Here is an 84,960-nt window from a genome sequence, read left to right as displayed (position 1 = left end):
CATATAAATGGGTAGAGTACAGGTTGCTGTAGAAGCATGTTTAATTCGTCTAATCACAGATACTTTATAAAGCATTTTAATACTTTTTTGAATCTGTCAATGCGTAAGTCCTAGAAGCATAATTTTGAAAACTCATTTGGATAAAAATTAACCGTACTGAGCTTGTCGGAGAATTTTTATTTAAGTATTTTATTCATAGACATTATTTCAATATAATGGGTGTCTATGAACAGAGAAATTCAACAAAGACTCGTATGAGTTAAATTATTTGAAGAGACTAATGATGCTGGCCTAGTTTGTCGGAGATGTGGCATTTCTAGACCAACGTTACGCAAGTGGTGGAAACGATATTCTGAGCAAGGTATTGATGGATTAAGTAGCCAGAGTAGACGTCCCTTAAAATCGCCAAATACTAAAATCAATGCTGAGCTAAAAGCCTTAATATTAGAAATGCGCTCAGCTAGAAATTTTGGTGCTCGACGTTTGCAAACAGAATTGATGAGGCTGCACGGAGTCTCGTTGTCCTTAGCGACTATCCATAAAGTACTATCCACCCATCAAGTCAAACCGATTAAAAAATTCCGTCGTAAAGCAGATTTCATTCGTTATGAACGCCCATTACCAGGCGATAGAATTCAAATGGATACCTGTAAACTGGGTCCAGGACTATATCAGTACACATCTATCGATGACTGCACACGATATCGCGTTTTAAGGATATATAAACGCCGAACAGCAGCGAATACTCTCGACTTTTTAGACTGCGTAATTGAAGAAATGCCTTTTCCCATACAGCGAATACAGACCGATCGTGGGCGGGAATTCTTTGCTGAAAAAGTACAGAAAAAAATGATGCAGCATGGAATCAAATTTAGGCCAAATAAACCAGGTTCACCTCATCTGAATGGCAAGGTAGAGCGTTCACAAAAAACTGATAAATCTGAGTTCTACGCTACTGTAGATATCAATTCTGAGGATATCCAAGACAAGCTAGCCGAATGGCAGCATTACTATAACTGGATGAGACCACATTCAGCGTTGAAAGGTAAAACACCGATGGAGAGGTACTTTGAATTATGTGAAGAAACTCCTTTCTCAGATGAAGTCCAGAAGCAATACAACCCCTCAAATGAACGGATTCAACATGCCAATTACAAGATGGATCTAGAGATCGCTAAATTGAAATGATCTCTATGAATCACACATAGAAACAATGCTAAAACTTTTGACCCCATTTGGTTTAAAATTAACTGTTGTGAAGAAATGATCACTTTCTATCAGGATATTTTCGATCTCAATGAACTGTTTAACTTCTCGAATTTGATTGTCTTTATTCACAATATTCCTATTGAGTGAGTCGAATCTGTGCTCAGGTTGAGCAGTTCGGCTACTGTTCTGAAATGACAGCTTTGTCCGTTATAATTGTATAAACATTTTTAGTGTCTGGTAATCATGTCGTCATTGATCAATTTTCTATCTCGCTTTAGTACTGCAACTCTTCATCGTAGTCTGAGCTATGCTAAGCACATTGATAGGGAAACAATTGAGTTTTTTGAGGAAAATGATGATGTCACGATGTATGCTCAAATTGAAGGGACAGATTATTACGATACCGCGATTACCTATAATCCCCAAAAAGACCGTTTAATCGATGACGACTGCACTTGTCCGGTTGGATATAACTGTAAACATGCTGCTGCTTTAGCGCGGTTATTCTTTCAAGAATATCGTCAGGAATTTCAACAGCGTTATGCTGACTCTCAATCCCCGCAGGGAATCGCAAAACGCCAACGTGGGGATGATCAGGCACAGCGCTGGTTGAATGATTTTAAACGGTATTTACAACAGACTGAACCAGAGCAATCTGTCAAAACAAACAATTATTTAATTTACCTGCTAGATCAGTCGGTCAGCTTAAAGAAATTGACAGTTGATGTTCAGAAGGCCAGACGCAATAAAAACGGCTCAATTGCGGGGGAAAGTTATTATACCCAATATGAAAATATCACCAGAAAGCATCTGACTTTACCTGAACAAAAACGACAATTATTTAACCAGATTTATTATTATGCCAAAATAAACAGTGACGAACGCTTTTATCAAAGCAATCTCGATATCTCCAGCATTTTATTGGAGCATTTCAAATCTTTTATTCAAAGTGGCGATGTTTATTGGAAAAAAAAGAGCCATGCTGCACTTCAATGGTCAGAACAAGGCTACAACATCGAATTTAGATGGGAACAAGGGGCTAAACAACAGACTGAGCATTTAAATATTGAATTGGTCAATGGTGATATTCGACTCGATTTAAAATCAAATCCTCATATTCAGATTCTCGCGAGCCAGCCACCGTGTTATGTGGATATTCAACAGAACACGGTGGGCCAGTTATATGGTGAATATACGGCAAATCTTCTGTACCATTTTTTACAGATGCCTGATCTTCCATCTATGCTCTTGCCAGAGTTTGAGCAACTGACTCATCAATATTCAGACGTGAAAAATCTGCCTCGGCCCGAGTCTATTCAGCATATTGATGTCCTTGAGGGTAGTCCCCAGCCAATTTTACGCTTCGGTGTTTTAGATACATTTGATTGGAAATTAGAGGAGTCTGTTTGTGCTGAAATTGAATTCTCCTATGCTGGTGGGCGAATAAAAGCAGGTACATCAGGTGACAGTTTTATTGGTGAGCAGCATGGAAAAATGGTGCGACAGCTTCGGGACTTCGTTCAGGAACAACAGTCAATCCAGCGTTTACAGCTGTTGGTCGAATCACTGAAGTGGGTGAAAGATCTTAGTTATGACCAGCAATTAAAACTGGATAAACAACGTCTTGATTCTATGGTTTTTGCTTTCTATGGAGACTGGATCAAACAGCTGATGCCCATCAATCAAATTGAGTTGATGGGCTGGCAGATAGAGCATCTGGAAAACAGCCCCTTTAACCTGCAATATGTCGAAAATTTAAATATTTCTATCACTGAATCTGAAGGTCAGCAGGACTGGTTCAATATCGGGGCGACGGTTCAAGACAGTGCAGGTAATTCTTATAATTTGCTTGATGCGCTCGTAGCTTTGGTGCGAGTAAATCCTGATTTACTTGATCCGCGGACGTTTATTCATCTGCATGACAGTCAAATTTTCACCGTGAAAACTGCAGTTGATCAACCTGATTTGGCTCTATCCGCTAGGGATATTAAGCCGGTATTGTTACATCTGCAGAGCATTTTACAGCAAGAAGAGCGCAGTATTGATCGCTATGATGCGAGTCAATTATTAGAATTGCAGCATAATCTTGGGATGACATGGCAGGTCAGTGATCGCCTGCAGCAATTTGTACAGAAATTCAAACAAGGCTATCAGCAACAACTGCCGACACCACAAGGTTTTCAGGGGGAGTTGCGTCCATACCAGCAGCAGGGCTTAGGCTGGTTACAGTTTTTAAGGGAAACCCAGCATGGCGGGATTCTGGCAGATGATATGGGCTTGGGGAAAACAGCACAAACTTTAGCCCATTTACTCATGGAAAAGCAGGCTGGATATTTGCAGGACAGTCCCGCCTTAATTGTTGCACCCACATCGCTGATGCATAACTGGTTCAAAGAAGCGGAGAAATTTACCCCTGAGCTCAAGGTATTGCTGCTACAGGGGCCCGACCGCCATCAGAATTTTGAGCAGATTCCGCACTATGATATTGTGTTAACCACCTATCCGCTTCTAGCGAGAGATGAAGAACAACTAAAGCAATATGAATATCATCAACTCATTTTGGATGAGGCGCAGAATATCAAAAATCCGCGTGCCAAAGCTGCACAGGTAGTACGGCAATTAACAGCGCGACATCGTTTGTGTCTAACAGGTACCCCGATGGAAAATCATTTGGGTGAGCTGTGGGCACTATTTTATTTCCTGATGCCAGGATTTTTATATTCACAAGAAATTTTTAATAAAAAGTACCGTCATCCGATTGAAAAGCGCGGTGATGAGCAGTTAAGACAAAAGTTGGTCAACCGGATTAAGCCCTTCATTTTACGTCGCTTGAAAACTGACGTAGCCAAAGAGTTGCCAGAAAAAACCACGATTGAAGTCAATATTGATATGAATGACCAGCAATCCAAGTTATATGAGGCTGTTCGTGCCACGATGCAGGAAAATATTCAGAAAATTGTGGCAGAAAAAGGCTTTAAACGTAGTCAAATTCAAATTTTAGATGCCTTACTGAAGCTACGTCAGGTGTGCTGCCATCCTAGCTTACTAAAGCTGGATTCAGTGAAAACCGGGCAGGCACACTCTGCCAAACTTGAACAGTTGATGGATATGGTCGTTCCAATGGTGGAGGAGGGGCGAAAAATTCTGATCTTCTCTCAGTTTACCTCAATGTTGGAACTGATTGAGCAGCAGCTCCATCACGCAGAAATTGGCTATGTGAAACTGACTGGAAAGACCAAGAAACGGGATGAAGTCATTACAGCATTTCAGTCTGGACAAGTGCCGGTATTTTTAATCAGTCTGAAAGCAGGAGGGGTCGGTCTGAATTTAACCGCCGCAGATACAGTCATTCACTATGATCCATGGTGGAACCCTGCTGCTGAAGATCAAGCTTCAGATCGTGCATGGCGGATTGGACAGGACAAGCCAGTATTTGTGTATAAGCTGATTACCAATAAAAGCATAGAAGAAAAAATTCTTGCCTTACAGCAAAATAAAGCAGAACTGGCACAGTCTATTCTAAGTACCGATCATGAGGGCGAAGCGAAACTGACGGAAAATGACGTGATGAACTTGTTTGAGAAATTTTAGTTTGGTTTCAGATTACCCTAATCATCTGTAAGTATCTGAAAGTCTGGATGCAATTTTTTCCAATGTTCTCTTAATTTTTCTTTATGAACAGAAATCATAGGTAAGTCTAGTAATAGCACTGGCCATACTGACCGTGCTTTGTCCATGATCACGTGAAGCTGTTTTTCAATAACACGCCATGGAACACCGACTTTTTCAGCCCATTGTTCAAAGTGTTTCATCTCAGCTAAATACCAATCTTTATTTTTGGCAAGATTTAATGCGAAATGACGCTCATTTTCAATATATACACTGGTCATTAATATATCGTATGCGGGAGATAATCTGGGTGCACTTTTATCATGATAAATCATACTCCAGTTTTTTAAGTGCGCATCTCCATTGGCGAGTAAAATATTGACGAGTAAGCGGCTGGCAAATTGCTGAATATCAAGAATTTTGTTATCTGAATATTGATAAATGATCTTTCCTATCTGCTCATAATTTGTGGTGCTGTATTTCTGATGTGGATATGCGCCGAAGATCTGAGCAAAATCTTCGATGTGAATAAGCTCTGTAGTATCAGCAGTACTCTGTCTATCAAATCTTTTGATTGCGAAAGCATATTGCTCTTGGGGTAAATTTAATGGTGGAAGGTCTTGTAAAAGGGCCATATCCACCAAGCGAATCTCAGGGACATCTATTCCGACCGTTTTGGCAAGGGTCATCATAGAATATTCATTTAGCGGAACAAAAGCATGTCTGGAAGAAGGAGTTTTGATAATCCAGTCCCCGAGTAGAGTCGTTTCCGTTGCCTGTGCTAGTGTAAAACGCCCATCTTTGGCTTTCATGGAAAACTTCATTTGGACGCCGGCCAAGGAAAACTTATTATCTGTTCGAATCTCTTGCTTTAAAATCTGATCTGGATTCGAGATCTGCAGTTTGAATTTTATTTCATCTGGAATTTCTTCTGGATCTAATGGGGTCGCAATGAGTGCTCCAGGTAAGTCATGACCTAAAGCTGCCAATAACTGAAATTCATTGTCTATATGTACTTTAAGGCTTTGTGCAATGAGTTCGCGTAATGCGCCTTCTGGTAGCAAGTTTGATAGCAAGGGGTGTAAGCGCTGATGTGTAACATAAGTCTTTTCTAAAATCTTATCTGCTTGAGGATACAAGGGGGAAGTCAGCAAGCTCAAGGTCTGGCGTTGCTGATCAAATCGGAAAGAATCCGTAAAAACCAGAATATTTTTTCCGCTCTGAAATCCTGCCAAGTATCCAACGACAGCGTGATGTAATGTTAATTTCAGGACGGCAACAGTATTCATGGTTCCTCTCCTCCGAGAAGACCCTTCCATGGGTTAGTCATTAAGTCATCCTGATCTTCAATAGTGACTTTAATTTCATCATTCAATAATTGTCTAATCAAATGAACCTTATCATCAGGGATGAGCATCAGTTGAGCATTTAATCCTGCCGCGATAATTTCTAAGGTCTCTAATCGAGGGTTGCCCTGACTTTCCAGCTTTTGGTATTGCTGTCTTGAAATGCCTGTACGGGATTGCATATCAACTTGCTTTAAGCCCAATTGGGTTCGTCTTTTTTTGATTTGCTGAAGTAAAGACTCATTCATTGTAGACACATTTATTGCTTTTTAGTGTTATAAGAAACATATTAGTTTCTTTTTTCTTGAAAAGCAATTTATGATTTTATCATTTCGATCTGCAAAACAGCCTTAGCTACGTAGTGATCTGAAATGACTCTGAAAATACAGTTAAAATTTGCATTCGGACCCGCATCCTTTGTGATGGCCAGTTATTTTGATGCCAAGGAGACCCACACATTTAGAATTTTAAAAGCGGCTTTACGTTTAATTATCTTATGGATTGAAAATTGGGGTAGTGTCAATAGATCTAAAATTATAAAACGATATTATTGTGTGATTGTTCTACAATATAGCCTAGAGCTTTATAACTTTTACTCCTTCTCTGAAACATTTTGACAAATATCGGATGGTTAACATCAACATAATCATATACCTGAACTTCAAATTTACCTTCATTTGATCTATGAATACGCCCAACATATTGAGCCAAAGTGCCTTTCCATGAAATCGGGAATGCCAAGAACAAGGTATCTAAACGAGGAAGATCAAAACCTTCACCAATGTATTTTCCCGTGGCAATCACAACATGAGCATCATCTAAATTTTGTTTTTCTTTTATGTTTTTTGTATGGCTCATACCTCCCTGTAAAATAGATGTTTTATACCCTAAATCATTCAACTTATTTCTAAGATTTTCGGCATGTTTTCTACGTTCAGTTAAAATTAACGGGATCTGACCATTTTGAATACAATGAGAGACATCTTTAATAATGGCATTATTACGTTCTGTATCTTCAGTAAGATGTTGCATCAGCTTTGAAATATGTGGTTTATTTTCGGTACCAAAGAAAATTTCTGGGAATTCACCTTCATAATTTACTTTTATTAATAATTTTTTAAGCTGGGTGTGATTGTTGGATTTCGCTTTGTATACAATAGAACCAGCTTGCATGAAAATAATGGGTTGATGCCCATCTTGACGTTCTGGTGTAGCAGTTAACCCGAGAATGTAGTAGGGACTGACTTCACTGAGAAGAAATTCATAGCTTGGTGCGGATAAATGGTGGCATTCATCTACGATAATTTGTCCGTAATTAAAGGCGATAGGTTTGATTGAATTATTTACACGGTTGATTAGACTTTGATATGTTGCAATGTCAATTTGATTAGATGGTTTGGCTTTTCCACCTTGTATTGTACCAATTTCGACATCGGCTAAAAATGAATGTAATCGTTCTTTCCATTGAGAAACAAGTTCTTTGTTATGAACAATAATGAGTGTATTTGTTTGGCGTTTGGCAATGATAGAGATTGCAGTAACAGTTTTTCCAAAAGCCGTTGGTGCATGTAGAACTCCAACATCGTGTTCAAGGATTTTTTTACATGCCATTTCCTGTTCAGAGGATAATTCGGTAAGTAGATTTATATTGACTAATATGTTGCCTTTAGTACGTTGATCTTTTAGTTTTATTTTAGTATCTTGTTGATTAAGCAAGTGAATTATATCTGTTAGGCATCCTCGTGGTAAACTGAGATATTGTCCTTCAAGGCGGGCACAGCATATGTGTCTTGGAATTCCTGTCGTTGAAAAACGCATTGCTTGTGCTTTAAAAAAACGAGGGTTGGAGAAAGTGGCTAATCTTTTTAATTGAGCTATCAATTGAGAGGGTAATGTCTGAATTGGAATGTGAATCATATTTGCGAATACCAATTCAATAGCGTCTGGACATCCCGCGATCTTTTGATTTTTTTTAGGAATATTTTTTACCCATGGAGCCTCATGGTCAACATCTGTTTGATTCTGTTCGATGAAATTGTAGCCTAGTTCATTCACAATATTATTAACTTCAGAAGAACTCATTAATTCAGTTTGTTGTAAAACAGTCCATGGGTCAGTAAAGGCATTAAAGTTACTGTCAATAAAGGTACTATTTCCTAGCGCTCTTGCGTGCTTTTGTAAGGGTAATGCTATTAAATTTCCAAATCCGCCTGCTGGCATGTGATCTTGATTTGGAAACATACGATCATAAGATTCAAAATCTAGAGCTGGATAAAGTTCCATGGCCTTATCTAGAATACCTGCACCCATTAAGCGAGCTTGCTTAGCTGCAATTGGTTCAGAGAAAAATATCCAAACATGTGCGCCATTACCTGAACGAGAGCGCTCAACCAAAAATGGTATATTTAAAGATAAGCACGCTTCAGAAAATGCAGTTACACAATTTTTCCAATCTGATTTATCAAAATCTACTGCGAGTAACCTACATTGATCTGTTGCTAATAGTGGGTAAATGCCTATAACTTTCTGTCCAGTTAAATGAGAATAAAGAACTTCTTGTGTGATGGGTAATAGTTGACGGCTTTTACAGTCTGAACATTTAATTTGAGGTTTGTAACAAATGCCATGTTTCCACTCATTTGCACAAGCAACAGAATAACCAGATTTTCCACTGCTATTTTCCCAACGATAAGCAAAGGTATCAGTTCGTCCAATAAACCTTTGAGAAAATAATAAAAGTCTTTCTTCTGCTGATAAATAATTCTTATTTTTTTCTTCAAGCGATATAAGTTTTTCTTTTTCTTGATAAAGGCTTTGATATTCATTTTGTAATAATGTGATTTGGTCTAAAATTTGCTGTAATCTAACTGCAATTTCTTTTAACTTATTATTCACTGATTTTTCCTAAAACACAGCTATTACTGTCCTAATATCAAATCTTAAATTAAAGAATTACAATATAATAAATCAATTAATTTTCAAAATATTATACAAAATTATTTATATGCATTAATTTCTTTAAAGTTTAGCTCGAAGACCCTCTAGCAATTGTAAAACAGAAAACAATCCCTGAGCATTTTGAATCTGTTCTACCGGAATACCATTAGTTAATTTATTTGATGACTTCATGAAATGCTGCATCCAGGTAGTATCTCCACCCGCCAGAGTCTCTAGTGATGTGGTAATACGGATTAAAGTGAGGGCTATTTCTCCTTGTTTTGAAGTGGGATCTAATTCAAGAGAGGTTAAAGTTTTCACCGAATCTATACTGAGTATTAAGGCTAGTTGATCCTGTGCAAGACCAAGTCGTTCAGCAGCAGCTAAAACTGCCTTAGCTAATATCATTTTCTGTTTTGCAGTTTTTTCTGATGTTGTATGCATGACCTATCCCTGTTTCAGACGCTGCTAACTTAATTTTTACTAAACATATATTAAATTTGGCTTTAGATAAGGAAGCAACGGTTAAATTATTTAACAGCATGTAGTTATTTTTAGACCTTCGGCTTTAAGTTCAAGAGATCGAGGTCTGCCAATACAGGCTAAATCTAAACAGAATTTAAATGCGGCCAGTGCTTTAGTATCTTTTGTTGAGTAAAGCTGGAGACGAACATAATCTTCTTGAGTCGTAGGATGCTCTGTTGTGCTCGATTTAGCCAGCTTCAGTAATAAAGGCTGTTTCTTTTTATCTAGCAATTGTACCAAGTCTTGTCCGAGCAAATGCCAAAATTGATGGGGAAACAGGTCTTTTACCTTGGAATAAAATGATTCCAATTGATCGATTTTATTCCATCGATAATGAATGCCGGTATGCGAAACCGTAACACGACTTAAAAATGTCTCAAGCACCGCTTTTATTTCATCTGGCTTTTTTTCAAAGATATTTTGAATATTTTCAAAGAAATAGTTTCTTGCTATGCGCTCTTCAACGGTATCTATCATGGCGGGTTTCAAAGGTTTATCCAGATGATTTTTGTTGTTGAGATCAAATAACCTTGGGTTGCTTTTTTGAGATTTGAGTTGGCCCAGTTGTTTGGCATTTTCATACCAATAGCTAACCAGTTCGACAGGTAAGCTCATTTCTTGTGATACCCGGTCTGGATCATGATGAATTTCCAGTAAATTTAGGCACTTAAAAAACCATGCAAATGAAACTTTAGATTCTTTTGTTCCTGCGAAATATTTAAAAAAATCATGAGGCTGTGAGTTAAATGAAACCTCATCTAGAATGTCTTCTACGTTACTTTTTAACCAGTCAGTTTGATCGTTAAGTAACTGCTGACTTAAATGAACAGCATGCTTTTCAAAATTGAATGGAGCAGAATCTTTTACTGTGTTTAAAAATTTGAAAGAAGGTAGGTAGCCCATCATCTTCTTTGCTAATTGAGTATCGATGTCTGGATGATATTGCAGTATTTTATGCCCAGCGATCAGGTAGCTAAGATGAATATAGCTTTTAAAGGTTTCTGTAGGGTCAATGTGACCCAGTAAATGGGCAATCATAAACCAATGATTTTGACCATGCGTATGACGGAGTAATTCTGCTCGAATAGATTGATATTCTTCTTCTGTATAATCCGTCAGATTTTTGACCAATGGAGCGTAATTACAGTTGAGAACAACCGATAGGTGATTCGCTGCTGTGTGTCGAAATGAGTGGAAAGAATAATCATGAGTTTTAAAAAGCTCGTTCATAATCATTCTAAAAGGTGTTGTCACCGTATGTTTGTTCAGCTTGCTATTTTCATTCCAATTACGGAATAGGTATAAGTTTTCCTGATTGAGTAATCGTTGCTCGACTACATAATTACGAAATATTTGATATTCATCGGTTTTTAATAAGCAATACACAGGGACTTTGCGTTCAGCACTATCTGTTTTAAGTTGATGTAAGTTTCCTTTCTTTTTTGAGCCGTAGGGCTGAATCCATACGGATAGACAGCTCAAGCCCTCGATATCCCGCACACGTAAGCCCAGAATTTCATTAATACGCATACCGGTTCGGTAAGCTAAGATATAGATGATTTTTAATATCTTATAAGTGTTTTCTTGACTATTAGCACCTGAAAATAAGGTATCTAACTTGTTCATGAAAGCTTGATAAGTCAAAGGGCTAATAATACGGGCTCTAGGCCTATTTTGTACAGCGATTGACTCTAATTCGAGAGGTTCAGCTTCAAAAACTATTTGTTGAAAGCTCTGGAAGCGCTTCAACATACTGACAGTTTGACCAATGGATTTTTTAAAGTTAGGCTCGCCGGCTTCAGCTGCAAGTCGGGTGTTTGTAATGATTTGTCGGTAGATATTAATGATTATTGTATTAGGATCATCTTCGCTATCTAGATATTGTAAAGAATGGGTCAGCCAAGGCTCTGCAATACGCGAATAATAAGTGTAAATCGAACCGTCTTTTAAACGCTTATTCTGCTGAAACGATTTTTGAAATTGGCTAGTGCAAAAATTTAAACGTTCAGCCAGTGACTGAATTTGTTCTAATTCTGGTTTATAAAGGCTGATGAGCCATAAGGCGACACGTTTACTGTACTCATTAAATTTATTAGTATTTTCAATGCAATATTTAATGATTAATGCATCGATGCTTTGATCAGTTTGTGTGGTACGAATCAATTGTAAAAGGTCTTTGTGAATCTTTATCACATCATATAATGCTTGTTGAATGTCATCATTTGAGTAAGATTGACCCACAATAGATGGTGATTTTTCTACATCTGAATCAGTAAGAGTGTTCTGCTGATATTTAAATTTTGGATGAAGAAATCGTTCAAATTCTATTTCTGATAAGCCACAGGTTGCTGTATTTTCAATGAGACATTGTGACAGAGCAGGATCAATGTCAACTTTCGGCAGTTGCATCCAGTTGAAGCTAGCGTAGTCGCGTAATAATTTATAAGTTTTAAGATTAAATGGTAAATTTATCTTATTAAAAATAAGCTGTAGATAATCTTCTACATTCTGGTTTACTGTACGAATATTTCTGCTATTAAAATGAATTAACCATAAGCGGGTAATTTGATCAGGAATAAAATTACGCGATTTACGGATGGTTTTTTCATCAATAAAGAGATCTCCATAGGAAGGGGAGAGCGGTTCTAAAAATATAATGTTCAGATTTTCGATCTTTCTAATTTTGGCCGGATCTTTTAAATGTTGAAGCAAAGCCTCTAAAGAGGCTTTTTGATTTAAGCCGGAATAAAGCATGGCAGAAATAACAATATTTCCAATGATTTCATCATCAGAAAATGTCTTGCTATCTTTTGCTAGAATCCAGTAGTCCCAAAGCTTATCAAGAACTTCATCAACCTGCTGTCCCTTCTCGATCCAGTCCATCGTAAAAACTGGCTGATCACGCTTCATCTCAAATGTCAGATTCGGTAGGGGCAAAGTCTCACGACGATTTAAATTGATTTGCTTGATATATGACCGAAAAAATTCATGTGCATATTTTTTCCAGGCCAAGCTTGGAGCTTTGCGTTTAATAAACTCATAAATTGCTGGATATAAGGATTCAAGATGCCCTTTTTGTTCCAAATCTTGTTCTTGGAAGTATTGAATTAGCTCCTGTTCTACATCTACTCGAAGCTGTTCTTCCTGATCGAGTCGGTCTTGTTTTCTACGTGCTTCGGCATATAGTGTTCGAGTTTGCTTAGTACGTTTATTGAGTGAGGACATCGAGTTCAATACCGGTAATATTAAAATGATCTTTCATTTGTTCAAGAATATGAGCAATCCTTGAATATTGTGAAATAGATAAGCTGGAATAAGGATGAGCAGCTTCTTGCTGCATCGGTTCATGACCGAATAAAGCTAAAATTTCAATTTCGCTAATTTTATGGCTGAGAAACGCACGGGCAGTATGCCGGTGCCAGTTTTCATGTAGCAAACTTAACTCAGGGTTAGATTTTTTTATAATCGAAGGCCTTAAGGGGTACCATTGACCATCCTGAAAGATATTCAATAGTGGGAGCTTGCTCTCTAAAATTTGTTGAATATGTTGTGGAATTTCTGGCTGACTAGGAGCAATTTGAGTTTTAAAATAATGTAAAAAATCTATGAATTTCTGGAGTTCTTGTACAACAAAATGACCCAGTGGAATTAAACGTCCATAGCCTTGACGCCCACCCACCTCCTTATCAGAAACCATGCATATTTTTCTTTTCAGGTTAAAGCTTTTTAAAAAACCTGGAAATTCAGCGACGGGTCGTGCAGCAGTAAAGAGCAACAAGAAATGCCACATCCACAGATTGTAGTGATTAAAAATTGCTATCCAGTCGTCTTCTTTTTGTGAAATTATTCTGAATTTGAGAGTGGCAAAGATATTTTGAATCACATTTGAAGTAGGTGCTTTGCGGCTTCCAAAGTTTTTTTCTGCAGCATATTCAATATTCTGGTAGTCATCGGATAACGACTCACACAGCTCTTTTAAAATTGAGACATATTCAGTCTGTAAAGTCAGGATATTTTGATGACAATAAGAAGTAGAAGAAGACTTATTGGCATCAATACCAGTAAGAATGTCAGCAAGCTGTTTATTTCCAGTGCGTTGCAAAATAGTCTGATGTAAAAGAGAGCCAATTCTTATTAGTGATAATTTTGGAATATAAAATTTGGCTCTCAGCTGTTTCAAATGTTGCTGAAGGTCCTCTTCCGTAACGGGGTCACCGTCTCGCAGAGATTCAATAAATGAATTCGGGATCGGGATGTCCAGATGAACTGTTTGGTTGAGCAAGCCCTCTGGATAAGCAAAATCCTTATTTTCAAAAATTGAAAATTTACTTCTCAGATAATATTGTCCATTGCTTTGCTTGATTTGTTGGCGAGCGTTTAAATTTTTAGCACGTTTACTTTGTAGACGTAGCCACTCCTGGATTTTATTTCCTGTCAGAAATGACAACATCAGGATCAAGGATGCCTTCTTTTTTTTGGTTTCTTTATCCTTGTCTTTAGAGTCTTCTTTAATCTCAATAATGTAATTTTTATATAGTTCAGTAATTAGGGCACTTATGCTTGTGGTATTAGGAAAGAGGCTGCTGTATGGCAGCAAATGTTCTTTCCGTTGAATATGTTTGGCAACCAGAGGCAGCACATAGCTCTGGCTGGATTCTGAATATGCAGCAAGGGGGGTAACGATGGTTGGGTCTACTAATATTTGACGTGTATCTTGGTCATCTAGTTGTTGTTCTATATTGAGGGCTTTAGATTTTTGCCCTTTTTTAATTTCTGAACTTTCTGCAATCAGCTGATCTTCGTCTAAAAATTCATGTTGCAGTTGCGTCTCGATGCTCGCTTTTGCAATTTTTGCCTTATTTTCCAAAACATAATTAAAGGTGATGCGGATCACGTTTAGCAGGTTTTGCATAAAATCATTAGATGACTCTTTATCACGTTCTTCATCAATAACCTCATTCAAATACCGAATAAATTCAACTAAGGAAAGGGAGGGATCTTTAAGATACTTTTCCCAAAGGAGTCTATATTCAGGAGTATTTTGATATTCTTTTTCGGAACTTAGAATCCGATTGGCGGTACGGAAGCGTTGGAATAAACGTTTTACAGTATTGAAATGTTCAGTGTGATCCTCTTTAAAAAGTTCAGGTTTAATGTCTGGCAGTGCAATTAAATAGATTGCTGCTTTTAAGACTAGGATATTCCAGATTAAGGCATTTTCTTCTGACTCTGCTAATTGTGCAATTGAGTTCACATACCAAGTAACGGGTGTTGCACTAACAGTATGTTTTCGAGAGGAGACTAAGGCAGCGGGTCTAGCAACAACAGAATTGGTTTGTAGATCAAAATCTAATAGATCGAGGTTCAGCTCCTTCAGATATTGATCACTGGGGTGTGAAGTCAGTAAATCAGCAATATATTGAATATGTTCTGCACGGTTGAACTGCTCGTCACCAAAGAGTTTTTCCAGTGTCTGTTTTAATGATACCCGCGGAATATCAGCAGCATTTTGACGGCTTGGGTTAGATTCTGACATTATGCTTTCCATAACTGATCTGGCGTGAGAACGAAGTCCACATTGTTTAAAAGCTGTTGAACAACTTCACTGGTTTGTTGCAGTTGATCTAGCACATTTTGTCTTTTCCGGTTTATAACTTTATTGCGATAATTCAGCTGATTTCGTGTATATGACAGTAGATAGGCAAGCAGATCCAAACTCATTGTACGGTGAGGTTTGAAAGAGTTTTCTTTGTTTAACTTGTAAATAGCCTCGGCAGAAATGTATTCATTTATTAAGTTATGTAACCTTTTGGGATTTAATCTATTAAGATCATAATAAGTAGATGATAGAAATTTTAGAAATTCGGAACTAGCCACATTTTTTAATAGTTCGATTTTTTTGTTATCTTTGGGAAGAGAATGGATAATTAGATTAATTTCTTTGGGTGCGTTCTGAGTCCAGTATAGGAACCATTGGAAATTACTGGCGATGGTATAACCGGATAGATTAGTATCTTTCCAGACGTGAATTTCGGGACGTGGATTCAAGATACCTAGATCTGTTTTTAAAGCTTTGAAAGCCTCTTGATAGCAAAGATAAATTCCAGAAAAATCAGGGTGTATACTGATTTGGAGTTTATTAAAATTTTTGCACAACAATTTTTTAGGTGCGCCAAATTTTTCATTGAAATCAAAAGACGTTTCCATAGTCCTCCATAAGTGTAAAAAATAATCAAGTGAATATTCTTATAATTTTTTGAAATATTAAACAAGATTGATCTACCCTATATTTTGTGTCTATTTACAATTCATATACAATATATTGTGATTTTTTTATATTTTTAAGAACTGGGTCATAACTTATAGCAATGCTATTTATTTTAAAACTTAGAGGCTCTTAATATAGAAATCAAACAACTGAAACAGTTAGAAGTCGTTACAGATGTTATATGTGATGTATGCAACCAATCAACGAAACTGGCGTTTGGCACTTTATATGCACATTGGTGTTATGGTTCCAAGCATGACGGGGAAAGATATGAATTGCAGTTATGTGAGAAATGTTTCTTTTATGCCTGGGCGACATTAAGAAAAGAGCGAGCAGATGAGTTTATGTTTGATGAAAATTTTGACCTTTCAACACTAGATGGGTTTGGGTTGAAGTGAACCTATCACGCGACAGGTTCTAAGAATCCAAAAAATACTGACTCAGATCCAAGCCAGCAACTTCATTTTTAATGGCGAGTAAGCGATTCAGGAAAAATATTTTTCTTTGCTTCGAGGTCACTGAGTTCGGAAAAGGCCTGAATACCGCCTGCGGCTTTAATTCCATCTAAAGCGACAGATAGAGCTTCCTGATCTGACGGGAATGTTTCATCCCATACCGTAGAAGTACCATTTTGGTTTACCACTTCCAGTGTCCAGTCACTATCGGGTAATCGATAAATTAGAACTTCAATTTGCTCATTATCCTCTTGTAAAATTTGAGACAAGGGAGAATCGATTAAATCATTTTCATCATAATCCATAGTACTGTCATTATCAGACATCAGCGGCAGCCTTTATTGTATTTAACATCCGTCCATAGTAATGAATGAATTAAATTTTGCCTAGCAGTGGATATTATGGGGTACAAAGAATGGCTAAATTCAAAAAATAATTGCCCCGACAATAAAACAAAATAATCCAAAAATTACCCAAATCCAGACATTCGATTTAGGTTTCTCAGTATGTGATGTATAGAGTGGTGGTTGTTCCTGAGCAGGATTCTCTTGGTTGCCAGTTCTGTTCTTATAGGGTTGGTGCTTGGAATAGGATAGGCCTGTGCCTGGAATACCAACGCTGGTTCGGGTGCCTTTTTTGCCAATATTTAAAGAAGCACCAGGTGTGCCAATGCTTGCACTGCTGATGCCTTTATGCGTCAGATTGATTTTTAATCTAGGTAATATTTTAATACTCTTGCGAAATCTGAAGCCCATATTTTTTCCATTTACAAGAACCAGTTTGGTTTCTATCTCAGTTGTCCGGATACAGTGAAATAAGAGTTTGATTCATTCATAGGACTGATCATTTGACTTATCTAGTGAAATATCAGTATGTTCTTTAACATAAGATATTGGCTTTTAGACAATGAATCAAACATCAAATTATTACAATCAACATGCTCAAGCATTTTTTGAAAATACCTATCAGGTTGAAATGGAAAGTCTATACGCACCATTTCTAAGATATTTGCCGGAACAGGCATTGATCCTGGATTTGGGCTGTGGCTCGGGGCGGGACACTTTGGCATTTAAGAAAAAAGGCTATCAAGTTGAGGCAATTGATTATTCTACCGAGCTGGTTGAAAAGGCGAGAGAGCTGACAGGCATCGAGGTACGTCAGCAAAGTTTTTATGAGCTGAATGAAGTAGCTAAGTATAATGGGATTTGGGCTTGTGCTTCTCTTTTGCACTGTGAAAGAGATCGCCTGACTGAAGTGCTGGCGCGCATATTTAAAGCATTAAAGCCAAATGGTGTGTGTTATATGTCTTTTAAATATGGCGATACAGACCGTGAGAAAGAAGGGCGCAGCTTTACTGACTTGAATGAGCAGCAAGCTTACGACTTACTCAAACAAATAGATCAGACTTTACTGTTACAGCAATGGATTACTGTAGATAAACGTCCAGACCGTACAGAAGAGTGGATCAACGTAATATGGAAAAAGCAATCACATGCTTTTGATTATTACCCACAGCGTTTATACAATCGTGCCGAGTTAATGAAAGAGCCCTCTTTGATTCCTGCAGAACACGGGATTTATTTTTGGTGGTTCAAAACAAATCCACCGGGAATCCCAACAAAAAACTGTATAACGTATCAAGAATATACTTTGTTGTATGCTGGCATATCGCCTGACAAAAAGACTAAACCAAATAGTAAATCAAACTTGAGAATACGGCTTAAAACACACTTTGCAGGTAACGCAGAAGGTTCAACGCTAAGACGAACATTGGGCATACTTTTGGCTGAGATGAGTGGGTATCCGCTTAGAAGAGTAGGGTCAGGTAATCGCATGACTTTCACGCATTCAGGTGAACAATGGCTGGATGCATGGCTTGAAGATAATGCATATGTGTCCTGGATAATTTGTGAAGAACCTTGGAATGTTGAGGAAAAGGTTTTTGAACAAACGATACTGCCACTCAATTTGAAAGGTAATCAGCACGAGTTTAAAGAAACCCTTTCAGCTATGCGTAAAAAAGCCATTCAAAATGCGAAAATGATGGAAATCGCTACGGAAGCAGGGTTACAAAGACAGGTGAAGCTTCAACATGTGGCAGGATGATCACTTTATAGAAAATAATAAACCTACACCCAACGAGCAGCTGAAATTCTTGAAGCATATTCAGCAGATATTGCAGTCAGGGACTTTTACTTCGACATATAAGTTTGCTTTGCTGATAAGTATCACGCGTCTGGCGATTGAACAGGGTCAAGATACCGGTGCTGCCTTGCATTTGGAATATCAGGATATTGCTGAAAAGTTTATTGACCTGTACTGGAAACAGTCACTACCGTTTCAGTTTAACCAATATGAGCCTTTTATCCTTAAACAAGCCACTGGACAGCAGGCAAAAATCATCAGTGAAATCCAAAAGGCACAGCAACAATTCAAGACCTTGGCCGCACTGAGAACAGATGTACTTTACTGGAACAGGCTAAAGCGAACAGTGGCAACAACGGTAAGGCAAATGCCGGTGTTATATTTGCAAAACCTGAATAGTCAAACCATAGAGTTTCTCTATAGTCTTGAAGATTCCAAGCAGTCCCTCAAGCTATTGCCCAAGGTGATGTATTGCTTGAGACAGTTTAGTGAAATTATTGAAGAGTTGTGCCAGAAGCGCTGGATTGATTTTGTCCGGTTGAATAAGCAGAATCTGGTTGTATTAGATGGGTTACCTGACCTAGATGAATTCATGTTTGCACCGAGTCGTAACCAACTAGGACAGGTTGCAGACTTTCTGATTGATCTACAGCAATGCCAATGTTTCTATTGCGGTAAAAGCCTAAAGAACTCTAAATATGCAGTGGATCACTTTATTCCTTGGTCTTTATATCCTGCCGATACCGGACATAATTTTGTCCTAGCGGATGAAAAATGCAACTCACAAAAAAGTAATTATTTAGCATCACAGCAATTCTTACATCAGTGGCAGGAGCGTAATCATCTGCATGATCAATCTATTATTCGAGAGATTTCTCAATTAGGTTTTCTAACCGATCTGCAACGTTCGCATCGGGTTGCCGACTGGGCGTATAAGCAGGCAATAGAGAATGAGTATTTAGTTTGGTTGGGTGGTAAAGATAAACAGATATACCACAGTAATTTATAAAGCCTAACTATACTTAAGACCTAAACACACTTTAATAAAGAAAAAGACTTAAATTATTAAATCATCGGTAGAAAGTACGAAGCGAAATCGTAGGGTGAAAAGTATGGTAGTTATTGTTGATGTTTCTACCCGAAGTCGTATGATGGCGGATATCAAAGGACGGAATACGGAACCTGAGATACTAATCCATAAATTACTACATAAAAAAGGATTTCGCTTTCGTCTTCATGTGAAGAATCAACCAAGAAAACCAGATATTGTTTTGCCTAAATATAAGGCTGTGATTTTTTGTAAATGGATGTTTTTGGCATGGTTGTAACGGGTGCCGTCTTTTTAAATTACCCGCCACCAGAATTGAATTCTGGCAGGAAAAAATAACCAAGAATCAAGCTAAGGACAGTAAATCAATAAATTTATCGTTAGAGAATGGTTGGAGAGTAGGTGTTGTCTGGGAATGTAGTATTAGAGTTGCGAGCAAAGATCCAGATAGGGGGTAATCAATATTACTTCTGAATAGTTAATAAGTGAAAGCTCTTTTATTGAAGTAATTTAAGCTAGCTTCTGAACTGTTCATTCATTAGCAATTCTGATGTTCAGGCATTATTGACTGAACATCAGAATTTAGTTTTTATAAATCGCTATAATGTTTTTTTAATAATGAGAAAACAATCTTGCTGATCTGTCGAGCAAGAAATGGAGGTACAGCATTTCCAACCTGCGTATACTGATTAGTACGGTTTCCTTCAAATATATAATTGTCGGGGAATGTTTGTAATCTTGCCGCTTCCCTTACAGTGAGACTTCGACATTGCTTTGGATCATAATGAATGAAATAATGACCATCTTTTGAAATATGGCTTGTTATTGTGGTGGCTTCCTTATGAGCAAGCTGCACACGAAAACGGTCATTATAAGACCCAGAATTCCAGTTCTGGTGTTGTGGAGCAAGCTTAGTCGGGAAATTTTCAGCTTTAGGTGATAACCCTCTCTGTTCACCATATAATGCACAAAAACTGTATCTGAGCAGATCTGACTCCATATGTCCTCTTGTCTCATGATTGAGAACCATATTCAGTTTAGGATCAAGAGTCCATTTTCTCAAATGATCTGGCAACTGGTTCGATGATTTATATTTATGAACAGTTTCTTTTCTTTTTAAATCTTTATATGGTTGTAGATCTGTTTTATTAACATCAACACCTATATTATTTAATTTGCTTAGTGTTTCTGTATTTTTTAGAATAACTTCCTTCCAAGAATGATAAGAATCAGGTTTTTTTGATAACCCACTTCGTAATTTAGGTAAATCGCCAATAACTTCTTTAACTGAAACTTTAGGATAAATATTCTTATCCAAGATGTCTGGTATCTGTTTAATATCTTCTCTCACGCCAATCAGAATAACACGGTGTCTTGCTTGAGGAATTCCGAATTCTTCGGATCTAATCAGATAATTCATGTTATCAGAGCTAGAGTTATCTATATCTTTTTTTTTCTCCACAAGGGAATATATTCGATATGAAGGGCAATCTTCTGATCCCGTAATCTTTGAAGGATTTTGCAGGTCATTAAGAATTTGAGGAAATATGAGTTGATTCTCAACTTTGGCAGTAAGAATTCCTCTCACATTTTCCATAACAAATACATCAGGTTTTGCTATCGATAAAACCTTTAAATATTCCTTATAAAGGAAGTGGCGGTGATCTTCTTCAGGAACATAGTTTTTATTGCCAGCATTTCTAGACCGTCCAGCTAAACTATAGGCTTGGCAAGGGGGGCCTCCGATTAAAATTTTAGGTCCGTAATGATTTTCTGTTAGCTCTTTTACTTTAGCATGAATGTGGTCATTATCTTTACCTAATTCAGAAGGACCTTTCAAGGTTTCCTGAAAAGCTGATTCATAAATTTCTTTATATGATTCAAAAAGTTCAGCTCTGGTAAGGTTACCATTTAAATATTGATAGTAACCATCTAGACAGCCTTTTTGTTTTGCAAGTCTGTAAAATGCTCTTGTAGTTAGTGTCATATGAGCATGTGGATCTTTTTCAACAGACATGCCTATTTTAAAAGGATGCTTATTATTATCTATGTAAGAGGCGAATCCTTCGCCAAGTCCACCTGGCCCAGAGAATAGATCAATTACTAAAATATCATTATCTTTCATAGTAGCCTGATAACTTAAAAAACACATGCATAATACCAGGTCCTGTCAATCGCACAAGACTTAAAAAAACTTGATAGGTAAAATTAAATAAAGCCTTGTAATTAAAATGATAACAGTTTGCTTTTCAATAGTAGTGAATTAAAAGTTTCCTAGTAAATTTTTATACTATTTAGTCTGTAATTCCCATTTTTTGGATTATTTTTCAACTATTTGATGCTATATTAATACTATTTTAGAAGAACCTAGATTACTAGCATTAAAAAATTGATGGTCTAGATTGAACCTTCCGGGATTATTATGAAAATCTCATATAAGACTAAGCCTTTGAGTCCTTTACTAAAAGCTACTATTAAAGTTGGTGCTTTAGACGCTGTAAAATTACAAATTGAAAGAGGGGCTCAATTAAATGCGGTAGATTCAGCGGGCCTTTCAGCTTTAATGTTAGCTGCAATTTTCAAACAACCAGATATTTTTCAGTATTTGATCGAAGTTGGAGCTTCTTTAGAGTTAATCGACTCAAAAGGAATGTCGGCTATTGATTATGCAGAAGCAAGTGGTGTTGAAAAAATAAAGGAAATTATACGAGAGGTACAAAATAAGACAATAAATACTACTAGTGACCCGAATCTTCTTAGAGAAGCAATCTCTGATCAAATTATAAATCAATCTACTGAATCTAAGATTGAGCAAGAAATAGTTAGTTTTAAGACGACAATTATTGAGTTCGAAGATAGTAAAGAAATAGAAAAGGAACAAAATTTAATACAGGAGGTTGATAGTCACTTAGTAGATTTTGATTTTGAATTAGATGAAGATTTATCTTTTGATGCGGGATGGGCTTTAGATACGTCTGATCACTGGTGTAGTGATGAAGAAATCGAGGTTCCTGAGAATGACTTAGCTTGCTTGGTGGAAGCTGAAACAATTTATAATAAAATAGTTAATCATCAAATTCTTGATATAGATACGATTGATTGGTCAGATATTGAAATTGATCTACCTGTTAGTCAACAAAGAATAATAAATATAAAAGACGAATTTTCTCATTTATATTATTTGTTAATTCAAAGTACCATTAAAGGAATGGTTTCATATAGCCAAGTATTACAAGCTATTAAGATTGATATTGGTGAGACATATATAGATACAGTACTGCCTGTCATTCTAAATTTGTTTGGTGATTTGGGTGTTTTGATAGAAGACTTTAAGCCGTTCGAAGCTAATTATGAAGATGATGGTATTAATCCATCAGAAAGCCTTATTGAAGATAGTTTAATTAACTTGAATTATGAACTGGAAGGCGATCTTTTCTCATTAAATATTTATTTTTCACAAATCCAAAAATTTGAATTAATTGATCGAGATGAGGAGGAAAGAATTGGCTTGCAAATGAATATTGCTTTGTTGGTCCTTGCCAAAAATATTGCTAATTTACCTACTCATTATTGGTCAATAGTAGTTGATATATTTGAGAATTACTCTACTAAAGGAGAAAATCAACTGTTTGTTGAAGAAAGTGAAGTTGATGAGGAAACAAGTGTTAGTGATGAAATTAAAAATAATGAAATATGTGAAATTGATAACGGAAATAGTTTAGAAATAAGAGAAAATAATGAGAATTTAAACTTCTGGGATATTGTAATTCAGCTAAGAATTAATAATAAATTTTATGAAAGTAATCAATATATTCCACGTCCTAAAATTAAAGATTTAGACAAATTATTAAAAATTGCAGAAAAAGATTTTATTGATATCGATGCTAAAGAAATTATTCATCCTATTACCAAGTATAAAAAAGCTCGTGAAAAACTAATTAAGGCAAATTTCAGGTTAGTAAACTATTTTGCAAAAAAATATGTGTTATCAGGTGTGCCATTAGAGGACCTTATTCAGGAAGGTAATATAGGGCTATTAACAGCAGTTGATCGTTATGATTATCAATTTGGTTATAAATTTTCAACTTATGCAACTTGGTGGATAAAACAATCAATTACTAGAGCGATAGCTAATACTAATCGCTTGATTCGATTACCTGTACATATGTATGAATTAGTTAGTTCTATTGAAATCGCAAGGAAGTCTCTGGAAGACGAAGGTATACCAGTTACTATTTCATCACTGGCACATAAAGCCGGATGCTCAGAGCTGAATGTTAGAAAGGCAATAAGTGCTAATAATTCAGTAGTATTTTTTGATGATGTCTCATATTTAGAGAATGAAATAATTAGCCCATTTTCGGGTCCTGAAGAGGTGATCTTGGCAGCTGACTTAAGAAGAGCAATTTATAGACAGTTGGCTGAATTAGATGAGCGGCCAGCAAAAATTTTGGAACTCAGATTTGGTCTTAAAGATGATAATGATCTTACTCTCGAAGAGGTGGGTAGCCAATTTAATGTTACCCGAGAGCGTATCAGACAAATTGAAGCAAAAGCTTTAAAAAAATTAAGACATATTTCACGTTCTGAATATTTGGAACCTTTTATTACGTTTATAAAAGAAGACTTGAAAGAAGAAGAGAGTACGAAGGAAGGAAGTAATGCATAGCCATATTAAATCTCGTAATGCCCCCCCACAAGCAAGTGCAATGATCGAAGCTTTAAGAGGGTTGGGCTATAACACAGCGACTGCATTGGCTGACATTATTGATAACAGTATTAGTGCTGATGCAAATCATATTGATTTACTTTTTAACTGGGATGGTCAAAAGAGTCGAGTCATTGTTTGGGACAATGGTAATGGCATGAGTGCTGAAGAAATTGATAAAGCAATGAGATTAGGGGGGAGAAGTCCATTAGAACAAAGGGATGCCAAGGATCTGGGTCGTTTTGGTTTGGGGCTTAAGACTGCTTCATTTTCTCAATGTAGAAAATTGACTGTAATATCTTGTGGCAAGGATGGAACCCATAGTCTCAGATGGGATTTAGATGTCTTAGCCCGTCAACAGGATGGGGTGTGGCATTTATTGGAAGGCCCGTTTCCAGAGCTTGAGGATTTAACTAAAGATCTAAATCATGCTGGTCACGGAACAATGGTAATTTGGGAGGAGCTAGATAGAATTGTATCTTCAAAATTTACCGTTGATGACTGGTTGAATCTTATAGATCAGATCGAATCTCATTTATCTATGGTCTTTCACCGCTATCTGGAAATAAAAGAAAAACTTACTATCCGGATAAATGGAAAAGCAATTAAACCTTGGGACCCTTTTTTTTCAGGACATCCATCAAAACCATGGAATTCACCAGTTCAGCCTTTTAAAAATACGCAGATTGAAATTGAATGTCATGTATTACCCCATAAGGATCGTCTAACTGCACAAGAGTTGAAAATAGCTGAAGGACCAAATGGGTGGATAGCTCAACAGGGTTTCTATGTTTATCGTAATGAACGATTAATAGTGGCAGGTAGCTGGTTAGGTCTTAAATCTTCTGATTCCCAAAGAAAAGCATGGGTCAAGGATGAAATCCATAAACTTGCAAGAATAAGGCTTGATATCCCAAATACAATGGATAAAGAGTGGGAAATTGATATTCGAAAAGCTGTTGCACGACCACCAGTATATTTACGGAAATGGTTGGCCAGTCATGCTGAAAATACAAGAAATAGGGCGCGCAAGGTTTTTATTAACCGTGGACAAATTACTCAAACTACGATTGATAAGACCGAAGTCAAGCAAGCATGGAAGGCCGAACATTCAAAAAATGGGATGAGATATAAAATAGATTTGGATCATCCGGTTATTAATTCCGTATTAAATAAATCTGAGAATTTACTTCCAGAATTAAAACTTATGTTAAGAGTTATCGAGGAGACTGTACCAGTTCAAAGAATTTGGTTAGATACTGCAGAAAATAAAGAAGCACCATTAACAGGATTTTCTGGAGAATCATCAGAAGCAATTTTAGATATTCTAAAAACCTTATACCAAAACATGGTGGAAATTAAAGGAATATCCCCGGAAGAAGCAAAAATTAGCCTCCGAACAACCGAACCATTTAATAAATATCCAAATCTAATTTCAACTTTATAAGAGTAATATTTTTAGAGAAATATTTTATGTCAAAAATATCTAAAGAAAATGAACAGCAGGTTATTCAGATTGTTCAAACTCTTTTACTTAATGTACAAGACAAATCTTTGATTACCACACAAATTTTAAATGAAAAAATAAATTTAGCTGTTTCATTAGATACTAAATACAAAGAAAATCTGGATAGAGATTACATTATAGAAGAGCTTATAAGGCGTTATAGTGTATGGATTGGGAAAAATAATATATTAGTTAATGATAATGGGCATATTCCTTGGTTGACGAATGAAAGAAAGAAAGAATGGAAATATTGGCAACGGTATAAAGAATGGCAAGATAAGAAATTGCCATGGATCGCGTTAAAAGCTCTGGATGATTCTACAGATACTATTTTAGGTTTACTTGAGGACCCTGAAAGAACTGATCCTTGGGATAGACGAGGATTAGTGGTTGGTCATGTGCAATCAGGTAAGACGGGGAATTTTACTGGATTAATATGTAAAGCAGCTGATGCAGGTTATAAGATTATTATTGTCTTAGCTGGAATGCATAATAACCTGCGGGCTCAAACCCAAATGCGTTTAGATGAAGGTTTCTTGGGTTATGAAACACATCCTGATCCAGATAAAATTAGAATTATTGGAGTTGGAAATATTGATTCTGGAGTTGCAAGACCTAATTATGTGACGAATAGAACTGAAAAAGGGGATTTTAATAATAAACTGGCAAATGGTACTGGTATTAGCCCAGAGCAACGCCCATGGTTATTTGTTGTTAAAAAAAATAAAACAGTCTTAAAGCGACTGCATAAATGGATTCATGATCATGTCGCAAATACAACTGATCAAGAAACAAAACGAAAAATTGTCACAAATCTTCCCCTTCTTATCATTGATGACGAAGCTGACCATGCTTCGGTTGATACAGGCGAACAGATATTTAATGATTCTGGTATTCCTGATGAAGATTATCAGCCAAAAGCGATTAATAGTCTCATAAGACAAATACTTCATTTATTCACACGAAAAGCATATGTGGGATATACAGCTACACCATTTGCTAATATCTATATTCATGAACACGCGGAAACAAAGCTTGAAGGAAAAGATCTCTTTCCAGAATCATTTATTTTGAATCTGGCTGCCCCCTCAAACTATATTGGCCCTTCTAGAGTATTTGGGATTAATGAAGGCACCGATATAAGAAAAGATCAGCTACCAATAATTCATGAGGTAGATGATCATAATTCTGATGATGGATTAACTGGATGGATGCCAATAAAGCATAAAAGTGATCATAAACCTTATCATGAATCAGAATTTGGTATTCCTTTATCTCTTGTAAAAGCAATAGATACATTTGTCATTGCTTGCGTAGTTCGGCAAGTACGTAAACAAGGCGATGAGCATACATCAATGCTAATTCATGTAACTCGTTTTAATGCCGTTCAAAAAGAAGTATTTGAGAAAGTAGATGAATATGTAAAAAAAATAAGTCAGAGACTAATTAGAAAAATTGAGAATCAGGAGATATTATCTAGGTTTAAAGAACTTTGGGAAAGTGATTTCATTCCTACCAATATAACAATGAATGAAGAAGTACCTGATTTGTGTTCTGAATCTTTGCCCACTTGGGAGACAATAGAACAGATTCTGCCAGAGGTGATCGAACAAATAAATGTACGGATGATCAATGGAACAGCAAAAGATGCTCTTGATTATGCAGATAGTGCAGAGGGATTAAAAGTCATTGCTATTGGTGGTGATAAGTTAGCACGTGGTCTAACTCTGGAGGGATTATGTGTTAGTTATTTTTTACGTGCATCTAGAATGTATGACACATTAATGCAAATGGGAAGATGGTTTGGGTATCGTGGAGGATATCTTGATCTCTGTCGACTTTATACTCCTTCTGAATTAGTTGAATGGTTTGAACATATTGCAGATGCCTCTTTAGAATTGAGAGAAGAATTCAATCTTATGGTAGATAGTGGAGGTACACCACGAGATTATGGACTAAAAGTGCAGTCACATCCTGTATTAATGGTTACGTCCCCCCTAAAAATGAGAACTGCAAAGTCTTTATATTTATCATTTAGTGGAACTGTAAGTGAAACAGTAAGCTTTATGAAAGATGAGAAAATTCTAAAAAATAATTTTGAAGCTTTAAGTTACCTGATCAGCACCTTGGGGAAACCATCTAAAACTCCTATGCGGCTCCGTAATAATCCTCCAGATAATAAATCGACTTCTAATAATTATTATTGGGAAAACGTTGAGCATATACATATTCTCGATTTCCTTGATCATTATAAAACTCATCCAGAATCTCTCAAAGCTAACAGTAAAATGTTAAAAAAATTTATTGAAAGCATGGCTGAACAGGGAGAGTTAAAATCATGGAATATTGCATTAATGGGAGGAAGTATTACACGTTCACCTATACAATTATCGGATTCAATTATAGTAAAAAAAGCTGAACGTAAAAGTAACGGGAAGCATGAGGATAGATATGCAATCCGTAGGTTATTATCACCTAGTGATGAAGCATTGGATTTGAACCCAGATGAATGGGCTGAAGCATTGGAAATTGCTTCCCAACACAAAGAAGAGGGAGCTGAAAAAAATAATAATTATCCTAGTGGAATTAGTTGTCGTCTTGTTCGTGGTAAAAATAGACCAGAAACAGGTTTATTAATTATATATTTGCCAGAAGACTCTAAACTTTCTGAGGTGAAAGAAATACCTTATGTAGGTTTTGCATGCAGTTTTCCTTACAGTAATTTAGATAAAAAAGTTGAATATAAAGTAAACAATATTGAATGGGAGAACCTCTATGGGGCTGCAAATTGATCAACAACAGATATTAGTAGCTTGGAAAGCTTTATCTTCAACAGATAATCAGGAGGGATGGGTTACTTTTCCTCTATATAAACATAATAATTGGTCTTTGTTGGCAAGTTACAATCTTTTAAAACGTGAGGAAGCAATTTTTCTGGATATCAATTACTCCCAGATTCTCGAATCAAGGATTACCTTACCTATAGCTCAAGGTTTTAGGGTACAAAGGTTTAATGAGGCGGCAAGAAAAGGTTTTGCTCTTGTACGGCAAGTAGATGGTGATCTGGACTTATTCACAAAGATGATTGTGGATGTATGTAACACAATAATCCAATATCAGGACTTGAATGAAAATAAACTAGTTTCTGTATTTATTAATAGAATTTATGCTTGGCTTTCTTTTATGTCGAAAGGGGAGCGAGAGCTCTCTCAGGAGGCGGAATTAGGTTTAATAGGGGAGTTAGAGGTAATATTGAGTTTAATTTCCTTAAATCTACCTATCTCAGAAGTATTAAATGCTTGGAAAGGGCCTCTGGATGGCCTAAAAGACTTTGAAATGGGTTCTGGTGCTATAGAAACTAAAAGTACATTATCAAATCAAGGTTTTGTTGCAAAAATTAATTCACTCGAACAATTAGATGATAGTGAGAAATCACCACTATTTTTAAATGGCTATCGTTTTTCTCTAAATTCAGTAGGTAAAACATTAACTGAACGAATTAATTTAATTCGTGAGCAGTTAAATGATTATCCAGCTGAACTTTCTAGGTTTAATAACCTTTTGTTGAGAATTGGATATCTGGAAAGTGAGAAAGAAAACTATATCCGTAAATTTAAAACTGAAAACTCGTTTTTTTGGTTGGTTGATGAAAATTTTCCACGATTAGTACCTGGGAATATCGCTGTAAATATAAGACATGCTAAATATGAAATAGATTTAACACCCTTTATAAACCAGTCTATTGATTTAAGTTTAGTTCTTCAGAAATTAGGAATTGGAAATTGTGGAATTAATTGATTTTTTAAAAAATATTCAGAGTGATGTACAAACTGAAATATCTACACGAACTGAAGAATCAGATCAACAAGGTTTATATGCAGAAGTTATATTTACTGAAATTGTTACTCAGCACATGTCAGAGATTGGTATGACATTCGAGCCTGAGATGTGTCGTTATTATGCAAATATACAAGGTATACTCCGTTTAAGTGGCTTTGCAATATCTGAAGAAGCCGATCAATTAGATCTATATGTTACTGAATATAGTGGCAATAACGAATTAGAAAATATTCCTGACTCAGAAATTAAAGCAGCAGCAGAACGCTGTTTGAGATTTCTCAAATACTGTGTTGAAAAAAAGCTATCTTCAAAAATGGATGAGTCTCATGAAGCATACCCATTAGTTCGTACGATAGAAGATGGTTATTCTCAATTTGAACAGATACGGATTTATGTATTAACAGACAGAGTGGCAAAAACTCGTCAATTTCAAAGTAGAGAAATACAAGGTAAAACAATAAAACTTGAAGTTATTGATATATCAAGGCTATTTAATCACCTACAAGAAGGTAAACCTAGGGATGAACTCATTGTGAATTTTGAACATGTTTCTGGTAGCCCACTTCCATGTGTGTGGGTTCCAAATGAGCATGGAGAGTATGATTATGCAATGACTGTAATTCCTGGAGAGGCTTTAAGATATGTATATGAAAAATATGGTCCACGTATTCTAGAGGCAAACGTTAGATCTTTTTTAAGTCAGACAGGAAAAGTAAATAAAGGTATCCGTGATACTTTAATTGATCAGCCAGAACGTTTCATGGCTTACAACAATGGCGTGGTAATTATCGCAGATGAAGCACATTTAGGCAGATTAGAAAACGGTGGAATTGGTATCTCTTGGTTAAAGGGAATGCAAATCGTAAATGGAGGACAAACAACAGCTTCCATGTTCTTTACCAAGAAAAAAAATCCAGCAGTTAACCTGAAAGCTGTGCATGTACCTGCGAAAATCATTGTTTTAAGAAAAACAGACCCTCTGGAAGAAGAGCAACTGATTTCAGATATTTCACGCTATGCGAATAGCCAAAATGCAGTCAAGCAATCGGATCTTTCAGCGAATAAACCTTATCATATTAATCTTGAAAAGTTAGCACTATCAACTTATTGCCCTGATGGTGTAAGCCGATGGTTCTATGAAAGAGCTGGGGGAAGCTATAAAGTAATGCTTGAGCGTGAGGGCAAAACTCCTGCTGGCATTAAACGTATACAGGAACTTATACCTACCAGCAGAAAAATTACTAAAACTGAATTAGCCAAATATGTTTGTGCATGGGAGCAAAAGCCTGATCTGGTGAGTTTAGGAGGGCAAAAGAACTTTACTGCATTTATGAATATGATTCAGTCGACCGATGAGGATAAGCAGTTACAATTTGATGTCATCTATTATAAAAATATTATTGCACAAACCATCATATTCAAAACTGCACAGAAAGTTATCAGGTCAAAATTTCCTGCTTTCCAAGCTAATATAACTGCATATACAGTGGCAATTTTATCTCAAAAAATCGGAAGTCGTGTTAACCTTCAAAAAATCTGGTTAAATCAAAAACTTTCTGAAGGACTTGTTAAACAGATTCTGATTTGGTCAGAGGAAGTTAATAAATACCTGCATGAAAGTGCCAAAGGGAAAATGATTTCTGAATGGGCAAAAAAAAATGAATGTTGGGAATTATTATCGCAATATGAATATTTAGAAAATGATCCTGACATTGAGGAGCTAAAGTAACCTAATTTTAATAGTTAAAATTAAATTCTTTAGGTCTCTTTTTGACTATCTTTGTGAGATGAATGTAGAAAATTATGGAATATTGATTTTAAAGAGTCGGAAATTAAATACTATTTCATCTCATTAATTCCTTGTAGTTGCCTTCATAAATATTGTCTCTAATTCGAGAATTATATTAATGCCCTAGAAAATTAATAAAAACAGCTTCTAAAATCTTAGAAGCTGTAATCAACTTTTCTGCTAGATTGAAATAAATGGGTTTATGAAATTTATTTGTATGCTTAAGGTTAACAGTTCAAGGGCTTTGTTGTACAAAGCTACCCCTATATTTTATTGAGATAATTGGCTTAAGCAAACAGTTTAGCTATCCATTTATTCTTCGGTCATCCCAATAACACGGCACTACAGTCAAATTATTTTCATGCAACCGTGACCATAATCGGACACCTAAATCCCGCTGTATATTTTGTAATGTGAAATTGGAAATTAGCAGCGTCGACTTCATGTTGTCGTAACGGCTATATAAGATCTTATGCACCATCTCCAAACGTTTCTCATGCCGGTCATGCAGGCCATATTCATCAATCACCAATAAATCAAAATTGGAGAAATGTTCGATAACTTCCTTTTCAGAGAGTGAAGCATCTGACCATGTGTCCATCATTTTTTGAGCAATTTCTGCACTGGTATAGTAGCGTGCAGATTTTGTACTGTTATGCAGAATGTTGCGAATAATTGATGCACTCAGATGGGTTTTACCTGTACCCGGTGTACCAATCATCAACATGTTCGGGTTTTGGTCAGAAATAATCTGTTGTGCAAAGGCCTGACATAGCTTGATGGTATTGTCTTGAGCAGGGCATGCAACTACAAAATTCTTGAAGCCACGGTCCAGATAGCGTTTATTGAGCCCTGAGTTTTTGATTTTCTGTTGTAGCAATCGCTGTTGCAGTTCATCCTCATAGGCTGCATTTGAGTGATGGACGGTTTCTTTGGCACACAATTTACAGAGCCTGTGACCTGCAATTTCCATCAAGGGTATATGATGGGTAGCGCAAAGTGTTTCCGTTGTTTCTGCGCGAAACTGGAGTGTTTTAAGCATGGTATTCATGACTGATCTCCTAAATCCACTTTGAATTTTCTAAAAAATTCTCATTTTTTTCTTCAAAATTTGAAGATGAAGATGAAGATGAAGATGAAGATGAAGATGAAGGGCATGATTCAAGCATGACTTGAGTAATACTCGGGCTCTTCTCAAGAGCTGCTTGAGCATTTACTTTTCGTTGCTTGGTTGATGCTTGAGCATTACTTGCGGATTTACCCCAACGTGCTTGAGCTGCATTTTTAGCTTTATCAGATTTCATTTGCTGATTTTGCAATGCTTGGCTTTTTAAACTGGTTAAAAAATTTGAATGAATCTGCTCAGATTCGACTTCAAACAATTCCAGGGCTATCAGCGTATTTAACAAAGTTTTAGCCTTGGTGTGCTGCGGTAATTTCGTGATGCTGCATACCGTTGCTAAATCATGAGGAATGGCACCATTTTTCCAGAAATCCATCATTAACAGCAGTGCCGCACCAATTTGTTCTGCTGTCATTCGTGCAAATTTCGCCTGTAGGTCGCCAATATAGAGTGGCATCCAAATTGAAATATCTTTATTCATATGTTGACCTTTTTATAGGTATAAAGGGGCTAAGGTCATCGATTTGATGACCTTTTATGTTTGTTTTATGAGTGAGCGAGACTCATTAAGCGGAGACGGGCCTGTTGAGCCAAGTCATCGTAATGAGCTTGCCCTTCATCTAGCATTCGCTGTAGCCAGAGTCTTAATGCTTGGTGATCATCGAAGCATTTATTGATTTCCAGCAAAAAGGCCAGATTGTGCAGTTTCGGAATGTGTAGCTCATGGATTAATTCACGAGCGACCATATCTGCTTCAGGGCTGACGACCACACCACCAAAGAAAGCTTTACTATTCATGTGCAAGCTCCTCTGTATTTAGTTTTTCCAACATGGCTTCAAATGCACTGCCATCGCGGCGCGTAACATTGGGAATGTAACGGCTATAGACTCGGAATAGCATTTCAGTCGTTGAATGTCCCAATTGACGTGCGATCCATTCCGGATTTTCTCCTGCCGACAACCAAAGAGTTGCTGCTGTATGACGTGTTTGGTAGGCTCTTCTAGACTTCAATCCTAGAAAGCGCAAGATCGGATGCCAGACACGTTTATTCACCAGACGGTAATCGAGAGGTCCACCATCACGATTGCAGAAAACAAACTCTGATTTACCATTATTTAAGCTTTTCTGTTGCAGAAAGGCTTGGTAAACGCGGTCATTCATCTGGATCGTGCGGTCAGAACCATAAGTTTTGGTTGCACCAAGCACACCATTCACTAACGCTTCTCTGATATGGATTTCACGACGCTGTAAGTCGATATTTTTCCATTGCAGACCATCGATTTCACTGGTACGCATACCCGTAAAAAAGCGAATGGTGTAATAGGGGCGGAAGTCTTCACGCACTGTGGTAAGAATTTTATGCACCTCTTCCAAAGAAAAAGGTGTGACTTCAATCTTGCTTTCCTTCAGATTGTTAATATTTTTATAAGGCGACTCAAACTCGTATCGTTCAGCCGCATCATTGAGTATCATACGTAAAGGCGTCATGATTTGATTGATCCTCGATGCTTTCAGACTTGTTTGATCTTTTCCGTGTGTCACTTTGGCGAGAGAGGCACGGAAGTTCAGCAAGTCTGACTTCTTGATTTTCGAGAGAACCTGATTACCAAAAGCAGGAATCAAATAGTTTTTGATCACAATTGAAACCTTTTGCTGGTATGAGGTTCTCCACTCAACTTGTTTCTGCTTAAACCACAATTCAGTAAACTCTTTAAAAAGAGGAACTTTGGTCTGTACAGCAATTTGCTGACTTCTTTTTTCCTTAAACTCCTCAACACGGTTACTTTTTGGAAAGTACTTTTCGTATTCAAAAGTTCCCAAAGTAATTTCAGCTTCAAGCTGTTCGAGACGTTTTTTCAAAATGCGTCGGTTATAAGCATTGTCTTCAAGATTGGTTGTTTCTCTGCAACGAATGCCCATGTAGCGAAAGTCGGCAATCAGTTTGCCACTTCGTTCCCGGATGGTAGCCATCAGTTAAACCTCCTAAGCCTTATTGCAGGGCATCCATGCTTAAACCAGTGAATTTAAGCATTTCAGTTTCAATGCGTTCCCAAACAAAAAGAATTTTGCGGCCACCAAAAGGACGGATGTAGTGAACACCTTCGATAAAGACACTGTCCTTTAGCTGGTTGCGAATAGTACGAGCGTCGTACTGGATTTTTTCAGCCAGTTGCTGGGCTGTGAGATAGGTATATGACATAATAGAGCCTCATATTTTTTACTAGGTAACTAGGAAAAATTATTCCTAAGACATAAATTATCATATTTTTATGTTGTTGCAAGTACTTTTTATGATTTAAGTAGGAAATTTTATGATTATTTCAAACTTGGCAGTTTTATTAGCAGAAAGGAAACTTAAGGTTGCTGATTTGGTAAGAAGTACTGGAATTAATAAATCTACTTTGCACAAACTTTATAATGATGAATCTGTACGGATTGATTTTGAAACCATTGATAAAATTTGTATTGCATTAGATGTGGGAGTGGGTGATTTATTGATTTTTAAGAAAATTGATAATAATCAAAATGATAATGACTAGTTTGGTCACAAATGGTCACATCAAAAAGTGAAATGGTCACAAATTATTGAACGATTGGTAAAAAAATACTGTACTTTGAAAAGAGTTTGGTGTTTTTTACAGCCAAAAAAGCTCTGAGGGGGCTAAAAAGTAGTGATGAAATGAGAGCATTTGAGATCAATTAAGAGCATTTTTATAGTTATGGGCACGCTATGGTCACATCTTGGTCACAAAATACAAATTACATTAAGAATATTTTTTATTGACTCGAATAACAAAGGAACGGGGAATTTTAAAAAATATAATAAAATCAACAAGAAAAAAGCCCTAATCTTTCGACTAGGGCCTTTTAAATTTGGAGCGGGAAACGAGACTCGAACTCGCGACCCCAACCTTGGCAAGGTTATGCTCTACCAACTGAGCTATTCCCGCATATTGAGCAGTTTTTACTAAAACTTACACTTAAAAAAACCAATCTGGAGCGGGAAACGAGACTCGAACTCGCGACCCCAACCTTGGCAAGGTTATGCTCTACCAACTGAGCTATTCCCGCGTGCCAGCTATAATACATTAAGCAAAACAAGGGTCAACAACTTTATGCAAAGTTTTTGCTTAATTGCATAAAATAAAAGCATTTATCTTGAAAATACCGAAAAACTCACCTTTAGAGGCGAAGTTTTAATCTATTTTCCCCAGATACTCTGCGTTTGTATCTCCGAAATCATCACAGACCTCATGCAAGTAGTTATGTATAATCAATGCACTATCTCAATCTGATTTACAGAGTGAATGATGAACTTAGAACAACAGTTAATTGAGCGCTTAAACACGTTAAACCCTACTCATCTTGAAGTTATCAATGAATCTTCAGGTCATGGTGGATACTTTCCAGGTAAAGAATCCCATTTTAAAGTTGTGGTAGTTAGTGAAGAGTTTCAAGGTTTACGTCTCGTGCAACGTCATCAGAAAATTTATGCGGTTGCTGCGGAACTGATGAGTCCTGGGAAAATTCACGCCTTAGCTATACATGCTTATATCCCTTCAGAATGGCAAGGACAAGCACCAGCAAGTCCTGAATGTGCCCATGCACCAAAAAACTAGGAATCGACTATGGACGCGCATTTAATTACCAAAATTATCCATATGTCAGCGGTGAGTTTGCTCATTCTAGTATTTGTCGCTCGAGCAGCAACTTTGTTTATTGGATTGCGAGATAGTCAACAGCCAAATACTAGTTCAAGTAAAGCGATCGTAGGGTTACAGCATTTATCGATAACTTTAATTATTGTTACGGGTGCTGTGCTGGTTTATATGAAGAACTTCCAAGTCGAGCCGTGGTTCTATGCCAAAGTCATCCTATTTTTTGTACTGTGGTCTTCGATGATCAAAATGTATAAAAAAGATGATACGGTGCTTTTGGTTCAACGTCGTGCTGGTTTATTGATCGGAACAGTGGCCTTAGTGGGTATTCTGGGCTTAGTTATGATCAAGCCAGTTTTTGCATGATTGTTTGACATTGTTTTAGTAATTGTTTTAGCACTAGGTTAAACTGCGTGCAGTTTACAAAAAATCTTGTAGAGGGAAATCATGTTAACTCGTGTGGTATTTAACCAAAAAGGTGGTGTGGGAAAATCAAGTATCACAGTCAATTTGGCAGCAATCAGTGCTAAACAAGGTCTAAGAACCTTAGTTATTGATCTTGATCCACAGGCAAATTCGAGCCAATACCTTTTGGGTGAAGATGCGACATATTCTGCTGATAAAACAGCATTAGAGCCAAACATTGAGAACTTCTTTGAAGATGTCTTAGGTACAACACAACAAAAAGGACTGATTGGTAATGCAATTGGTTCTATTTTGAAAGCCCCACGTGGTAAAGGGCTCGAAAGTTATGTACATCGTTCGTCATTTGAAAATTTAGATGTCATTCCTGCCAGCCCAAGTCTAGGTTCATTAGAACACGCATTAGAAAGCAAACATAAAATTTATAAATTACGTGATTCAATTCAATCGCTTAGTGCACGTTATGATCGTATTTTTATTGATACACCACCTGCATTCAATTTCTTTACTTTATCCGCATTAATTGCAGCAGATCGTGTATTAATTCCATTTGATTGTGATGTTTTCTCTAAACGTGCGTTACAAACTTTGATTGAAAATGTGATCGAAACCCAAGATGATCATAATGATCGCTTAGAGATTGAAGGTATTGTGGTCAATCAATATCAAGCGCAAGCAAAATTACCACGTGAAGTGGTTCAACAATTGAAAGATGATGGTTTGCCTGTACTTGAAAGTATGCTGCCGCCATCAGTTTTGATGAAAGAATCACATCAGAAGAATTTACCTTTGGTTCATCTCGCAGCTGAACATAAATTGACGCTTGCTTATGTCACTTTATTCAATGAGATTGAAGCAAAAAAATAAGAGAAGCTTATGAAGCGTTTATATTGGTTGCCAGTTTTGGCAACAGCTTTATTTCTCGGTGCATGTGCATCGACGGTTAAACCTGCTTATGTATCTCCAACGCAATATCAGTCATTAAACTGTCAGCAACTACAAGCAGAATATAATCGTATTCAGCATTACATCGATAATGGTGTACAAACACCAAAGCGCACAGGCGTAGGGGTGGGAGTTGGACTTGGCGGTGGCTGGGGTAAAGGCGGTTGGGGCTTTGGGCCTTCGATCTCAGTCAATATGGGGCAGTCGATGAACACCAAAAATACTGAGCTTGCGAATGTACTGGGTCAACAAGATGCCATTGTTCAGGCTGCGAAGTTTAAAGGTTGCCCAATTATTGTCAAACAGCGTGCAAATTCTTAATCTTCATATGTGCATCACTGGTGTTTACGCTGGTGATGCTCAATTAAATTTTAGCAAAATGTTTCATTAAAAATATAAATATAACAATGTCTTAATTGATTCTATCTTCAATTTTCTTCATTTCAAATTGTTCATTTTTCCCATAAAACTTGTTTGTCGCAGCGAATTTCGTATAAGGTGGCGAGCATGTTTAGTCAGTTGGTATCTATATGATTGAGAGTTGGTTTTTTGTTTTGGCGATGATCGCAGTGTTACTCATTCCAGGGCCGACGAATGCTTTATTAGCCAGTTCAACACATCAACAAGGCGTGCTGAAAACGTTGTCATATATACCTGTAGAGTGGCTAGGTTATATCTATGGGATCGGATTGTGGGCGTTATTTATCCATCTTTTTGACCCAATTTGGCCTGCTTTAATCATCATTTTGCATGTTTGTAGTGTTGCCTATGTTTTATGGCTAGCATTTCATTTATGGAAAAGTTCACATCTTCAAAAATACAATCAGCATCATCAACAAATTAAAACTCCTCGACTATTTGTTTCGAGTCTAAAGAATCCTAAAACATTGTTATTGGCAGCAGGAATTTTCCCAAGAGAAACATGGGACTCAGTTGAAAATGCATTATTGGTTTTCGCTGTGTTTAGCTTAGTGTTAATACCCGTATCAATTTTTTGGATGATCTTTGGGCGTGCATTATTGGCTGGTAGTTTGGTAGGAATCAAAGCCGACCACTTGTATAAAGGATCGGCTATGTTATTGATTATTTGTACCTTACCAATGATTTTTCGTTTCTTTTAATCAATGGGGCAGAGCATTATTTTGCTTTAATGCTTTGCATTTTCTGACGTAGAAAACCAATTACACCCGGTAAGATACTGATAATAATGATACCGAAAATTAAGTGCGTAAAATTATCTTTCACGATTGGCATATTTCCAAATAAATAACCCAAAGTAATGAATGATGCGATCCAACAGAATGCCCCCACCACGTTATAGGTCAGGAAGTATTTATAATTCATGCTGCCTGTACCAGCTACAAATGGCGCGAAGGTACGTGCAAATGGCACAAAACGTGCGAAGATAATGGTTTTTCCACCATGACGCTCAAAAAATTCTTGAGTCTTAAACAAGTGCTGTTTATTGATGAAACGCAAGTTCATTTCAAATACACGAGGACCTATGTAACGTCCGATATGGTAATTGACAGTGTCACCAAGAACTGCAGCGATAAATAACAAAACACCGAGAACCCAAGGATCCATTGCACCAGTTGATGCTGCTAGCGCACCTGCCGCGAATAACAAACTATCGCCTGGCAGAAAAGGCATCACCACTAAACCCGTTTCAACAAAAATAATCAAAAAGAGAATGGCATAAATCCAGACACCATAATTCTTAATAAACTCTAAAAGGTGTTCGTCAACGTGCAGAATAAAATCAATGAGTTCCATGAAGGCTTTAACACTATAAATTTGAGCTAAATCCTAGCAGTGCGTCTGTCTAATGTCAGTAAGAAAAGCAAATAAATTAGTAACTTTACTTAATGATGCAAAGCATAACGAATTGCTGTTAAATTAGTCACTATTGTTCTTAAAATGGAACGATGTATTAATAAATATGATGTTTATTGCAAATAGGAAGATACATAAACTGGTGTTAAGTTAAAAAACAAACAGAGTGGAATTGATTATGTTTAACCCTAATGTCGTTGTAAAAAATATCGTAACGCAATCTGGCGTAGAAAATACAGTGACTTTAATTGCTCGTATTTTAATGGCCTATATCTTCATTATTGCTGGATGGGGTAAATTGACCGCATATGGTGCTACAGCAGGCTATATGGAGTCGATGGGAGTTCCAGCGGCATTATTACCGATCACAATTTTGGTTGAGTTTGGTGGTGGTTTAGCTCTGTTATTTGGTTTCCAAGCTCGTTTAGCTGCTTTGGGTTTGGGGGTGTTTAGTATTATTACTGCATTCATCTTCCATGGCACAGATGATCAAATGCAACAGATCAACTTTATGAAAAACTTGGCAATGGCGGGCGGATTATTTTACTTAATGCTTTATGGTGCAGGTCGTCTGAGTTTAGATCACGCAATTGAAAAATAAACAATCAGTTTTAAAAAAGCCCCACTTATGATGGGGCTTTTTTACATCCTGGGAATTTACCGTTTATTACAAAAAATGATCTCACTGTTTATCGAAATTTGTTTGAATATTAAAGGATTAAATTATTTGGAGTGAATCAATGAGAACAATAAGCTTAGGTCTAATGGTCGGTCTTTTATCAATAGCTGCAAGCCACACATGGGCTGGGAAACAAGATGCTGTACTGTTGAAAGAAGCAGCTCAAAATAGTGTGCTGGTTAGGGATATCGTCAAATATGCAGATGAAACTGGTGTGACGCTCACAGGAAAAATTAGCAAACATTTACACAGTGATCATTATGAATTTCAAGATCAGAGTGGCAGCATTGTTGTAGAAATTGATGATGATTTATGGCAGCAAGCACGTTTAAGTGTTGGTGATTCTGTACGTTTAATCGGTGAGGTTGATACACATCGATTTAAACCTACGGATATCGAAGTAATCAAAATTGAGAAATACGGACATTAATAAAAAAAGGAAGCCTTAGCTTCCTTTTAAATTTGATAAAAATCTTAGAGCATAAAGTGGATTTGCATTTCCCCGACGAGGAAACCGAGCACAGCACCGACGATAATCAATGACCATTCATCTTCTTTGAATGCTGGACGTAACATACCTTCAAATTCTTCAGGGCTGAGGCGTTGCATACGATCAACTAAGGTATTACGAACATTCATTGCATCTTCAGCATAAGATTCAACATAACGCATCGTATCTGGCAACTGTTTTAAAATACGTTCAGCAACTTCAGCTTTCAGGCTTTGATACTTCTCGCCACCAATTGCGTACACCACCAATGGGCGAACAATACCTGCTTGTAAATCAATTTCTTGTTTTACATGGCGGCTTACCAGTTCAATTACCTTGTCTGAGTGAGTCCCTGAAAAAAGCTCTTCCATCATGTTGCGAGAGGTGAGTAACTGTTTCGAGATTAATGCAGCGTAGTCCGCAGCCACTTCATTTTGACGTTTAATGAATAGTCCTTGCCATGTGTAACCCATGATTTTTTTCGGGTACAAAGGTCTAAACATCATTTGTAATGCGATCCAGTCACTAAAGAAACCGACAAAACCACCAAACATTGGAAGCATCCAAGGATATTTTCCTTGTGTCACAATCCAACAAAGCATTTGTACGACACCAATCGCGAATCCAAAAATAAAGCCGACATTACTAAAGAATTTAAATTCTTGTTTGCCGACTTTTTTAAAGATTTCATTGAGGAGGCGTTTATCTTTGAGTAGGTTGTTGACCACCATGTGTTTGATATCGAAGTATTTAGACACATCACGCTGTACTTCACTCATGATGTGTTCAACGATTTCAGGTGCTTTGGTTTGGACACGTTTGATCAGTTTTTGACGAGCAAACTCTGGCATCCCTTCCCATAAACCAGGTTGGTATTGCTGAGCAACTTCACGAGTGATGTCTTCAGCGGCTGCCATGAGCGGTTTTTCAATTTCTTTTGCGATGCGTTTCGGATCGAGTCGTGCAAATATTTCTTCAGGTTTGATCAGTTTTGAGGTCATCAATTCAACGGCAGTGGTTGCCATTTTTTCAGCTTTGCGAGGAACGATACCTTGCCAGCCAATAGGAAGACCAAATAATCTTAACCCCTTAAACTCAAGTGGTGAGAACATCATTTGAATCGCAATCACTTTTGTTACATAGCCAATAAAGCCACTAATAAAAGGGATTGAAATATATAACCAGAAATTCTGTTGAAAATCTGCAATCATTTCTTGAAACATTATTGTATTGGTCCTTCAAGTCCTAATTGTTGTCTTATGACAAGACAAGCCATAGATGATAATGAAATGTTTTAGGACATTGGTGGTACACCAATATCTTTAGATTCTTTTAATTTTTCCTTTTATCAAGGACATCGCATTCACATAAAAAGGAAACGATGGGATCTATTGAATACCTTTCCATGGTAATGCTTTTTTCAGTTCATCATCTTAGCACCAATTTTTGCTTTGTGTTGAGCAGAATTGGCAAGAATTGTTGATTAAACTCTCTAAAATAGGCAAAAAGTTGTGAAATTTTAGTTTAAATTTCAGCAGGGATTAGCAAGTAAAGCTAAAAAATAAGATAGATGATGAATTGCGATGCGCCAAAGCGTGAAAAATGTTAGAATGTGGCGCTTAATTCATTTGCCTTTATGATTATCCCATGACGACCAATACTCAAATTACTGAAGATCGTATCCTTATTTTGGATTTCGGCTCTCAATATAGCCAGCTGATTGCACGTCGTGTACGTGAAGCGGGTGTCTATTCTGAAATGTATGCATTTGACATGTCTGAAGAAGATATTCGTGCATTTAATCCAAACGGGATTATTTTGTCAGGTGGCCCTGAGAGTGTACATGAAGAGGGTAGCCCACGAGCACCTCAAATCGTGTTTGAATTAGGCGTGCCAGTTTTGGGTATTTGTTATGGTTTACAAACCATGTCGGAACAACTTGGTGGAAAGGTAGAGCCAGGTACAGTTCACGAATTTGGTTATGCAGAAGTTGATATCTTGGTTCGTGACCAGTTAATTGGTAACTTGCAAGATCGTGAGAACCAGCTGCATGTTTGGATGAGTCATGGTGATAAAGTAAGCGCGATTCCTGAAGGTTTCCAAGTTACTGCAAGCACACCAAGCTGTCCTTTTGCTGCTGTAAGTGATGAAACACGTCGTTTCTATGGTGTTCAATTCCACCCTGAAGTGACTCACACTGCGAAAGGTGAAGAATTACTTTCTAACTTTGTTCATAAAATTTGTGGTTGTCGTGGTCTTTGGACACCTGAGCACATCATTGATTTACGTGTAGAACAATTACGTAAACAAATCGGCGATGAAAAAGTTCTTTTAGGTTTATCAGGTGGTGTTGATTCATCTGTAGTCGCAGCATTGTTGCATAAAGCGATTGGCGATCAGTTAACGTGTGTATTTGTAGATAATGGTTTACTTCGTTTAAACGAAGGTGATCAAGTTATGCAGATGTTCGCAGAGAACATGGGTATTCGTGTGATCCGTGCAGATGCAGAAGAGCGTTTCTTGACTGCGTTAGCGGGTGAAGTTGATCCTGAGAAAAAACGTAAAATCATTGGTCGTGAGTTTATCGAAGTATTCGCAGAGGAAGCTCGTAAACTTGATGGCGTAAAATTCTTGGCACAAGGTACGATTTATCCTGATGTGATTGAATCTGCTGCAAGCAAACAAGGTAAAGCACACGTCATCAAATCTCATCACAACGTAGGTGGTTTACCAGAAGATTTAGCTTTTGATCTTGTTGAACCATTACGTGACTTATTCAAAGATGAAGTACGTAAATTAGGTACAACTTTAGGTTTACCTCATAGCATGATTTATCGTCATCCATTCCCGGGTCCAGGTTTGGGCGTGCGTATTTTGGGTGAAGTGAAAAAAGAATATGCAGATATTCTACGTCTTGCTGATGACATCTTTATGCAAGAACTTCGTGCGAGTGGTTGGTATGACAAAACTGCTCAAGCATTTGCGGTATTCCAACCTGTGAAATCAGTGGGTGTTGTGGGTGACGGTCGCCGTTATGCATGGGTGATTGCACTTCGTGCGGTTGAGACTGTTGACTTTATGACAGCGCGTTTCGCTCACTTGCCATACGAGTTAGTTGATAAAATCTCTACGCGTATCATGAATGAAATCAAAGATGTTTCACGTGTAGTTTATGACGTGTCATCCAAGCCACCAGCAACGATCGAATGGGAATAATTTTCCAAAGAAAATTATTAAAAAAAGAGCGCTTAGGCGCTCTTTTTTATTTTAATATGTATAAAAATAGCACTTTAAGACAATCAAAATGCCTGTACCCAAATATCATGAACTCACACTTCCTATGCTGAAATATTTAAAGATGCAAACAGAAGCTGTAACTATTGCTGATATTAAAAATACATTGGCAATTCAACTCTCATTAACAGATGAAGATCTAGCACAGCGGCTGCCTAGTGGTTTGAATATGTTTAGCGATAGACTAAGTTGGGCAAAAACTTATTTATTAAAAGCTGGGTTAATTGAGCAGCCTAAAAGAGCATTCTGTCAAATCAGTGAATTAGGAAATTCAATAGATCTATCCAATTTAAAAACTATTGATAATAATTTTTTAAATCAATTTGAGAGTTTTGTGGCTTTTAAATCAGGAAAAGTGGTGGAAAATGGGGGAGTCTATCAATCAGCGATAGTGAATCAAAATGAACAGACCCCAGAGGAAAGTATTGAAGTCGCATCGAAGGAGCTTAAAGAGTCATTAAAAGATGAATTATTAGATAAAATTAAAAAAAATTCCCCAAGATTTTTTGAACAACTCGTTGTCGATCTTTTAGTAGCTATGGGATATGGCGGTTCACATCAAGATGCTGCACAAGCGATTGGGAAAACAAATGATGGTGGGATTGATGGAGTTATTAGTGAAGATCGTTTGGGATTAGATAAGATTTATATTCAAGCTAAGCGCTGGGAAAATACTGTGGGTCGTCCTGATATTCAACAGTTCAAAGGTGCATTAGCTGATCAGGTCGCTAAGAAAGGTGTGTTCATCACGACTTCGAATTTTAGCAAGGAAGCAGTTGAATCGGCTAAGAAATCAGGAATTGTATTGATTGATGGTAATAAGCTAACTTCATTAATGATTGAATTCGGATTAGGTGTTCAAATAGAACGAAGTTTTCATATATATAAAATAGATCAAGATCGCTTTGATGAAGATAATTTTTAAGAGTATTTAAGAGCTATTTATTTGCATATGTATACCCAAATAAATATTGTCCCAAAGATAACACTCAGCGTATTACCAAAACACTATATTGATTCATGCTTGAGTTGCTAAGATCATGAGAACAACTCATTGCAACAGCATAGGTAAAAGAGAGCGACATCATGAGTAATAATAACGATTACGACATTTCTGATTCAAAAGACTGTGAAACTTATATTAATCAGTTTATTCAAGATTTTACGATCCGTTCAGCAGAGATTGGAAAAGGGACAACGATTAAACGTGCATTGCCAAGCCGCCAAAAACGTTTAGTTGGTGCTTGGTGCTTTCTAGATCATGCAGGGCCAGTCAGCTTTCCAGCTGGAGATGGGTTAGATGTTGGGCCACATCCTCATATTGGTTTGCAAACCTTTACATGGATGATTGAAGGCACCATGATGCATACCGATAGCTTGGGTTCAAAACAGCTTATTCGTCCAAAACAAGTAAACTTAATGACAGCTGGACGTGGTATTTCTCATACAGAGGTCGCGCCTGATACTGAAACTCAAATGCATGCTGCACAGTTGTGGATTGCTCTTCCTGATAACAAGCGCAATATGGAGCCTAACTTTGAGCATTACCCAGAACTGCCTGTTGTGGTTAAAGATCAAGTTGAATTTACAGTCTTAGTCGGTGACTTCCTCAATACTCTTTCTCCAGTTCAAGTACATACACCTTTAGTTGGTGTTGATCTAACAGCTCAAGCGGATACTAAAACGCGTATACCACTCAATCCAGCATTTGAATATGCTTTCATGGCGCTTGATGGCACAGCTCGTGTGAACGGACATGAATTAACTGCTGATAATATGGTGGTTTTAGAAACAGGTTTGACGGAAATCGAAGTTGAAATCAAATCTGGTAATCGAGTGCTTCTCATTGGTGGTGAACCTTTTGAATCACCTATTTTGTTGTGGTGGAACTTCGTAGGACGCACGATGGAAGACTTGCAGCAAGCACGTGAAGACTGGATTAACCATGATGCACGCTTTGGTGAGATTCCAGATTATCAAGGCAAACGTTTGGAAGCACCAACGCTACCTGATCAAATGAGGGCTTCAAAATGAGTGTTATCGCAAGTGCAAAAGTTCTAACTTTACCTGAACCGTGGAAAGGGGAAGTGACTAGTGGAACGCATCAATTTTTGACAGATAAGCCTGAATCTTTCGGTGGACATGACACAGGTCCCGCACCATATGATTTTCTTACAGCTAGCCTAGCATCATGTACCATGATTACATTGCGCATGTATGCTCAACATAAAGAAATAGACTTAGGTGAGTTTACGGTTGAGGTGGATTTTCATACTAATCGGGAACAACAGGAGCGAATTGAACGTCGTGTCACCTTTAAGCAACCTGTTTCACCAGAGCTAAAAGAAAAACTTCTCAATGTATGTAGCAAGACACCTGTCACTAAAACTTTGTTACGCAGTTTAGACATTCAGACCGTGATTCTTTAAGGCTTTAGTGCTATTGTGCTTGGGCAAAACATAATTCTAAACGCAACTGTTAGAGGGATAAAAAACAACAGTTGCGTAGCACAAGCAGGCACACAAAATGATTACCTTACATTATCTGCAATGCTCACGTTCATTTCGAATACTGTGGGCATTAGAGGAGCTTGGTGTGGACTACCAAGTAGAGTTTTATCAAAGGTCAGCCAGTTACGCAGCACCAGAAATCCTTAAAAACATACATCCTCTCGGCAAAGCACCTATCTTGGTAGATGATGGCGATGTGATTGTTGAATCGGCAGTGATTTTGGATTATTTGCAGCAACAATATGATCGACTTCAACAGTTCAAACCCCAACAAGCGAAAGATCAAAGACAATATGACTATTGGATGCATTATGCAGAAGGTTCGTTGATGCCGCTTTTGGTGATGACTTTAGTCATGAACAATGTCAGTAAGCATGTACCGTGGGTGATTCGTCCAATTGCCGAGAAAATCACAGATGGCGTAAAAGGTGGTTTTATTCGTCCTCGTGTAAAAGAACATATTCTGTATTTAGAACAATATCTGTCTGAACATGATTATTTTGCAGGTGAGTTTTCATTTGCTGATATTCAAATGGCTTTCCCATTGATTGCGTTACAAAAACGTCTACATGGGAAATACCCAAATATTCAAGCCTTTGTACAGCGAATACAAGAGCGCGCGGCATTTCAACGTGCCGAACAGAAAAGTTTAGAATCTGAGTGTGGCTAGTTCAAATAATCCTGATCTAAATAAAAAAGGAACGATCAAGCGTTCCTTTTTAATTTGATATTTTGCCCATCAACGTTTGATGACAATCGAATCAATACCACTATTTTGAAGTGTTTGTTGTGCTGCTAAAGCGGCATCTTGGCTATCGTATGGTCCTGAAAAAACACGATACCATGTTTGACCATTTTCAACAGTTTTGACTACATCTGCCGATAAACCATTCAAAATAATTTCGGCACGTCTTGCATCGGCACTATCAGGATCGGGATAGCTTCGCACTTGTAAAATATAAGTGGCTTGAGCCGGAGCCGTTTGCTCACTTGGCGTAATTCCTCCTGACGCATCAGCGTTTGTCGTCTCTGCGGTTGGGGATTCAATAATCACGACATTACCTTGCTGTTTGGTTTCAGGAACAGCTTGTTCAGGAATTGGAGTGACTTGTTGTTGAGGGAGCAGATCATAGAAGCGATAGTCTTTGTTGGTATCTTCTTCTTGATAATGCTCTGATGTCACCTGGTTTTTAGCAGGTACAGGTTGCCATGGTTTCCATAGCATCAACATAACCGCAACACATAGAATCGCCAAAATGGCTACAAGCATACCGAGCCACTTAGGTATGAGTGGTTTTTGGGGTTTATTTGGTCGTTCAGATACACCACGTTGCGTTTTTCCAAACACCTGAAATTCCTCTTGATCCTATTATGTTATTTGTAACGTGAATCATTGAATAAACAAAGCATTATGTTCAAAAATAATGCGTTATTCACCTTATTATTTATCAGATAAAACCTAAGATAGTGTTTTTTTCTGTAAAGTGAATATGAATCTCTCATTTCTTAAACTTAAACGATATAAATAATAAAGCAAGCAAAGCGAACTTTGCTTGCATCTATTAATTATAACGTTGTTTAGATTACATTGAGTCTGGTGCAGATACGCCCAATAACTCTAAACCATTACGTAACACTTGCTGTACATTCGTTGAGAGCAGTAAGCGTGCTTGAGACAATGAGGTATTTGTTTCATCTACAAATTTCACACCATCTTGTGCATACCAACCATGGAATAGTGCAGCCAAATCTTTGAGATAGTTACCAATTTGATGTGGTTCGCAAACATTTGCAGCTCGTACAACAATTTCAGGATAAGCTGCTAATTTTGCAAGGATTTCTGTTTCTGTCTCTAAGGTTAATAGATCAGCAAACTGTCGTGCATTCGTAGCGTCAAATACAATGCCTTTTTCTTTAGCACGATTGACAATACTGTTTACACGCGCATGCGCATATTGGATGTAATACACCGCATTGTCTTTGCTTTGCGAAACTGCGAGGTCTAAGTCAAAATCAATGTGTTGCTCAGATTTACGCATCACGTAATAGAAGCGTGCCGCATCATTACCAACTTCTTTACGTAGATCACGCAATGTGACGAACTGACCTGAACGAGATGACATTTGTACCATCTCACCGCCACGCCACAAACTCACGAACTGAACTAAAAGTACAGTCAATTTCTTCGAGTCATAGCCCATCGCGTCAATTGCTGCTTTGACACGTGAGATATAACCATGATGGTCTGAACCCCAAATATCAATTAAGTCAGTATAACCACGTTGTAATTTATTCAAATGATAAGCAATGTCAGACGCAAAATAAGTGGTTTGACCATTACGACGTTTCACAACACGGTCTTTTTCATCGCCGAATTCGGTTGATTTAAACCAGATATTGCCATCTTTTTCGTAGAGGAAACCACGCTGATCAAGCGTTGCAAGTGCTTCATCAATTTTATCAGCCAATGATGCTTCACTAAACCATTGATCAAAAGTCACACCAAAGTCTGCGAGGTCGTCTTTAATATCATCTAAAATGGCATGCAAAGCCGCTTGGTGGAAAACGCGATAGCCTTCACCTAAATGCTTTTGAGAATTCGCAATTAAACCATCAATATGTTTTTCTTTATCCCCAGAGAGCACAACTTTGTTGCCATCAGCGTCTAATTCTTCTGCATATTGAACGTCTTCTGGTACATCTTTGTAGATATCTGCAACTGGACGAACATAAGCATCACCATCTTGATCAATGATGCTTTGTGCGATTTCTTTCACGTAGTCGCCTTGGTAGGCATTCTTAGGGAAAACAAGGGTTTGACCTGTTAACTCTAAATAGCGCAAATAAGTAGAAGTCGCCAAAATATCCATTTGACGACCAGCATCATTTACATAGTATTCGCGATCAACTTTAGCGCCTGTTGCTTCTAATAAGTTTGCAACAGTCATACCGTAAGCAGCGCCACGACCATGCCCAACATGTAGGCTAGAAGTAGGGTTCGCTGATACAAACTCAACTTGGATTTTTTTCGCAGCGTTCACTTGGCTACGACCATATTGATCTTTCTGTGCTTGAATTTGGTCGAGCACAGCAAAGCGTTGATCAGCATTTAAAAAGAAGTTAATGAATCCTGGACCAGCAATTTCTGCTTTACTAATATCAGCAACTTCTGGAAGTGCTGCTAGGATTTTTTCAGCAAGATCACGAGGTTTCATACCTGCAGCTTTCGAGCCAATCATCGCAATATTCGAAGCAAAGTCACCGTGACTTCGGTCTTTGGTACGGGTTAAATGGCTCGTGTTTGTCCAATCTGAAGGAAGTACCCCTTGTTGTTGAAGGGATTGCACCGCATGATCAAGAGCTGATTGTATTGCCGTATTCATAGTTACCGAAATAAATGTCGCGGAAAAACGCTAAATATAGCAAATTTCGCTCCTGTTAGGGGAGACATTTGGCGGCTGAGTGAATAATTTTAGTTAAGTAATGACCTGTGTGAATGAGAGGTTTATTGAATCTCAACTTTTAGTTTGATTGGTAATTTCTGATTTGAATGAATGTGGTTTGGATCAAGTGTTCAAGAGTTTTATATTATTTAATTATGAAATGGTTGATAACATCAAAATTTATGTGCTTAAGATTTATTGATAACTATGAATTATCACAAAATAATTATAATTGTATGAAAATATTATGAAATATCTCTTGTATGTCGCTATTGAATACTAAGCCTGAACTGTATCACTGTTTAAAATGTCATTTTTATACGAAATAGCCTTAAGCTATTAGACACCACGAGCATGAAGTGATCTTTAAGAGGCTTTTGTGCTCTAAGCTGGAAAAAGAGATAGGCAATGACAACAGGAAATCCAAGTAAACACCCTCTTTATATCCCATATGCAGGTTATACCCTCCTAGAATTACCACTTTTAAATAAAGGTTCGGCGTTCACTCAAGAAGAACGAACCAACTTTAATTTGCACGGTTTACTTCCACATATTATTGAAACTATTGAAGAACAGAGTCAGCGTTCATATCAGCAATATTGTGCGTTTAGTGATGACATCAATAAGCATATCTATTTACGCAATATTCAAGACACCAATGAAACCTTGTTTTATCACCTCATCGAACATCATTTAGAAGAAATGATGCCGATTATTTATACGCCAACTGTCGGGGAGGCATGTCAGCGTTTCTCAGATATTTACCGCCGTCATCGTGGTGTTTTTATCTCATATCCTGATCGTGAGTTTATTGATGATATTTTACAAAATGTGAATAAAAACAACGTAAAAGTGATCGTGATTACTGATGGTGAGCGTATCTTAGGATTAGGCGACCAAGGAATTGGTGGGATGGGTATCCCGATTGGGAAGCTGTCTTTATACACTGCTTGTGGCGGAATTAGCCCAGCCTATACTTTGCCGATTACGATTGATGTTGGGACCAATAATCAGCAACTATTAAATGATCCGATTTATATGGGGTGGCGTCAGCCTCGTATCAATGGCGATGAGTATTATGAATTCATTGATCATGTGATCAATGCGGTTAAACGACGTTGGCCAAAAGCTTTGATTCAGTTTGAGGATTTTGCTCAAAAGAATGCCATGCCGTTATTGCAAAAATACCGCGATAAGATTTGTTGTTTCAATGATGATATCCAAGGTACTGCAGCAGTTTCGGTTGGAAGTTTGATTGCAGCGAGTCGAGCAGCAGGAAAACAATTAAAAGATCAAACAATTGCCTTTTTGGGGGCAGGCTCAGCAGGTTGTGGTATTGCTGAACAAATTATTGCCCAAATGATGGCAGAAGGTTTGACGGATGCTGAAGCACGTGCACGCGTATATATGGTTGATCGTTTTGGTTTAATCACTGAAAATCAGCCGAACTTGTTAGATTTCCAGCGTAAGTTAGCGCAAAAGGCGGAAGTCATCGAGCAATGGGCGAAAGTTGAAGATATTATTTCTTTATTAGATGTTGTGCAGAATGTCAAACCGACCGTATTGATTGGTGTCTCGGGGCAACCAGGCTTATTCACTGAAGAAATTATTCGTACCATGGCGGCACATTGCGAACGTCCTATAGTCATGCCTTTATCAAACCCAACTTCTCGTGTCGAAGCAGTACCTGCAGATATAATCGAGTGGACTGAAGGGCGTGCGTTGATTGCAACGGGAAGTCCATTTGCACCTGTGAATTATCATGGTCAACTATACAATATTGCTCAGTGCAATAATTCTTATATCTTCCCAGGTATTGGTTTGGGTGTAGTCGCTTGTGCAGCTACCCGAATCACTGAAAATATGTTGATGGCTTCAAGTCGTGCATTGGCTGATTGCTCTCCTTTATTAGCAGATGCTCAAGCAGACTTATTACCTCCATTAGGTGAGATTCAGGCTGTGTCTAAAGTGATTGCTTTTGAGGTGGCGAAAGCTGCGATTCAAGATGGTGTTGCGGTAACGATCAGTGATGATTTATTGCAGCAAAAAATAGAAGAATCTTTTTGGCATCCTGAATACCGTCGATATAAACGAATCCCATTTTAAATAAAAAGGAGCGTTACGCTCCTTTTTTATGCTGCCAATATTTCCTCTAGAAGTTCATCACTAGGCGCAAAGTAATAGGCACCATCAACTGCTGTAGTGAAATGTAATAGGCGATCATGAATGCCATCACCAGCAGTTCCGAACATACGCTGTAACATTGCATCAATAATATTTAGATCATTGGTATAGGCGACGAAAAATAAACCTTGTTCACCTTTGCCATCACCATATGGCAAGCTGTGACGGAGGATTTCCATTTCTTCACCCTCATCGTCCTCCACGACTGTACGTGCAACATGGGAGTTTTCAGGTTTTACATCATCATCTAGTTCAATGGATTCTAATTTGGTACGACCAAATACTTGCTCTTGCGTATCGACTTTGAGTTGTTGCCATTTCGCTAAGTCGTGGACATAACGCTGTGCAAAAATAAAACTTCCATCCGCAAATTTGCCTGCTTGCTCAGGTAGCAACGCAGCTTCAGCACGATCGTCAGGAAATTGAGGGTTTTCAGTGCCGTCAATAAATCCTGTCATATCACGTCCATCAAAAAATCTAAAACAATGGCGTTCATCCAAGACTTCTACTTTGTCTTGAATGCCTGCAAAGAAAGCTTGACTGATTGAGAAGCAAATATCAGCACGTGCACTTGCAATATGAATAAATACATCTGCAGGTACAACAGGCATATTAAATGCGCCACTTTGAGGGTCGAGTTGTTTAAAACCTTCTGGTGTTTCAGTGCTGAGTTGTGCCCACAACTCAGGACCAAACGCAACGGCAGTTTTAATTTGATCATTTGGATGTTGGGTGATGAGGCGGTCGCGAGTTGATAGGAGAGCTTCAATCTGTTGTTTTAATTCAGAAATTGTAAGATCTTTTAAGCGAAGCACAATAAAGCGTGCATGATCTGAAGGTAGTGGAAGAATGACAGATTGAGCAGTCATTAAAATCTCCTTAATTATTTTTTAATACAGCAAAAAACAATATTGTGCCTGATGATATAACAGTTTAATAGTTTATTTATTCTTTTTTACCTCATGAATTAGCAGAAAATTTCAGCAATAAAACAGTATAATTCCACTTTTATTTATCTCTTTTATATATGAGTTTCCAAGTTTGGTTCGCCTTTATGTTGGCATGCTGGGTGATTAGTCTTTCTCCAGGGGCGGGGGCGATCGCTTCAATGTCGAGTGGTTTAAACTATGGCTTTAAGCATGGCTATTGGAATGCGATTGGCTTGCAGCTGGCTTTGATTATTCAAATTATGATTGTAGCCGCAGGGGTGGGAGTTCTTTTTGCGACGACACCGTGGGCGTTTCAGGTGGTGAAATGGTTTGGGGTCATTTATTTATTATATTTAGCTTATGTTCAGTGGACTGCCCCAGCTCAAAATATTGATATTCAAACCGAGCAGAAAAACACACCTGCTTTAGTACTGGTGTTTAAAGGATTCATCGTCAACATGAGTAATCCTAAAGCTATCGTTTTTTTGTTGGCTGTACTCCCACAATTTTTAGATTTAAACCAACCGCAGTGGATACAATATGTGATCATGGCGATTACAATGGTCGTGATTGATTTGATGGTGATGGCAGCATATACAGGACTTGCATCAAAAATCTTGAGATTACTGCGTTCACCTCGACAGCAAAAATATTTAAATCGAAGTTTTGCGGTGATGTTTGGTTGTGCAGCTGCATTGTTGAGTGCAATTCAGCAAACGAGTTAATCTTTTGCTGAAGACCCGCTAAGAGATTTAAATTTTTGTGTTGCGAAAATAGCTGCGAATGTCAGTGCCATACACAAAACGATGCTTAATCCTGTAGCAATATTTAATGCTGCACTTGACCATAATCCAACGGTTACTCCAAATTGAGCAAGCACAAATGCCCAAATCACCATTTGCTTAGGGGAGTGAGCCAGTAAGCGAGCACTCAATGCGGGAATGACCAGCAAAGCACCCATCAGTAGAGAGCCTACTGCGCGAAGTGCCAACACGGTAAATAAAGCGAGAAGCAACATAAAAACTAGACGTTGCCATTTAGCATTCACGCCTTCACTGATCGCAATGTCAGGATCAATAGAAATCTGAATTTGTGCGGACCATGAGCGATAAAGAACAATCAATGCTGCAGCGATAACAATCGCAAATAAAGGTAAATCAGCCCATTCGATACTCAACAGATCGCCAAATAAATAGCTTAATAGTTCAGGTCTTAAACTTGGTAAATGCTGTATTAGAAGTAGGCCTGAGCACAGTAATGTCGCTGAACACAATGCCAATAAGGCATCATTTGGCAATCTTGAATCATGTAGAACCCATAAAATAGCGACTAAGAGTCCTGCTAAACAACCAACACCTAACCAAAAAGGCAGTTGAAGCATTCCTGCTATAGCAACACCGAGTAATGTGCCATGCGCCATAGTGTCTGCAAAAAATGACATCCTGCGCCAAAGCATCAGACAACCTAAAGGTGCTGTAAGAAATACTAGCAATGTCCCCATGATCCAAGCAGGTAACAGTAACTCTAACCATTCCATCATCTCTTAGACCTTTGGTTCAGGGTGGATATGCGGACGAGGGTCATGCGTACAGGGTTCAACATGATCGCTATGCCCACAATGATTGTGGTGATGCTGATAAAACATGCGTTGAGTTCCGAAAATTGCTTGATACTCAGGATGCTGTTGAATGCTTTCAGGTAGTCCGCTACAACAAATGTGTTTATTGAGACAAACTACACGATGCGTACCTTGCATAACCCACTGTAAATCGTGAGAAACCATTAAAACAGCACAACCATAACGCTCTGGCAGACTACGTACGTATTCATACAGTTCGGCTTCTGATTGGATGTCTAAACCCTGCATGGGTTCGTCAAGAACCAAAATATCAGGTTGACGTAATAAGGCGCGAGCAAGGAGAACACGTTGACGTTCTCCTCCAGATAACTGCTGAACTTTAGATAATTGTAGTTTTGAAATCCCAGTGTCCTGAATAATTTCTTTGCGAAGATCACTTGCACATGTTTCTAGATCAAGTAAGTCTTGGACACGTAAGGGCAGGCTGCTAGACGGATTAAATTTTTGTGGGACATATGCCATTTTTAGCTTTTTAGCAAAAGTGACTTTGCCTGCGTTGGGTTGCATGATGCCAAGCAATACTTTGATCAACGTAGACTTACCAGCGCCATTCGGACCAATCAATGTGACGATTTCTTTTGCTTGTAAAGCAAAATTAACATTTCTAAGGATGTCTCGTTCATCTCGTCGAACCGAAATATTTTCAAGTTCAATCAATGAAGGGTTTATTGACGAGTGCTGCACTGATGACATTTTCCAGAGATTTCAATAATGCTGTGTTGCGCGATAAATTGATCAGATGCCGCCAATTGATCTAACTGTTGAATTAAGCCTTGAGCAGATGCTTCTTTTACAGAGTGGCATTCTGTACAAATCAAAAAAGCAGCTTGATGTCCTTCACGTGGATGGCAGCAAGGGATGTAAGCATTGATTGAGGTTAAACGATGGATTAAGCCTTTCTCTAGCAGGAAATCTAATGTTCGATACACGGTGGGTGGTGCAGCAGGACGATCAGCTTGTCCTTTTATTTTTGCCAGAAGATCATAAGCACCCATAGGTGCCGAGGCATTTAGAATGAGTTCAAGAACTTCTTTGCGTAAAGGTGTTAGTCGTGCGCCAACCGCAGTACATAAAAGCTCTGCTTCCGCAATTCTTGCTTTAATATCGTGATGACCGTGGACACCGTGCAAAGCATTATCATGTTCATGTGAACAAGAACTCATAACTTGACCTCATTGTTTTGCACATATCATAACATGCAAATGATCTATAACTATCTATATCGTGATCTTGATGATTATGATGACAAGGGGCTTGGAAAATAGACATAGGCAATTTTTAACTTTTGTTATATTATAACATGCTTCGCTAAGTTGAGTACTACTGTAATGTCACGCCTTTTAATCTTTGTTTTCTTTTCAATGTTTAGTACATGGGGGTGGACTCAAAGTTTAGTGGTTTCGACACATCCCATTTATTTGATCGCTAAGGAAGTAACACAAGGAATTGAAGAGCCTGTATTACTTTTAAATGATCAAACAGGACATGATGTTCAATTGACACCTGCTCACCGCAAAGCGATTCAGGATGCCTCTTTAGTGATATGGCTAGGCAAGGCACATGAAGCACCTTTAGAAAAGCTCCTAGGACAAAATAGAAAAGCGATTGCTTTATTGGACTCAGGAATTTTAACGATACTTCCTCAGCGTAGTTTACGTGGAGCAGCTTTGGCGAATACGATGGATAGTCATGTTTGGCTGGAACCGAACAACGCGGTTCGTATTGCCTTCTTTATTGCGACATTGCGATCACAGCAAAATCCTGAAAATAAAAATAAATATATGTCAAATGCAAAAAACTTTGCACAACAAATGCTACAGGCTTCGCAAATATACGAGAGTACTAATAAGGCAAAACCATATTGGTCTTATCATGATGCCTATCAATATTTAGAGCGGGCGCTGAATTTGAAGTTTGCTGGAGCATTAACTGATGATCCGCATATTGCGCCTACAGCTGCACAAATAAAGTACTTAAAAGATAGTCGACCAAAGTCAAAAATGTGCCTATTGGCTGAAACTTCGGCAAGTTCAAGCCAATATCAGAAGCTGAATCCCATCATCTTTGAATCGGTAGATGAAAGCATGAGAGGGGAGGATGATTTTGTGGTTGCTTGGAAAAAATTGGCTTCAAAAACCGATAAGTGCGTATTAAGTGCGCAAAAATGATGAAAAAAAATTAATTGAGTTGACTCTATCGTCAGAAAATATGGTAACGAAAAAAGCAGACTTAAGTCGAGAAAAGATTGCATGTTCAGGGGTGTAACTCTATAATGCCTGCGATTCGAAACGATCATCAATAAAACTTGTCAAGCAGTTACGCTGTAAGTGGGTAAAAAATGAGCCGAACTAGTCGCATGATTGACCGACGATTAGCAAAAGCTTTGGTCTTCTTACAAGCGTGTATGATTCCAGTGGCAGCTTTATTGGCTTGGCTGATTAAAGATACAACTGCTGCTTTAAGTGCTGCGCTTGGAGCTTTGGTCTGTTGGTTAGCACACTGTTATTTTGCTTGGCAGTCGTTCAGAACGGCAGGTGCCAGAGCATCAAAACAAGTCATGCTAAACATGTATCGAGGCATGCTTGGGAAGTTTGCGATTGTGATCGTTGGTTTTATATTAATTTTAAGCAATGTTAAACCGCTGTCACCGGTTGCATTGTTTAGTGGATTTATCCTCGTACAAGCGATGTCGTGGGTCGCGCCGTTTTGGGCGTCGCGTCTACAAAAACGTGGATAAAGCACATTTTGAGATTTTTGGAAGTAAAAACGAGATTATTGCAGTACGCATGGTTCGTTTAACTTCTTTTTAATGATTGACATTGACCAGGTGTGATTTATGGCTGCTGAAGAACATGCCCTGACTTCGACCGAGTATATCAAGCATCACTTGACCAATATGACCTATGGCAAAATGCCTGATGGTACATGGAAATTGGCTGAGACTGCTGAAGAAGCTCAATCGATGGGGTTCACTGCAATTCACTTGGATTCAATGGGTTGGTCTATCGGACTTGGTGTTATTTTCTGTTTGTTGTTCTGGACAGTTGCGAAAGCTGCGAATGCAGGTGTACCAACTAAATTCCAATCAGCGATCGAGATGATCATTGAGTTTGTTGACTCAAGTGTTCGTGATACTTTCCACGGCAAATCACGTTTAATTGCTCCACTTTCATTGACCATTTTCGTGTGGATTTTCCTCATGAACGCAATGGACTTGATTCCTGTAGACTGGATTCCTTATCTAGCTCAACAGATTGGTGCAAGTGTATTTGGTATGGACCCTCACCACGTTTATTTCAAGGTTGTTCCATCTACTGACCCGAACATTACTTTAGGTATGTCATTGTCGGTATTTGTGTTGATCTTGTTCTACAGCATCCGTGAAAAAGGTGTTGGAGGATTCGTTGGCGAGTTGGCACTTAACCCGTTTAATCCAAGTAACCCAGTTGCAAAAGCGTTATTGATTCCAGTGAACTTGATTTTGGAATTAGTAACTTTCCTTGCTCGTCCAGTTTCGTTGGCTCTACGACTGTTCGGTAACATGTATGCAGGTGAGTTAATCTTCATCTTAATCGCGTTATTACCGTTCTGGATCCAGTGGGCGTTATCTGTGCCTTGGGCTATCTTCCACATTCTTGTAATCACGCTGCAAGCATTTATCTTTATGATGCTGACCATCGTTTACTTGAGCATGGCAAGCGAAAAGCATTAATGGTATTGCCTAACTATCACCTGATGGTTGGGCTTAAATTTTAGTTTAATTTGGTAATAACCTAACCTCTGAGGAATTTTTCATGGAACTCACTTTAGGTCTAGTTGCAATTGCATCTGCTATCTTGATCGCTTTCGGTGCTTTAGGTACTGCGATTGGTTTTGGTCTTTTAGGTGGTCGCTTCTTGGAAGCTGTTGCTCGTCAACCAGAATTGGCTCCACAACTTCAAACTCGTATGTTCTTAATCGCGGGTCTTCTTGATGCTGTGCCTATGATCGGTGTTGGTATTGGCTTGTTCTTCATCTTCGCTAATCCATTTGTAGGTTAATAGCTTAATTCCTAAATCCACATATTGAGGAATAGCGAAATGAATATCAACCTCACATTGATTGGTCAAGCAATTGCATTTGCGATGTTCGTCGCATTCTGCATGAAGTTTGTTTGGCCACCACTAATCAATGCGATTAGTGAGCGTCAGCGTAAAATCGCTGATGGCTTAAACGCTGCTGAAAAAGCTAAAGCTGACCTTGCTGATGCGCAAGCACAAGTTAAGGCAGAGTTAGATGCAGCGAAAGCACAAGCGGCTCAATTGATCGAACAAGCGAACCGTCGTGCAGCACAATTGGTAGAAGAAGCGCGTACCCAGGCTGCGGCTGAAGGTGAGCGTATTCGTCAACAGGCGAAAGAAACTGTTGATCAAGACATCAATGCTGCTCGCGAAGAATTACGTCAACAAGTTGCTGCTTTGGCAGTTGCTGGCGCAGAAAAAATTCTGAACCAACAAGTTGACGCAGAAGCTCATAATGCCATGCTGACTCAGCTGGCTGCTAAACTATAAGCGAGGCGAAATATGGCTGAACTCTTGACGTTAGCACGCCCGTACGCCAAAGCAGCATTTGCTTATGCATCTGAGCAGAATGCAACTGACGCTTGGTCAAATGCGTTACAACTGCTCAGTGCTGCGGTGCAAGACGAAGCATTTTCCGCTTATTTAAATCGCCCTGAGCTGACTCCTGCGGAACAAGTAGGTCTTTTTGCGAAAGTTTTAGGTGAAGATCAATCTCAATCAGTGTCTAACTTTTTGACACTTCTTGCAGATAACGATCGTTTAGTTTTATTGCCTGAAATTGCTGCAGAATACGAATTACTTAAATCGCAGAACAACAACACGTTGGAAGTGGAGATTGAATCTGCTTTTCCAATGGATGCGACACAAGAGCATATTTTAGCTCATGCGCTTGAAAAACGTTTTAACAGAACTGTACATGTGACTGTTAGCGTTAATCCAGCGTTAATCGCAGGTGTTGTGATTCGTGCAGGCGACCAAGTGATAGATGACTCTGCGCTTAACAAGCTTGAAAAAATGCGGACTCGTCTTCTTGCGTAACAGCAAAAAGACTGAACTTAAAAAAGATTGAGGAATAGCGCAATGCAACAACTGAATCCATCCGAGATCAGTGCGCTCATTAAACAGCGTATCGGCGATCTGGACACCAGCGCGACCGCTAAGAATGAAGGTACCATCGTCATGGTATCTGACGGTATCGTGCGTATTCACGGTCTTGCGGATGCAATGTACGGTGAAATGATCGAATTCGACGGCGGCTTATTTGGTATGGCACTGAACCTAGAACAGGATTCAGTGGGTGCCGTTGTTTTAGGTAACTACCTAAGCCTTCAAGAAGGTCAAAAAGCTCGTTGTACAGGTCGTGTATTAGAAGTTCCGGTAGGTCCTGAACTTCTTGGCCGTGTCGTAGACGCTTTGGGTAACCCAATTGATGGTAAAGGCCCTATTGATGCAAAACTAACTGATGCTGTTGAAAAAGTAGCACCAGGTGTAATTTGGCGTCAATCTGTCGACGAACCTGTTCAAACTGGTTATAAATCAGTTGATACCATGATCCCTGTAGGTCGTGGTCAGCGTGAGTTGATCATTGGTGACCGTCAAACTGGTAAAACAGCAATGGCGATCGATGCGATCATCGCTCAGAAAAACTCTGGCATTAAATGTGTATACGTTGCGATTGGTCAAAAACAATCAACAATTGCAAACGTTGTACGTAAGCTAGAAGAAACTGGCGCTATGGCGTATACAACTGTTGTCGCAGCTGCGGCAGCTGATCCTGCAGCGATGCAGTATTTAGCTCCGTACTCAGGCTGTACAATGGGTGAATACTTCCGTGACCGTGGTGAAGATGCGTTAATTATTTATGATGATTTGTCTAAGCAAGCTGTTGCTTACCGTCAAATTTCATTGTTATTACGTCGTCCGCCAGGTCGTGAAGCGTATCCAGGTGACGTATTCTATCTTCACTCACGTCTTCTTGAGCGTGCTTCGCGCGTTTCAGCTGACTATGTTGAGAAGTTCACGAACGGTGCAGTAACTGGTCAAACTGGTTCTTTAACTGCGTTACCGATCATTGAAACTCAAGCGGGTGACGTATCTGCATTCGTACCAACGAACGTAATTTCGATTACTGACGGTCAGATCTTCTTAGAAACATCATTATTCAACGCAGGTATTCGTCCTGCTGTGAACGCGGGTATCTCTGTATCGCGTGTTGGTGGTTCTGCTCAAACTAAGATCATCAAAAAATTGTCTGGTGGTATCCGTACTGCTTTAGCACAATACCGTGAATTGGCTGCGTTTGCTCAGTTCGCTTCTGATCTTGATGAAGCAACTCGTAAGCAACTTGAGCATGGTCAACGTGTAACTGAGTTAATGAAGCAGAAACAATATGCTCCTTACTCAATTGCTGACCAAGCTGTATCTGTTTATGCATCTAACGAAGGCTACATGGCTGACGTTGAAGTGAAGAAAATCGTAGACTTTGATGCTGCGTTAATTGCTTACTTCCGTTCAGAACATGCTGCGTTAATGCAACAGATCGATGAAACTGGTGATTATAACAAAGACATCGAAGCAGCATTCAAAGCAGGTATTGAGAGCTTCAAAGCGACTCAAACTTACTAAGTTTATCTTTAGTTAAGTTTGGTTCACGGATCAACCTTCGGAAGCTCGAAAGAGCTTTCGAATACTAGGTTAAGCGTATGGCAAATTTAAAAGAAATTCGCGCCAAAGTAGCTAGTATCAAAAGCACGCAGAAAATTACTCGCGCGATGCAAATGGTAGCTGCTTCTAAAATGCGTCGTGCGCAAGAGCGCATGGCTCAAGGCCGTCCGTATGCCGATAATATGCGCCGTGTAATTGCTCACTTAGTTCAAGCAAATCCTGAATATAAACACCGTTATATGGTTGATCGCCCTGTTAAGCGCGTTGGCTATATCGTGGTGTCTTCAGATCGTGGCTTGGCAGGTGGCTTGAACATTAACTTGTTCAAGAAAGTTGTGCAGCATGTCAAAGCACAACAACAGCAGTCAATTGAAGTTGAATTTGCTTTGATTGGTCAAAAAGCGGTTTCGTTTTTTAAGAATTACGGCGGTAAAGTGCTTGGTGCAACGACCCAACTTGGCGACGCGCCGAGTTTGGAGCAGTTAACTGGCTCTGTACAAGTTATGCTTGATGCATTTGATAAAGGCGAATTAGATCGTATCTACCTCGTTTCAAATGGTTTCGTCAATGCGATGACTCAACAGCCTAAAGTAGAACAACTTGTTCCTTTAGCACCAGCGCAAGCAGGCGATGATCTCAACCGTACTTATGGTTGGGACTATATCTACGAACCAGAAGCAGAAGAATTGTTAAATGGTTTGTTGGTTCGCTACATCGAGTCTATGGTTTATCAAGGTGTGATTGAAAACGTTGCATGTGAGCAGTCTGCTCGTATGGTCGCAATGAAAGCAGCGACAGACAACGCAGGCCAATTGATTAAAGACCTACAACTCATTTACAACAAGCTGCGTCAAGCCGCGATTACTCAGGAAATTTCCGAGATCGTTGGCGGTGCCGCTGCCGTTTAACATTATTAAGTTTGAATTGAGGAGACAGCAATGAGTAGCGGTCGTATCATTCAGATCATCGGCGCGGTTATCGACGTCGAGTTTGAGCGCAATAGCGTTCCTAAGATCTATGACGCTCTCCAAGTTGACGGTACTGAAACTACTTTAGAAGTTCAGCAACAGCTTGGCGATGGTGTTGTTCGTACCATCGCAATGGGTTCTACAGAAGGTCTTAAACGTGGCCTTAATGTAACTAGCACAAATGCACCGATTTCTGTTCCAGTGGGTCCTGCTACGCTTGGTCGTATCATGGACGTATTGGGTCGCCCTATCGATGAAGCAGGTCCTGTAGCGACTGAAGAACGTTTGCCGATTCACCGTCAAGCACCTTCTTATGCTGAACAAGCAGCTTCTACTGATCTTTTAGAAACTGGTATTAAAGTAATTGACTTACTTTGCCCGTTCGCGAAAGGTGGTAAAGTTGGTTTATTCGGTGGTGCGGGTGTTGGTAAAACCGTTAACATGATGGAGTTGATCAACAACATCGCGAAAGCACACTCAGGTTTATCTGTGTTTGCTGGTGTTGGTGAGCGTACTCGTGAAGGTAACGACTTCTATCACGAAATGAAAGATTCTAACGTTCTTGACAAAGTAGCAATGGTCTACGGTCAGATGAACGAGCCACCAGGTAACCGTTTACGCGTAGCGTTAACTGGTTTGACTATGGCTGAATACTTCCGTGATGAAAAAGACGAAAATGGTAAAGGTCGTGACGTATTATTATTCGTCGACAACATCTACCGTTATACACTTGCGGGTACTGAAGTATCAGCATTGTTAGGTCGTATGCCATCTGCGGTAGGTTACCAACCGACACTTGCAGAAGAAATGGGTGTTCTCCAAGAGCGTATTACGTCTACTAAGTCTGGTTCGATCACATCGATCCAAGCTGTATACGTACCTGCGGATGACTTGACTGACCCATCACCTGCAACAACGTTTGCTCACTTAGATGCAACAGTAGTATTGAGCCGTGACATCGCATCTTCTGGTATTTATCCAGCGATCGATCCACTTGACTCAACTTCACGTCAGTTAGATCCATTGGTTGTTGGTCAAGAGCATTATGAAATTGCACGTTCTGTACAGAACGTATTGCAACGTTATAAAGAGCTTAAAGACATTATCGCAATCTTGGGTATGGATGAATTAGCTGAAGAAGATAAATTGGTTGTTTACCGTGCGCGTAAAATCCAACGTTTCTTCTCTCAACCATTCCACGTAGCTGAAGTATTTACTGGTGCTCCTGGTAAATTAGTACCGCTTAAAGAAACTATTCGTGGCTTTAAAGGTCTATTAGCTGGTGAATACGATCACATCCCAGAACAAGCGTTCTATATGGTTGGTGGTATTGACGAAGTGATTGCTAAAGCTGAGAAACTCTAATTTAAGGAGATCATCTCATGGCGACTATGCAATGTGATGTCGTAAGTGTTAAAGAGTCTATTTACTCTGGACAAGTTACGATGTTAATCGCAAAAGGTGCGGGTGGTGAGTTAGGTATTTTACCTGGACATGCACCACTTGTAACTTTACTCCAACCTGGACCGATTCGTGTTCAGTTGGAAAATGGTACGGAAGAAATTGTTTACGTATCTGGCGGTGTGTTAGAAGTTCAACCTCATGTTGTTACGGTACTTGCAGATAGTGCAATCCGTGCAGACAACTTAGATGAAGCTGCAATTATGGAAGCTCGTAAACAAGCTGAACAATTGCTAGCAAATCAAAAGAGTGATTTGGATTCTGCTGCTGCACTTGCTGCGTTGGCTGAAACAGCTGCTCAGCTTGAAACGATCCGTAAAATCAAGAATCGTGCAATGTAATTGCAGATTTAAGATTGAAAAAGCCACCGTCAGGTGGCTTTTTCATTTGGATTGACTTTATGAATCTGACAATTATCACAATTGCCTTTATAAAAAGGTTCAGTAGCAATACGATCAAGAATAGATATTCTTTAAGATATAAGAAAATAATGCTTAGTTTATTTAAACTTTTTTTATTTGGTAATCTGTGCGTGAAGCATAAATTAAGGATATATTTAACAATCTAGCAACTCGCTTAACAATAGTGATCGGAAGTAAGAGTTTGCTGATTTTTCTATATTTGCAATAACGAATAGATCTTATAAAAATTCAATTAGGAAGTATATGTTACCGAGTAATGTCTTAAAGTTGCGTTTAGATCGCATCGAACAACAAGGGCATCATTTATCTGTCAAAGACCAATTGAAGCTGGTAACGCTCACCCAACCTGATTTAACTGCAAATATTTACACACAAATATTTAATCTTACTTTACCCAAGATTTGGAATTTTCGTCATTCCACCAAAGAAGATATTCATTGTGCTTTACGTTTAATTCAATTAATTACAGAGACTTTTATTCCTGCGTATAAGTTCCATGCACAAAAAAATGCATGGCTAGAGCAGTGTTTAGCATTTCGCTTGCAATATTCAGAAGAAAAATTTAGCTCAAATGAAATTCAAAAGATTTTGTTGCAGTTATCAGAGTGCAAAGACGGTGAATTAAAACTGAGTGTTTTGAAACAACTGTGTGATGAATACGATATTGTTGAAATCAAATTGAATCTTGCGAAGTTGTATGTCCGTTTGGAAAATTGGCATGCAGCTATAGAAATCTATGATCGTGTCTTCCAGCAACAACCTACACAGCATGAAGATATTCACTACGATTACATTCAAAGTCTGTTAAATCGTAATCATTATTCGAATGAACATGGTCATGGTGATATCGTTGAAGCTTTGGATCGACTAGGAAATCTTGATCAGATTCAACAGCAAAAACTACACGATGAACTGACACGACGAGCTGTAGGCTTATTATTGCCTGAGAATCTCAACTCGCATATTGTGCAATCTCCAAAACCATTTATACATCTTCAGCATAAGCTAAAGTTCGTTGGATACTCTTTAAATCATTGGCTATCGGCTGATGAGTTTGTTGTACCTTATTATAAAAATAGAATTGAACAAGCACCTAAATTGCTCAATAACCAAGAGGTGGTTATGCATTTAGATCGCCATAAAGCAGCAAATGCAGCACTACAGAAAATATTAACTGGGCGAGATTTAAAATTTGTTAGTGGGATTAGCGCTGCAAATCATAGCTTAGGATTTATTTGGAATTATTTTCATATAAACCCTTTGGTTTTAGATGCGCTTGTCACTGCTTCAAAGGGTGATCCAGAAGCATTTTATAATTTAAAACAGATTCCAGCGCCTGATTATAATCATGATGCTGCTATGCAGCAGATATCATCTTATTTGGCTAAACAACAAGTAGCATATAACTTGAGTCAGCAGGGACATAGCATTGAGTTTGTAGAGCATTCACATTTAGCTGGATTTGACCTTATTGTGGATGGTACACCGATGCAGGTTAAATGCACGCTTGATACTGAAAAAGTCGAAAAATTTGCGCAGAGCTATCCACATATTGCAATCATTGTGAATATTGAACTGGCTCATTTGCAAGAAAAATACCCATCGGTTTTTGCTGATTTAGCACTTAGTTATGAGTCGGTCCAACGCACTGCTCAGCAAAGCTTACAGCAAGTCGTTGGACGTGAGGATTTTTTACCAATTCCTTTAATGAATACGGGTTTTGCTGTCTATCGTAATTTTAATAAAGTACAGACTAGACAAACAGTACGCCCTTTTCTGCAATACAAATCGTCTAATTCAACTATGAAAAATGGTTTGGCTTTAGGAGCAGCAATCGGTGGGATTGTCTCAGGTTCGATCGGTGCTTTTTTTGTTGGGGGACTAGCGATTTATCGAACTTGGCGTGTTCAGAATAAAGAACAAACTAAATCGGCTCATGAGAAACAACAAATCATAGCGCAAAGAAACCAAGTCATGGATTTGTTGATTGATTTTGCGGAATGGTTTACTCACGACCTACTCAAGTATCGGATTGATTTATATGCCTACCAACTTAGACAAATTGAAATGAAGCTGATGGGACAGATACCTGAGCTGTCTCTTTCTACTTTGCTGTTTGCCTATAAGTTTGAAGCGCATCATCGAGCGTTAAAGTTGTATGAATGGATGCAGCAACAATTGACACATGACAATCCCAAACGCAAAGTGCAAGCAGGCTGGGTGGCATTAGCACAATCAGATCAGTTTATGTCGATTGAGTTGAAGCAACGTCTTAATCAATTGAATACTGTATTAGATCAATATAAAAAGATGACTCAAATGGGGCATGATTTTCCAAATCTAAGCAAGCAGAAAGCTAATACTTCAGTCTCTATGCCATCGTATCAGATACAACCCATCAAAATGAGTTATGAGATTTGATGCTGGCGTAATCCTAATTACTCATCATAAAAAAGAGCGCTCTCAAGCGCTCTTTTTTATGTATTTTATTTTGCTAATTCAGCTTCAATTGCATTTACGATGCGTTCATCATCCGCTGTAATATCTGGTGCAAAACGCGCCACAATTTCACCTTTTTTATTTACCAAGAATTTTTCAAAATTCCATAAAACTTCAGGTGGATTGTTTGGCGTTAAACCATAATCAACTAAATCTTTCCACCAAGGACCTTCACCAATACGTTCAGGGATTGCTTGAGTTAGTGTTTGATAGAGTGGATGTTTGTCATCGCCAGCAACAGAGATTTTTGCAAATAAAGGGAAATGAACATCGTAATTTAATGAACAGAATTGCTGAATTTCATCATTACTACCAGGTTCTTGCTCTAAGAAGTTATTTGCTGGAAAACCTAAGATTTCTAAACCTTGATCTTTCTTCGCTTGGTACAGTTTTTCCAAACCTTCATATTGGGGAGTTAAGCCGCATTTAGATGCGACATTGACGATTAAAAGTACTTTACCTTGGTATTGTTCAAGGTCGACTTCCTGACCTTTGATATCCTTAACAGGAATGTGATAAACCGATTGGCTCATGGAATACGTCCTAATTTGTTGTTGTGACAAGACTTGTTTGTTTTAACTGCTTATTTATCAGAGTGCAATCTTATTCATAGTAATCAATACAAATAATGAGCAAAAGAAGAAAGCTGAATTAGGTAGATGCATTTTTGAGTTGAATAGGTGTTTGTCCTGTATAGCGCTTAAAAAATTCGATAAAACTTGAGCTGTGTTGATAACCTAGAGAAAACGCAAGTTGTTTAATGGTCATCCCTTGGCGAATTTGATTGATCGCATAGATGATCTTAGCTCGATTGCGCCATTCTGCTAAAGATAGCTGTAACTCTTGTTGGCTGAGGCGAAACAGATGACGTTCACTGAATGTAAAGTGCTGTAGGATCTGTTGTAGGCTCATATGAAATAATTCAGGATTCGCAAGTTGATCGAGGATCGGAGCTAAGGTTGGATGCGTGCTTTGCGGCAAATAATGTGTATATGCTGGGGCTTGCTTTAGTTGATCGAATAACACTTGTAATAAATGTTCAAGATATTCAGGCGCAGGATTTTGCTTTTGTTGCTCTAGAATTTGAATGACCAAAGAGCGAAAAAAAGGTTGAATACTAAAACAGCGGCAGACATCGCCTAATGCATCTCCGAAACGAGGATGAAGTCGGATGCAAATATAATGAATTTCATGTTCAACAGGCAGTGATTGGTGTTCTGTGCGTGGTGGTAGCCATAGCCCATAGCTTGGCGGTGATAAATAATATTTTCCTTCAATATCAAACTCTAGTGTTCCATTTAAACTAAAATTAAAGTCACCCCAAAGTGAAGAGTGAGGACTAACAACGTCATTCTTTTGATAGAGAAATTCATGCACCTCTATACCAGTTAAGAATGGAAATTGTTGGATACCGTCAAACTTCATTTGGATTCTCAACTTTTAATTTTCACAAGTGACTTTTGGATTATTTAAGCCTTTGGCTAAAGTAAAAATGCTAATCAAGGCTAAAGCCACAAAGCTAATTACACCATAAATTAAGATATTTTCATTGAAGTGATCAACGACATAACCGCCTAATAATGAGCCAACAGCAATCATGACTTGGAACATGCCAACAAACAGAGGCATTCCTTTTTCAACAGCATTGGGTGCATGAACAAACATCCAAATATTCGCGGAAGTTGGAAAAGCTCCAAAGGCAAAACCCCAAAGTGCGGTGAGGATGACAGCACCCAGTTCATGCACTGCAAATATTGGGAAGCCAAAGAACACAACTGCAAAGCAGAAACCCACAAAAGCAAGCGTATAGCGAACATTTAAATTGCCACTATAACCTGCGAATGCATTCCCAAATACACCAGCAATTCCATAAAGTAACAGTAGAGAACTGATGGTGGTGCCATCAAAACCTGCGATATTTTTAAAGAATGGGGCTAAATAACTATAGGCACAGAAATGTGCTAAACCAATTAAGAGTACAATCAACATGCCACTACGTGCTTTGGGTATTCTTAACAGCGCAGGAAGATCACGCAGGTGAATAGCAGATTCAGGATTTAATTTGGGTAAGAAGATGATTTGCAATAAGAGGACGATTAAGCCAATTGCTGCCGTAATTCCAAATGCGCTACGCCATCCGTAGAATTCACTGAGCCATGTGCCGATGGGAACGCCTAATACCGTTGCAAAGGTTACACCTGCCATGACGACTGCGGTTGCCTTAGCGATGGGCAGATGAGCAGGAGCAAGTTTGCCACTCAAAGCAATTGCTGTTGCCCAAAAGCCTCCAATTGCGATTCCTAATACTAAACGACTCAGTAAGAGGATATTAAAACTCTCAGCAAATGCAGTAATGGTATTTGCTATCACCATGATCGCAGTCAGAAGAATTAAGACATAACGACGATCTAGTTGTTTCACTGATATCGGGAGCAGGGGCGCTGCAAATGCTGCCATGACGCCTGGTAGAGTGATAATTAAACCCGCAGTGCCAATAGAAATATTCAAATCAGCTGCAACACTGTTGAGTACACCTACAGGGAGAAATTCACTGGTCACCAGTGCAAAAGCGCCGATTGCGACTGCAAGAATCGCATACCAACTCCCTTGATTTTTCGTTGATGATGCGCCACTAGATTCGGGAGAGTAAGAGTTTTCCATATAAAATTCCTTTATTGTTAGATGCATAACAATAAAATTTTGGATACTGATTAAATTTTTATAACGATTGTTAGAAAATAAAAATAGTTGATAAAAATAGATGCGTCAATTAATTTAATAATGATCGTTATGAAAATATCTGTGGCTTTTATGAAAGATACGCATGAATCTCACCTAATGCCTTGTGATAATAGCCTTAAAAAGAAACGTGGTCGCCCAAAGTGTTTTGATGAACAACAAGTCTTACAAAAAGCAATGCTATTGTTTTGGGAACATGGCTTTGAAGCGACATCGATGAGTGATTTAACTCAAGCTTTAGGGTTAACTGCACCAAGTTTATATAGTAGCTTTGGTGATAAGGTGGGACTTTTTTATAAGTGTATCGACTACTATTTGGCTCATGAAGCATGTCCAATTGAAGCGATTTTCTTAGAGGCGAAAACTGCCAAAGTCGCATTTGAATTATTTCTTTATGATAATGTACAACGTTTGGTTCAACCCAATAAACCTACAGGTTGTATGCTTGTCGTTGCTACCATGAATTGTTCTGATCATGCGCAGACAGTGCAGCATACTATTCTTGAAAAGCGCCTAAAGACCAAACAAAAAATGCTTGAGCGTTTAAAACAGGGTGTAGAAAATGGTGACATTGCTCAGTCTACCTCTCTACAAGAGATAGCTGATTTCTATGCAACAGTCTTACAAGGATTGACTGTGCAAGCACGAGATGGTGCAACGGTTCAACAATTGCATAAGGTGGTTGAACACGCAATGCGTAGCTGGGACTTATTCTAAATTTGATGTCTAAACAGCGATATAAATGTCTGAAATACGATATTTCAATTGATTTAGACATCTTTCAGAATATTCGCATTACTTAGAAAATGCGGGAAAGTGGATGGGTCAGCTAAGCAAATATCAAAAATGGGTGTTTATCTTACCTCTCATTGCTGTTTTCATTTGGTCATTGAACATTGCGGTGACTCGTTATGTCGCAGATTATATTTCACCAGCCAGTATTAGTTTTTATCGGTGGTTTGTGGCTTTTATTATCCTGACGCCATTCATGCTGCCCAAAGTTTGGCAACAACGTGCTTTGATTCGACCTCTGATCGGACGTTTAGCTGTGCTAAGTGCTTTTGGTATGGTGTTATATCAAGGTCTCTCATATACCGCGGCACATTATACGACGGCAACCAATATGGGCATCGTCAATGCATTTGTTCCCATTTTTACTATATTTATTTCATATTTGATCTTAAAAGATAAGCCTAATCGTTTTGCGATCGTTGGTAGTTTATTGTCCTTTGCTGGATTGATCTATGTGATGAGCCAAGGTCAGCTTTCTAGTTTGTTTGCTCAAGGTGGGCATTGGGGAGATGCTGTCATGGTGATTGCGGTAGGATTCTATGCATTTTATGGGGTGTTTCTCAAAAAATGGCAAGTCCAGTTACCCTTGATGACCAGTCTATATGTACAAATAGGGTTTGCATTGTTATATCACGCCCCATTTTTATTATATTTAGGCTTGGATGAGATTGATGCAGAGAATGCCATGAGTGTGCTTTATGCTGGTATGTTTCCATCTTTGATTGCTCCCTTGTTATGGATGGTGGCAGTACAAGCGATTGGCCCAAATCGAACCAGTATTTTTATGAATCTTATGCCTGTATTTACGGCAGTGATAGCCAGTGTTTGGTTAGCTGAACAATGGACAATTTATCACTCGGTTGGTGGCATAATGATTCTCATAGGGATTATTTTGGCCCAAAAAAAGACAAAAAAAGTTGTTCAATCACAGTTGGAAACGGCGACTTAGTTGCGCATAAATGAGATGGTTTTGCTTAAAAGAGCAACAAACGAACGTAATTTTTTTATTAACTGTTTATTCTTTCTATATGATTTACAAATATATTTTAAAGGAGTGCCTCATTTGTGATTCTGAAAAAGATCAATAAAAATAAAAATATATTTTTATTGGATCTTTAAAACTGACAAAAAAGGTACGCTTTTCACTTTTTTTGTTAGATAAATAATATATTTGTATAAGATGAATGATTGATCCATAATACTCAACACAGCAAGATGATTCGTTTTAGAATGAATGAGTTGCTTACCAAATTTGCGAACCCTCTGGATGTGATGATACACATCCTTTTTATGCTCAGTTATCCCTATATAACTGAGCTTTTTTTTTATCTGCTATTCATGTAATTAAGCGCGAATCACTTCACCTGTTAGTGCATTTAGAATACGACTTGGTTCTTGGCTCAAGCCTAATTTACCATCTAGATAATGCAGAGATGAACCAAAATAAGCTTGTGCCTCTTCTAAACTTTTTGCTGGAGTTAAGCCTGCGGGATTTGCGCTTGTCGATACGATAAATCCACCAAATGAATTACATAGCTCTACACACAAAGGATGTGTTGTTACACGAACAGCAACCAAAGGGTGTTGACCTTTAATCCAAGTCGGGATGTGTTGGTCGGCTGGAAGTAGCCATGTTGTGGCACGTTCGGTCTCTTGACGATTTGACCAACTGGCAATCACTTGGTTGCGGAGGTTGGATTCTAGGTTCTGCAGTAGATGTTCTACTTGTTCTAGATGCCCAGCTAATAAAATTACGCCTTTTTCAACTGGACGATGTTTTAACTCAAGAATGTCTTGAAATGCTTGTTGATTAAAAGGATCACAGCCCAAACCCCAAACGGCTTCTGTTGGATAGGCGAGGACTTGTCCTTGTTTTAGACAATCAGCGGTTTCAGCAATCGAGTTTGTAATCATGTCTAGGTAGGTACTAACAGAAAAGATTGGCTATAGTTTAATGGATTGGACGACAACGTAAATAGCGACCACCTTGTTGTATGCACAAACCTAGTAACTCTAATTCCATTAATTGAGATGTGATTTCAGAGATTGGTGCTGGATAGCGTTGGCTGAGTAAATCTAAATCCTGTCCAATCCAATCTAAATTCTGATACAAGCTAATCAAATGTGGTGGAAGTGTTGAGTGCTGTTCTACAGCATCTTTAGTGTGTTGTTGGGTCTGCCAATGTGTAGGTAATGCTAAATCTTCAATAATCTGTTCAGGATGATCGACCAAAACAGCCCCTTCACGAATAAGTTGATGACAGCCTTGATGGTATTCACTGTAAATATGACCAGGGATAGCAAATACCATTTTACCTTGATTGGCTGCTTCATTCGCTGTAATCAAAGATCCACTTTTTAGTGCTGCTTCAACCACTAAGACACCTAAACTTAAGCCACTAACAATCCGATTTCGTCGTGGAAAATGTTGTTGTAATGGGAGTGTCGTAGGAAGAAACTCTGTGATGATGGCACCTGATTGAGCAATTTGTTGTGCCAATGGTTTATTTTGAGTGGGATAAACGGTATCTAACCCAGTACCTGTGACAGCGATACTTCGATGATGTGCTAAGCCACCGCGATGAGCAGCTTCATCAATCCCATGTGCAAGACCACTGGTAATATAAAATCCTTTCTCACTAAGGTAATAAGCAAAATCATAAGCCACTTGGCGACCATGTGGACTAGGTTTTCGGCTCCCCACTAATGCAATTTGCGGTTGCAGTAAAGCTTGAAGATGACCTTGACCAAATAATATGGGTGGATGATCTGCATAAGGTATGAGTTGTTTGGGATAGTCAATATCGTGTGGCGTCACGATAAAGTCACAGTGCTTCAAAATCAGTTGAACTATCTGTTCAAATTGTTTTTGACCTTGTGTGCTTTGAAATTCTTCTAAGCGTTTTAGATGGTTTGCATGTAAACCGAGTTGATACCACTCAGAGAATCGGTGGCTTTGTGTTGCTTGTTCACAACTCCCAAAATGTTTCAGAATTTTGTGAAAGCTGGATAGGGAATGTTGAACCAAATACCACACCAACACGGTATGGTAGTGGTGGGGTGATAATTGATTCAACATAGTTTGTTCTTAGTCATCCAAGCGTGGTGGTTGGATGTTTGAACCGACCTTGATTGGTAGTTCACTGTCTAAAACGTAGGCATAGCTGATACGATCAAAACTCTTGAAGATCATCAAGCTACCCACATATTGTCCAGGTAATTTAACTTTCTCTTTAGTTTTTGGATCTTGTACGATCTCACCCTCTTGGTAGGTGCTAAAGACTTGACCAATTTCAACGCCATCAGCAGTACCACGATCAACAGTGACAACACCATTTTTTGCGGCTGTACCAATCGATCCTAATACACGAATCACTTTACCGCCATCGCGTACTTGTTTTGCATCGATAGGATAGAACAAGGTTGGCAACATTGCCTCTTGTTCAAGCATCACGCGATCACCACGACGAACTTCGCCGTTATAGCTATCAGTGAGTTCAACCGTAGTAATGTCGTTTTCATTGCGCACAGCAACACCAGATGCGACTTGAAGTAATTCAACACCTAGGTTTTGCTTTTTGCCTTGCTCATCGACAACGATGTAAGGTTCACCTTCACGGTAAACGCCATAACGCTGACCATTTTCTAGACCTTGACCACGGACGTAAACACTTTGTCCTTTGCCTGCAAGCACGCGATTGTCAGCTGTGCCTAAGATATAAGGGGTATTCGCAATTGCATCCGCTGGTAATACTGAACTACGTTCTAACCATTGTTGAATATGAGCCAATGGAATAACTGGCACACTATTGTTCAATGCTTCGATACGTACTTGCGGACGTAAAGTTGTTCCGCCACCTGTATAACGACGAATAATACCGTCACAGCCATCACCTTCATCTTTACCGATTAAAGGTTTGCCATTCAAACTACAGAGTAGTAAGCGGTCACCTGGATAAATCCAGTGAGGATTCTTAACGTGTTTATTGCTTGCCCAAATTTCTGGCCAGCGCCATGGTTTACTTAAAAACTTGCCTGAGATATCCCAAAGGGTATCGCCTTTTTTCACTACATAGACATGTGGTGCCCCAGCTTTGACGGAGGGTGGGCTAACATTAGGGCTTGCTGCATGCGTTATATTTACCGTCATGCCTAATCCTGCACAGATGGCAACAGCAATCAGTTGTTTTTTTAACCCCAAGGCATGAAATGAGTGTATGCCGTTTAAAACCTTTTTCATTATCATAATTCCTAAAAATTATGTGTGTAGTTGCGCTATAATAACGACTTTACACACAATTTTTTGATCAAGCATTCCCTTCAGTTGGTTTTCTGATCAATGGCATAAATGAGGAACAGTATGGCCTTATTACCTATTTTAAGTTTTCCTGATCCCCGTCTTCGTACCATTGCTAAGCCAGTCGAAGAAGTCACTGATGATATTCGTCAGCTTGCAGCAGATATGTTAGAAACCATGTACGAGGCACCGGGTATAGGTTTAGCGGCAACTCAGGTTGATCATCATATTCAGCTTATTGTCATGGACCTTTCTGAAGAGAAAAATCAACCGATGGTGTTCATTAACCCCAAAGTCACTCCACTGACTCAAGAGACTCAGCCGTACGAAGAAGGCTGTCTCTCTGTGCCTCAAATATACGACAAAGTTGAGCGTCCGTCACGTGTAAAAATTGAAGCAATTAACCTTGATGGTCAAGCATTTGAGTTAGAAGCTGACGAACTTCTCGCAGTTTGTATCCAACATGAAATGGATCACTTAAATGGCAAACTTTTTGTTGATTATTTATCGCCATTAAAACGTCAGCGTGCACGTGAAAAGGTTGAGAAAGTAGTACGCCAGCGTGAAAAAGAGAAAGTTGCCGTGAAGCGCTAAGCTCATCGTTGGTTTTTCGTGATGCCATTATTGTTTCGCAGTGGTTTATTATTCGCATTCACCGCAGTCTGTTTGCAGATTGCGGTCTTTTTGCAGCCTCTACTGCCGAAGCAATATCAAATCGCACCAGTCTGTGAAACGATTACCAAAGCTTTACTGTTACCTCAGGTACAAGCTGAGCAAAGTCAATCACAGCATCATGCTCATCATCATTCACATCAACTCGAACAAGCACCCGCATCTACATCTTCGCACGATCATCACGATCCCAATCATCAATGTCAGTACTGTACGGTATATGCCAATTTAGTATTGCCGCCTGATGTTGGTGTCAAAGAAATTTTAGTTCGTGTTCAAGTACGTTTAGTCGCATTTCAGCAAACATTTCATCATGTTTATTTTGCGCTACAACGACTTTTTCTATTGCCACAAGGGCGAGCCCCACCTGTTTTCGCATAAATCAAAGCACGTTTTCTTAGGGTTTGTATGAACTCTAAGCCCGTTTTATTTATGTTTTAAGAGAAGACATCTCATGGCACAGCCTAAATTTTTATTACAACCCTTAACGGTTGCGATTCTTGCTGCCTCAAATTCGAGCTTACTTTGGGCAAATTCTGAAGATTTATCGACTCAGCAACGTGTTGAAGCAAAGCTTGCACCTATTGTTGTGACTGCTCAACAACCGAACCAAAATAATGGTTTAGTCATTGAAGCTGATCCTAAACAACCCATACAACCTGTACCAGCAACTGATGGTGCTGATTATTTGCAAAGCATCTTAGGCTTTAGCGCCATCAAAAATGGCGGAACGAATGGTGATGTTACATTTAGAGGAATGTTTGGTTCTCGGATAAAAATGCTTGTGGATGGAAGTGAGAGTTTAGGTGCTTGTCCACAACGAATGGATGCTCCGACTTCATATATTCAGCCTGAAAGTTTTGACAAAATTACGGTAGTGAAAGGTCCACAAACTGTTCAATACGCAACGCCTGGCTCTGCAGCAACGGTGATTTTTGAGCGCCAACCAGAGAATTTGAGCAAAGATCAGCCTTATCGTGGACAAGCGAGCGTCTTGATCGGTTCATATGGGAGACTCGATCATAATGTAGAGGCTGCGATTGGGGATGAGAGCAAATATGCGCGATTAAATGCTAATCGTTCTGTCTCAAATGATTATCAAGATGGTGATGGTCAGACGGTTCATTCAAATTGGGAGCGCTGGAATGCCGATCTTGCCTTAGGCTGGAAGCCTTCAGAAGATTCTTGGCTAGAGTTTCGTGCGGGTAAAGCAGATGGCGAAGCGGCATATGCAGGTCGTACTATGGATGGTTCGCAATTTAAACGCGAAAGTTTAGCTTTGCATGCGGAACAAAAGAATATCACTGAGGTGATTAAGAAGATTCAAGCACAGATTGATTACAGTTATAACGATCATGTGATGGATAATTTTAGTCTACGCACACCTCCGATGACCACGATGAAAATGCACGGCATGGAGATGACTGTACCGAACAAAATGTCGATGCGTGTTGATCGTCGTACCTTAAATACACGTTTAGCAGTAACAACCGATTGGGACAAATTTAGCGTGATTTCGGGTGTAGACACGCAACAGAATAAGCATGGTGGCGATATGGTGATGTATGCCATGCCGAAGATGAACATGCCTTATGCGGAAGACTTGAAGTTTCAATCTTATGGTGCATTTAGCGAGTGGACTTATGCGATTGATCAAGATCAAAAAGTCGTAGCAGGAGCGCGTGTCGATCAAGTCAAAATAGACAATCTGCAAAATGCTAAAAATCGTAAAGATACTGTACCAAGTGGTTTCGTACGCTTGGAAAAGAGTCTCCCAGAACATGGTTTAAAGACTTATCTAGGTTTGGGATATGTGGAACGTACACCTGACTTTTGGGAGTTGTATAGCACCACAACAGATCATGGTGTAGGTTCCACAGATATGATGGGTAAAACCACATATAAAATGGTGGATAATCTAGACAATCTGAACAATGAACTCACAGCACAATTGGATCTCGGTTTGCAAGCAGAGCATGGTGCGTGGAGTACTTGGGCATCAGTTTATGCTGGATTAATCAAAGATTTCATCCTACTTGAATACAATACACCAGATAAAAGAAAACCACTTGCACGTAATGTTGATGCCATAATTGCTGGGGCAGAGGCTGGGGTTGGTTATCAATTTAATGATCATTTCCAAGCAGATATTTCAGCAATGTATGCGTGGGGTGAAAATAGGTCAGATGATCGTGCTTTGCCACAGATAGCGCCTTTTGAAGCGCGTATGAATCTTCGTTATGTGGATGAAAAATATAGTCTAGGATTGCTATGGCGTGCCGTTGCAAAACAGGATCGTATCAGTCTCAATGAAGGGAATGTGGTTGGTTATGATATGAATGAAAGCAAAGCGTTTAATACCTTGGCAATCAATGGAACATATCAATTGACCGATGCTGTCAATGTTTCGGTAGGCGTTGATAACGTTTTAGATAAGGCTTACACCGAGCATTTAAATAAAGCAGGTGCTTCGATGTTTGGTTATGTAGCCAGTGAGCAATTCAATAATATTGGACGTAATTATTGGATGCGTATGAGTATGAAGTTCTAAGGAATAACAAAACAAGGTGGGAATTCCACCTTGTTTTGTTTTGCAGTTAAGCCAAGCAATCTTGTTTTGGCATCAAACTATCGCAGTACAACGGATTTAAAGCACATTGTAGGTCATCAATTTGTTCTTGGGTCACATAGCCTTTAGCTTTGAGATATTCTGCAACGCGGTCATCTCTTAGACTTAAGAATGCTGCATCGTAAACTCCTAAATCTACAAATAAAGCAGCAGTTTCTAAGCTATTAAAATGATCTAAAAATACGTCATTTTCATACATCAGGAATACATGGTCTAAGTCTGCATTCGCATCGACTTTGAGTCGTTGTGCAAGCTCTAAAGGACGTGTTTTGATAAACAGTAAATCGGTCAATTCATCAAATTGTGATTTATCGAGTTGATGTGTGCCTGTTTTAACGTGCCCTAACCATGCTTTAAAGACGAGAACTGCACCACCACGAAGTAGCATGCTCCACATTTGATGGCGTGTATCGTGATCTAAATGTGCAGATTCATTTTCCAAGGCTTTAACTAGATTCTCTTCTTGCTGAGCTAATTTATCAAAAAGCCCTAAACCTTGTGGATGATATGCAGCTGGTGCAAAAACATCAAAATTCAGTTCGTGAAACACTTTTAGCGCCAGAGGAACAGCAGCTTGATATAGTGTGTTTAATGCACGAGTGTGTAATTCACTGAGCTTGCTTTGTTCGAAAATTTGTTGCCAGTCAAGTTCTGGAAGTAGCGCATTTGCACTATATTGGCGATAAAATTGTAATGCGGTATGCTCTGAAGTGGCTGTATTGCTATTCATGATCAATGTCCTTTTTGGCGAGAGTAAGAAACCAAAGGATTGATGCATTGGTTTCTTGCAATTTGATCAATTTATGCGTGATTTAAAAAGCAAGTAGAATACGACTAAAGTTGTAGATGTGGATTTTTATGTTATAAAAACAATTAAAATCAATGATATATATAATTGTAAGTAAGTGTACAAACGTTCACTAATGTAAGTGATTTATTTTGCCATAGTCAACTACTGTTTGAGCATTTTGGTCAATTTTTTGGCAACAAAAATGTTTTTTTCTGAACATTTTTGCCTATGTCTAAAAATATTATGCTAGTCGCTGATCATTAATGGGCGTTTGATCCTTCTAACTCAATCTTTGTGCATCGGCATAATTTTTAATCCCGAAAGCCACGAACGCAGGCCTGCTGGTTTTAGTGGTTTTTTCAGTAAGACGATATTCTGTTGTTTAAGTTTTTGCGGTAACTCTGGGTCAGAATCCGCAGTGATGAGTGCAACAGGAATGTGGGCAGGGCGATGCTGTTCGATAAAATCAAGTCCACGTTGATCATGATTTAAATGTTGATCAATCAGCCAAACCTGAATATCTTCATGTTGAATCAGCTCTAATGCTTCTGCTGGTTCAGTGGCAGTAAAGATTTGATAACCCCATTTGCTGAGTAAAGTCCGCATACCCTCCAAAATCGTTTCGTCATTATCCAAACATAAAACTTTATAAGCCGTATGTTGTAAGGCGGTCAGTTGTGGTGAGGCGACTTGGATTTTGGGAGCTTCTGCTAGAGGTACTTCAATCATAAAACAAGAACCTTTACCCAACTCAGAATAAACTTGAACAGGGAAATCTAGTAAGCTCGTCATACGTTGCACAATCGCTAGACCTAAACCAAGTCCTTGTTCACCCCATGGTGAAGTATGTCCACAACGTTCAAACTCTTGGAAAAGTTTTACGCGTTGTTGTTCATTGATACCAGGTCCTGTATCCCACACACCGATTCGAATATGATTCGGACGTTGAGCTGAACGTAGCACACCTACTACAACACGACCTTGAGCGGTGTAACGTAATGCATTGCTGACAAAATTTTGGATTATTCGTCGCATCCATTGTGGATCAGTGTCTACCCAAAACTTAGTGTCATGCACTTTGAGTTGAATATTGCGTTGAGCTGCGATGGATTTAAATTGCAATTCGAGATCACTTAACAAATCATGTAATGAATATGCTTGGCGCTTCGGTTGAATGGTTCCACCTTCGAGGCGAGCAATATCTAAAAGTGCGGATAACATACTCTCTGCACCATAGAGTGCACGGTCTAGCTGTTGTAGGGTGAGTTGATCATCTGGATTATCAATACTTTGCTCAAGTGCAGTACTAAACAGTCGTGCCGCATGCATCGGTTGCAATAAGTCATGGCTTGCGGCAGCCAAGAATCGACTTTTGGATTGATTGGCTTTATCGGCCTGTTCAAGTGCTAACTGCTGTTCTGTCAATGCATCGGCAAGCTGTCGGGTACGATCACGGACTCTTTCTTCTAAAACAGCTTCATTTTCACGGAACGCCGTAATATCTGCGAAAGTCGTGACAAAACCACCACCTTCGATTGGATTACCACGCATTTGAATCACAAGACCATCTTTACGAATCCGTTCAAATTCATGAGCACTTCCAACTTTCATCCAATGAATACGTTTACGAACATGTTCCTCAACTGGTCCTGGACCACATTCACCACGTTCGGCGTTATAGCGTATAAGATCAGCAATTGGACAGCCGACATAAACTAAATCTTTAGGGTAATCAAACAGTTTTAGATATTGATTGTTCCATGCAACTAAACACATATTTTTATCGACCACACTCACCCCTTGAGTCATATGATCAATCATGGTCATCAGTAAGTTTTGGTTGAAACGCTGCCATTGTGAGGCTTGGTCTAAGATATTGGCGACTTGACCTAAAGCTAAACCATTATTGATCAAAGCAGTGGTCAATAAAGTTCGCGCCGATGCTGCACCAATGATCCCCGCTAAATATTGTTCAGTAAAACGCCACCACATCCCATTTGCGACATGATTTTCATTTAAAACCACATGATTTTGTTCACAAAATTGCTGGAATGCTTGGATTGTCGGTTTTTCACCTGTAATTCTTTTCGCGAGAGCGAGTAGGTCACCGACTTTTAATCGTGCGGCATTTTGATGTAAATCACTGAGATCTGTCGAAGTCTGTGCTGAAGGCAGAGGTTTGCTTTCGTAGTAAAAGAAACTTTCAGCCTGAATTTGTTCAGCAATACTTGGGCGGTACAAGCGTGAAACCCAAATATACATGGCGATATTTAGTCCCAAAGACCATAAAACACCATGTGTTAATGGAACAAAAGATTCAAAACCCAATAATGCTTCTGGGCGTAAGCTATTAATATCAAAAGGACCAAACAGCAATAAATGTTGCGCAAAGTTTTGATAATGTTCAGGAAGGCTACGCAAAACTGTTGGGAATAACAGTGTATAGCTCCACATCACAAAGCCAACAATCAGTCCCGCGTATACTCCTTGACGACTAGCTCCTCGCCAGTACAAACCACCAATTAAAGCAGGTGAAAATTGTGCGACTGCACTAAAAGCGAGTAAGCCAAAAACAGATAGTTGGTTAATATCATTGAAAAAATGAAAAAACAAAAAGCCTAGCAGCATGACGCTGACAATACTGATCCGACGAGTTAATTTCAAAACACGTGGCAGTTGTTGATCTTGACGAGAAATGATCTTAAATCGCCAAAGTGCAGGCATGATCAAATCATTGCTGAGCATGATTGAAAGTGCCACTGATGCAACCAGTAACATTCCTGTAGAAGCCGAAAATCCGCCTAGAAATGCCAGTAATGTAAGCCATTCTTGTTGATAACTGAGCGGTAGTGCGAGTACCGCAATATCAGGTGTGCCCAATGATTCAGGCAATGAGTGTAATGCCCAACTTGCGATAGGAATAATCGCGATGATGGTTAAAATTAAATACGCTGCAAACCAACGTCGAGCACCACGGATATGTTTTTCATCGCGTAACTCAACCACTGCAACGTGGAACTGACGAGGCAGACAAATCATGGCTAAACCAGCCAGTAGCGTTTGCACCCAAAAGGTTTCAGGAACTCCAACTTGTTGTAAGTCATGAAAATGTTGGCTAACATCGTTGCTGACCTGTTTAATATTTTCAGGCGATTGCAATAAGAAAAATCCTGCAACACAAAGGAGGGCGAATAATTTCACAAAGGATTCAAAGGCAACCGCCAGCATCAAACCGCCATGCTGTTCCGTGTGTGCAATATGTCGTGTTCCGAAAATCATTGCCAAAATAGCCAAAAGGGCAGTTAGCATTAACACACTGTTTGTTGTCGTAGTGACGTGTGCATTTTGTTCTAGAATGACCGATGCACTGAGTGCAATAGCGCGTAATTGCAATGCCAAATAAGGAACAATAGCAATGACTGCTAAAATCGTGACGAGTGCAGCCAAACTTCCACTTTTACCGTAACGAGCAGCAACAAAATCGGCAATAGATGAAATGGCATGGTATTGGCGAATACGTCCCAACCGTTTCCAAATATCATAGCCAAACCAAATAAATAGCAAAGGACCCAGATAAATCGGGAGGAAAATAACACCTTCTCGAACAGCAGCACCTGTAGCACCATAAAACGTCCAAGATGAACAATACACGCCGAGCGTTAGGCTAAACAACAGCATACGACCGCGTGGACTCAAGCGGCTAGCGTGTTTTTCACCGAAGAAAGCACAGCCGAAAAGTAGCACGATATAGAGGGCGAGTACCCCGATAATAAGCCAACTGTTCATATTGCCCACGTGTTCAAATTCCATTTTTTATCATACCCGATGCTTCGCTTGCATGATGAGTTGAGATGTGCATTTAGAGACCAAAGTCTAAGTTACGAGTCAAGCATAATCTTGTTAACTTTAATTATGAAAAATCCCATTTGAAAAAGGGGTCCATGGTTGGACACAAAAATAAGGAGTCGGTTATGGATGATTCACAGGTAGAACGAATTCTACGTAATCCAAAGTTTCAAGAGATGGTGAGCAAGAAGCGTACTTTAAGTTGGACATTAACAGCAATTATGTTGTTTATCTACGTCGGCTTTATGCTTTTAGTTGGCTACAACAAAGAATTTCTAGCAAGTTCATTTAGCGGTGGTGTAACAACATGGGGGATGCCTCTTGGTTTGGGCATTATCGTGTTGTCCTTTTTGTTATGTGGTGTGTATTCATATATCGCCAACAATAAATTAGACCGTCTAAATGAAGAGGCTCTCAAGGAAGTTGAGGCGATCACACATGAAAAAGGAATGCACTGAGATGAAAGGGACGTCAATAAAAGCGAAACTCTTCGCTCTCACAAGCTTGGTGAGTTCTGGAATCGCCTACGCTGGACCAGACCTTGGAGCAGCAGAGCAGCAAGCAACCAACTGGCACGCGATCATTATGTTTATGATCTTCGTGGGTTTTACGCTGTTTATTACTAAATGGGCAGCAAAACAGACAACAAATGCTAGTGATTTCTATACGGCAGGCGGTGGTATCAGCGGTTTCCAAAATGGTTTGGCGATTGCGGGTGACTATATGTCGGCAGCATCGTTCTTGGGTATTTCCGCACTTGTTTTCAGTTCAGGTTTTGATGGCTTACTCTACTCACTTGGTTTCATGGTGGGTTGGCCAATTGTATTATTCTTAGTTGCAGAGCGTTTACGTAACTTGGGTAAATACAATTTATCTGACGTGGTTTCTTTCCGCTTAGATGAGAAGCCAGTCCGTACCTTAGCAGCATTTAGTTCATTGGTTGTTGTTGCATTCTATTTGATTGCTCAAATGGTGGGTGCAGGTCAGTTAATCAAATTATTGTTTGGTCTGAACTATAACATCGCTGTTGTGATCGTTGGCTTATTGATGATGGCATACGTAATCTTCGGTGGTATGTTGGCGACCACTTGGGTACAAATCATCAAAGCGGTGATGTTACTCAGTGGTGCGACTTTCATGGCATTTATGGTAATGAAAGCCGTTGGATTTAGTTTCACGAATATGTTTAACCAAGCGATTGGTGTTTATAGCCAAGCGCATGGTATGAGCTGGGAAGAAGCTGCAAAAATCATGGGGCCAGGCAAACTCGCTGCAAACCCAATTGATGCACTGTCATTAGGCCTTGCTTTGATGTTTGGTACTGCTGGTTTACCACATATCTTAATGCGTTTCTTCACAGTTAAAGATGCAAAAGAAGCACGTAAATCTGTAGTTGTAGCAACTGGTTTTATTGGTTACTTCTATCTTTTAACTTTCATCATTGGTTTCGGTGCAATCTTGTTTGTTGCAAACAACCCTCAATTCCTTGATGTTGCAAAAGCTGCTATGACAGGAAAATTAGAGTTGGTCGGCGGTAACAACATGGCTGCGGTTCACCTTAGTGATGCTGTGGGTGGTGACCTATTCATGGGCTTCATCTCAGCAGTGGCTTTCGCAACAATCTTGGCGGTTGTTGCTGGTTTGACACTCTCAGGTGCTTCAGCAATTTCTCATGACCTTTATGCAAACGTATTCAAAAAAGGTAAAACGACTCCACAATCAGAATTGCGTATGTCTAAAATTGCAACTTTAGGCTTAGCAATCTTTGCAATGATCTTGGGGATTTTGTTCGAGAAACAAAACGTTGCCTTCATGGTTGGTTTAGCATTCTCTGTAGCATGTTGTGCAAACTTCCCAGTCCTTGTTTTATCAATGTTCTGGAAAGGCTTAACGACTCGTGGTGCGGTTATCGGTGGTGTTGTTGGTTTAGTTGGTGCAGTGACTCTGATTATCTTATCAAAAGCAGTTTGGGTAGATACGCTTGCGATCTCAGAAACAGCACCAAACCCATTTAATGGTCCTGCATTATTTGCTATGCCATTATCGTTCTTATGCTGCTGGTTCTTCTCTGTAACAGACAAGTCAGCACGCGCTCAAAAAGAACGCAAAGCATTCGACGCACAGTTTGTTCGCTCACAAACAGGTATTGGAATCTCAGGTGCATCTGATCACTAAGTAGATTCTACGCTTTATTAAAAAGCCCTCATCATTGAGGGCTTTTTAATTGCTAATGCATACTGGCCAGTTGTTGTGCTTGATTGCGATAAAGAGACAAGCCAAGTTTTTGCAGATGGCGTCCATTAAGTTCAAGAAACTGATTCAATCGTGGAATATGTTTAGCACCTGAGTAAAGTGCCAAGTTTCGGCCAATCAAATAATAGGCAAACCAAGAGGCTGACTGAGGGGTTAAGCCCAACAATTTCATCTTCTTACGTCCTACAAAGGGCTTTGTTGCACAAATAGACGAAAGGTAGAGTTGTTCTAATCTTCAGATATTTATGCAACAGCCACCGTTTTAGCTGTACCAAGTTGAGTAAATTTATTCAAAATATCGACTCTTATTTGCAAGTCAACCACCT

74 protein-coding genes, 2 tRNA genes and 3 pseudogenes are annotated in these 84,960 nt (G+C 38.8%); 45 read left to right on the top strand and 34 right to left on the bottom strand.

What is annotated here, in order from left to right:
- Positions 1-225: 225 nt before the first annotated feature.
- Positions 226-1,188, top strand: a pseudogene (locus ACSC97_RS03390) (IS481 family transposase).
- 264 nt (positions 1,189-1,452) lie between these two features.
- Positions 1,453-4,800, top strand: coding sequence for a DEAD/DEAH box helicase (locus ACSC97_RS03385; RefSeq protein WP_016164864.1), 3,348 nt, complete (start codon positions 1,453-1,455; stop codon positions 4,798-4,800).
- 17 nt (positions 4,801-4,817) lie between these two features.
- Here the strand turns inward: ACSC97_RS03385 and ACSC97_RS03380 are convergent, their stop codons facing one another.
- From ACSC97_RS03380 to ACSC97_RS03350, 7 genes are all read right to left on the bottom strand, one after another.
- Entirely contained in the window at positions 4,818-6,107 is a 1,290-nt protein-coding gene (locus ACSC97_RS03380) for a type II toxin-antitoxin system HipA family toxin (RefSeq protein ID WP_016164863.1), read from the bottom strand.
- Entirely contained in the window at positions 6,104-6,412 is a 309-nt protein-coding gene (locus tag ACSC97_RS03375) for a helix-turn-helix transcriptional regulator (protein WP_001005874.1), read from the bottom strand. The genes ACSC97_RS03380 and ACSC97_RS03375 overlap by 4 nt, the downstream gene beginning before the upstream one ends.
- Positions 6,413-6,698: 286 nt before the next feature.
- Positions 6,699-9,059: a TOTE conflict system archaeo-eukaryotic primase domain-containing protein gene (locus ACSC97_RS03370; protein WP_001060549.1), complete on the bottom strand. Its 2,361-nt coding sequence runs from the start codon at positions 9,057-9,059 to the stop codon at positions 6,699-6,701.
- 123 nt (positions 9,060-9,182) lie between these two features.
- A complete protein-coding gene (locus ACSC97_RS03365; RefSeq protein WP_000557620.1) occupies positions 9,183-9,545 on the bottom strand; it encodes an antitoxin Xre/MbcA/ParS toxin-binding domain-containing protein in 363 nt (120 codons plus the stop codon).
- A gap of 90 nt (positions 9,546-9,635) precedes the next feature.
- A complete protein-coding gene (locus ACSC97_RS03360) occupies positions 9,636-12,851 on the bottom strand; it encodes a tyrosine-type recombinase/integrase (RefSeq protein ID WP_436659297.1) in 3,216 nt (1,071 codons plus the stop codon).
- Positions 12,835-15,162: a hypothetical protein gene (locus ACSC97_RS03355; protein WP_000004527.1), complete on the bottom strand. Its 2,328-nt coding sequence runs from the start codon at positions 15,160-15,162 to the stop codon at positions 12,835-12,837. Before ACSC97_RS03355 ends, ACSC97_RS03360 begins: the two co-directional genes overlap by 17 nt.
- Positions 15,162-15,833, bottom strand: a complete 672-nt coding sequence (locus tag ACSC97_RS03350; RefSeq protein WP_016164862.1) for a hypothetical protein — start codon at positions 15,831-15,833, stop codon at positions 15,162-15,164. The genes ACSC97_RS03355 and ACSC97_RS03350 overlap by 1 nt, the downstream gene beginning before the upstream one ends.
- Before the next feature lie 195 nt (positions 15,834-16,028).
- Between ACSC97_RS03350 and ACSC97_RS03345 the strand changes: the two genes are divergently transcribed.
- Positions 16,029-16,292, top strand: a complete 264-nt coding sequence (locus ACSC97_RS03345; RefSeq protein ID WP_079265537.1) for a hypothetical protein — start codon at positions 16,029-16,031, stop codon at positions 16,290-16,292.
- 68 nt (positions 16,293-16,360) lie between these two features.
- Here ACSC97_RS03345 and ACSC97_RS03340 read toward each other — a convergent pair whose 3' ends face one another.
- Positions 16,361-16,675 carry a hypothetical protein gene (locus tag ACSC97_RS03340; RefSeq protein ID WP_001282337.1) on the bottom strand — a complete coding sequence of 105 codons (315 nt, stop codon included), beginning with the start codon at positions 16,673-16,675 and terminating at the stop codon, positions 16,361-16,363.
- Between the two features lie 99 nt (positions 16,676-16,774).
- Complete coding sequence (locus tag ACSC97_RS03335) at positions 16,775-17,104, bottom strand: DUF4236 domain-containing protein (RefSeq protein WP_000506884.1); 330 nt, start codon at positions 17,102-17,104, stop codon at positions 16,775-16,777.
- A gap of 151 nt (positions 17,105-17,255) precedes the next feature.
- Between ACSC97_RS03335 and ACSC97_RS03330 the strand changes: the two are divergent.
- The 4 genes and pseudogenes from ACSC97_RS03330 to ACSC97_RS03315 form a co-directional block, all read left to right on the top strand.
- Positions 17,256-17,834: pseudogene (locus ACSC97_RS03330) on the top strand (class I SAM-dependent methyltransferase); the annotation flags it as partial.
- Positions 17,835-17,888: 54 nt separating this feature from the next.
- Entirely contained in the window at positions 17,889-18,455 is a 567-nt protein-coding gene (locus tag ACSC97_RS03325) for a GIY-YIG nuclease family protein (RefSeq protein ID WP_002083916.1), read from the top strand.
- Positions 18,442-19,503: an HNH endonuclease gene (locus ACSC97_RS03320; protein ID WP_000267701.1), complete on the top strand. Its 1,062-nt coding sequence runs from the start codon at positions 18,442-18,444 to the stop codon at positions 19,501-19,503. Before ACSC97_RS03325 ends, ACSC97_RS03320 begins: the two co-directional genes overlap by 14 nt.
- Positions 19,504-19,606: 103 nt before the next feature.
- Positions 19,607-19,822 (top strand): DNA mismatch endonuclease, patch repair protein, encoded by a 216-nt coding sequence (locus ACSC97_RS03315; RefSeq protein ID WP_016164860.1) that lies wholly within the window; start codon positions 19,607-19,609, stop codon positions 19,820-19,822.
- Between the two features lie 309 nt (positions 19,823-20,131).
- Here the strand turns inward: ACSC97_RS03315 and ACSC97_RS03310 are convergent, their stop codons facing one another.
- Positions 20,132-21,667, bottom strand: coding sequence for a DNA cytosine methyltransferase (locus ACSC97_RS03310; protein ID WP_016164859.1), 1,536 nt, complete (start codon positions 21,665-21,667; stop codon positions 20,132-20,134).
- A 297-nt stretch (positions 21,668-21,964) separates the two neighbouring features.
- Here ACSC97_RS03310 and ACSC97_RS03305 point away from each other — a divergent pair, with 297 nt between their 5' ends.
- From ACSC97_RS03305 to mzaE, 5 genes are read left to right on the top strand one after another with little or no spacing between them, the layout of a single operon-like run.
- On the top strand, positions 21,965-24,211 hold the full coding sequence (locus ACSC97_RS03305) for a sigma-70 family RNA polymerase sigma factor (RefSeq protein WP_000704433.1): 2,247 nt from the start codon (positions 21,965-21,967) through the stop codon (positions 24,209-24,211).
- A complete protein-coding gene (locus tag ACSC97_RS03300) occupies positions 24,204-25,697 on the top strand; it encodes an ATP-binding protein (protein ID WP_000555597.1) in 1,494 nt (497 codons plus the stop codon). Before ACSC97_RS03305 ends, ACSC97_RS03300 begins: the two co-directional genes overlap by 8 nt.
- A gap of 26 nt (positions 25,698-25,723) precedes the next feature.
- Positions 25,724-28,549 (top strand): Z1 domain-containing protein, encoded by a 2,826-nt coding sequence (locus ACSC97_RS03295; RefSeq protein ID WP_016164858.1) that lies wholly within the window; start codon positions 25,724-25,726, stop codon positions 28,547-28,549.
- Positions 28,533-29,555, top strand: a complete 1,023-nt coding sequence (locus tag ACSC97_RS03290) for a PD-(D/E)XK motif protein (protein ID WP_000524156.1) — start codon at positions 28,533-28,535, stop codon at positions 29,553-29,555. Before ACSC97_RS03295 ends, ACSC97_RS03290 begins: the two co-directional genes overlap by 17 nt.
- Positions 29,542-31,326, top strand: coding sequence for an MZA anti-phage system associated AIPR family protein MzaE (gene mzaE / locus ACSC97_RS03285; protein ID WP_000419013.1), 1,785 nt, complete (start codon positions 29,542-29,544; stop codon positions 31,324-31,326). The genes ACSC97_RS03290 and mzaE overlap by 14 nt, the downstream gene beginning before the upstream one ends.
- 364 nt (positions 31,327-31,690) lie before the next feature.
- Here mzaE and ACSC97_RS03280 read toward each other — a convergent pair whose 3' ends face one another.
- From ACSC97_RS03280 to ACSC97_RS03260, 5 genes are all read right to left on the bottom strand, one after another.
- On the bottom strand, positions 31,691-32,437 hold the full coding sequence (locus tag ACSC97_RS03280) for an ATP-binding protein (RefSeq protein ID WP_436659291.1): 747 nt from the start codon (positions 32,435-32,437) through the stop codon (positions 31,691-31,693).
- A gap of 10 nt (positions 32,438-32,447) precedes the next feature.
- A complete protein-coding gene (locus ACSC97_RS03275) occupies positions 32,448-32,990 on the bottom strand; it encodes a DUF1376 domain-containing protein (protein ID WP_024436051.1) in 543 nt (180 codons plus the stop codon).
- Positions 32,991-33,055: 65 nt separating this feature from the next.
- Positions 33,056-33,307 (bottom strand): hypothetical protein, encoded by a 252-nt coding sequence (locus ACSC97_RS03270; protein WP_001084945.1) that lies wholly within the window; start codon positions 33,305-33,307, stop codon positions 33,056-33,058.
- Complete coding sequence (locus ACSC97_RS03265; protein ID WP_000201379.1) at positions 33,300-34,481, bottom strand: site-specific integrase; 1,182 nt, start codon at positions 34,479-34,481, stop codon at positions 33,300-33,302. Before ACSC97_RS03265 ends, ACSC97_RS03270 begins: the two co-directional genes overlap by 8 nt.
- Before the next feature lie 19 nt (positions 34,482-34,500).
- Entirely contained in the window at positions 34,501-34,710 is a 210-nt protein-coding gene (locus ACSC97_RS03260) for a hypothetical protein (RefSeq protein WP_000122748.1), read from the bottom strand.
- Between the two features lie 112 nt (positions 34,711-34,822).
- Between ACSC97_RS03260 and ACSC97_RS03255 the strand changes: the two genes are divergently transcribed.
- Entirely contained in the window at positions 34,823-35,050 is a 228-nt protein-coding gene (locus ACSC97_RS03255; RefSeq protein ID WP_000587224.1) for a helix-turn-helix domain-containing protein, read from the top strand.
- A 335-nt stretch (positions 35,051-35,385) separates the two neighbouring features.
- Here ACSC97_RS03255 and ACSC97_RS03250 read toward each other — a convergent pair.
- Positions 35,386-35,461, bottom strand: a tRNA-Gly gene (locus ACSC97_RS03250).
- A gap of 45 nt (positions 35,462-35,506) precedes the next feature.
- Positions 35,507-35,582, bottom strand: a tRNA-Gly gene (locus tag ACSC97_RS03245).
- Positions 35,583-35,821: 239 nt separating this feature from the next.
- On the opposite strand from ACSC97_RS03245, the gene ACSC97_RS03240 reads away from it, so the two are divergent.
- The 5 genes from ACSC97_RS03240 to ACSC97_RS03220 all read left to right on the top strand — a co-directional run bounded on the left by ACSC97_RS03240 (position 35,822) and on the right by ACSC97_RS03220 (position 38,658).
- Entirely contained in the window at positions 35,822-36,130 is a 309-nt protein-coding gene (locus tag ACSC97_RS03240) for a BolA family protein (protein WP_004905618.1), read from the top strand.
- A gap of 9 nt (positions 36,131-36,139) precedes the next feature.
- On the top strand, positions 36,140-36,535 hold the full coding sequence (locus ACSC97_RS03235; RefSeq protein WP_436659287.1) for a SirB2 family protein: 396 nt from the start codon (positions 36,140-36,142) through the stop codon (positions 36,533-36,535).
- A gap of 81 nt (positions 36,536-36,616) precedes the next feature.
- A complete protein-coding gene (locus ACSC97_RS03230) occupies positions 36,617-37,459 on the top strand; it encodes a ParA family protein (RefSeq protein ID WP_004905614.1) in 843 nt (280 codons plus the stop codon).
- Positions 37,460-37,468: 9 nt separating this feature from the next.
- Positions 37,469-37,858 carry a hypothetical protein gene (locus ACSC97_RS03225; RefSeq protein WP_280095004.1) on the top strand — a complete coding sequence of 130 codons (390 nt, stop codon included), beginning with the start codon at positions 37,469-37,471 and terminating at the stop codon, positions 37,856-37,858.
- Positions 37,859-38,067: 209 nt separating this feature from the next.
- Entirely contained in the window at positions 38,068-38,658 is a 591-nt protein-coding gene (locus tag ACSC97_RS03220) for a LysE family translocator (RefSeq protein ID WP_004956591.1), read from the top strand.
- A gap of 16 nt (positions 38,659-38,674) precedes the next feature.
- On the opposite strand, the gene ACSC97_RS03215 is transcribed toward ACSC97_RS03220, so the two are convergent.
- The gene (locus tag ACSC97_RS03215; protein ID WP_004905607.1) at positions 38,675-39,313 is read right to left on the bottom strand and encodes a DedA family protein; all 639 of its coding nucleotides are present in this window, start codon (positions 39,311-39,313) and stop codon (positions 38,675-38,677) included.
- Between the two features lie 238 nt (positions 39,314-39,551).
- Between ACSC97_RS03215 and ACSC97_RS03210 the strand changes: the two genes are divergently transcribed.
- Entirely contained in the window at positions 39,552-39,974 is a 423-nt protein-coding gene (locus ACSC97_RS03210) for a DoxX family protein (protein ID WP_004956589.1), read from the top strand.
- Positions 39,975-40,113: 139 nt separating this feature from the next.
- On the top strand, positions 40,114-40,482 hold the full coding sequence (locus ACSC97_RS03205) for a NirD/YgiW/YdeI family stress tolerance protein (protein ID WP_129261079.1): 369 nt from the start codon (positions 40,114-40,116) through the stop codon (positions 40,480-40,482).
- Between the two features lie 44 nt (positions 40,483-40,526).
- Here the strand turns inward: ACSC97_RS03205 and ACSC97_RS03200 are convergent, their stop codons facing one another.
- Entirely contained in the window at positions 40,527-41,753 is a 1,227-nt protein-coding gene (locus ACSC97_RS03200) for a DUF445 family protein (RefSeq protein ID WP_171065615.1), read from the bottom strand.
- 436 nt (positions 41,754-42,189) lie between these two features.
- Between ACSC97_RS03200 and guaA the strand changes: the two genes are divergently transcribed.
- From guaA to ACSC97_RS03175, 5 genes are all read left to right on the top strand, one after another.
- A complete protein-coding gene (gene guaA, locus ACSC97_RS03195) occupies positions 42,190-43,758 on the top strand; it encodes a glutamine-hydrolyzing GMP synthase (protein ID WP_004905594.1) in 1,569 nt (522 codons plus the stop codon).
- An 88-nt stretch (positions 43,759-43,846) separates the two neighbouring features.
- On the top strand, positions 43,847-44,761 hold the full coding sequence (locus tag ACSC97_RS03190) for a restriction endonuclease (RefSeq protein WP_280095003.1): 915 nt from the start codon (positions 43,847-43,849) through the stop codon (positions 44,759-44,761).
- A 161-nt stretch (positions 44,762-44,922) separates the two neighbouring features.
- Complete coding sequence (locus tag ACSC97_RS03185; protein ID WP_125299860.1) at positions 44,923-45,870, top strand: pirin family protein; 948 nt, start codon at positions 44,923-44,925, stop codon at positions 45,868-45,870.
- Positions 45,867-46,265, top strand: a complete 399-nt coding sequence (locus ACSC97_RS03180; protein ID WP_004905587.1) for an OsmC family protein — start codon at positions 45,867-45,869, stop codon at positions 46,263-46,265. Before ACSC97_RS03185 ends, ACSC97_RS03180 begins: the two co-directional genes overlap by 4 nt.
- Before the next feature lie 97 nt (positions 46,266-46,362).
- Positions 46,363-47,016, top strand: coding sequence for a glutathione S-transferase family protein (locus tag ACSC97_RS03175; RefSeq protein ID WP_004905585.1), 654 nt, complete (start codon positions 46,363-46,365; stop codon positions 47,014-47,016).
- A 69-nt stretch (positions 47,017-47,085) separates the two neighbouring features.
- Here the strand turns inward: ACSC97_RS03175 and ACSC97_RS03170 are convergent, their stop codons facing one another.
- Positions 47,086-47,694 carry an SPOR domain-containing protein gene (locus ACSC97_RS03170; protein ID WP_280095002.1) on the bottom strand — a complete coding sequence of 203 codons (609 nt, stop codon included), beginning with the start codon at positions 47,692-47,694 and terminating at the stop codon, positions 47,086-47,088.
- Positions 47,695-47,929: 235 nt separating this feature from the next.
- Positions 47,930-49,729, bottom strand: a complete 1,800-nt coding sequence (gene argS / locus ACSC97_RS03165; RefSeq protein ID WP_087540517.1) for an arginine--tRNA ligase — start codon at positions 49,727-49,729, stop codon at positions 47,930-47,932.
- 468 nt (positions 49,730-50,197) lie between these two features.
- Here argS and ACSC97_RS03160 point away from each other — a divergent pair, with 468 nt between their 5' ends.
- Entirely contained in the window at positions 50,198-51,895 is a 1,698-nt protein-coding gene (locus tag ACSC97_RS03160; RefSeq protein WP_004956579.1) for an NAD-dependent malic enzyme, read from the top strand.
- Positions 51,896-51,921: 26 nt separating this feature from the next.
- Here the strand turns inward: ACSC97_RS03160 and ACSC97_RS03155 are convergent, their stop codons facing one another.
- Positions 51,922-52,842: a Dyp-type peroxidase gene (locus ACSC97_RS03155; protein ID WP_130576299.1), complete on the bottom strand. Its 921-nt coding sequence runs from the start codon at positions 52,840-52,842 to the stop codon at positions 51,922-51,924.
- A gap of 158 nt (positions 52,843-53,000) precedes the next feature.
- Between ACSC97_RS03155 and ACSC97_RS03150 the strand changes: the two genes are divergently transcribed.
- Positions 53,001-53,627 carry a LysE family transporter gene (locus ACSC97_RS03150; RefSeq protein ID WP_004905561.1) on the top strand — a complete coding sequence of 209 codons (627 nt, stop codon included), beginning with the start codon at positions 53,001-53,003 and terminating at the stop codon, positions 53,625-53,627.
- Here the strand turns inward: ACSC97_RS03150 and znuB are convergent.
- The 3 genes from znuB to ACSC97_RS03135 are packed head-to-tail and all read right to left on the bottom strand — an operon-like array spanning position 53,624 to position 55,704.
- The gene (znuB, locus tag ACSC97_RS03145; RefSeq protein WP_436659277.1) at positions 53,624-54,442 is read right to left on the bottom strand and encodes a zinc ABC transporter permease subunit ZnuB; all 819 of its coding nucleotides are present in this window, start codon (positions 54,440-54,442) and stop codon (positions 53,624-53,626) included. The genes ACSC97_RS03150 and znuB overlap by 4 nt on opposite strands.
- A 3-nt stretch (positions 54,443-54,445) precedes the next feature.
- Positions 54,446-55,234: a zinc ABC transporter ATP-binding protein ZnuC gene (gene znuC, locus ACSC97_RS03140; protein WP_436659275.1), complete on the bottom strand. Its 789-nt coding sequence runs from the start codon at positions 55,232-55,234 to the stop codon at positions 54,446-54,448.
- A complete protein-coding gene (locus ACSC97_RS03135) occupies positions 55,207-55,704 on the bottom strand; it encodes a transcriptional repressor (RefSeq protein ID WP_004905556.1) in 498 nt (165 codons plus the stop codon). The genes znuC and ACSC97_RS03135 overlap by 28 nt, the downstream gene beginning before the upstream one ends.
- A 165-nt stretch (positions 55,705-55,869) precedes the next feature.
- On the opposite strand from ACSC97_RS03135, the gene ACSC97_RS03130 reads away from it, so the two are divergent.
- From ACSC97_RS03130 to ACSC97_RS03080, 11 genes are all read left to right on the top strand, one after another.
- Positions 55,870-56,709, top strand: coding sequence for a metal ABC transporter substrate-binding protein (locus ACSC97_RS03130; protein ID WP_004905554.1), 840 nt, complete (start codon positions 55,870-55,872; stop codon positions 56,707-56,709).
- 170 nt (positions 56,710-56,879) lie between these two features.
- On the top strand, positions 56,880-57,278 hold the full coding sequence (locus ACSC97_RS03125) for an ATP synthase subunit I (protein ID WP_004956567.1): 399 nt from the start codon (positions 56,880-56,882) through the stop codon (positions 57,276-57,278).
- Positions 57,279-57,377: 99 nt separating this feature from the next.
- A complete protein-coding gene (gene atpB / locus ACSC97_RS03120) occupies positions 57,378-58,253 on the top strand; it encodes a F0F1 ATP synthase subunit A (protein WP_004905552.1) in 876 nt (291 codons plus the stop codon).
- An 82-nt stretch (positions 58,254-58,335) separates the two neighbouring features.
- A complete protein-coding gene (gene atpE, locus ACSC97_RS03115) occupies positions 58,336-58,581 on the top strand; it encodes a F0F1 ATP synthase subunit C (protein WP_000424060.1) in 246 nt (81 codons plus the stop codon).
- Positions 58,582-58,620: 39 nt separating this feature from the next.
- A complete protein-coding gene (locus tag ACSC97_RS03110; protein ID WP_004905548.1) occupies positions 58,621-59,091 on the top strand; it encodes a F0F1 ATP synthase subunit B in 471 nt (156 codons plus the stop codon).
- Positions 59,092-59,103: 12 nt separating this feature from the next.
- Positions 59,104-59,640, top strand: a complete 537-nt coding sequence (locus ACSC97_RS03105; protein WP_004905545.1) for a F0F1 ATP synthase subunit delta — start codon at positions 59,104-59,106, stop codon at positions 59,638-59,640.
- A 42-nt stretch (positions 59,641-59,682) separates the two neighbouring features.
- Complete coding sequence (atpA, locus tag ACSC97_RS03100) at positions 59,683-61,227, top strand: F0F1 ATP synthase subunit alpha (protein WP_004777723.1); 1,545 nt, start codon at positions 59,683-59,685, stop codon at positions 61,225-61,227.
- A 77-nt stretch (positions 61,228-61,304) separates the two neighbouring features.
- Complete coding sequence (atpG, locus tag ACSC97_RS03095; protein ID WP_004665202.1) at positions 61,305-62,174, top strand: F0F1 ATP synthase subunit gamma; 870 nt, start codon at positions 61,305-61,307, stop codon at positions 62,172-62,174.
- 30 nt (positions 62,175-62,204) lie between these two features.
- Positions 62,205-63,599, top strand: coding sequence for a F0F1 ATP synthase subunit beta (gene atpD, locus ACSC97_RS03090; protein ID WP_004798063.1), 1,395 nt, complete (start codon positions 62,205-62,207; stop codon positions 63,597-63,599).
- A 17-nt stretch (positions 63,600-63,616) separates the two neighbouring features.
- Positions 63,617-64,036, top strand: a complete 420-nt coding sequence (locus ACSC97_RS03085) for a F0F1 ATP synthase subunit epsilon (protein WP_004905537.1) — start codon at positions 63,617-63,619, stop codon at positions 64,034-64,036.
- 324 nt (positions 64,037-64,360) lie between these two features.
- The gene (locus ACSC97_RS03080; protein WP_436659269.1) at positions 64,361-66,538 is read left to right on the top strand and encodes a hypothetical protein; all 2,178 of its coding nucleotides are present in this window, start codon (positions 64,361-64,363) and stop codon (positions 66,536-66,538) included.
- Positions 66,539-66,603: 65 nt separating this feature from the next.
- Here the strand turns inward: ACSC97_RS03080 and ACSC97_RS03075 are convergent, their stop codons facing one another.
- From ACSC97_RS03075 to ACSC97_RS03065, 3 genes are all read right to left on the bottom strand, one after another.
- Positions 66,604-67,149, bottom strand: a complete 546-nt coding sequence (locus tag ACSC97_RS03075) for a glutathione peroxidase (protein WP_004905532.1) — start codon at positions 67,147-67,149, stop codon at positions 66,604-66,606.
- Positions 67,150-67,267: 118 nt separating this feature from the next.
- On the bottom strand, positions 67,268-68,041 hold the full coding sequence (locus ACSC97_RS03070; protein WP_436659267.1) for an AraC family transcriptional regulator: 774 nt from the start codon (positions 68,039-68,041) through the stop codon (positions 67,268-67,270).
- Between the two features lie 15 nt (positions 68,042-68,056).
- Positions 68,057-69,277, bottom strand: coding sequence for an MFS transporter (locus ACSC97_RS03065; protein ID WP_262446898.1), 1,221 nt, complete (start codon positions 69,275-69,277; stop codon positions 68,057-68,059).
- A 129-nt stretch (positions 69,278-69,406) separates the two neighbouring features.
- Here ACSC97_RS03065 and ACSC97_RS03060 point away from each other — a divergent pair, with 129 nt between their 5' ends.
- Positions 69,407-70,072, top strand: a complete 666-nt coding sequence (locus tag ACSC97_RS03060; RefSeq protein ID WP_436659264.1) for a TetR/AcrR family transcriptional regulator — start codon at positions 69,407-69,409, stop codon at positions 70,070-70,072.
- A gap of 103 nt (positions 70,073-70,175) precedes the next feature.
- Positions 70,176-71,096: a DMT family transporter gene (locus tag ACSC97_RS03055; RefSeq protein WP_436659262.1), complete on the top strand. Its 921-nt coding sequence runs from the start codon at positions 70,176-70,178 to the stop codon at positions 71,094-71,096.
- Between the two features lie 395 nt (positions 71,097-71,491).
- Here ACSC97_RS03055 and ACSC97_RS03050 read toward each other — a convergent pair whose 3' ends face one another.
- From ACSC97_RS03050 to ACSC97_RS03040, 3 genes are read right to left on the bottom strand one after another with little or no spacing between them, the layout of a single operon-like run.
- Complete coding sequence (locus ACSC97_RS03050; RefSeq protein WP_436659260.1) at positions 71,492-72,061, bottom strand: Sua5/YciO/YrdC/YwlC family protein; 570 nt, start codon at positions 72,059-72,061, stop codon at positions 71,492-71,494.
- Positions 72,062-72,098: 37 nt separating this feature from the next.
- On the bottom strand, positions 72,099-73,226 hold the full coding sequence (dprA, locus tag ACSC97_RS03045; RefSeq protein WP_151825892.1) for a DNA-processing protein DprA: 1,128 nt from the start codon (positions 73,224-73,226) through the stop codon (positions 72,099-72,101).
- A 9-nt stretch (positions 73,227-73,235) separates the two neighbouring features.
- A complete protein-coding gene (locus ACSC97_RS03040; RefSeq protein WP_436659258.1) occupies positions 73,236-74,387 on the bottom strand; it encodes a LysM peptidoglycan-binding domain-containing protein in 1,152 nt (383 codons plus the stop codon).
- A gap of 120 nt (positions 74,388-74,507) precedes the next feature.
- Between ACSC97_RS03040 and def the strand changes: the two genes are divergently transcribed.
- The 3 genes from def to ACSC97_RS03025 all read left to right on the top strand — a co-directional run bounded on the left by def (position 74,508) and on the right by ACSC97_RS03025 (position 77,667).
- Positions 74,508-75,038 carry a peptide deformylase gene (gene def / locus ACSC97_RS03035; RefSeq protein WP_004905508.1) on the top strand — a complete coding sequence of 177 codons (531 nt, stop codon included), beginning with the start codon at positions 74,508-74,510 and terminating at the stop codon, positions 75,036-75,038.
- Between the two features lie 21 nt (positions 75,039-75,059).
- Complete coding sequence (locus ACSC97_RS03030; protein WP_039048136.1) at positions 75,060-75,497, top strand: DUF2946 family protein; 438 nt, start codon at positions 75,060-75,062, stop codon at positions 75,495-75,497.
- A 73-nt stretch (positions 75,498-75,570) separates the two neighbouring features.
- The gene (locus tag ACSC97_RS03025) at positions 75,571-77,667 is read left to right on the top strand and encodes a TonB-dependent copper receptor (protein ID WP_436659255.1); all 2,097 of its coding nucleotides are present in this window, start codon (positions 75,571-75,573) and stop codon (positions 77,665-77,667) included.
- A gap of 46 nt (positions 77,668-77,713) precedes the next feature.
- Here the strand turns inward: ACSC97_RS03025 and ACSC97_RS03020 are convergent, their stop codons facing one another.
- Complete coding sequence (locus ACSC97_RS03020; RefSeq protein ID WP_004956542.1) at positions 77,714-78,475, bottom strand: hypothetical protein; 762 nt, start codon at positions 78,473-78,475, stop codon at positions 77,714-77,716.
- Positions 78,476-78,820: 345 nt separating this feature from the next.
- Entirely contained in the window at positions 78,821-82,321 is a 3,501-nt protein-coding gene (locus tag ACSC97_RS03015) for a PAS-domain containing protein (RefSeq protein WP_416702625.1), read from the bottom strand.
- A gap of 185 nt (positions 82,322-82,506) precedes the next feature.
- On the opposite strand from ACSC97_RS03015, the gene ACSC97_RS03010 reads away from it, so the two are divergent.
- The gene (locus tag ACSC97_RS03010; protein ID WP_004956538.1) at positions 82,507-82,839 is read left to right on the top strand and encodes a DUF485 domain-containing protein; all 333 of its coding nucleotides are present in this window, start codon (positions 82,507-82,509) and stop codon (positions 82,837-82,839) included.
- Between the two features lies 1 nt (position 82,840).
- Positions 82,841-84,556 (top strand): cation acetate symporter, encoded by a 1,716-nt coding sequence (locus ACSC97_RS03005; RefSeq protein ID WP_004905491.1) that lies wholly within the window; start codon positions 82,841-82,843, stop codon positions 84,554-84,556.
- Positions 84,557-84,608: 52 nt separating this feature from the next.
- On the opposite strand, the pseudogene ACSC97_RS03000 reads toward ACSC97_RS03005, so the two are convergent.
- Positions 84,609-84,827, bottom strand: a pseudogene (locus ACSC97_RS03000) (oxygenase MpaB family protein); the annotation flags it as partial.
- Between the last annotated feature and the right edge of the window lie 133 nt (positions 84,828-84,960).

The organism is Acinetobacter sp. P1(2025) (assembly GCF_051390655.1).
GTDB lineage: Bacteria > Pseudomonadota > Gammaproteobacteria > Pseudomonadales > Moraxellaceae > Acinetobacter > Acinetobacter junii.
The sequence above is the reverse complement of the archived record's forward strand: the minus strand, read 5'-3'. Positions and strand labels throughout refer to the sequence as shown.

Excerpts from the sequence above, each read along its gene's own strand:
- ACSC97_RS03075 (WP_004905532.1), bottom strand. The coding sequence starts at position 67,149 with ATGAGCCAATCGGTTTATCACATTCCTGTTAAGGATATCAAAGGTCAG.
- ACSC97_RS03110 (WP_004905548.1), top strand. The coding sequence starts at position 58,621 with ATGAATATCAACCTCACATTGATTGGTCAAGCAATTGCATTTGCGATG.
- ACSC97_RS03295 (WP_016164858.1), top strand. The coding sequence starts at position 25,724 with ATGTCAAAAATATCTAAAGAAAATGAACAGCAGGTTATTCAGATTGTT.
- ACSC97_RS03305 (WP_000704433.1), top strand. The coding sequence starts at position 21,965 with ATGAAAATCTCATATAAGACTAAGCCTTTGAGTCCTTTACTAAAAGCT.
- znuB (WP_436659277.1), bottom strand. The coding sequence starts at position 54,442 with ATGATGGAATGGTTAGAGTTACTGTTACCTGCTTGGATCATGGGGACA.
- ACSC97_RS03025 (WP_436659255.1), top strand. The coding sequence starts at position 75,571 with ATGGCACAGCCTAAATTTTTATTACAACCCTTAACGGTTGCGATTCTT.
- ACSC97_RS03260 (WP_000122748.1), bottom strand. The coding sequence starts at position 34,710 with ATGTCATATACCTATCTCACAGCCCAGCAACTGGCTGAAAAAATCCAG.
- ACSC97_RS03280 (WP_436659291.1), bottom strand. The coding sequence starts at position 32,437 with ATGAATACCATGCTTAAAACACTCCAGTTTCGCGCAGAAACAACGGAA.
- ACSC97_RS03065 (WP_262446898.1), bottom strand. The coding sequence starts at position 69,277 with ATGGAAAACTCTTACTCTCCCGAATCTAGTGGCGCATCATCAACGAAA.
- ACSC97_RS03300 (WP_000555597.1), top strand. The coding sequence starts at position 24,204 with ATGCATAGCCATATTAAATCTCGTAATGCCCCCCCACAAGCAAGTGCA.
- def (WP_004905508.1), top strand. The coding sequence starts at position 74,508 with ATGGCCTTATTACCTATTTTAAGTTTTCCTGATCCCCGTCTTCGTACC.
- ACSC97_RS03080 (WP_436659269.1), top strand. The coding sequence starts at position 64,361 with ATGTTACCGAGTAATGTCTTAAAGTTGCGTTTAGATCGCATCGAACAA.
- ACSC97_RS03385 (WP_016164864.1), top strand. The coding sequence starts at position 1,453 with ATGTCGTCATTGATCAATTTTCTATCTCGCTTTAGTACTGCAACTCTT.
- ACSC97_RS03265 (WP_000201379.1), bottom strand. The coding sequence starts at position 34,481 with ATGGCTACCATCCGGGAACGAAGTGGCAAACTGATTGCCGACTTTCGC.
- ACSC97_RS03315 (WP_016164860.1), top strand. The coding sequence starts at position 19,607 with ATGGTAGTTATTGTTGATGTTTCTACCCGAAGTCGTATGATGGCGGAT.
- ACSC97_RS03135 (WP_004905556.1), bottom strand. The coding sequence starts at position 55,704 with ATGAGTTCTTGTTCACATGAACATGATAATGCTTTGCACGGTGTCCAC.
- ACSC97_RS03220 (WP_004956591.1), top strand. The coding sequence starts at position 38,068 with ATGATTGAGAGTTGGTTTTTTGTTTTGGCGATGATCGCAGTGTTACTC.
- atpE (WP_000424060.1), top strand. The coding sequence starts at position 58,336 with ATGGAACTCACTTTAGGTCTAGTTGCAATTGCATCTGCTATCTTGATC.
- znuC (WP_436659275.1), bottom strand. The coding sequence starts at position 55,234 with ATGTCATCAGTGCAGCACTCGTCAATAAACCCTTCATTGATTGAACTT.
- ACSC97_RS03210 (WP_004956589.1), top strand. The coding sequence starts at position 39,552 with ATGTTTAACCCTAATGTCGTTGTAAAAAATATCGTAACGCAATCTGGC.
- ACSC97_RS03230 (WP_004905614.1), top strand. The coding sequence starts at position 36,617 with ATGTTAACTCGTGTGGTATTTAACCAAAAAGGTGGTGTGGGAAAATCA.
- ACSC97_RS03155 (WP_130576299.1), bottom strand. The coding sequence starts at position 52,842 with ATGACTGCTCAATCTGTCATTCTTCCACTACCTTCAGATCATGCACGC.
- ACSC97_RS03225 (WP_280095004.1), top strand. The coding sequence starts at position 37,469 with ATGAAGCGTTTATATTGGTTGCCAGTTTTGGCAACAGCTTTATTTCTC.
- ACSC97_RS03350 (WP_016164862.1), bottom strand. The coding sequence starts at position 15,833 with ATGGAAACGTCTTTTGATTTCAATGAAAAATTTGGCGCACCTAAAAAA.
- ACSC97_RS03325 (WP_002083916.1), top strand. The coding sequence starts at position 17,889 with ATGAAAGAGCCCTCTTTGATTCCTGCAGAACACGGGATTTATTTTTGG.
- ACSC97_RS03380 (WP_016164863.1), bottom strand. The coding sequence starts at position 6,107 with ATGAATACTGTTGCCGTCCTGAAATTAACATTACATCACGCTGTCGTT.
- ACSC97_RS03340 (WP_001282337.1), bottom strand. The coding sequence starts at position 16,675 with ATGTCTGATAATGACAGTACTATGGATTATGATGAAAATGATTTAATC.
- ACSC97_RS03190 (WP_280095003.1), top strand. The coding sequence starts at position 43,847 with ATGCCTGTACCCAAATATCATGAACTCACACTTCCTATGCTGAAATAT.
- ACSC97_RS03050 (WP_436659260.1), bottom strand. The coding sequence starts at position 72,061 with ATGATTACAAACTCGATTGCTGAAACCGCTGATTGTCTAAAACAAGGA.
- ACSC97_RS03175 (WP_004905585.1), top strand. The coding sequence starts at position 46,363 with ATGATTACCTTACATTATCTGCAATGCTCACGTTCATTTCGAATACTG.
- guaA (WP_004905594.1), top strand. The coding sequence starts at position 42,190 with ATGACGACCAATACTCAAATTACTGAAGATCGTATCCTTATTTTGGAT.
- ACSC97_RS03270 (WP_001084945.1), bottom strand. The coding sequence starts at position 33,307 with ATGAATAGTAAAGCTTTCTTTGGTGGTGTGGTCGTCAGCCCTGAAGCA.
- atpB (WP_004905552.1), top strand. The coding sequence starts at position 57,378 with ATGGCTGCTGAAGAACATGCCCTGACTTCGACCGAGTATATCAAGCAT.
- ACSC97_RS03240 (WP_004905618.1), top strand. The coding sequence starts at position 35,822 with ATGAACTTAGAACAACAGTTAATTGAGCGCTTAAACACGTTAAACCCT.
- ACSC97_RS03005 (WP_004905491.1), top strand. The coding sequence starts at position 82,841 with ATGAAAGGGACGTCAATAAAAGCGAAACTCTTCGCTCTCACAAGCTTG.
- ACSC97_RS03070 (WP_436659267.1), bottom strand. The coding sequence starts at position 68,041 with ATGAAGTTTGACGGTATCCAACAATTTCCATTCTTAACTGGTATAGAG.
- ACSC97_RS03335 (WP_000506884.1), bottom strand. The coding sequence starts at position 17,104 with ATGGGCTTCAGATTTCGCAAGAGTATTAAAATATTACCTAGATTAAAA.
- ACSC97_RS03310 (WP_016164859.1), bottom strand. The coding sequence starts at position 21,667 with ATGAAAGATAATGATATTTTAGTAATTGATCTATTCTCTGGGCCAGGT.
- ACSC97_RS03200 (WP_171065615.1), bottom strand. The coding sequence starts at position 41,753 with ATGATTGCAGATTTTCAACAGAATTTCTGGTTATATATTTCAATCCCT.
- ACSC97_RS03085 (WP_004905537.1), top strand. The coding sequence starts at position 63,617 with ATGGCGACTATGCAATGTGATGTCGTAAGTGTTAAAGAGTCTATTTAC.
- ACSC97_RS03015 (WP_416702625.1), bottom strand. The coding sequence starts at position 82,321 with ATGAACAGTTGGCTTATTATCGGGGTACTCGCCCTCTATATCGTGCTA.
- ACSC97_RS03105 (WP_004905545.1), top strand. The coding sequence starts at position 59,104 with ATGGCTGAACTCTTGACGTTAGCACGCCCGTACGCCAAAGCAGCATTT.
- dprA (WP_151825892.1), bottom strand. The coding sequence starts at position 73,226 with ATGTTGAATCAATTATCACCCCACCACTACCATACCGTGTTGGTGTGG.
- argS (WP_087540517.1), bottom strand. The coding sequence starts at position 49,729 with ATGAATACGGCAATACAATCAGCTCTTGATCATGCGGTGCAATCCCTT.
- ACSC97_RS03160 (WP_004956579.1), top strand. The coding sequence starts at position 50,198 with ATGACAACAGGAAATCCAAGTAAACACCCTCTTTATATCCCATATGCA.
- atpG (WP_004665202.1), top strand. The coding sequence starts at position 61,305 with ATGGCAAATTTAAAAGAAATTCGCGCCAAAGTAGCTAGTATCAAAAGC.
- ACSC97_RS03235 (WP_436659287.1), top strand. The coding sequence starts at position 36,140 with ATGGACGCGCATTTAATTACCAAAATTATCCATATGTCAGCGGTGAGT.
- atpD (WP_004798063.1), top strand. The coding sequence starts at position 62,205 with ATGAGTAGCGGTCGTATCATTCAGATCATCGGCGCGGTTATCGACGTC.
- ACSC97_RS03215 (WP_004905607.1), bottom strand. The coding sequence starts at position 39,313 with ATGGAACTCATTGATTTTATTCTGCACGTTGACGAACACCTTTTAGAG.
- ACSC97_RS03010 (WP_004956538.1), top strand. The coding sequence starts at position 82,507 with ATGGATGATTCACAGGTAGAACGAATTCTACGTAATCCAAAGTTTCAA.
- ACSC97_RS03130 (WP_004905554.1), top strand. The coding sequence starts at position 55,870 with ATGTCACGCCTTTTAATCTTTGTTTTCTTTTCAATGTTTAGTACATGG.
- ACSC97_RS03360 (WP_436659297.1), bottom strand. The coding sequence starts at position 12,851 with ATGTCCTCACTCAATAAACGTACTAAGCAAACTCGAACACTATATGCC.
- ACSC97_RS03180 (WP_004905587.1), top strand. The coding sequence starts at position 45,867 with ATGAGTGTTATCGCAAGTGCAAAAGTTCTAACTTTACCTGAACCGTGG.
- ACSC97_RS03255 (WP_000587224.1), top strand. The coding sequence starts at position 34,823 with ATGATTATTTCAAACTTGGCAGTTTTATTAGCAGAAAGGAAACTTAAG.
- ACSC97_RS03320 (WP_000267701.1), top strand. The coding sequence starts at position 18,442 with ATGTGGCAGGATGATCACTTTATAGAAAATAATAAACCTACACCCAAC.
- ACSC97_RS03020 (WP_004956542.1), bottom strand. The coding sequence starts at position 78,475 with ATGAATAGCAATACAGCCACTTCAGAGCATACCGCATTACAATTTTAT.
- ACSC97_RS03150 (WP_004905561.1), top strand. The coding sequence starts at position 53,001 with ATGAGTTTCCAAGTTTGGTTCGCCTTTATGTTGGCATGCTGGGTGATT.
- ACSC97_RS03355 (WP_000004527.1), bottom strand. The coding sequence starts at position 15,162 with ATGTCAGAATCTAACCCAAGCCGTCAAAATGCTGCTGATATTCCGCGG.
- ACSC97_RS03290 (WP_000524156.1), top strand. The coding sequence starts at position 28,533 with ATGGGGCTGCAAATTGATCAACAACAGATATTAGTAGCTTGGAAAGCT.
- ACSC97_RS03365 (WP_000557620.1), bottom strand. The coding sequence starts at position 9,545 with ATGCATACAACATCAGAAAAAACTGCAAAACAGAAAATGATATTAGCT.
- ACSC97_RS03055 (WP_436659262.1), top strand. The coding sequence starts at position 70,176 with ATGGGTCAGCTAAGCAAATATCAAAAATGGGTGTTTATCTTACCTCTC.
- ACSC97_RS03060 (WP_436659264.1), top strand. The coding sequence starts at position 69,407 with ATGAAAATATCTGTGGCTTTTATGAAAGATACGCATGAATCTCACCTA.
- ACSC97_RS03185 (WP_125299860.1), top strand. The coding sequence starts at position 44,923 with ATGAGTAATAATAACGATTACGACATTTCTGATTCAAAAGACTGTGAA.
- ACSC97_RS03125 (WP_004956567.1), top strand. The coding sequence starts at position 56,880 with ATGAGCCGAACTAGTCGCATGATTGACCGACGATTAGCAAAAGCTTTG.
- ACSC97_RS03275 (WP_024436051.1), bottom strand. The coding sequence starts at position 32,990 with ATGAATAAAGATATTTCAATTTGGATGCCACTCTATATTGGCGACCTA.
- ACSC97_RS03030 (WP_039048136.1), top strand. The coding sequence starts at position 75,060 with ATGCCATTATTGTTTCGCAGTGGTTTATTATTCGCATTCACCGCAGTC.
- ACSC97_RS03040 (WP_436659258.1), bottom strand. The coding sequence starts at position 74,387 with ATGAAAAAGGTTTTAAACGGCATACACTCATTTCATGCCTTGGGGTTA.
- ACSC97_RS03205 (WP_129261079.1), top strand. The coding sequence starts at position 40,114 with ATGAGAACAATAAGCTTAGGTCTAATGGTCGGTCTTTTATCAATAGCT.
- atpA (WP_004777723.1), top strand. The coding sequence starts at position 59,683 with ATGCAACAACTGAATCCATCCGAGATCAGTGCGCTCATTAAACAGCGT.
- ACSC97_RS03375 (WP_001005874.1), bottom strand. The coding sequence starts at position 6,412 with ATGAATGAGTCTTTACTTCAGCAAATCAAAAAAAGACGAACCCAATTG.